Raw genomic sequence first — 115343 nt, 5'->3', positions numbered from 1 at the left:
CAAGCCCATGTCGTGGGTGATCAGCACGATGGCGGTGCCGAATTTCTCACGCAAATCACGGAGGAGCGAAGTGATTTGCGCTTGGATCGTCACGTCAAGCGCCGTCGTCGGCTCATCGGCAAGAATGACGCGCGGTTGGCACGCGAGCGCCATCGAAATCATGACACGTTGGCGCATGCCGCCGGAAAGCTGATGCGGGTACTCGTCGAAGCGGCTAGCCGCGTCGGGTATCTGCACGGTTTCCAGAAGCTCGATGACCCTATCGCGGGCTGCGGCGCGGGACATACCCTTGTGCAACATCAAAACTTCAGCGATTTGAAACCCAATGGTACGCAGCGGATTCAAGGAGCTCATTGGCTCTTGGAATATCATTGCGATCTCGTTTCCGCGGACGCGCCGCATGTCGGCCTCACTCATTTCCAACAAGTCACGTCCGTCGAGGAGAATGCGTCCCTGGTTGACGTTGATGATTGGCGGCAGCAGCCTTAGGATTGACAATGCAGAAACACTCTTTCCGCAGCCACTTTCGCCGACAATGCAGACCGTCTCGCCTTCGCTAACATCGAATGAAAGTCCGCGCACGACATTGACACCCTTGCCGATACGAATGTGAAGATCTTCTACGCGAAGAACTGGATTAGACACGTCAATCCTGACCTTTCGTTTCCTGTGCGCGCACCTGGTCGCGCAACCCTTCCGCCAGTAGGTTTGCGCTCAGCACCGTTAGGAAAATGGCTATTGACGGTGCGAGAACGAACCACGGCGCCAGTTCCAGGTACTGAAATCCGATTTGCACCATTGATCCCCATGTCGCCGTCGGCGGTTGCGCGCCGAGGCCGATGAAGCTGAGGCTCGATTCCAGGATGATCGCGAAGCCGACACCCAGCGATGCCTGTACGATAATCGGCGACATCACGTTGGGTAGGAGGTGCCGGAAAAGGATGGCTATCGCCGGAACCCCAACCGAACGCGCGGCCAGTACATAGTCATTATTCTTCACGGACAGTACTTGGCCGCGGATCAGGCGAGCATACGTCGGCACAGCGACGATCGCGATGGCGATGGTCGCATTAAACAACCCCGGTCCGAGCACCGCCGAAATCGTCAGTGCGAGGACCAACGGCGGCAAGGCGATGACACTATCCAAGACCCGCATCATAAACTCGTCGGCGATTCCCCCGAGATAACCGCTGATCAATCCCACAGGCACTCCGACGACGACTGCGAGGAGCACCGCCGAACAGCCGACCGAAAGGGACAGACGGGCCCCAAACAAAAGGCGGCTGAAAATGTCGCGACCAAGATCGTCCGTACCCAGCCAATGTGTGGCGTTAGGCGCGCTGAGCAAGGCTTGGTAGTGGATCGCGTCTGGCGCATAGGGTGCGATTAGCGGTGCAAATACCGCGCCCATCACCATGACGACGGCGATGATCATGCCGAGGAGAGCCGGGATCGATAAACATAATCCCTTCAGTAGACGAAACACATTACTGGCGCGAGCGACACCCCAGCGTTTTCGTATCACCAAATCAGTTGTTTGCATTCTGCTCATGCCCGGGATGACCTGGGGTCAAGGAGGCCGTAGACGATGTCCACAAACAACGTGGCAAGGACGACCGCGACGGCAATCAACAGCACTAATGCCTGCACGATGGGATAGTCGCGGCCGAGGATAGAATCCACCAGGAGGCGGCCGACACCGGGGATTGCGAAGACTGTCTCTGTGATAACTGCGCCGCTAAAGACCATGCCAAGTTGTAGGCCCAAGATCGTAACGATGGGCAGCATCGCATTCTTCATTGCGTGCTGAATCATAACCATGGTTGGAGACAACCCCTTGGCATAGGCAGTGCGAATATATGGCAACTCGATGACATCCTTGAAGCTGGCGCGCGTTTGCCGCAGCAGGATCGCTGTCAAGCTGAGAGCGATCGTGAGCGCTGGCATGATGCTGCGTTTCAGGCTTTCGCTGAAGTCTTCAGTCAGTGGCACGAAGCCCGATGGCGGGAGCCAGCCGGCCTTTAGCGACACTAAGTAGATTAGCAGGCCGCCAGCCAAAAAATACGGCGTCGACGCGCCGATGAACGTCCCCGCAGTGCCGAGCCGATCCCATATTGAGTTGGGCCGGACTGCGCTCAATGCGCCAAGCGGCACCGCGATGAGGGTCGAAAAGACCAGCGCTAGGAGCCCGATCTGCAGTGTCGGCACCAAGCGGGGCAGGATAATGTCGATGACGGGCTGATAACTGCGCAGGGAGTAGCCGAAATCGCCGACCATCACCTTGCTGATCCAGGTTATGTACTGAAGGTAGATGGGCTCATCGAGCCCGTACTGTTTACGCAACGCCGCGATAGTCTCCTCGCTGACGTCCGCTTGAGCTTGGCCAATGATCAAGTCGATGACATCACCCGGCAACATCCGCATGAGGGAAAACACCATGACGGAGACCAGAACAACGACCGGAATGGCCGCCAACGTGCGACGGAGGATGAAGGCAAACATTTTTTATCCTAAGAGCGGGGATCGGGACTAAAGCGCCAAAATTACTAGCTGTCTCATGCTGAGTCGGCTACCGCCAAAGCGCCATTAAGGACTGCATTAGCGGTAGCCACAGCGTCGCTCAAGGTCAATCTTCCAAGGAAAGGTATTTGTACTGGATGATTGAATCTGCGGCGTGGCGGAACCCCTTCACTTTCGGGCTCAATCCCTTGAAGTCCGAGCTGTAGTGCCAGGGCACATAGATCGCATCCTCGTTCATCATTTCCACAATCTTGCGGAAGTAGGCGCGTCGTTTTGCCTGATCCGTTTCGGCGCGCTGCGAGCGGAACAGTTCATCCATGGCCGGATTGTTGTAGCCGTGGAACTCGGCGTAGGAACCATCGGAAGATAATAGTATGTTGAGGTATTGGTCAGGATCCGGCCGGTATCCCCACCATCCGTGCATATCCATTGGCAGATCGCCGCTGCGCAGCTTGGCGCGGTGGTTGGCGTAGTCGACCTGCTCAAGGTTAATCTTGATGCCGACGTCGGCAGCCATCGCCTGCACGATCTGTGCCGCCCTCTGCTTGATCGGCTCAGGGCGCAGGTATGCTGTAATCTCCGCCGAGCCGACACCGGACTCATCGAGCAGCTTCTTCGCCATGTCCATATTAAAACTATACGGTCTGTAGGTGGGGTCGTGGAATGGGTGGCCCGGCAGTATCCCGCTAAAGCCTATCGAACCAGTACCGAAGTATGCCGCTTGGTGCAGCGCCTCGCGGTCTATCAACCATTGGAACGCTTGGCGCAACTTGTGATTGCTGAAGGGGAAACCTTCCTTAGCGTTGAATCCAAAGTATTCCCACTGGAAGCCGACTCGTTCGGAAACGATGATGTCGGCCTTCTCGCGTAGCGGTGCAATATTTTGCAAAGGCAAGCCTTCGGCGATATCGACCCCGCCGGTCTCAAGCTCGGTTAGTCGGGTGCTATCAGTTGGGATTGGCCGCAGTATCAAGCGGTCGATGTAGGGCTTCCCGTCGTCCCAATAGTCGCCGTTTCGCTCCATGACCGTTTCCGTATCCTGGGAATAGCTGACGAGCTTGAACGGCCCAGTGCCGACCGGATTGAGCCCAGACTTGCCGACTCCGTATTTCTCGAAAGCCGTCGGCGAGCCGATACAGCCAGCAACATCGGTGAAGGGGAACAGGAATGCCGCGAAGGGGTATTGCAGGACCATCTTGATGGTCAGGTCGTCGATCGCTTCGATGGTGTCCAGCGCCTTGATCTCGCCGGCTCGGATTGACTTGGTGTCGGGGTTGCGAATGCGCTCGATGTTGTAGATGACCGCTTCGGCATTGAATGGTGTGCCGTCATGGAACCTCACGCCGGAACGCAAGTGAAGCAAGTAGGTCCTGTTATCCGGCTGCTCCCACGATTCCACCAACATTGGCGCCAGTTCACCGGTTTCGCTGATCCCGAAGAGCGTGTCGTGAATGGCCTGAGTAGCGCCTCGACCCTGCAGGTTCCCTGTCAGGTGCGGGTCGAACGAAAGGGGATCAGCAGTCAGAGCGACCCGTAACGTGCCACCTCTGGACGCGGCGATGGCCGGCCTAGCAAAACCCGGCAACAACATGCCCCCGGCAACACCAGCGACGCCTGCCTTGACGAACTGCCTACGAGTGAACATCTTCATCTCCTTATGGCTCCTTGGGTTTCCTGGATGGATTAGCTCTTTGTACAAAAGCAGCCCATCTCCCTGTTTGCGACGGGCAGGTTAACGGCCTTGACCTGGCGTATTCTTTGATCGAATCGTCGGAAAAGTAGATTCTTTATTGCCGATTCGGTGAGTGTTTTATCGCATCGGACTGGAGCCTAATGGAGGCACACTTATTAAAGTCACGGATCAACCGACGCGAAAAGCGACTGATCTCGGACAACATCAAAGCGAGTAGGTATTTATATCTGCCGCTGTCCGGGAGCCATTGGAGTTGTGTATGGAGAGCCAATTGCTGAGCGAACCGCCCTTGCAACGCGACGAGACGCTTCGAGCCATCCGTGACATCGCCAGCCTTTTGAATGCGAACAACGACTATTACGGTTTGCTCAACCGGTTAGTAAGCACAATCTGCGAACGCCTGACCTGGTCGCGCAGTGCCATCATGATCCTCGACCGCGCAGAGAGCTTGTCGCGCCTGGTTGCCTTCTGCGATAAAGACAACGTTTTCGACCCTCAAACTGTGAGCTGGGACCTCGTAAGCAGCCCGACCCTGAAGGTCGCGGAATCCGGCGTTCCTCTGATCCTCACCAACGCACAGAACGACGAACGCTTTCCTGGGTACCGTGAATTTGCCCTCCGGCATGACCTGGACACAATCGTTTTGCTGCCGTTGTCATCCACCGACCAGGACGGTCACGAGATGGTTTTCTCGGTGGCGTCGACCCAATCTGTCGAAATGGGTGAGGACGCCCTCGACTTTCTTCTGACGATCTCGCACCTGATTTCAATCGCAGTCGACAAGTACAAGCTTTTCCAGGCCGAACAGGCAGTGAATAACGGTCTGCGCGCTTTGTTCGAAAGCAACACAGGTTTGATGGACCTGGTCGTAGGCGGCTGTACTTTCGCGGAACTAGTGGAGGCCGTCCGCCGACAGCTGCGTTTGCCCTTCGCCGTCAGCGACGAATTGTCCGATTCATTCATATGGTCGACACATCCGGCAAACATCGAGGATCTCGATAAACAAATGCGCCGTGACGCTGTCGACCAAATGAGTCGCAAGCTGCGCGACTTGATCTTGCGCCAGGAAATGCACAACTCGCCTACGACCATCAAGATGGAATTGCCATGCCTCAAGGCAGAGTTCGACGTCATTATTCTGCCTCTCCTGGTCAGCGACCAGACCGTCGGTGGCCTCGCCTTGTTTCCTGACAAACACCGTAGTGGTGAACTTGATCTGTTGCTGGCGCAAGGGGCGCAGCAGGCGTTCTCTGCCTATCTAATGCGCATGTATGCGCCTTGGACCCAAAAGACCACAGCCATTACATCATTCTTCAGCTACCTTTTCGACGGCGACTGGGTCAGCTTCGACCAAATTGAGGGCATGGCTCAACGCGTTGGTATCGACCTTTCGTTTCCGGCCCATTTCGTGGCTGTCGACCTACTGCCGGTGATTGCGGAAAGTATGGCGCTTTGTCATTCAATCGAAGCGGCGGCGAGGCAAATCATTCCCAATTGCGCCGCGTTCTACGAGAACCAGATACTGTTCGTCTATTTCCCGGAGCCGAAACGCAGTGGCGCTAAGACCATATCTCGTCTGGTTGAAGAAATTAGGTCACAGGTCAAATGGCGCACCGAGGTCGCCGTGACAGTGACCTGTTCCACGCCTTGTCAATCGCAGTTTGATTTCAAGCAGGTTCGCAGCCACTGCATGCAGGTGTTTCGTCTGTCGCGAATGTTCCAGAAGACCGGCTACGTTACCATGAGCGATTTTGGCAGCCTCGCTATTCTGGTTTCGGCACTGGGTGATACGGCAATGACGAACTTCCTCAACGACGTGCTTTCGCCAATCATAGAGCACGACAGGAAAAAGAACGGTTCACTGCTCGAGTGTGCGAAAGCATTCCTCGATAACGCCTGTCGCTACCAGGCTGCTGCGGATGCACTTGGAATTCACGTCTCGACGCTGCGTTATCGCTTGAAACGGCTGAATGAACTGTTCCTCCTCGATCTAGAAAACAATGAAGACGACCGCTTCGCTCTTTCGCTTGCGCTGAGAATCCGGCAGCTGCGCAACTAAAGTGGCCTGCGTAACGACTTTCGTGAAGTCGAAGCGGCAACCGTTTCACGATTCGTGGAACTTTTTCCTGATTGTTCGTCATCCCTGTCGAATGATCGCAAGTGAGCAGCCTGTAGCATCCTCCACAACGTAGCGCTTTTCACTGAAAGCGTATCGATGGAGGAAGCAACGCATGGCCGGAAGCAAATCGGGAATCGACAAAAATGAGCTTCGCCGCGTTCTCGGCGGCTTTCTGACCGGTGTTACGGTCGTTACGACCTATGACGCCGAAGGTAGGCCGCGCGGCTTGACTGCAAACTCCTTCACCTCGATTTCTCTGGACCCGGCATTGGTTCTCGTGTGCATCGGCGATCACGCCTCTAGCTACGATTCCTTTTGCGCGGGCTCTCATTTCGCGGTCAACGTTCTTTCCGCCGCGCAGCAGGAAACGTCGGCGCTGTTCGCATCTAATCGCGCGGACAAGTTCGATGTCATCGACTGGCATACGAGAAACAATGGCGCGCCGCTGCTAGACGACGCTTTGGTGTCGCTGGAATGCGACGTACATGACCGCCGCTTCTATGCCGACCACATGATTCTCGTGGGTGCGGTTCGCGGTTATCGGACTCTCGACGGTGCACCACTCGGGTTCTTTCGTGGCAAGTATGTCGCCCTCGATAGCCCCAATTTCCCAAACTCGCCCAAAGTCGCCGGCACTTCGTGTCGGCACTAGTGATTGCAGGAGCGCTTCCTTAATGAAATTGAACTTGAGTCAGATCGAAAACGCCAGATTGAACCTGCATATCGGCGGCGAGTGTCGGGCGCCGGTGTCCGGCAGGTATTTTCCGAGCTACGACCCGGCGACCGGAGCGCCCTGGTACGATGCGGCGGAGGCCGGTGTCGAGGATGTAAATGCCGCAGTCAGCGCCGCGCGACGGGCGCTGGGGAATCCGGCTTGGCGCAATATCACGCAGACGGCCCGTGGCGACCTTATCTTCAAGCTGGCGGATCTGATCGGTGAAAACGCCTTTGAGTTGGCGCGCATTGAAACCCGCGACAACGGCAAGGTTATCAAGGAAACCCACGCGCAGATCTCCTACCTCCGGGACTACTACCGCTACTTCGCCGGTATGGCAGACAAGATTCAAGGGGACACCATACCGGTTAACAAGTCGCAGATGCTCAACTACACAACGTACGAACCAATAGGCGTCGTCGGCGTTATCGGCCCATGGAATTCGCCGCTGAATACAATGAGCGTCGCCGTCGCGCCTTGTTTGGCGGTCGGCAACAGCATGGTCGTGAAGCCGTCCGAACACACCTCCGCAACGGCGCTTGCCTTCGCCGAGTTGATCGTAGAGGCCGGTTTTCCGGATGGTGTATTCAATGTCGTGACTGGGCCAGGCGCTACGACCGGTAACGCGCTAACGACGCACCCCGGCATCGACAAGATCTCGTTCACCGGTGGCACCGCGACAGGGCGCAAGGTTGCTACAAATGCAGCAACCCATTTAGCTCCGTGTAATTTGGAGCTCGGTGGCAAATCACCTCATGTAGTATTTGCTGACGCTGACCTGGAGCGCGCCACCAACGGACTGGTTGCAGGCGTGTTCGCCGCCGGAGGTCAAACTTGCGTGGCCGGCGCTCGAGCATTCGTTCAGCGGCCAATCTACGAAGAGGTTGTCGAACAGCTTTCCGCGCGTGCCAAGAGCGTCAGAATTGGACACCCGCTCGAGGACGATACCGAGCTGGGGCCATTGGCGCTGTCACAACAGCTTGAAAAAGTATTGCGATACGTGAGCTACGGCGTAGAGGACGGTGCCAGGTTGGTAGCGGGCGGCGGTCGTCCAAACGGTAGTGGCTGGTATTTCGAGCCTACCGTCTTTGCTGACGTAACCAATGACATGCGTATCGCCCGCGACGAAATCTTTGGGCCTGTTGTCGGCGTTATTCCGTTTGACGGCGAGGATGACCTTTACCCACTTGCGAATGATACCGTTTACGGCCTTGCAGCAGGCATTTGGACCACGGATATCGACCGTGCACTGCGTTTCGCGGGCGGAATCGATGCCGGAACGATCTGGATCAACACCTACCGGACGGGCGCGATGATGTCGCCGATGGGTGGCTTCAAGGATAGCGGCTACGGCAAGCATAACGGGTTCGCGGCAATACACGATTACGCCCGTCTCAAGAACATCGTCGTCGACTATTCGGGAAAGACTCAAGACCCGTTTGTTATACGGGTCAAGTAACCAGCCTGCGTATCAAGAGGAGGAGCGCGTGAAATTTTCGATCGTTGTAAACATGGACCGAACCGATCCGAACCAAGACATGCGGGATGTCGTGCGCGAGTGCCTCGAACTGGTTCAGATCGCCGATGAAGGTGGGTTTGAGATAGCCTTTACGGCAGAGCACCACACGATAGAGGTGACTGTCGCACCGAACCCCTTCACATTGCTAACCTACTGGGGACAGCACACTAAAAACATCCGCCTCGGGACAGCCGTTGTCTCGGCACCATACTGGCATCCGATTCGACTCGCTGGAGAGGCTGCACTCACTGATATCATCCTGGAAGGTCGGCTTGAACTTGGCCTGGGCCGAGGTTCCTATCAGTACGAATTCGATCGTATGGCCGGCGGAATGCCGCAAGGTGATGGCGGCAAATACTTGCGCGAAATCGTGCCGCTTCTGAACAAGCTGTGGGCTGGAGACGTCGAGCATAAGGGCGAGTTGTTCCAGTTTCCGGCCGCAACGTCCGTGCCGAAGCCGCTCCAGAATCCGGGTCCGCGCATGTGGGTTGCCGCGCGCGATCCCAACACTTTCGATTTCGCGGTCAAGAACGGCTGCCATATTATGTCGACGCCACTGCAGCGCCCGCATGAGGAAGTGATCGACCTGTGCAAAAAGTTTGAAATGGTCGTCGCTGCCAACCCGCAAGTTCCGCGGCCCGAACACATGATGCTTCGGCGCGCCTGCGTCTATGAGAACCCCGACGAATGGCGCAAGCCGGTGGATGCGACAATCGATTTTGGCCGCCATTTCGAAAATCTTTTCCGCAACCTCGGCACAGTGCGAAATGGCTTCCCCGAGCCTGTCGATGTGAACGTCATCGCCAACAAGACGGATTATTCTCCAGAAGCGTTGCACGAGAACATGCTGTTTGGCACTGCTGACGAAGTTATCGCCAAACTTGAGAAGTACGAGGAGGCGGGCGTCGATCATTTCCTGTATGCCGGTCGCTTCGGCCTTCCACACCCGGAATCGAAGAAGTCGCTGGAACTGTTTTGTCGCGACGTAATCCCGCACTTCCAAAGTAACGAAAGCGTCAAACGTGAAAGGGCTGTCTAGAAACCGTGCGCCAAGTTGACACTGTGTCAGTACGAACTCCACGCGGGGAGCAGATTTACCCATTGTCGATACTTGTGATGGTCTGTTCATCGTCGTCGTGTGCGGCTTCGGCGCCAATTGTTAATAACATCAAAACATAGGTCTCAATTTTCTTAACGGAAAACTAGCATGAGCGCAGCGGCAACAGAGCATCTCAATTATATTGTGGAAGGACCTGAGAACGCACCGTCAATGGTGCTCGTGCATGGTGTGGGAGCCAATCTCGCTTCGTGGGACGCCGTGGCAGAGCGATTAGTCCCAAAATTCAGGGTCCTGCGGATGGATTTGCGAGGGCATGGCTCCTCCAGCCCGATCAGAGAGCGCTGGGCGCTCGGGCGGTTTGCAGAGGACGTGATATCCGTCCTGGACCGGGAGTCAGTTGACGGAGCCGACCTCGTCGGCTTCTCACTTGGTGGCTTGATCGCCCAGCATCTCGCCTTGCACTGGCCAGGCCGGTTCGACCGACTCATTCTACTGTCTACTGTTGCAGGTCGCACGCCAGAGGAGCGGGAAAAGGTTGTCGGCCGTCTGGCAATGCTGCGCGAGGGCGGAATTACTGCGATCACTGGAGCTGCGCGCGAACGCTGGTTCACAGAGGCCTTCGCACGCAAGCATCCGGAGAAGATCGACGCGCGCATCCAGGAGATGCTGGCCAACGATCTCGAGTCCTACATCGAAGCATACAGGGTGTTCGGAGAGAGCGAATTAGCATCGGATTTGCACCGGATTCCCCATCGCACCCTGGTCATGACCGGAGAGAACGACATCGGCTCCAACACGCGGATGGCTCGTTTCATGCATCAGCAGATCAGGAACTCGGAGCTCAGGGTGTTGCCAGAGCTCAAGCACAGCGTGCTCGTCGAGGCGCCCGATCTGATTGCCGATCACTTGTTGAGATTCCTGAACCGGTCGAATGCGGCCGAGAGAGCGAGAGTAGAATGACTGAGAATGCAAAGCGCCTCGTGCGCAAATCCATCGTAAGCATCGAGGATACCTTCATCGAGGGTGGACGCGCAGCCTCCGTGCCCCTGCGTATGGTCGTGGGCGCAGCCGTGGTTCACAATCCCTGGGCTGGGCAGGGGTTCGTCGATGACCTCCGACCGGAAATCCACGCCCTGGCCCCAATACTGGGCGACCTGATCGTTCCCCCAGTAATTGCTGCCGCGGGAGGCCGGGACGCGGTCGTGACTTACGGCAAGGCGGCGGTCGTTGGTGTCGACGGCGAGGTAGAGCACGCTTCCGCACTCATCCATACCCTGCGTTTCGGCAACATCCTGCGCGATGGCGCCGAGGGCAGTTCCTTCTTGCCCTTCACAAACCTGCGCGCGGGTCCGGGTTTTGCTCTCAGCATTCCCATGAAGCACAAAATGAAGGAACAGGAGGGGTCGCGGGCTCATTTCCTGACGGCAACCGTCTCCATTCCAGATGCGCCGGCGCCCGACGAAATTCTGGTCGCAGTTGCGGTCGCGACGGGCGGTCGCCCACACCACCGGATCGGTGACCGCTACCAGGACATGCGGGACCTCGGGGTCGATCAGACGGGTGCCCGTTTGGAGCAGGTTTGAGATGTCCGCAAGATACATGCCGCAAGCAGGTTCTGCGCCCCGGCTGGAGAGTTGTTCCATCGCGGAAAGCGTCTCGGCGCCAACTCTCCTTGAGGGTGAAGAAAGCGGCCTGCAGGGTGGTACCTATTACCGGGTGGTGGGGCAGGGGCCGACCGTTTTGCTGGCGCATGGTCTCGGCCATGACCTGACACTTTGGGACCGCGTCGCCGCTTCTCTCGCCCCTCGTTTCCGGGTTGTCCGTTTTGACCTGCTCGGTCACGGCCGGAGTGCCAAGCCGCCTGGTCCCTATACGCTGGATAGTTTCCTGCGCCAGTTTGACCTGCTCGACAGGCAGGTCGATTTGCGGTCCGCACATCTGGTCGGACATGCCGCAGGCGCCCTATTGTGCCTTCGGCGCGGGCTAATTCATCAGCACAGTGTTTCCTCGGCCCTGCTGCTGCACCCCTTCGCGCGGCCGCCGCTGGACGAGGGCGCGACCGGAATGCCGGAACTTCCATGCGTGGTTCGGGCAATGCGCAGGCGCTGCGACTCGGTCATTCTCCAATGCAGCACGACGATCTTTCAGGTCTTCTGGCAGGATCTGTCCAAAAATGTAATGAAACCGGCCTTTCCGGTGGAAGTCATCAATGGGGCCAGCGACCCGCAGTCCCAGGCCTACGAAGGCCCTATGGGGCAAGACCTTGTGCGCATGCTGGAGGGCGCCAATGCCAGGACCCTGACCAGGATGGGCACGCTATCGCCCCTCACCGCGGCCGAGGAAATTGTTGGTCGTGTTTTTGCCCTCATGGAGCAACTTGGCAGCCGAAGCATTGAGGAGGCATGAAAAATGGACCGCAAGCGCTACGAGGCGGGATTGAGCGTCAGGACCGAGGTTCTGGGAAAGGACTACGTCGAAAAGGCGGTGGATGGAGCGACCGACTTCACACGCCCCTTCCAGGAATTAGTCAGCGAATATTGTTGGGGCGTGGCCTGGAGTGACGATACGCTTTCGCGGCGGGAGCGAAGCCTGATCAATCTGGGCATGATTGCCGCATTGGGCCGCATGGAGGAGTTTGCACTGCATTTTCGCGGCGCTCGACGGAACGGCCTGAGCGAGAAAGAACTGCAGGCCGTACTGATCCAGATCGCCGTCTACTGCGGCATCCCTGCGGGTGTTGAATGCTTCCGTATAGCTAAGCAGATCCTCGAGGAAGAACAGCAGGCAAGGCTCTGACGCGGGAGCAGTTGCCTGGGCCTTGTCAGAAGAACTTGGGTTGAGAGGGAGCTGTCAGACAAAATCGAACTAGTCTCAGTATGCCCCAAACATGCTGAGCTTCAGGCAGCGAGAAGGCCGCGCCACTCGGAGAGAGCGGCGGCGCGGTTCAGCTTGAATATGGTACGAGAGGAAAGGCTGCGTTCTGTGTTGAAGTGGTTGTAGACGGAGGCATGGATGGCGGTGAATGGAGCTGTCAGACTAATTCGAACTAGTCTCAGTAAGCCTCAGCAATGGCGAGCGTCAGGCAGCAAAAAGACCGCGCCATTCGGTGAGAGCGGCGGCGCGGTTTAACTTGAATATAGTTCGAGAGGAAAGGCTGCGTTCTGAGTTGAAGAGGTTGTAGAGGGCGGCATGGACGGCAGTAAATTTCTGAAGATTTCGCATACGTCGGAAGCGAAGCATGGCCCGTTCCCGTCGTCGGAAGGGCAGATGTGAACTCTCAGCACGATTGTTCATCCAACGGCCTATATGCTGACGATCGATATTGCCGATCTCTTTCATCGCGGCCCCATAGGACCGAAGCCGATCGGTTACGATAACCTCGGGTCGTCCGTGCTTGCGCATTGCTTTCCTTAGGAATTTCAACGCAGCTTTCTTGTCTCGTTTCTTCGTCACGAAGGATTCCAGAACCTCGCCCTCGTGATCGACGGCGCGCCACAGATAGTGCGTTTCCCCGTTGATCTTCACGAACACCTCATCCAGATGCCATCGCCAGAGGCTTGACCGCATGCTTTGGATCCGTCGTTTGCGGATCTCGGCAGCGAACATCGGTCCGAAGCGCTGCCACCAGAAACGCACTGTCTCGTGGCTGATATTGATCCCGCGCTCGTGAAGAAGATCCTCCACGTTCCGTAGTGAGAGTGGGAATCGAATATACATCATGACCGCCAGGCGGATGATTTCGGGCGACGTCTTGAAATAGCGGAATGGGCTGCGTTTGGTCATGGCCGGACGCTACGAGATCGCCCGACCTTGCTCAAGGCGATTTGCTCTGACAATGCCGAGCTATGTTCAGTCTATCAGAGCAGTTTCTTCTGACAATACCCGCCATTGATCTTCACGAAGACCTCGTCCAGATGCCACCGCCAGAGGCTTGACCGCATGCTTTGGATCCGTCGCTTACGGATCTCAGAGGCGAACATTGGGCCGAAGCGCTGCCACCAGAAACGCACTGTCTCGTGGCTGATATCGATGCCACGTTCGTGGAGAAGATCCTCTACATTCCGTAATGAAAGCGGGAAGCGAACATACATCATGACCGCCAGGCGGATGATCTCGGGCGACGTCTTGAAATAGCGAAAGGGGCTGCGTTTGGTCATGTGCGCAGGGTAGGGAACGGCACGAGTCCTCTCAACCCAAGTTCTTCTGACACTGCCCTAAAATAAGCTATTGCGCGCAGCGTAACAGCAAGGCAGTATCTTCAGGTAATTTGGTATACCAAAATACCAAGATGAGAATCACCGAAGTTTGGGCCATTAATGAATAGGGAGGGACGAAATTGAGGATGTTTCAAAGAGCCTTAGCCGTGACAGCGTTGCTTTCCATCGGCTTGCCAGCATATGCGGGGGACGATTGGTCGATGCAGATCCGGGCTCGCAATCCAGCATTTGATCCGGGCGCAGAATGGATAAACAAAGAGTACAAGCCGCTTCCTGCTTCCGAGGTAACGAAGAAGTGGGACATCTGCGTTCTCTTTCCACACACTAAGGACCCTTATTACATCGCGATGACGTATGGTTCGGTGACGGAAGCCGAGGATAAGGGGCTATCCATGTCGGTCTATGCCGCCGGTGGATATACGGAACTTCCGACGCAGATATCTCAGATGGAGGACTGCATCACGCGAGGAGCGGATGCGATAATGATTGTCGCGATATCCGCGACTGGCTTAAACCGCACCATTTCAGTAGGCGCCAAGAAGGGTGTGCCGCTTGCAATCACCGGTGGTGAGGTTGATTCCGATGACGTGGCCGCACGCGCACTTGGCAATTGGTTCGATTCAGGCAGGATTGCCGGCGAATACCTGAACAAACTCCATCCAGTGGGCTCGGAACCTGTGAAAGTGCTTTGGATGGCAGGTCCGGAGGGGCCGAATTGGTCCGTTGATTCCGCCGAAGGTTTCGTTAAGACCGTCGAGGGCAACAATGCGATAGAGGTCGTCAAGGTGATCTGGGGTGAGCCAGGTAAAGCCAGCCAGATCCCGCTGATAGAAGACGCGCTGCTGACCTACCCGGACATCAAGTATATCGGCGGCATTGCGCCAGCGATTGAGGGAGGTGTTCAGGTGCTGAAGGAGAAAGGGCGTCAAGACATCCAACTCATAGCATCCTATATGACGCCGGAAACCGAGGCAGCATTGCGTGAGGGGACAGTGCTAGGCGTGGTCACCGACTATACAGCCGCGCAGGCACGGATTGCGATTGATCAGCTGGTTCGCATCCTTGAGGGCAAGGAAGTTGATGCCGACGTCGACACCGGCTTTGCCATGATCGATGCGAGTAACGTGGATACCTACGACCGCTCGCTTTCACTGGCACCAGTTGGCTGGGATCCATACTTCCGCGTCGACTGATTGTCGGAGGAATAGGGGGCGTGGCAAATTGGGCGACGCCCCCAGTTCCTTTGGGCCAGATGCGACAGATCGAACCAGTGCACCTCACAATCATGGCAAGGCGGCGGGCGCTTCATGTTGAGCAAACAAAAAACTGAACCGGACGCGTTCGCCGATGCGAACGGTTCGAGCCCCCCTTTGCTGGAAGCCCGGAATCTTTCAAAATCTTACTCAGGGTTCATGGCTCTAGACTCGATGAACTTCAGTCTACGTGCTGGCGAAGTTCATGTTTTATTTGGAGAGAATGGGGCTGGGAAAACCACTCTTGTGAATATCCTTTGTGGGGCAAACCAACCGACTAGAGGAGAAATTCTGCTCGATGGATTGCCGGTGACGATGCACTCAGTAAGGGATGCTCACGATAAGGGAATTGCATCAGTCTTTCAGGAGTTCAGCCTCGCGCCGGATTTAACTGTCGAAGACAATCTTTTTCTCGGCTCGGAACTGACACGATACGGAACACTCAAGAAATCTCTGATGCGGCGTCAGGCGCGAGAAATTATCGAGAGCCTGGGCTTCGCTCTCGACACCAAGGCGATTATTTCGGACTTGTCGCGCGCAGAGTGCCAGATGGTGGAGATCGCTAAAGCAACAATGACCAAGCCGCGCGTATTGATACTCGACGAGCCCACGGCATCATTAACCAAAACAGAGACAGATATACTTTTTGCCCTGATCAATCGTCTTAGAGGTGAGGGTGTCGGGATCGTCTACATCACACACCGGATTGAAGAGATCCAGAAAATTGGCGATCGCGTGACGGTAATGCGAGATGGGCAGTTCATCGAAACACTTGATGCTCGTATTGCGACCAAAACTGAACTTGTGGAATCAATGACTGGGCGGAGCTTCGGGAGCTTCTATCCGAATCTCGATTTTACACCTGGTGATACGGTTCTGGCGATCGATCAACTGGCTACCCGCGACGGGCATGTAGCGAATATTTCGCTAATGGTTCGCGCAGGGGAGATTGTCGGGCTGGCGGGGCTCGTGGGTTGCGGCAAGTCAGAGATCGGCCGGGCATGTTTCGGCCTGGAGCCACTCGCATCGGGAACCATTCACTTTGCTGGAAAACACGTGAAAGCCCCGCAGCCGAGAGAAATGATTGCCAGCGGGATGAACTTCGTACCAAGCGACCGAATGCGAGACGGTTTGATGTTGAGCCGGTCAACACGGGAAAACCTTTCGCTTTCCGCCTTGAACACGGAGGCATTTACGCGGCGGGGTTTTTTGCGTCTGGGTGAAGAAAAGAGATTTGCGCAGGATATGGGGACGCGGATCGGCATCCGGCCGTTGCGCGTGGAAGGCGCTGTTTCAGACTACTCCGGTGGCAACAAACAGAAAGTCATGCTTGGTCGTGCAATCGCTTCGCCGCTCCGGCTTCTGATCCTTGATGAGCCCACAATCGGAATCGATGTGAGCGCCAAGACGGAGGTTTATGCGCTGCTTGCCGCGCTTGTGAAAGAAGGCATGGCGATCCTGATGATCAGTTCGGATCTACCGGAAGTCTTGAGTATGTCGAACCGCGTCTATGTCGTTCGGCAGGGGCATCTCGCCGGCGAACTCAGCGGTGCGCGAAAAACTGAGGACGAAGCGTTGCAAAACTTCTTCGGCAATTAACCATACGGGATGGAACAGGGTGCCAGATATGCACAGTAGAGCAAACGTCAGCAGCATTTTTGAGGTGATCGGTGTCATACCGTTTATTGTGCTGTTCTTCATCGTCTTCTTCGGGGTGATGGAGCCGCGGTTTGTGTCAGGCGACAATCTTTTCAATCTATCGCGCCAGTCGAGCTACCTGATCCTGGTCTGTCTTGCGCAGCTCATAGTTCTGCTGACAGGGGGTATCGATCTATCGGTTGGCTCCGCGGTTTCATTGGCCTCAGTCGTTTGCGCAACGGCGATCAAGGCTATGACTGCGGCCTATCCGGAGGCGGAAGGGCTTGCCGTTAGCGTAGGGTTGGTGGTCGGCGTTGGAACTGGCGGATTGGTTGGTCTAGTGAACGGAGTCGGTGTTGCCTACTTCAAGGTGACACCTTTCGTCATGACTCTGGGTAGCCTATCAATGGCGCTCGGGTTAGCGCTCTTCGTTTCCGGCGGCTACAGCATCGCGGGGCTGCCAACTGCATTTGGCGATTTGTTCTCCTATGCGGACCTTTTCGGTGTGCCTGTGGCGATCCTCTATACGATTGTCATCATGCTGTTGGTTTGGGTCCTGCTGAGTTGGACACGCGCAGGCCGATATCTCTATTCCATCGGAAGCAACCTGCAGGCGGCGAGGCTGTCCGGTATTCCAACCCGTCGCTATACATTGCTCGCCTATGTTGTGTCCGGCCTCATCGTTGGGTTCGCCGCAGTCCTGATGACCGCACGGACGGAAAGTGGCGAAGCCAACCTGGGTGGGGCAGATCTCGTGCTCAAAGCAATAGCAGGCTGCATCATCGGCGGGGTAGCGCTGACAGGTGGCAAGGGCCTCGTGCGCAATGTCGTACTGGGCGCTTTCTTTATCACTTTGTTGTCGAACGGAATGAACCTGCTGCGAGTTAACAGCTATCTACAGACCTTTATAATGGGCGCGGTGCTCGTATTGGCGATCGCAATCGATCAGATCCGTGAGCACTATACCGGTCGCAAATCTGCTTGATCGATTTGGTGCGCCGCTTCTGCTCAGGAATTGCTCTGCTATTCCGGCTTGAAGGGAATCCGTGCTTACCTGGAGGTAGTCGGTTTTGAATCCGGGTCGGTCAGAAGGCCCATTTCACGGGCGTTCGCGGTGGACCATTCGATATGTGCTTTCATCAATTCGCCAGCTTTGTCGGCATCGCTCGCTTTGATAGCCTTGAGAACCTCGCGATGCTGTTTGACAGCCATTTTGGCTCGCTTACCCTCGTATTTAATGCGCGATCGAAGCGTAGCGGTCATAGCGAGCACGTGATTAATGATCGTCAATTGAACCTGGCTTCCCGCCGCCGCTGTGACAGCCGCATGAAATGCCAGATCGGCGTTGGCCTGTTCCAACGCGCTGCAGGAAGTGTCCAGGCTTTCCTGACGTAACAATGCGACCTCGATGTTGAGAATGGCATCCCGGTCGGCATAAAGAGCCGCGCTTCGGGCGGCATGAGTCTCCAGTACCAGCCGCATTGAATATATCTGGGCGATATCCTGCCTTGTTATACGTCGGACCCGGGCATAACGTCGCGGGACCAGTTCGACCAGTCCCTCACCCTGCAATGTGAATAGCGCTTCGCGCACAGGGGTCCGGCTGACGCCTAGCTCTTGCGCTATACTGCGCTCCATCAATGGCTGGTCCGGCTTAAACTTTCCCGTGAGAATTTCTCGGCGGATGAGGTTCGCAATACCCTCACTGGTTCTTACGGTGATAGGATTAACTCTATCCTCAAAGTACCTGATCATTGTTCCAATATCGCTGGCTTATGCTGCTCACTCCGGCTTCTTATTGGGGCGTGCTAACACATCTGAAAGTTGTTCGAAAGAACACGATTATATAGCTTCAGTACCATGAGTATTGCGGCCCGGCAAGATGTTCCGTCGGCATAGGAAGTCATTCGGGGGAAGGTGCTGCGCTTCGCTCAGGGATACAGACATTAAGCCGGAATGCTCACAGATAACACTTGTATCTCTAATCTCATCTGGTATACCTAAATACCAGATGAGATTAGAGATATCGCCCGGAACGCCACGAGGTTCGGGGCGACGGCAGGGAGCGGAAGGTCCGTCATTCTATGTCTAGTGCGAGGCAAGAAGATATCTATCGAACGGCTGGCTTTGGAGTCGCTGGCCAACGAGGTTGCTTCCCTGCAATCCTCGTCGTCGATTTCTCATACGGATTCACCGATCCGATTTACCCGACAGCTGCGGATATGAGCGCTGAAATCGAGGCGACGAAGGAGCTGATCAATATCGGAAGGGCGATGCGGTTCCCTATAGTTTTCACAACGATTTCCTACACGCCTGGAGAGCTTGAAATGCTCCCCTGGCTTCGCAAGGCAACTGGCATGGCGTCTCTAGTTGCTGGGTCGCGATTGGTAGAAATTGACCAGCGGCTGGAGCCACGCGCGACCGAACCGATAATCATCAAGCACGGGGCATCGGCCTTCCACGGAACCAATCTCGCCGCAATGCTAAACGGTGCGGGGGTGGACACGGTAATCGTTACCGGCGCGACAACGAGCGGATGTGTGCGCGCCAGCGTGGTCGATGCCGTGCAATACGGGTTCAACGTACTGGTACCCGAAGGTTGCGTTGCGGATCGCTCGAAGCCGCCACACGATGCCAACCTATTCGATATACAGCAAAAATACGCTGATGTGGTGCAAGTATCGGAGGCAATGAATTACCTTCGGTCGTGCGGCAACCAAAGAACAAGCACCCGATGATGGGCAAATAGTGCGAGCAAGAAGCAAAAGGGGAGTGCAGAATGCCTAAACCAGTGAATTCCTTCAAAAGCCCATTCGAGGTCGAGACGCCAAGTGGGGCCGAGGGGTGGGAGAGCCTCTACCGGTATTATGCCCTGATAAGCGAAGATCGTCGGGAGTTTGAGGAGTCTAAGTTCTGGTTCTTCGATGGAATGCATAATCCCGACCCGTTGTATCCATTTGATACAATCATGACCGAGAATTGGTGGGTGGCGGTCAGTCAAATGTCCAGCCGGGTATGGGCACTTCCTCCTGCTTTGGGTATCGATCACCGAATCATCAACGGTTATCTCTATGTCAGCCCGAACGCGGTCACTGACCCAGCGAAGATCGCCGAACGGCAAGAGTATTTTACCAAGCGTGCCGGCCATTATTTCGAGAACTGGGACGAAATTTTCGAGAATTGGAAGGTCAAGGCGATGGACTGTATCGATCGCCTGCGAGAGATGGAGTTCAAGCCACTCCCGGAATACGAACCCGAGGAAAGCGTTACCTCCCACAAAGGTACTTATTCGTCGCTTGAAATGCTCCGCGACTACAGTCGCTTAATCGAGAATATGCTCGAAATGGGCTCGTATCATTTCGAGATGCTGAACCTCGGTTATGGTGCCTATCTAACCTATCGGGAGTTCTGCCAGAGCGTATTTCCGGGTATCGCCGACCAGACCATAACCGACATGGTTTCTGGCATCGATATCCTGTTATTTAGGCCGGATGACGAGCTACGCAAACTCGCGCAGCTCGCTGTCGACTTGGGAGTAGGCGATACCATCCTTCCGAACCGTCAACCTGACGAAGTTATTGCCGATTTGGCGAACAGTAACGCCGGTAAGCAGTGGTTGGCTTCCCTGGAGGAGGCAAAAGATCCGTGGTTCTGGTTCTCGACGGGTTCAGGCTATTGTCACGCCGATCCGGTTTGGATGACCGATCTCAGGCTGCCCTTCACCGCAATGCGCGGCTATATCAACGCAATCCGCAGTGGTGAAGATGTGCGGCGCCCACTGGACCAGATACTGGAGAAACGAGCGCGGGTCACAGAAGAGTATCGCGGGCACCTACCTACAGATGAAGATCGCGAGGCTTTTGATAGCTTGCTTGAGCTGGCTCGCAAGGTGTTCCCGTTCGTAGAGGATCACAATTTTTATGTCGAGCACCTGCATCATTCCATTTTCTGGTCGAAGGTGCGCGAGTTGGGGAATGTTTTTGTCGCCCACAAGTTCTTCGATTCGAAGGAAGACATTTTCTACCTTCATCGCCATGAAATTTACGATGCGCTTTACGATTTAATGATCGGTTGGGCTGTCGGAACACAGCCGAGGGGCGAGTTTTACTGGAAACCAATAATCGCCGAGAGACGCCAAATTCGTGACAACCTGGCAAAATGGACGCCGCCGCCAGCGTTGGGTACGCCGCCCGAAACAATTACCGAGCCGCTCACGATTATGCTGTGGGGTATCACGCAGGAAACCATTGAGGAATGGCTTGGCGTAGATCCGAACAGCGCTTCCGAGCTGCGTGGCGTTGCAGCCTCTGCCGGTAAGGTATCCGGCAAAGCGCGAGTGATCACCGATCCGTCACACCTGTACAATATCGTTGACGGCGAAATTTTGGTTTGCCGCGTTACGGCTCCAAGCTGGGCACCAATCTTTCCGCGCATCCGCGCAGCTGTCTCGGATGTCGGTGGCATGATGGCGCATACCGCGATCGTGTCACGCGAATACGGATTGCCAGCCGTTGTCGGCACAGGTTTTGCCACCGCTCGAATCAAAACCGGCGATATGATCGAGGTCGACGGCAACATTGGCTTGGTGCGAATTCTGGAGGAACAGGCTGGATGAGTGCGCGTCCTTATGTGCTGTGGCTGGATGACCCAGCGTCAATAGAGAATCCGATTCTTGGCGGGAAGTTCTCCAGCTTGGCTAAGTCGACAGCGGATGGCTTGGCGGTGCCACTAGGATTTGGAATCACCACGCATGCGTACCGCGACTTCATGGAGGCTGCCGGACTAACAGCGGAGGCCCGGAAGGTGCAAAAGGTTTGTGCAGGTTTGCCGCCTGAGAAAATCAGCGCCGAAACTGCAGGTTTGATTGAGCAGATCATCAGGACTCCACTCCCGGAGAGATTGGAGAAGGTGGTCCAAGAATCTTATGCACGGTTATCCGAGCGGACAGGGATCAAGGATGTTCCTGTTGCGGTGCGATCCAGTGGTGAGTCTGAAGATCTAGCGGGCGCTAGCTTCGCCGGCCAGTACGAAACATATCTTTGGATATCAGGCATTGAATCTGTGATTGGGCATATGCGTCGGTGCTGGGCCGGGATGTTTAGTGACGCCGTTTTGTCATACCAGCACGATGGAAAAACGATCATGGACCAAGGTGATTTTGCTATCTGTGTTGGTGTGCAACAGATGGTGCAAGCCCGGGCAGCCGGCGTGATGTTCACACTTGATCCAATTACTGGCGATCGCTCCAAAGTCGCGATTGAGGCCTGCTGGGGTTTGGGAGAGGGCGTGGTCAAAGGCGACATAACGCCTTCGCAATTCATTGCAGATAAAGTGCAACTCACGTTGTTAAAGAAGTCTATTTCCATCCAACCGGAAGAGTACAGGTTTGATTCGGAAAGTGGTGTGGTCGGTCTTTTCCCAATTGAGCAAGCCCGTCAGGCGGTGCCCTGCCTAAGTGATGCAGAGTCCGTTGGACTTGCTACGCTGGCAAAGCAAATCGAGAAGGATCGGGGGGCGCCGCAGGACATCGAGTGGGCGATCGACCAGGACGGTCAGATCGCGGTCTTACAGGTTCGTCCGGAGACTGTCTGGAGCAACAAAGCCGCGAAGCCGACCATGAAAGTTGCCTCGCCGATCAATCATGTTCTCATGCGGATGTCGGGTGGGAAGGCCTGGTCATGAAAGCTGCCGACTTCATATATCATCGTCCTGATTCCATCGATGAGACCGTCGGCTTGTTAGATGACTATGCAGGTAATGCTCGAATCTTGGCTGGAGGCCAAAGCATCATTCCGATGATGAACCTGCGCCTCTGGAGGCCTTCCGCGCTGATTGACATTGAACGGTTGGCGGAACTGGATGGGATAGAGCCAAGGGGTGACGACACGATCCTTGGTGCGATGGTGCGGTATCGGACGATCGAGACTCACTCGCTCGTCGCGGAGCGGTTGCCATTGTTGGTGCGAATGATCCATTTCGTTGGCGACCGGCAGGTGCGCAATCGCGGCACGCTCGGCGGCAGCCTCATGCAGGCGGATCCGACCGGTGAGATGCCACTGGCAGCGCTTACTCTCGGTGCCGAGGTGACGCTGTATTCGGTGACCGGCACGCGAACTATGGCGCTGGAGGACTTTTTCGTAGGCTCCTATGCGACGGCGGCAGAACCTGATGAAGTTCTGTTAAAAGTCCGCTATCCGCGCCACCCCGAGCACTTCGCGTTTTATGAGGTGAATCGCCGGCATAACGATTTTGCCATCGTTTCCGTTGCCGTTGTCGCCGACCGCGGTTCCAACGGCGCATGGCAGGGCGTGCGTATCGGCCTTGGCGGCGTTGATGAAACACCCGTTCTCGCGCGTGAAGCTATGAGCACTGCCGAGGGGTCCGACCTATCTGATACCGTGATCGCCGAAGCCGCTCGAGTTGCCTCTGAATTCATCAATCCCGCGACAGATATCCGTGCTTCGGAAGCTTACCGAAGGCATTTGACCGAAATTTACGTCGCGCGTGCGATGCGCGATCTCCGCGATGAGACAGCCGTAAAGTGAGCCCTTCAAAATGAAATTCGTTCAGGAATTTGTCGTTGCAGAGAATGCGGAAACGCTTTGGGCTTTTTTTGAGCGGCCTGACCAAGTTGCCCAATGCATGCCAGGTGTCGAACAGATTGAAGTGATTGATCAGGACACCTTCAAAGTGCTCGTGACGCAGCGCGTTGGACCTATCTCGGCGACCTTCGAATCAAAGGTTCGCATTATCGAAAAAATCGAGGGCTGCAGCATTGGATTCACGGCGACGGGCAGGGCAGTTCGCGGCGCGGTAGGGAACTTTCGCTCCGAAAGTATCGTTCGTCTCCATCCGGAGGGTGCAGACACGCGTATCAGTGTTGACTGTGAAGCCGCATTGGCGGGAATTCTAGGCAGTATCGGGCAAAAGGTCATTGCCAAACAGGCCGAGAAGCTTGCTGGAGAGTTCGCCCACAACCTCCAACAGCGCCTTATGGGTGGTGGCGAGAACTACCAACCTACCGCGGCAGCACCGCGCAAGATTGGAACTGGAGCACGAGTGGCTTCTACGGTCGCGGCACCGTCTTACGGACCAGTCGTCTCCAACGGTTGGAGCAAAGTCGCTGCAGCACTGGCAGCCGCAAACGTCGCGCTCAGCTTGGTGATCATTTCTGTTCTCTTGTGAGTTCGGAAAGAAAATTGAGGTGCCGGTGCAAGGCCGGACATTGGATAGTAAACACCCAAGGGAGGGTATCCCAAATGAAACGAGTTGGCCTGATAGTACCGAGTTCGAACACGACAATGGAAACGGAAATTCCAGCACTCTTGCGCCAGAGTGCTTCGTGGGATTTTCCGGGTTTTACTTTCCACTCCAGCCGCGCGCGGCTCCACACGGTAGATGTCCAATCCTTGTCACGCATGGTCGATGACGGCGATCGATGCGCGGCGGAACTGGGTGACGCCGACGTGGATGTGATTGCTTACGCTTGTCTTGTTGCCTTGATGTCGCGCGGAGCAGGTGCTCACAAGAGGATTGAGGCAAAACTTGGCGAGGTCGTCCTCGGAGATCGGGGAAAGGGTGTCCCGATCGTGTCCAGCGCCGGTGCGTTGGTGCGCACGCTTGATGCGCTTGGGCTCCGGAAGGTCGCTTTGGTGGCCCCTTATATGCCGGAGCTCACCAAGATGGTAATCGCCTACATTGAGGCGGCGGGCGTAACGGTCACCAATAGTGTAAGCCTCTCAATATCAAACAATTTGGCGGTTGGTCGACTTGATCCACTGAATTTGCCCGAGCACGTGGCAAAGCTTGATCTTTCCGGCGTGGATGGCTTGATCCTCTCCGCCTGTGTACAGATGCCATCCTTGCCCGCCGTACAGATGGTCCAGGACAAAATCGGCCTGCCGGTTATTACAGCCGCGACCTGTACGACCCGTGAAATCCTATTGGCCTTGGGGTTGGACCCGATCGTGCCCAACGCAGGGGCAGCGCTTGGCACCCAGTCAACCGGAGTCATTAGCAAGGCAAAGGTATCGGCATGAAAGTTCAGATCGCCGGGAAGTCGCAGTATGTCGAAGCCAATGGCTTAAGGCACCATTTGCTAACCTATGGTAATGCTGGAGCGCCCGCGGTCTTCATGCTGCCGGGTATAACCAGCCCTGCGGCGACAGCTGATTTCCTTGCCATCAGAATTGCGGCGCTCGGGTTCACGGTATATGTGCCTGACATCCGCGGTCGAGGGCAAACCGAAATAGCACCCCCAGGGGGTTATCGCTTGTCGGATTACGCTGCAGATGTTCATGGGCTAATCAGAGCGCTCGGATTGCACAAACCGGTGATTATAGGCCATTCGATGGGCGCGCGGATCGCAGCAGCCTATGCGACGACCTATGCAATGGAAGATCACGGTTTGCTCGTTCTCGTGGATCCCCCCGTTTGTGGTCCCGGACGAGGCGGGTATCCGACCAGTCTCGAAAGCTTCATGACACAACTGAAAGAGGCGAAAGCTGGCACTACGCTCGATGAGGTCCGCCGTTTCTATCCGAAATGGCCGGAGCGCGAACTGCAGCTTCGTATCGAGGTGCTGCCGCAATGTGATGAAACGGCGGTTCGTGAATCCCACGCGGGCTTTGAGACGGAAAATTTTTTCCCGTACTGGGAAAGAATCACACAACCTGCCGTGTTGATTTACGGCGGCAACAGTCCGGTAGTTACCCGCGAGGGGGCTGCCGATTTGGCGCGAGCCAATCCAACAATTCGTCTCTATTGCGTGCGAGAGGCCGGCCACATGATCCCCTGGGACAATGAGGCGGGCTTCTTTCAAACACTCGAACCAATCTTGGCGGACGCAAAGTCGTAATATCTGGCCAAGTGGTAGGGAGCAAGTTATGGATCTGATGTCACTGACTGAGATATGCCTTCATCAGTTGACCATGAGCGGAGTTCATGAGGGCGAAAAGGTAGTCGTGCTGTCCCAGGGCAGCGAGCGCCTGGACTATGCGGATGCGTTTATGGCGGCGGGCCAACGGCTTGGCGCGAAGATGTATAACATGCGCCTGCCGATGCCGGTCGCTGGGTCTGGCAACTGGGAAGTCGGTGTAAACGGTCTTTCCAGTAATCCCGAAGCCGTAGAAGCGCTCAAGCAGGCAGATATGTTGATTGACCTTATGTTTCTCCTGTTTTCAAAGGAGCAGATGGCAATCCAGGCGGCGGGAACCCGTGTGTTGACGGCAGTTGAGCCGGCATCGTTGCTGGCCCGTCTTCTGCCTACCAAAGAGCTTCGCGAGCGGGTTGAAATAGGTGCAGAGATATTGTCGAAGGCAAAGGTGATGCGGATCACTAGCCCGCACGGCACCGACGTGACCTATCAGTTAGGCGTTTACCCAACGATCAGCGAATATGGTTGCACCGATGAACCGGGTCGCTGGGATCACTGGCCTGCCGCTTTCGTCTTCACTGGCGCGTCGGATGATGGTGTGGACGGCCAGATCGTCGTGGCGCCGGGCGATGTACTGTTGCCGTTTAACGCGTATGCACGCGATCCAATCACTTACACGATTGAGAAAGGGCTCATAACCGATATCCGGGGCGGCCTCGATGCAGATCTTGTCAAATCCTATATGGAAAGTTTCAAGGACCCTCGGGGCTATGGGATGAGCCATGTCGGATGGGGACTTGATCATCGCGCGCAGTGGCATGGGCTAACAAATTTCCCCGGCGGCATGGGGATGGAACTGCGTAGCTTCTACGGCAATGTGATGTTCTCTACGGGCCCTAATAACGAACTTGGAGGGCCAAACGATACAGCCTGCCATCTGGATATTCCGATGCGGCATTGCTCTCTCTACCTCGACGACGAACCGATCGTTATTGATGGCGACATTGCGGTAGAGGAAATGCGGCACCTGCCAGCCTAAAGCTGTTTCGGGACGCATTAAAATGGCGATGACAATCCGCGGGAGGCATAAGGGACATTCATGATCTCGAGAACAAATCAAACCGAAGTATCCTTCACTGTAAATGGCGAACTTATTGCCGAATCAGCCCCTGTGCGAATGCATGCTGCGGATTTTCTGCGGCAAAAACTTGGCCTTACCGGCACCCATATCGGATGCGAGCAAGGTGTTTGCGGTATGTGTACGATTACTGTCGACGGTCAGGTCGTAAAGTCGTGCCTGATGCTTGCAGTGCAGTTGGATGGCAGGAACGTTTGCACTGTTGAGGCGCTATCCGAAGGCAACCGATTGAGTTTGCTGCAAGAATCGTTCAAGCGCCACCACGCGCTGCAATGTGGGTTTTGCACGCCGGCTTTCCTGTGCGTGGCCAAATCGCTGGAGAGCCACGGCCGCGTTCTTTCCAAAGAGGAGATTAGAGAAGAAATCGCCGGTGTACTGTGCCGCTGTACTGGGTACGAGGGCATAGTAAACGCCATTGAGGAATACCTTACTGCTGCCTTGGATGCGGGCGCCAATCAAAAGGAAGCTGAGGCATGAACGCCGAAACAAAGCCGCAAGCTCCCAATACAAAGGACCAACGCTCGACCTCCAAAGCTTCGACGAACAGGATCATCGGGCAATCGCTACCGAGAAAGGAAGACGACAGGCTGCTTCAGGGAGGTGGGCTGTTCGTAGACGATGCGCAGTTTGCCCATCAGATTGAAATGGCAATCGCCCGGTGCCCCTTTCCGCATGCAAGAATTCTCCGGATAAATACTGCGGCAGCCTGGCAGGTGCCTGGTGTACTGGAGATTTTTACCGGCAAAGAAGTCGCTGAGCGTAGTAATCCGCTTACCGTGTTACGGCCCGTGCCGGGCGCACCGGCACTGCCATACTTTGCTCTGGCGCGCGATGTCGCATTGCATGAAGGCCAGGCTGTTGTATCGATTGCCGCCGAGACGAGGGCAATTGCCGAGGATGCGTTAGATTTGCTCGAGATCGACTATGAGCCGCTTCCTCATGTGACCGACACGGCCAAGTGCCTCGACAACGACGCGCCTGTACTGCATCCGGAATTACTCGCGAACAACCTGATGGCGGAAAACACAGATCAGATCGGTGAGCCGGATCAGAAGTGCGGCACAGCTGAGGTTGTTGCGCGTGGCCGGTTTTATAACAGCCGTGTTGCGCCCCTGTCGTTGGAAACCCGTGGCGTTGCTGTCTATTGGCGCGCTGGAGCACGTATGCTCGACGTTCGCCTCTCGACACAGGTGCCGCACTTGGTGCGCAAGCAACTTGCAGAATCCCTCCGCCTAGAAGAAAGCGGCATTCGTGTTGTTGCATCCGACGTGGGTGGTGCCTACGGCATGAAACTTGGGGCTTTCCCAGAAGATATTTTAGCATCGCTGCACGCTATTTCGCTTGGTCGCCCCGTCAAATGGATCGAAGATCGGATGGAGTATTTTCGTGCCTCCACTCACGGGCGAGAATCAATCCACAACATGGCAATTGCTGCTGACCGAGACGGCCGGATCAAGGCGATCATCGACGATTACGTCACCGATATCGGGGGCTGGAACTCACCTTTCGGATCAGCGCAACTTTCGTCGGTAACTTTCGCGGGCCCCTATAAAGTATCAGATGCACGCGCAACACGGATGGTAGTTCTAAGCAACAAAACGCCGATTGGCGCTTATCGTGGATACGGCCAACCAGAAGTGAATTTTGCTCTGGAGGTTTTGCTCGACCGAATGGCTGGCAAGCTTGGCAAAAGCCCTCTGGCTCTCCGTCGATTAAACATGCTGCAACCGGGAGACCTGCCATGGCGAACTGCGAGTGGCGCGGTCTATGACATAGGAGACTACCCCCGAACGCTTGAAATGGCGGCCGCGGCAGTGGACTACGAAGCTCACTTTGCGGCCCCGCGCGTGGTGCGCGGCGACGGGCGAATAAAAGGGATTGGCCTTTCGTCTTTTGTTGAACGAACCGGCTATGCGTCAGCGCGCTTTCTAGCGAATCGAGGGTCACAATTCGGCGCGCATGAAAGTGTTACTTTGCGGGCAAACCGGTCGGGAGGGGTCGATCTCTACAGTGGTGTGTCGACTTTTGGGCAAGGCAGTGAAACAGCCTTTGCTCAGATTTGTGCGCAGGTATTGGGGATCGATTACGATGCCGTGCGGGTCCACGCGGGGGATACCGCTTCTTCGCCGCTCAATACCGGTGCTTTTGCCTCACGGACCTTGATCGCAGCCTCCGGGGCAATAAAGCAAGCGGCCGAAGTGATGCGGCAAAAGATACTTCTCATTGGCGGCATGGCTTTGGAGCAATCACCTGCCAATTTGACGATTCGGCAAATGGCGGTTTGCGTGAAGAATAATCCTACTCTCTCAGTGCCTTTGGCGGATGTCTTTAAACGAGCAATTACTGGCCAGGGAATCCCGAATGGTATCGAGCCTGGGCTTGAGGCGACGGCTCATTTCGAGCCGCGCGAGGCATCCTTTTCATTCGGCACAGCTGCGGCAGTTGTCGCTGTTGATCCGCAGACCGGGGAATACAAGGTGGAGCGCTTCGTGATGGCACATGATTGCGGCATCGAAGTTAACCCAATGCTAGTTGAGGGGCAGGTTCGCGGCGCGCTTGTGCAGGGGATAGGCGCGGCGATGAATGAGGAACTGCGCTATGACGCTGAAACCGGGCAGCTGATCAACGGCTCGATGATGGATTATTTTGCCCCGATGTCTGTTGATGTTCCACCAATCCAATTGCTTCATACGGAGGTGCCATCGGATGTTACAACCTTCGGTGTCCGGGGCGTCGGTGAGGTTGGGACTATTCCCCCCGCAGCGGCAATAGCCAACGCGGTTTGTGATGCCTTGAGGGACTATCAGATTGAGATTTCGGAATTGCCGATTACCCCTGAGAAGGTTTGGCGCGCAATTTGCACCGCCAAGCAAGCGCGTTAGCACCGTCCGAAAGGAAGTAAAATGCTCTCCAACCACGTCCCGAGTTTGATTGGAAAATATGCCGACCCGACATTCACGCCCTTGGAATTCAAGGCGATGGAATGGCTTGATGGATTTTATCAACTAGAGCATTTGCTGGCGACTAGGCAATGGGCGATAAAGCTGGCTGGCTCAAATGCGACCGATGCTCTGAAGTTCGCCGCGTTAGTTCATGATTCGGAGCGTTTCTTTCCCGGCGGACCAACCGGCACTCCTCAGAACGGGTTTGATGATCCCGACTACCTGATCAAGCATTCCATCCGTTCAGCGGAGTTCGTCGAAGAGTGGCTGCAAACGCAAAACCCTGAGCCTGACGATGTCTTCAAGCGTCGGGTGCGAGCCTTGGTTTTACGTCATGAGTTTGGTGGCAATACTGAAGAGGACATCCTCCAGGCAGCCGATTCCCTGGCGTTTCTAAGCACATTCGATTGGTTGGTAGTAGATTGGATTCGTCGAGGCAGTTACACAAACGCTGGTGCCAGAGAGAAACTCGATTGGACCATGACAAGGATTCGCCCTGAATCTGCACTACGGCTGGCGCTACCGCTTTATACAGAAATCACGGCGGTTCTGGATAACCCCGGCAGCTTTAGAATGGACTTGGCCGAGCGCCGTGCCTTGGCGGGCAACTGGCGGTTACTGACGGGTGAGTGCTGCCAGGCGAGTTTGAATTAGTCTCAGTAAGCCTTAGCAATGGCGAGCGTCAGACAGTGAGAAAGCCGCGCCATTCGGAGAGAGCGGCGGCGCGGTTCAGCTTGAAGATGGTTCGAGAGGAAAGGCTGCGTTCTGTATTGAAGAGGTTGTAGGCGGAGGCGTGGACGGCGGCGAATAGCTGCAAACTTCGCATTCGGCGGAACCTTAGCTTCGCTCGCTCCTGTCGCCGGAAGTGTAGATGTGAATTCTCAGCACGATTGTTAATCCAACGGCCACATTCTTGTCGAGCTGCGGTCCCAATGTCCCTGAGTGCAGCGCCGTACGAGCGCAGCCGATCGGTCACGATAACCTCGGGTCGCCCATGCTTATGCATTGCTTTCCTTAGGAATCTCAAAGCAGCCTTCTTACCGGTCTCTTCGTCACGAAGGATTCCAGGACCTCGCCCTCGCGATCGACGGCGCGCCACAGGTAGTGTGTCTCGCCGTTGATCTTCACGAAGACCTCGTCCAGGTGCCATCGCCAGGGGCCTGATCGCATGCATTGGATCCGTCGCTTGCGGATCTAGGCGGCGAACATTGGCCCGAAGCGCTGCCATCAAAAGCGCACCATTTCATGGCTGATATCGTTCCCGCGCTCGTGGAGCAAATCCTCCACGTTCCGCAGTGAGAGTGGGAAGCGAATGTACATCATGACCGCAAGGCGGATGATCTCGGGCGACGTCTTGAAATAACGAAAGGGGTGCGGTTGGTCATAGCCGGACGCTAGATGACCGCCTTACCTGCTTCAACACATTTTGCTCTGACAATGCCGGAAGGCGACCTAAATGTCCGAAGTGACGTCCAATAAGACAAGGTTTTCTGCCTCTGGCCCCTCTCCAATCTTGAGGTAGGGGGTTCTATCTTCCAAGCGAATGCGGCTCGCTTTTCTCGGGCTGACCGACGAGACCTCAAACACCACAAACTTCCGATCCTTTGCCAAAAATTTTCCATCCTCACAATAGCACAATACTTCCGAGTTAGGGTCGAGTGCCGCGAGGCATTCTTGAAGCTCTTTAACTTTCATTCTTTATCTCAATTATGATTTGCATCTTTGATGCGAGTTTCGAGTTCCCTCTAGATAGTTCCTCCCGGCTAAATAGAGAGTCCAGTAACAGAATTTGCCCTGTGTGGTTGAGTTGATCAAGCCGAATTGGGTACGTCAGACTAATGCAAAATAGGCACTAGATTGACAGTGACGCTACTCCGTTGTCTGCCCGATACGCCCTTTCCAAATCTCAGATTTAAACAGTAGCCCATAGCCATTCCACTAGAAACGGACGGTTTTGTTAGCGACTTCAGTGCCGCGCTCTTGAAGCAGATCCCAAAAGTTGCGTAGAGAAAACAGCAATGGGGCGGCAAGCGTCACTGCGAGGCGGTTGCGTTTGGACTAGTTCTTAAGCAGCAGAACGGATCTCGTTTTGTCATGCTGGAAGGGTAGGCTTATACAAAAGTCACCTCGACTCAAGCTCCTCTGATGGGTCCTTGCACAGCCCACCCGCACCCCCAATTCCGACTGGACTTCCGCAGCGAGGCGAGCGTTGCTGTGGTTAGGCCCGGCGGCTGCGCTGGGCTTCTCCCGGTAGCAGGGCCGGCATGGGGCCGGCCTCGTCACCCGGGAGACCGAGATGATCAAGGCTAAACCTAAATCCCCCGCAACCGCCACCGCGTCCAAGAGGCGCGACCAGGCAACCTCAAAGGCGAACCCCAAAGCACCGCGTCAGACCAAAACGGCGCTGCTGCTCGACATGCTAGGGCACCCTGAGGGAGCCAGTTTCGATGCTCTCCGCGAGGCTACTGACTGGCAGCGTCATACGCTGCGCGCGGCGCTCAGCCGCCTGCGCAAGGCGGGGCACGCCGTCGAGCACATTACGGAGGAGAGCGGCCCCTCGACCTATCGCATCGCGGGTGCGGGCGCTGGGGAGGGGGAGCAATGACCAGCGTTACCGAGATCGAGACAATGGAGCGGGCCGGGCTGCGGGCGCTCTGGCAGGAACTCTTCGGGGAGCCACCGCCCAAGAGCCTCAGCCGGGCGGGGCTGCAACGGGTGCTGGCTTTCGAGGTGCAGGTGCGCGCAGAGGGCGGCTTGCCCAAGGGCTTTACGGCCAAGCTCGAGCGGGCGGTGGCTGTCGATGCGCCGGCCCGCAGCCCGGCGCTGCAAGCGGGTGGGCGGCTGCTGCGTGAATGGAACGGGGTGACGCAGGTCGTCGAGGTGACCGCGCAGGGCTTTTCCTGGCGCGGCCGGAGCTGGCGCTCGCTTTCGGCCATCGCGCGCGAGATCACCGGCGCCCACTGGTCGGGCCCGCGCTTCTTTGGGCTAGGTGGGAGGGCAGGGGCATGAGCCGCAAGATCCGCTGCGCCATCTATACCCGCAAATCATCCGACGATGGGCTCGATCAGGAGTTCAACTCGCTCGACGCCCAGCATCAGGCCTGTGCGGCCTACATCGCCAGCCAGCGGGGCGAGGGCTGGCACTTGCTGCCCACGCGCTATGACGATGGCGGCCTGTCGGGCGGGACGCTGGAGCGCCCGGCGTTGCAGCGCCTGCTGGCGGAGGTGGAGGCCGGGCGGATCGACATGATCGTCGTCTACAAGATCGACCGGCTGACGCGCTCGCTGGCGGACTTCGCCAAGCTGGTGGAGCGCCTGGAGGCGGCGGGCTGCTCCTTTGTTTCGGTGACGCAGGCCTTCAACACCTCGAGCTCGATGGGACGTCTGACGCTTAATGTGTTGTTGAGCTTTGCCCAGTTCGAACGCGAGGTCACGGCCGAGCGCATCCGCGACAAGATCGCCGCCTCCAAGAAGCGCGGCCTCTGGATGGGCGGCCTGGCGCCGCTGGGCTATGACGCCCATCCCGATCCCAAGGTGCGCAGCCTGGTGATCAATGAGGGAGAGCGCCAAACGATCGAGACGCTCTTTACCCTCTATGCCGAGCTTGGCAGCCTGCGGGCGGTGGAGCAGGAGGCCGCCCGCCGGGGCCTGCGCTCCAAGCGGCATGTTTTCTCCACGGGGCGAGAGCAAGGCGGTGGACCGCTCTCGCGGGGGCAGATCCATCATATCCTGCGCAACCCGGTCTACCTTGGCCAGATCCGGCACAAGGGTGAGGTCTTTGACGGCCAGCATGCGGGCTTGATCGATGAAGGTCTCTGGGAGCGCGTGCAGGCCAGGCTGCAGGCGGCCAGCGTCCGGCCGCGATCGTGTGGGGGGAGAACTGAGGACAAGCCAGGCAGAGGCACCCTGGCGCCCCTCACCGGAAAGTTCCGTGATCCGACGGGTGACCGCCTGACGCCCTCGCATGCCAGGAAGAGCGCTCGCCGCTTTCGCTATTATGTCTCGAACCGCCTTCTCGCGGGCAGCGATCCCAGCGGCTGGCGCCTGCCGGCGGGGCGCTTTGAGGGTGCCGTGGCAGACGTTATCGCCGATCACCTCGAACAGGCGGCCGGGCGCCATGCGCTCTTGACGATACCGGATGCAGGCACTGGGGCAGAGCCCGGAGCACAGGCGAGGGCCTTAGCCACCCGCTTGCGCGCAGGGGAGGCAGAACTTCTGGCAGCCCTCGTGGCCGAGGGGCAACTGGGGACGGATTCGATCACGATCCGGCTCGAGGTTAAGTACCTGGCAGAGGCCCTGGGCCTGGAGGCCAGCCTGCTGGCGCCAGCGCTTTCTCAGGTCACGGCCACTTTCGAGAACCGGCGGCGCGGCGTGGAAGCCCGGATTGTGGCCGGTAAGATGCATCCGGCCGCGGACCCGGCCTTGCTGCGCGGCCTGGCAAAGGGACACAGATGGGCCGCGGCCCTTAAAGCTGGTGCATCCCTCTGCGAGATCGCCCGGCAGGAGCGTGTGACGGAAGCCTACATCAGGCCACGGATCAAGCTCGCCTTCCTGTCGCCCAGCATCCAGAGCGCCATTCTGGAAGGCCGCCAGCCGGTGGATCTGACACTGGAGCGTCTGGTGCGCCTGCGGCTCCCGCTGGCCTGGCCTGCGCAGGAGCGCCTGCTGGGCTTCGAGGTCCCTTGAGCAAAGCTATAGCAATGGGGGGTAAAAGATGTCGCAGGCGACAGCGGCCTATCGCATGCACCTCAATGGCAAGACTGGTACCACGGGCTGGTGTGAAACACCCTTGAGCGCTTTGATCAACGATTCGGATGAGGAAGATCCCCCAATCATCGCAAACGCGACCTGCCAGGATTTCGCTAGGGGCAGGCGCAAATCCCGTTCCCTGTTTTTCCTGAACGGTTTCCCTGTTCGTCAAAAACCTTTCCCTGTTCCCCTAATTTAAATTCCCTGTTCTGCCTGGAACAGGGAAATGCCCTATAACCCGCTGGAATCAGGTCCATATTCATGGCCAAAATTCGCAGAATCCGGCCAAAAGGCCCTCAAAAAACGAAAATTCCCTGTTAATTCCCTGTAAAGCAGGGAAGCTCCTGAAAACCGAACCGCCTCAAAGAGCCTACTGAGACTCGGGCTATATTTTCGGCTGATCTGGGGGCTGCGGTGCGTCTCTGATAGGCCAACCCCAAGGTAACCCGCGGAAAACACGCGGTAATTCAGAGCAATTCCGAAGCCTTCGAGAGAGACGGGGGTGAGTGGCGGAGGGGATGGGATTCGAACCCACGATACGAGTTTCCCCGTATAACGGTTTAGCAAACCGCCGCCTTCAGCCTCTCGGCCACCCCTCCGCAAAGCGAGGTGCATTCGACACGGCGTTTGCGGTTTGGGTTCTAGACACCGACCAGGGGCTTGTCAATTGCTCTCATGGGTGAACTAGGGGGCCAGAGCACCCTGTGAGTCCCTATTCTCCAAGAGCCTCGATAATTGGCTACCCCGACGGGCAATAAAGGCTTCCAGGCGCGCAGGGTAATCGGCAGTCACAGCACCCTTGATCGAAGGTCTTTCAGCCAAGGCCTGTCGATAGGCAATAACTTTTGGTAGCCCATCGAAAATGCCGAACTCAGCGATCTTATCGAAGCTGTCAAAATAACGGAAGATTGGCCCGAAAACCGCATCCACGAGGCTGAATTTCGCGCCGGCGAAGTAGGGGCCGTTGCCCAATTCCGCCTCCAGACGGGCGAACTTTTCGGCAAGCTTCTGCCGCATCTCCTTCAATCGCTCCGCATCGGCGGCATTATAGAATCCGCCGATGTCGTTGAGAATTGCCGATCCGTACTCGATAAAGCTGCGGGCCCTCGCTTTCTCCAGCGGGTCAACCGGATGCAGCGACCCCGCCGTTACCTCGTCCAGGTACTCGCAGATGACTGCTGATTCAAAGAGGACCGAGTCGCCGACGATAAGCAACGGCACGCGCCCCAACGGCGAAATCTTAGTGAACCAGTCCGGCTTGTTCGTCAGATCGATCTGGACGCGTTCATAGTCGACGTTCTTTTCGTCCAGCAGGATCGCCGCTCGCTGCACAAAAGGACAAAGATGGTGGCTGACCAGCGTAAGCCGGTCTGTCTTGAAAGGTTGCATGATTCACTCCGTCAATAAAGATGCAATTGCATATATATTGACGACGTGTTCTATTTTGTCAAGTTCCATGCGTTTGCATATTTTGCTAAGATACAAGGATGACCAAACTGCCGAACCAAGAAACCATAGACGCCTGGGCGTTGTTACTGCGCAGCCAGCAATCCGTCCTGGCCGCGGTAGAACATGACCTGAAGGCCGCCGGGTTTCCGCCGCTGTCGTGGTACGACATTCTGCTGGAGTTGAAGCGTGCCAGTCCCCGTTTGTTGACTGCGCGGGAGCTGGAGAAGGAGGTACTGCTGCCGCAGTACAACATCTCGCGGCTGCTTGATCGGCTGGAGAAGGCCGGTTACCTGCTGCGCGAAGCGTCGCCCGACGACGGTAGAGCGAACCTTTTGCGCATGACGGAAGACGGGCGGGCGTTACTCAAACGAATGTGGCCCGCTTATGGAGTGGCCATTCAACGACGTATGGGAGATCGGTTGAGTTCAACGGAAATCACCAGCCTCGCAGCGGTGCTACGAAGGCTGGTGGATCGCAAGGCGGGCACTTGAAGCGGGTACTCGGTCAGGCGGGAACCGCCATGCCTCGTTGCACTGCCGGGCGGCTGCCGATGGCATTGTACCAGCGCAAGACGTTCGGAAAATCGCTTAAGTCGATCCCTTGCCACTCATGACGCGCCGCCCAGGGATAGGTCGCGATATCGGCGATGGAGTAGGCTCCCGCCAAATACTCTGCCTCACCGAGGCGTTTATCCAAAACGCCATAAAGCCGCCGGGACTCGTTGGTATAGCGATCAATGGCGTAGGGAATTTTCTCCTTGGCGAAGCGCCGGAAATGGTGCGCCTGCCCAAGCATCGGGCCGAAACCGCCCATCTGCCACATCAACCACTGCAGGCATAGGCTGCGTCCTGCGGGGTCCGTTGGCATCAGCTGCCCGTGCTTTTCAGCCAGATAAATCAGGATGGCGCCGGTCTCGAAAACAGAAATCGGTTTGGCGTCGGGGCCATCGCTGTCGACGAGCGCCGGAATCTTGTTGTTCGGGCTGATCTTCAGAAAATCAGGTGCGAACTGTTCGTCTTTGGCGATGTTGATGGGCACCGTGTCATAGGAGAGGCCGAGCTCTTCAAGCATGATCGAGGCCTTACGGCCATTGGGCGTGCCCCAGGTGTATAGTGTAATGGACATGAGCTCCTTTCAGGCCGCCGAATCTGTGCGGCTAATGCGTGGAATTTTCATCAATCGATAGGGGGGCTGACTGTCAGATATGGCAGCCCGCTAAGCCACGTTTTGCCAGGTACTGCTGATGATACTCCTCGGCTGCGTAGAATGTGGCCGCGGGAACGATCTGAGTGGCAATGGGTCTACGGAAAACTTTGTCGTTCTCAAGCTTTTGCTTGAAGGCCCGTGCCGCAGCTTCCTGTTCCGGCGAATGATAGAAGATCGCGGAACGATACTGCGTACCCACGTCGGGGCCTTGACGATCGACCTGTGTCGGGTCGTGTAGGGCAAAAAAATCGTGCAGCAGATCCTCGTAGCTGACCAAGGCTGCGTCGAAGGTGATTTCTATCGCCTCGGCGTGGCCCGTCCGGCCGCTGCACACTAGCTTGTAGTCAGGGTTTTCGGTTTGTCCACCAGTGTAGCCGACGCGCGTCGACTTCACGCCCTTGACGGCCCGGAAGAACTCCTCCACGCCCCAAAAACAGCCAGCCGCAAAGGTTGCCTTTTCCATATTGTAATCCTCCAACTGAGATTATGCCTGTCAATGTAGGTGTGCATAGGCAGTTGGTCCAGAAGCTGCACGAAAATGTGCTTTACCCTTGCTTTGGCCTCGGAAAAGCATCACATCTGGGGGATAAGGCTGGGGTGCCGACGGATCGGCCCATGTTGAGATCCGAGCGGCTGAGATCAAACCCACCGAACCTGCTCTGGGTCATGCCAGCGAAGGGAGCCATCTGCCGTCGATGTCTACAAATGAAAAATCTTCGAATATCGCGCAACGCGCTCCGCTTTCGGTTGGGGTCGTCGGTGCGGGCGTGAGCGGCCTTTCGCTGGCCTGGGGACTGGCGAACAAGGGCTGCAAGGTCACGGTGTTCGATAGCGGAGAAGCAGGTCGAGGCGCCACCTGGGCGGCGGCCGGAATGTTGGCTGCCGGCGTTGAGGTAGAGCCAGGTGAGGAATCGCTATGGGCCCTCAATCGTCGTGCCCAGGAGCTATGGCCTGCGTTCCGTAGAGAGCTCGAACAAGCCAGCGGCCATGATATCGGCTACCGGGATCAGGGCACGCTGGTGGTGGCGACCAACCGCGACGATCTTGAGCAGCTCCGCTTTTCCTACGAGTTTCAACGGCGCTTGGGTGTGCAGGTGACCTGGTTGAATGGTCTGGATGCGCGGCGGATGGAGCCCTATCTGCGTCCGGGAATCGCAGGTGCGGTCTTCAGCCCGAACGATCATCAGGTGGATAACAGGAAACTTGCGGCAGCCTTGAAGCAGGCGGCGTTGAAGGCGGGCGTGCGATTGCACGAGAACTGTCGGGTGGAGCGCTTGGTGATCGAAGCGGGCAAGGCTTGCGGCCTGATGGTGGACAGTACGGTGCAGAGCTTTGACCGGATCGTCATTGCGACCGGCGCTTGGGTGCGTGACCTGCCGGGCTTGCCGGAGACCGCCCGCCCACCGGTGCGGCCGGTAAAGGGGCAGATGTTGGCGCTGCAAATGGATCCTGAACAGCCGCTCCTTCGTCATGTGGTCTGGGCACCCAAGTTGTACCTGGTGCCACGCGACGACGGACGGCTGATTATTGGCGCCACGGTGGAGGAGAAGGGTTTTGATGACACCCTGACGGCAGGTGGAATGTTGGCTCTGCTGGAGGGGGCTTGGCGCGCGGTTCCGGGTATCGAGGAGCTACCGATAGCGGAAACCTGGGTAGGGCATCGTCCGACCAGTAGAGACGATGCGCCAATCTTTGGGCCGGTCCGGGAAGTTGCCGGGTTGCACATGGCGACCGGGCACCACAGGAACGGCATACTGCTAACACCTGTCACGGCAGAGGCAATGACACACAGCGTAATAGAAGGAAGCCTACCTGACTGGGCTGCCGAATTCAGCCTTGATAGATTCGCTAAATCACCACACGAGCGAGACAAGACTACAGGGTCGATACAGGGCACGCTGGCGCCGATCGGATCGAGGAGTGGGATATGAACTGTAGCCTGACCATAAACGGTGAAACGCGCTCAGTGGATGCCGACAGTGTTTGGAAACTGCTACAGGGTGAGGGGCTAAATCCCGAAGCTCGCGGTCTAGCGGTTGCGCTCAACGGTGCGGTATTGCCGCGTGGGCGTTGGCAGGAAACCAAACCCACCGCGGGCGACGCCATCGAGATAGTCAAACCCGCCGCCGGCGGCTAAGGACCAGGAGACCAATGACGCAATCGACGAAGCCTTTGATCATTGCCGGAGAAACCCTGGAATCACGCCTGTTTGTAGGTACCGCGGGCTATCCGAATCAGGACATACTGCTGCGTTCGCTGGAGGCCAGCGCTTGCGAGATGGTCACCTTGTCGATCCGCCGCGTGAGCCTTGAGGGCTATGCGGAGAGCCTCGTTGATCTGCTTGGCGGCCGCTATCGTTTGTTGCCCAATACGGCAGGCTGCACCACGGTCAAGGACGCGGTCTTGACGGCTGAACTTGCGCGCGAAGCGTTGGAGACAAACTGGGTCAAGCTTGAACTTATCGGCGACCGTGAAACCTTGTACCCGGACGTTGATCAACTCGTCGTTGCTGCGGCTGAGTTGGTGGAGAAGGGATTTGTGGTGCTACCCTATTGCAACGATGATCCCGTGATATGCCAGAAGCTCGCGGACGTCGGCTGCGCCGCTGTAATGCCATTGGGCTCCCTTATTGGTTCCGGGCAGGGCATTGCCAATCCCGGCATGATCGAGATGATTTGCAAACGCAGCAGTGTTCCGGTGGTGCTGGACGCAGGTCTGGGGACGGCATCCGAAGCGGCGTTGGCGATGGAACTGGGATGCGATGCAGTCCTTGTCAATTCCGCCATAGCCAAATCGCAAAATCCGCTGGCCATGGCACAGGCTTTCAGGTTTGGCGTGGAGGCAGGGTTCCAAGCCAGGGAAGCCGGGCGGATTCCCAAGCGCCGCTTTGCCGAGGCTTCGAGCCCGCAACTGGGCCTGATCGGCGGATAAGCGCATGCCAGGCGAGGCTTTCGGTCCAACTGAAACCGGCACGGTTGCCGGCGTGCGCCGCAATTTGCCTTTGCCGCCTATTCTTGTGATCAGCGACCGGAAACAGGCGGCAGTATCACTGGCTGAAGTTGCTTCCGCCCTTTTTTCCGCCGGTTGTCGCTGGTTCTCGATCAGAGAAAAGGATTTGCCGACAGAGACGCTGGAACGTGAGGTTCAGGCGTTGAAGCCGATGGCTGTCGCGGCGCGCGCGCGACTGTCCCTTCATGGCTCGGCGCAGCTTGCGCGATCGTTGGAAATGGATGCGCTGCATTTGCCGAGTGGTTCTGATGTCTTGGAAGCGCGAAGGTTGATGGGGCAGGGTGCACTGATTGGCTTATCTCTTCATATCGGAGACCGCCTTCTACCTGCGCAGCAGGCAGCTCTTGATTATGCCACGCTTAGCCCGATTTTCCCGAGCGCCAGTAAGCCCGGTTACGGTCTGGAAGCAAGGCTTTCGGAATTCCAGGATGTGGCGGAGCACATGGACCTGCCCTTGTTGGCGCTTGGGGGTGTTGAAACGGCGGCCAGGGCCGCGCAATGCCGAGACTATGGCGCAAGCGGGATTGCCGTGATGGGGGCGATCATGCGCAGTCCCGACCCAGACCTGGTTTTCCGGGAGTTTCTGGAAGCTTGGGAGGCGCAGCGCTAGCACTGCGCCTCCGACTAGAAAGTTCCGCTGTCGTAAAACAGCACGGTCGCTTAGATTCCGACCTTGCTCCACCACCCCTTTTTACGGGGTTTGTCTTCAACCTTATCGACGTCGATGACGACACCGGGGAAAGCAGGCTCATCAGGTGCCGCTTTCGGTTCCGGAGCCGGCGTAGGGGCTGGTTCCGGAGTAGGTTGGGGCTCGGCGGCCACAGGCTTGCTCGTTTCAGCCGGTGCCTCTCCATTGGTTACCGGCTCAGCTGCCGTTTGGGGCTTCTTGCGGGCACGGCTTCGGCGTTTCGGCTTCTCGGTCGGCGCTTTCTCCGACTCAGCGGCAGGTTCGGCTTCCACGACGTTCGTTTCGTCGGACGCTGCGGTCTCTACTTCCTGCTGTCCGCTCTCGGCTTCAGCGACCGGTGTCTCAGCAGCATCCGTAGGTTGCGCCTTTCGGCGGCTACGGCTGCGGCGGGGGCGCTTTGGCTTGGTCGTTTCTTTTCCGTCCTCCGACTGGGCTTCTGCTTCCGAAGGTTCAGAAGCCGTGACAGTCTCCGAGGCCACCTGTTCGATCACTGCAGCGCGATCATCCGTCTCGCCGGCGTCGGGAGCACGCTCCACTGGCTGCGCGTCGGCGGACTCCATCTGGATGTCCTGATCGTCCTGACGCTTGTTGCGGCGCCGACCACCACGCTTGCCGCGACGACGCTTCTTCCGGGTGCGCTCCCTATCTTCCGACTCCTCGTCGTGCGCCGGGCCATCCCGATGGGCTTCCTGGCCGGCGTTATCGGACTCGCTGATGTCGTCGGGGGCCGGTGCGGCGATGGTCTCCGTCTCGCGCTCCTCCGAACGACCACGGCCGCCGCGACGACCGCGCCGGCGGCGGCCTTGGCGCTCACCGTCCGAATCGTCTCGACGGGCGTCCCGGGCTCCGTCTCTGGGCGTATCGGCGCTTGAAGTCCCTTGAGTGTCAGGCCCGGCGTCACGCTCAGCTTCAGAAGTGGCGTCCTGGGTTGAACGACCGCGACGGCTCTGGCCGCTTTCCTGGGCTTCCTGTGTGCCGTCGCGACGCAAGCGGTAATCGGGCGCGGTAAGGCGATCGTCCGCCTCGATAATGGCGCGAAACTGATAGCGGCTTTCGATCATGCCGAGATGGTCGCGCTTTTGATTTAGAATAAAGAGGGCGACAGCGGTCGGTACGGCCAAACTTATTTCACCTTGCCCGCGTTTGATGCCTTCTTCCTCAAGCATACGGAGCATCATCAGCGCTGTTGATTCGACCGAGCGTAGACGCCCGGTTCCACCGCAATGTGAGCAAGCCTCCGTCGAGGTTTCCACCAGGGACGGTCGTAACCGCTGCCGGGAAAGCTCTAACAGTCCGAATGGTGAGATGCGACCGAGCTGGATACGAGCCCTATCGGACTTCATTGCCTCCTTCAGACGGCGCTCGACTTCCCGGTTGTGCCGTGACTCGTCCATATCGATGTAATCGACAACGACCAGTCCTGCGAGGTCGCGCAGGCGCAACTGGCGCGCAACCTCGTCGGAAGCCTCCAGATTGGTTTTGAGGGCAGTTTCCTCGATATGCCGTTCCTTGGTTGAGCGACCGGAGTTCACATCGATGGCCACCAGCGCCTCTGTCTGGTTGATCACCAGATAGCCGCCGGATTTCAACTGCACCACCGGCGTGTGAATCGCGTCGAGTTGGTATTCCACCTGAAAGCGGTGCAGCAGCGGAATCCGCTCGTCCTTGTACTGCTTGATCTTGCGAGCATGGCTCGGTGCAAGCTGCTTCATGAAATTCTTGGCCGCTTTGTAGGCATCATCGCCCTCGACCAAGATCTCTTCAGTATCGCGGCTATAGAGATCACGCAGCGAGCGCTTGATGAGATCGCCTTCTTCATGGATCAGTGCCGGTGCATTCGACTGGAGCGTTTGCTCGCGAATTTCGCTCCACAAGCGAATCAGGTACTCGTAGTCGCGCCGGATTTCTGCCTTGGTGCGTTCGCTACCGGCGGTGCGGACGATGACCGCCATGCCCTCAGGTATCTCAAGCTCGTTGACAACCGTCTTTAGACGCTTTCTGTCAGGAGCGTTTGAAATCTTGCGGCTGATGCCGCCGCCGCGGGGCGTATTCGGCATCAAGACGCAGTAGCGTCCCGCCAGCGAAAGGTAGGTCGTCAATGCCGCGCCCTTGTTGCCGCGCTCTTCCTTGGTTACCTGGATGAGCAGCACCTGACCGCGCTTGATGACTTCCTGAATTTTATACTTGCGCAGGAAATGGGCGCGACGGCGCGCGGCGTCATCGGCTTCGTCGCCTTCCAGCGTATCGACGCTTGATTCCGTTTCAACTTCTTCGACCCGGCCTGAATTGCCGTTTTCATCGCTGTCGGCTTTGCTGCGCCGACGGCCTGATTTGGGCTTTTCAGTTTTTGTCGGTTGCTCTGCTGCGGCTTCCGCAATTTCGCTGTCGCCATTGCCGGAGTTGCGTGTTCTGGCTTCTTCGGCGATCAGCGCTTCGCGATCAGCAACAGGAATCCGGTAGTAGTCAGGGTGTATCTCGCTAAAGGGAAGGAAACCGTGGCGGTTTCCGCCGTAATCTACAAATGCCGCTTGTAGCGAGGGTTCGACCCGCGTCACCTTGGCCAGGTAAATATTTCCTTTTAGCGGCTTCTTACCTGCCGCTTCGACATCAAACTCGTCTAGACGATTTCCGTCCAGCACCACCACCCGTGTTTCCTCCGGGTGGGTGGCATCGATCAACATACGCTTGACCATTAAAATGCATCTCCTCAACGCGCCGAGCGTCGACCCCTCGCGAGAGGGGACGCGGCGCGCGCCATTCCATAAGGGAAAGGACTGAGGCGCGCGACCACTGTGCCTGGAAGAAATGAGCCATCTTTTCCGCTCCTCGCGCTCTACCTCGGTCCAACATGACCGACCTGGCAATATGCCACAATCGTCCTTCGTTCCGCGACGCCTGCGCTGCCGCAGAACGTCAAACCCGCTTGTTGGCTTACCGAACCCAGAGGGCGTTCTTGCATTGCAGCAATAGCACTGCAGACTGCCGCACCTGGAACTGTGACGGTCTCTAGCGCGCCGCCCGTGACCTTTTCGCTTTTCGGCTGAAAGTCCGGCGGCGGTCCTGACGACACACTTCGGAAGACGGGCGTACCTTACGCTGATACGGGGTTCAGGCTCAATGGAAAAACGTGCGCGCCCCTTTCCAAGCATTTTCAAGCTTTGTGTTGTCGAATCATGATGATACGCGGTATAGTTCGCCGAAACATGTAAGAACGGCTTCTATGCGCGGGGAAAAAAGTGGGCGCCGTGGTTCGAATTCTACTGCTTCTTTTGGTCTTTTTGTTCGCCATACCGCTGGCGAATGCGAAGCCGTCGGTAAGCGACATTCGAATCGGCGTCCATCCTGACAAGACCCGTTTTGTCCTGGAACTGAGCGAAGAACCGGCCTACCGGGTGTTCACACTGCCCAGACCTTACCGGGTTGTCGTGGATTTGCCTGAGCTTGAATGGAACCTGCCTCAGGAGATGGCGCAACAGCAGGGGGGCCTGATAAAGACCCTGCGTTATGGCTTGTTCGCACCTGGAACATCACGTGTGGTTCTGGACTCACAGGGGCCGCTTGAAATCATCAGCGTGTTCTTGTTACCGCCAAACGAAACCAGCAAACACCGGTTGGTAATCGATATGAAGCCCGTTGCGGCGAATGCGTTTGCCGCCACGCAACAGCCTTACACCTCAAGCAAACCGCTGCCAAAACCCAAAGCCGTGGTCGTGCGTTCCAACGATGGCGTCAAGGACAGTCGTGTCACGATCGTCCTCGATCCGGGCCATGGCGGCGTTGATCCTGGAACGATAGGTGTCTCTGGCATTTACGAGAAGGAAGTGGTCCTGACCTTTACCAGGGACTTAAAGGAAGCATTGGATGCGACGGGCCGCTACAATGTCTTGCTGACGCGCGACCGGGACATTTTTGTCAAACTAGCCGACCGTCGAGAAACCGCGCGCCAGGCGGGTGCCGATCTCTTTATATCCATCCATGCGGACGCTCACAGTGACCGCAGTCTTCGGGGAAGCTCGGTTTATACCCTATCAGAGACTTCTTCTGACGAGGTGGCCGCTCAATTGGCAGCGACGGAAAACAAAGCCGATTTGATCGCAGGCGTCGAACTGGAGGGGCAACCCGACGAGGTATCGAGCATCCTGTTGGACCTGACGCAGCGGGAAACCATGAACCTCTCCGCCCAGTTTGCGACCATGCTGGTGGAGGAGCTGAAAGGTAAGACCCGTTTGCTGGGTAATACACACCGTTTCGCCGGATTTGTCGTCCTTAAGGCACACGATGTGCCGTCACTCCTTATTGAGCTTGGTTTCCTGTCGAATAGCGATGATGAGCAACGACTGCGTTCCCAGGCCGAGCGCAAGAAGCTGGTTACCAGTATTGCAAGTGCCGTGGACCGGTACTTTTTCTGGCAGCAATCCATGCGCTGAGGCGCCTGGTTTTCTTCAGGCTTTGCCTCTCTGCCCCATTCCTGTCATCTTGCCGCGCCAAAATGCATGAGAGACAATCTTTTTGCCGTTTCCTCCGGACCATCTGGCGGGGGTTGCGAGCGAGCAAAGACGTGGCTTTGGAATGATTAGAAAATTCTTTCTTTGGTTGGTTGGTCTGGGATTCACCGGTTTAGTGCTGGCCGTGGCCGCGGTGCTGGGGGCTTTCTGGTATTTCGGCCAAAGCGTTCCCGACCATAGCCAGCTTGCCGGATATCAGCCGGCCACGGTGACGCGCGTTCATGCCGGCGACGGACGCCTGCTGGCGCAGTTTGCCGTGGAGGAACGCTTCGCCGTCCCTATTTCAGCAATTCCCAAGCGCGTTGTGGCCGCATTCCTGTCGGCCGAAGATAAGTCGTTCTACCAGCATCCAGGAATCGATCTTCCCTCGATCGGTGCTGCCGTTATCAAGAATGTTCTTCTGGTCGTTCAAGGCCGTAGACCGGTCGGTGCTTCGACCATCACACAACAGGTAGCGAAAAACTTCCTGCTCACCAACGAGGTGTCCATCGAGCGGAAAATCAAGGAAGCGATCATCGCGCTCCGCCTGGAGCAGGCCTACAGCAAGGACCGAATTCTCGAACTTTATCTGAATGAAATCTACCTTGGGCGCAGCGCGTACGGCGTGGCGGTCGCAGCGCTCAATTATTTCGATAAGTCGCTTGATGAGTTAACGGTTGCCGAGGCGGCCTATCTGGCGGCCCTTCCCAAGGCCCCAAACAACTACAATCCAATTACCAAAAAGCCCGCGGCGTTGGCGCGTCGGAATTGGGTTCTCGATCAAATGCGGGATAATGGCTACATCGACGCAGAGCAGGCAGCGGCGGCCAAGGCCGAGGATCTTGTCGTGCGTGAGCGCGGCGGCGCGGCCCGTGCACAAGCCGATTACTTTGTAGAAGAAGTTCGGCGCGAGTTAGCGGGTCTTTACGGCGACGATGTCCTCTATAAGGGTGGGTTATCGGTGCGCACCACCCTCGACCCGCAGCTTCAGGGTTTTGCGGACAAGGCATTGCAGGATGGCTTGATAGACTATGACCGGCGGCATGGCTGGCGCGGCCCACTTGCCCAGTTGGACTCCGTGCCTGAGGCGTGGCATGCAGCCGTGGAGGCCTTTGAGCGACCGGCTGCGGCCCTGCCCGAATGGGAAACCGCACTCGTGCTCGCGGTGCAGGATACAGGTGCGGTTCTGGGTTTCGCGGATGGCCGTCAGGGGCATTTGCCGTTTTCGGAATTAACCTGGGCGCGGCCGTGGCTAGAGGAACAGAAAGTGGGTGCGCGGCCGAAACGCACTGCAGATGTTTTGACTGCGGGCGATTTTATCTTAGTCGAGGCAGTTGTCGAGGATGCCGAGGGAAAGGCCTATCCGGAAAACAGCTATGGGCTACGCCAAATTCCTGCGGTCAATGGCGGTATTGTCGCAATGGATCCGCACACCGGCCGCGTGCTGGCTATGTCAGGCGGTTTTTCCTTTGGGGCCAGCGAGTTTAATCGCGCGACGCAGGCGACCCGGCAACCCGGATCGGCCTTCAAGCCTTTCGTCTATCTGGGAGCTTTTGAGGAAGGCTTCACGCCCGCGACCATCGTTTTGGACGCTCCCATCACGATTGATCAGGGTGAGGAGCTGGGGAAATGGAAACCGGCGAACTACAGCGAGGAATTCTACGGGCCGTCACCATTGCGCCTCGGGGTCGAGAAATCGCGTAACCTCATGACCGTGCGGTTGGCTCAACAGGTAGGGATGCGCAAGGTCAAAGAGGTCGCCGAACGCTTCGGCATTGTGGACAATCTGGAACCGGTTCTGGCTATGGCGCTAGGATCCGGAGAAACCACTGTCCTGCGTTTAACGAGAGCCTATTCCGAATTGGTGAATGGCGGTAAGGCGATTGAGCCGACTTTCATTGATCGTGTGCAGAATCGTCAGGGGCAGACGATATTCCGACATGACCAGAGGCGTTGTGAAGGCTGTTTGGCGGATGTGTGGCAAGGTCAGGACGTGCCGGTGCCGCCGGATACACGCGCACAGCTTGCCGATCCCGCCGTCGTCTATCAGATCGTCTCTCTGCTAGAAGGGGCGGTGCAGCGCGGCACGGGTGTTCGTCTTCGGGAGTTGGGTATTCCGCTCGCGGGCAAGACCGGCACCACTAATGACAGCCGCGACACCTGGTTTATGGGATTGACTCCCGATCTGGCCGTCGGTGTTTTCGTCGGCTTCGACACCCCCGTTCCGATGGGGGCGAAAGAGACCGGTTCCAGTGTTGCCCTTCCTGTCTTCAAGGGTTTCATGGCGCAAGCGATGCAACAACGACCGGCTGTCCCTTTCCGTATTCCGCCGGGTATACGTTTGGTGTGGGTCGATCGCTTCACGGGTGAGCGCAGCAACCCAGGTGCCGAGGACGCAATTTTGGAAGCCTTCCAGCCAGGCACTGAACCGGCCTTCGGGGAGGCGCCGCGGGTCTTGCCAGACGTTGGATCGGCGGTTGCCCCAAGCGCCGCGGGAACGGCGCCCGCTGCCGGCGACAAGCCGTTGCCGCCAAGTCCCAGCACTACCGGTACCATTGGCAGCGGTATCTATTGAGATGATGACATTTTATGCAAGGCCGAGGGGTTGCACCTCTTGCCCAATGCAATGCCTGCACCTAGATTGTCGGCATTAAAAAGGAGCGTTTACGCATGACGGTCAAAACGGCCAAATTCATGATCGGCGACGTGGTGCGGCATCGCCACTACGATTTTCGCGGCGTGATTTTCGACGTTGATGCCATCTTCTCGAACACCGATGAGTGGTGGGATGCCATTCCCGAAGAAGTGAGGCCCAGCAAGGATCAGCCGTTCTATCATCTCCTCGCGGAAAACGAGGAGACGACTTATATAGCCTATGTTTCGGAGCAGAATCTGCTTCCGGACGATAGCGGCTTGCCGGTGTCGCATCCGGATGTCGGCGATTTCTTTGAAGATCTGGAAAACGGGCGCTACGTGCCCAGAGTTCAGCAGGTCAACTAACGGTTTGAATCGTATTGTGCCCGGCGCTGTTGCGACTTGCGGAAGCCGACGCCGAAGAAGAGGGATTTATCCATGCGCGCAGAAACCCAAGCGGTGGTCGACGAGCTTAAGCAGTCGTTGGCTCTGCTGAGGAGGCATCTTTGACTGGGATGTCTCGCTGGCCAGGCTTGATGAACTAAACGCTGCCGCTGAGGATCCCAGCCTTTGGAACGACGCTGCCCGCGCTCAAGCAATGATGCGCGAACGCACCCGTTTGGAACAGTCCATTGGCGGATACCGCGAACTCGAGCAGGGCTTGGAGGACTCGGTCACGCTGATTGAGCTAGGCGAGCTGGAAGAAGACAAGGGCGTCATAGAAGAGGCGGAAAAGGAACTTTCGCGCCTTCTGTCGGTGGCTCAGAAGCGCCAACTTGAAAGCCTGTTATCGGGCGAAGCGGACGCCAATGATTGCTATTTGGAAGTCCATGCAGGCGCAGGAGGAACCGAAGCTCAGGATTGGGCGGAAATCCTGGTGCGCATGTACAGCCGTTGGGCCGACGCGCATGGCTACAAAAGCGAATGGCTTGAGGAAAGCCCCGGTGAAGAGGCGGGGCTGAAATCGGCAACGCTGTTAATCAAGGGACACAATGCCTACGGATGGCTGAAAACCGAAACCGGGGTGCATCGGCTGGTTCGCATCTCACCGTTTGATTCGCAGGCCCGCCGGCACACCTCATTTGCCAGTGTATGGGTCTATCCGGTCGTCGACGACAATATCGAGGTCGAGATAAACGACAAGGACGTCCGCGTTGATACCTATCGGGCTTCAGGAGCTGGCGGTCAGCACGTGAACAAGACGGATAGTGCGGTTCGCATGACCCATATGCCCACCGGCATCGTCGTGCAGTGCCAGAACGACCGGTCGCAGCACAAGAACCGGGCACAGGCTCTGGCGATGCTCAAGGCGCGTCTCTATGAGCATGAACTGCAGAAGCGAGAGGAAGTTGCCAACGCCGAAGCAGAACAGAAGACCGACATTGGCTGGGGCCACCAGATTCGGTCGTACGTTCTGCAGCCGTATCAGATGGTCAAGGATCTGCGGACCGGCGTGGAGAAAGGCAACGCCCAAGGCGTTCTGGATGGCGACATTGACGACTATCTGGAAGCAGCCCTTGCCCAACGGCTTGACCGGGGGGCCTCGCGCACGGACAAGGAACAGGCGTGATCTAGCGTCAGTGAGTACGTCCGTAGAATGTCAGTCTGGCGGCCTCCGACAAAGCGACGCCCGGCTTTGAGTTGTAAGCAAGAACCACGAGGATTCGCGTGCGCTCGCCTTCGTTCGGCGTCACTCTGTGGATTGCGTTTCTCCCACGAAAGAGAACCAGCGCACCAGGCTCCATGGCCAGGCGTTTGGCGGCAACCCTGCCGTCCAGAACCGCTTCCACGCCCCTGAAGTTCATATCACCGGCGTCCGCGTTGCGAACGGCACCGATGTATTCGAACTGGCCACCGCGTTCGGCCGGTTGGATCATCAGGGTGATGGCGAAGGACGAGTTGTCGAAGTGCCACCCCAGTTCCTGACCGGTCTTGGCGTAGTGTATGTTAATCGACGAAAGCGGGTCGGCGTAGGGGTATAGGCCCACTTCGCCAAGGACTGCGCAGAGAAAATCCTGAAATTCTGCACTATCATAAAGAGTCCGCAGGACGGAACCCTGAGGAATCTGATCGTCGGTGATGCAGCCTTTCGAGGACTTGATGGGCCGGTTGCGAGGATGATCCGCCGGAAGGTCAGGGTCCGGTGGGCTGAGATAAGCCGTATGAGTTTGTTGACAAAAATAGGCTTGATGCAGCCCCGTATCACTCTCTCGCTTTACAGATTTGATGGCTTCTTGCGTCAGAAAACCCGGCATGACGAGGACGCCGTTGCTGTTCAGATCACTGCGGCAAGTGATTCTGAAATCTCGGTCCAGAATTGGAAATTTCTCGAGATCAACGATCCGCCGAAGGTCCATGATCGTCTCCTAAGCCGCTATCAATGATTAACTGGACCCAAGGGTAATATAGCCGCATGGATTGCAAAAACGGTTTTTAACGCTGTATAAGAAAAGAAAAAATGACCTTATGCTTTGAATGGGAAACGTCGAAATGCAAAGGTTCACTATCAAACAATGCGCCTATTTCTGCGCTGTCGCCGAACAAGGTGGTATCGCGGCGGCGGCCCGCGTCCTCGGTGTTTCGCAGCCAGCCGTCGCCCAGGGCATCGACAAATTGGAGGAAATGGCCGGCTTGGTCCTTTTCCATCGGTTCCATGCGCGGGGTATGGCGCTGACCCGACAGGGTGCGGAGTTTCACAGCTACGCCACGGATATTCTTGCCTCTGCGCGGAAAATGGAAAACGCAGCCGCCGAAATTGCCCAGAATCGGCGGGGGAGCATTCGGCTCGGGTGCTTCCAATCAATCGCACCCTTCTGCGTGGCCCGCATCGTTCGCGAGTACCGTACACTGGCACCCAAGGTCACGCTCGACATCACGGAAAAGCTGCAGGGTGAGCTAAACGATGCAATTTTGACGGACGATCTGGATCTAGCGATTATGTACGACCTCGGTTTGAACCCGAGCCTGTTATCCTGGCAAACTCTTTCGCTCTCGCCTCTTTATCTAATCGTGCCTGCGGGGCATCGACTTGCTGGTTCAAGACCCGTCTCCATTCGGGAGGTCGCCAACGAGGACTATATTCTGTTCGATGCGCCAGGGAGTCGTGATTACTTCTTCTCGATCTTTGCGCGTTATGGAATCGGACCACGGATTGCCTTTCGCTCAACGTCGATTGAATCCGTTCGGACCGCCGTCGGAAACGGCCTTGGGGTTTCCATCCTTTCAATGCGTCCAGTGCCGAATGTAACCTACGATGGTGGCCGGGTAGTGCCGGTAGACCTTGAAGAAACTCTGCCGCCGATACCCATCGTCATTGCACAGCGTGCCGATAGGACCGTCAATCCATTGGAGGCAACCTTCATGGATCATTGCAGGCAGGTATTTAGCGGGATACAGCCCGGATCATTGGTTCGGTAAGGTTTCTCTAAAGCTTCGATTTCCGATGTCTTGACCTCAAAACCCTTGGCGCCCAGTGAAGGGTTTGCCGGTTAAAAGCGTGACAAGGTGTCCCAGCATCAAAATGAAGCCAAGCAGTCCGATGAACTGTAATCCGGTGTAGGGAATCAGGCGCGGCTGGCCGGGCGGCGTCTCGCGGCGGGACATGAGGTTGCAGAACACCATAAAAACGCCAAATGCTGCCAGTGCCACAACGGTTGCGGTCAAACCCATTACAGGCCTTTCTCCTCTATCAGCCGTTGAGGCATCGCTCACTCAAGGGCTCGTAGTAATCGGGTGGTAATCCGGCCTCGGTGCGCGCAGATTCATTAAACGGCGGCTTCACCAGGCCGCGGAAATGAAGGCGTACAAGGCTTTGCCATGCGGCCTTCGGATCGGCCACGCCGCGCGTTTCACAAAGCCAGAGGAACCATCGTTTGCCAATCGCTACATGCCCGATTTCCTCATGGGCGATGATTTCCAGTACAGCGGCGCTGTCGTGGTCGCCTGCGTTGGTGAGCTTGGTGATCATGGCAGGCGTTACATCCAATCCACGCGCTTCCAGAACCATCGGCACGATGGCAAGGCGTGCGAGCAGGTCGTGGGCGGTTTCCTCGGCGGCTTGCCATAGCCCGTCGTGGGCCGCGAGGTCGCCATAGCCGCCCCCCAGATCGCCTAAGCGGCTTTGGAGCATTTGGAAGTGCTTGGCCTCGTCATTTGCCACGGCGACCCAATCGTCAAAGAAAGCGCGCGGCAGAGTTGTTGCCTCGGCAAAACGGGCAACCATGTCCCAGGCAAGATCGATTGCGTTCAACTCGATATGGGCGAGGGCATGCAAAAGCGCGAAGCGACCGACGGGCGCGGCAGTGATTTTTCGTCTGGGCACCTCGCGCGGCGGGCGCAGCGCGGGTGTGACCGGACGCGCAGGGCGGTCGGGTGCCCCCGCGGCGCCGACTTCGCCGATACTACCGGCACGCCACGCGGTCGCTAGGTCGCGGCTCGCCGCAGCCTTTGCGTCGGCATCTGCGGTGCGTAACACCGCACGAGCGCCCTCGGTTAACTGTTGCAAGCCCTTCAAACCTCTCGGGCGGCGGCCAGAACTTCCTCGACGTGCCCCGGCACCTTTACCTTACGCCAGATTGAGGCGATCTTGCCCTCGGCATCGATCAGGAAGGTGGCGCGGTCAATACCCATGTACTTTCGGCCGTACATGGATTTCTCGACCCAAGTGCCGTAAGCCTCGCATACGGAGCCGTCCTCGTCGCTTACCAGTGGAAAAGGCAGTTCGTACTTGGCCTTGAATTTATCGTGCTTGGCGACGGAATCCTTGGAGACACCGATCACCACCGCATCGATCCCAGTGAAGTCGGGCAGGCTGTCGCGAAACCCGCAGGCTTCTTTCGTGCAGCCCGGCGTATCGTCTTTAGGATAAAAATAGAGGACAACCGTCTTGCCCTTAAGTCCGGATAAACTGATGCTGCCGCCGCCATCGCTTGGCAAGGTGAAATCCGGTGCCTTATCTCCAACATTCAAGGACATTCGCTGACTTTCCTTCTTCCGTTTTCAGGTTTGAGTTTCCGGCACCAAAGCCTTTGCTGGGTCGCCGATGAATGACATGTAACTGGAAAGAACGAGATCGTTTGCTGCTTTCAACTTGTCTCTCAGGGCGTCAAAATCAAGCGCTCCGCCAGCCCGGGCAAGCACATCTTTCAGTCCCTGCGGTGCGGTCTCTTCGTCCAATTCCCCCTTCAAGGTCAGGCGCAGCAAGCTTTGAAGGGTTAATAGCAGGCCCCCGGCTTCACAAAGGTTTTCGGCGTCGGTCGGATCGAGAAAGCCAGCCTCCGCCAGTTTTCTCAAAGCCTCGGGGGTGTTGCCGGTCAGGATATCGGGCCGCTCGGCACAGTGGCGCAGCAGCAGGTACTGGGTGAGAAACTCCAAGTCAACGATCCCGCCGCGCCAATGTTTGATGCTCCAGGGAGTCTTGGCGGTATGTTCCTTGGCCATGCGCTCGCGCATCGAAGCGACGTCCGCCAGCAACCTGTCGTTGTCACGGGGAGCGGTCAATATTTCCCGGATCGTCTGAGATATGCGCTCGCCAAGTTCGGCATCTGCCGAAACCACGCGGGCACGGGTCAGGGCCATATGCTCCCATGTCCAGGCTTCGCTGGTCTGATAGCGCCGGAAGCCGTCAAGTGTTAGAGCCAGCGGTCCTTTGTTGCCCGATGGCCGCAAGCGCATATCGATCTCGTAGAGACGACCCTCGCCGGTCATGGCGGACACGGCGGTAATCAGGCGTTGGCCAAGACGCGCATAGTACTGGCTGGCTGCCAGCGGTTTTGCGCCGTCGGAGGGATGGTTGCTGTCAGCGTCGTAAAGGAAAACCAGGTCGAGGTCAGAGGTGGGTGTCATCTCTCTCGCGCCCAGTTTGCCCAGTGCTACAACGGCCATACCCGCCTGACTGGCGGTGCCGTGTTGTGTGGAAATCTGCCGGGCGACGGCATGGTGCAGGGCACCAATCGTTACCTCAGCGATGTCGCTCAGCGCTCGGGCCGCCTCTTCGTTGCCGCAGGCTTGTCGCAACAGTTGGACGCCCACCTGGAACTTGCGGTCATTTGCCCATTGCCGTGAAAGCTCCAGCACGTCTTCAAAATCTCGCGCCTGTTCCAAATGGCCGGAAAGTTCCGTTCTTAAGGCTTCCGTATCGGGCACGGCATCAAAGAAATCTCCCGATAGAACGGCGTCGAGCAATCCTGGCCGCCGACTGAGGTGCTCGGCTAGCAGGGGGGCGCTGCCCATAACCTCCGCCAGCAAATCAAGGAGCGAGGGATTGGCGTGGATCATTGAGAACAGCTGTACGCCTGCGGGCAAGCCCTGCATGAAGGCGTCAAATCGCAGTATCGATTCATCCGGGTCAGGGGTGTCCGCAAGCTCTTGTAGCAGTGTCGGCATGATTTCGGTGAGAATCTGCCGGGCGCGGGTCGCGCGCAGTGCCCGGTAGCGGCCATGGTGCCAACCTTTTACCAAATTGTAGACGCGCTCGCCGTCGGAAAAGCCCATGTCGGTCAAGGTCGTCATGGTGTCGGGGTCCGGCTCGCCGCCGGTAAAGACCAGATTCCCACGCTCCGCCAAATCGGCTGATTCTTCAAACAGCGCCGCGTAGTAGCGCTCAACGGTTTCCAAGATGGCAATCAAATGCCGACGAAATGCGGCGACTTCGTCAAAACCCAAGAAGGCCGCCACCTCCGCGAGTGCCTCTGGTTGAGTCGGAATGCTGTGAGTCTGCTGGTCCTCAATCATCTGAAGGCGATGCTCGATGCGTCTTAGCTCTCTGTACGCCTGGGTCATATCTTCAGCGGTCTTGGGTTCTATGCGCCGGTTTGCTGCCAGCAATTGCAGCCCCTCAAGCGTTTGCGATGTGCGTAACGTTGGATCGCGACCGCCGTAGATTAGCTGCTGGGTCTGGACGAAAAATTCGATCTCGCGTATCCCGCCGCGACCGAGCTTGATGTTGTGGCCCTCGACCGCGATTTCCTTGCCGCCCTTGGCCGCATGTATCTGGCGTTTGATCGAATGAATGTCCTGGATGGCCCAAAAGTCCAAGTTTCGACGCCAGACGAAGGGCCGAAGCGAACGCAGAAACTCGGCTCCCAGCTTGCGGTCGCCGGCGACGGTGCGCGCCTTGATCATGGCTGCCCGCTCCCAGTTCTGACCCAAGCTCTCATAGTAGGTTTCAGCAGCTAAGTAGGTCAGGGCAAGCGGCATGGCCGCCGGGTCGGGGCGCAGGCGAAAGTCGGTTCGGAAGACATACCCATCCGCCGTTCGCTCATCCATTATGCGTGCCACATCCCGCGTCAGCCGAACGAACAGATCCTGATGGTCGCGCTTTCCGGTCAGCGGCGCCTTTTGGGGGTCATAGATGGCAATCAAGTCTATATCGGAGGAATAGTTGAGCTCTTTCGCGCCTAACTTGCCCATTCCCAGGAGAAAGTAGCCGACGCTGGACAGAGGGTCTTCGCCTTCTTGAAACTCCAGTTCTCCACGCTGCGCAGCCTGACGCAGCAAGAAGGCGAGGGCGATATCCAGGGCCAGTTCAGCAAAATCGGACAGGGCTGCGGTTATGAGTTCCAACGGTTGCGCCGCCGTGATGTCAATCACCCCCACGGCCAGTGCCATCCGCCGCTTGGCCTGCCGAAGCGCACGCATCACGGCAACTTGATTTTCTGCCTGTCCCACCTCGTCAACCAGACGCGCATTCGACGCATCGAGCGCGGGCGGCCCCTTTTCGAAGAGCATCGCGGTGAAACCCGGGTCCGCGAGCGCGCAAGCGGAAAGATGCGGAGAATTGCCGAAAATCACCTCCAACAACAACCGGCTATCGGCTGACTCTACCAGGGTTTGCGCGGCGGCATGCCAGGGCTCGCCCTCGCTCCGTTGCAGGTTGTCCAGCCACTGTTCCAGGCAACGCTCCGCACGAGGACGGTTGCCCACAAGTAATTTGGTATTATCCTGCAAAAAAGCGCTGTGCATTGCGGCTCCCGTATATGGCATGGCAAGAGTGTGAAGGAAGCCCCTCAGGGTCAAGCCCGACGGTTGCTGTAATTCAAACCCGCGCAGGGATTCATACCGCAGATGATTCGCCATTCAACCAAGATCGTTGCGGAAATCATAATCGGCGCTTTGGTCATGGTGTTTTTCCTGGGCTTGGCATTGGTCTGGCGCTTGTCCGAAGGCCCCATCACGCTTTCCTTCATCACGCCTTATCTCGAGGATTCGCTTTCCGATCCGGGTCGTGGGATCGATGCAAGAATCTCGGACATGTCTTTGGCCTGGGATGAAGACTTGCGGCGTCCCGAGTTCCGTGCGTTCGGCATAAGCTTGCGGGATTCGGAAGGGGTTGCGATCCTCGAATTACCACGCGCCGACGTGCGTATAAGCCTGCCACTGCTTCTGGAGGGGCGGATCGCTGTGGAGCAGGTTGATGTGATTGGCATCAGCTTAAGCCTGGCGCGCACCGCAGAGGGGCGTGTCCGGCTCACATCTGCGGGTGTGAAAGGTGATGACCCTGCCTTGCCACAAACGGATTCCGGCGGACTCAACGAGTTGACGCTTGACGACTGGCTTGAAGAGGGCACCTCGTCCGACGACCAGGAACCGAGTGAGCCGTCGATTTTCTCAGCCCTGCGGCGTGTAAGAATTATCGGCGCAAGCTTGGTCATGAGCGACGAAAATTCGGGCCTGACGTGGCGCGCTCCGCAGGCCTACATCGATATGCGTCGGAACGATACAGGTATCGTGGCGGCGTTACGCCTGTCATTGGAAGTCGGACAGGACCTGGCGGAACTGACGGCCGATGCAAACTACGAACAGGAAACCGGTCGGATAGATGCGACGACTCGCTTCTCGGGTATTCATCCGGGCCGTCTTGCCGCTCTTCTGCCCTTTCGCGAACTCAAGGAATTGCAAGGCCTGGACCTGGAGCTGCGTGGCACGATGGTTGTCTCCCTGAACGCGGCTGGCACTATAACTCAGGCGGGGTTGGAGATAGACGGAGGCCCAGGCTTTATCACGGTGCCCGGCGTTGATATGACGGTGTTTCCGGTCCGCGGTGTGCGGCTGGAAGCAGGGGTCGATCTTTTGCGTGCGACCGTCAATTTGCGCCGCTTCGATATTTCCCTGGGACAAGGTGATAGCGGGCCCGAGCTCGCACTCTCCGGCGAGTTGCAAGGTCTGTCGGGTGACCTGTTCGGTCGTCAGGCGCGAGATCTCAGAACCAGACTGAAATTCACACTGGCAGGCATGGATGTTGAAGCACTGCCTTTGTACTGGCCGGAGGGCGTATCGCAAAACGGGCGTGATTGGGTGCTTGAAAATATTACCGCCGGAGATGTCGATAACTTAGTGGGGGAGGTCGCGCTCTTCGCGCCGTTAGGCAATTGGGACGAGTTGGTCCTGGAAAACCTCGATGGCACTTTCACGTTTGCCGGTGTCGATGCCCATTACCTGCGCCCCATGCCACCGGTGGTGGGTGTAGATGGTACGGCCACATTCTCGCCCCAGGGACTGGTGCTCGAGATGCAGGGGGGGACCTCAGGTGACATTGTGCTGGGCAGCGGCACTTTGGATATAACCGGCCTGAATGCCAAGGAACAATTTCTTGCGGTGGAGTTTACTGCAATTGGCCCGCTGCCAAGTGTGTTCTCTTTGTTGAATCACCCCCGCGTGGCCTTGATTGATAAACTCGGTCTGAACACGGAAGGTGCGGTCGGCAGTGTCTCGGCGCGAGCCCGGTTTGCGTTTCCGTTGTTGGCCGATCTGACCTTTGATGAAATGGATGTCTCGGCCCAGGGAGATCTGACCGACACGGGGTTGATCAAAGTGCTCCTTGGGCAGGACGTGACGGGTGCCAATGTAAAGCTCGATTTATCGAAGGACAGTATGTCGATTGCCGGAGAAGCCAGCCTTGCTGATGTCCCGCTTACATTCAAATGGCGTGAGAATTTCACGCCAGTAAAGGGAATTCGACGCCGTCTCGAAGGGACTGTGGCGACCGTGGGCCACGAAAAACTGCAGATTTTTGGGATTGCCAGCGCGCCTTACTTGACGGGGCCGTTCTCCGCGGACTTCCTCTATACAGAACAAGCTAAAGGCGAAGCCCAAGTAGATGTGAAGGCCTCGCTTACCTCCGCGACGATGGAGATCAGAGATCTCGGGAACTGGCGAAAAGCAGCGGGTGAGGAAGGGCAGGCAAGCTTTTCCTTGTCTCTTTTGAAGGGTACACCGCGAAGCCTTCAGAATATTCAGGTGACGGCGGGAACACTAAAATTATCCGGCGACGCTCAGTTCAACGCAGAGGGCCGCGATATCGCTCAAGCGCGATTGAGTGCGCTAGCGTTTGGCGAGCAAGCCTTGCGGGATGTGGAAATTACACGTGGTCCTAAGCGCTTGACGGTATCCGTAGCGGGGGGAAGCCTGGACGCTCGACCGTTTCTGAAAAGTGATGAGGATGAGGATACCGCCGCTACCGAACCGGATGACACACACCTGACTCTGACGCTGCGTAACATCGAGCGATTGCGCTTTGGCGATGAAAGCTATCTGGAAAACGGACATCTTGAATTGGAGCGCGTGAAGGAAGGCTGGCGCCGTTTCCTCCTGCGTGGCCGGATTCCCAAGCAGCTTCGCAGTTCTGTCGTGGACGGGCAGGAGCGCTCCCCCGAGGTGGAGGTTTCCTATGCGCCTGCAACGGACGGGCGGCAGGTGCTCGAGATGGCCGCCGCCGACGCTGGCGGATTGTTTCGGAGCCTGGATTTTTTCGACACAATGGATGGGGGGCTGTTGCGGATCAATGGCTCACGGGAAGGGATTGCACGCACCAATCCGCTACGGGGCAATATTGAGATCAAGGATTTCAAGCTAATCGATGCGCCGGTGTTGGCAAAATTGCTGACGGTCGCTTCGCTGACGGGGATCGTCAATGTCCTTAGCGGCGAGGGGATTGAGTTCAAGAGGGCTAAGGGCGATTTCGAGGCCGTCGAAGGGCGTATATCCAGTGATCTGCTGCGTATTTACGGTTCGGCGTTGGGGCTGACGGCGCAGGGCAGTGTCGATATCGATCAAAACCTCGCCGACCTGCGCGGCACCGTTGTGCCCGCATACGCGGTCAATCAGGTGCTGGGCGCAATTCCCTTGTTGGGAGATATCCTGACTGGCGGAGAAGGCGAGGGCGTTTTTGCCGTTACCTACACGATGACCGGTCCGCTGGATGACCCAGTGGTTGCCGTCAATCCGCTGGCGGCCTTGGCGCCCGGCTTTCTGCGTGGTCTTTTCGATGTGGGAAACGGCAACAGCGACACGGATCGTCCCAGGGCAATTCCCGAAGAGGTGGATCGGTAAGGCTAAGGGCGGGTGATGTACTTGAAGACACCCTCGCCTTGACCGATCAGACGACCCAGCGCGTCGGTGACCTCGCAGCTTGCGTAGAAGATTGATCGGCCTCCTCCCTTGCGAACGGCGCGGGCCGTCAACTTGGCGCCCGCTTCTGCGGTGCTGATGAACTGGCAGGTGAGCGAGAGGGTAAATGCGCGCAACGACTGTTCCGGTTCATCACGGTAGCATCCGCTGTACCCGCAGGCCGTGTCGATCAGGGTGGTCAGCATGCCGCCGTGCATGACGCCACTGCGGTTCAGATGCTGGTGTCTGACCAAGAGCGAGACTTCCGCTTCATCCTGCCGCCAGGCGGTCAGGTGATAATCGGTCAAATCGGCGAAGCCACCGCGCACCCGGTTCGGGTCTGCTATGGCTGAGGGTGTTTGCTGTGCATTGCTCATGATCTCCCAGAGACTGCCCAATTGGATTGGCCCTGTCCATAAGCCGCAGGCCTTCTTGACCGCCGCAGCGTTCTACCCTAAAAAGAACATAACAAGAACATTGGTGTGGAAATGATAAGAGCTTCAAAGGAAAATAAGAAAATACAAGAGCTTAGAATGAAAATTCTTCACCTTGAAGGGGGAGGATGCTCTTCCAGCAAGCGCCTGAAGTTTGGTCTGAAAGCTTTGGATCGACTGCTACCGGAAAGGGGGTTGCCGCTTGCGGCCCTGCATCTCTTCGAGCCTTGCAGGCGGGAATGGGATGACGGTGTCGCGAGCGCTTTTGCAACCTCTTTGGTGCGATTGTTCCTGCAAGAAAGCAATCGGCAAGGACCGCTCTTTTGGGTCACGCGACATGACGACCTCTATGGCGCCGGTTTGCTGCCCTTCGGTGTGAAGCCAACCGACCTTCTGGTTGTTCGCGCTGCTGGAGATGCCGAGGTCTTCTGGTGCCTTGAGGAAGCTTTGACGGATAGCAGCCCGGCCTTGGTGTTAGGCGAGATTGGCAAGTTGGGGCGCATTGCCGCCCGTCGCTTGCAGTTGGCGGCGGAAGCAAGCGGTATCCCTTGTTTTTTGCTGCTGCGGTCTTTCACGCCGCCGCCCGAGCAAAAGGGCAGCGGTGCTTTCAGCCATTGGCGCTTGGCGCCTGCGCCCAGCACCGCTGGTGCTGCGGGGCAATCCAGCCGCACCGATAATCGTTTGTTGGGACGGCCGCGCTGGCAGGTCGAGTTGCTGCATTGCCGGGGTGGGCGCCGGGGGGACTGCCTCATGGAGTGGAACGATGAAACGTGTGCTTTCTCTATGGCTGCCCCGCTTCGCGACGGAGCGCTACCACCTGTCTCCGGCGCGGAACTGGGAAGGGCAACACAGGCTTCCTGAGGCCCCCTTTGCCCTAACCGAGAACGAGCGCGGGCTACTGCGCCTATCGGCAGTGGATAGACGAGCCGAGGCTCAGGGTCTGACGCCGGGCCTGCCTTTGACCCAAGCGCGGGCGCTGCTACCTGGTCTTGTTACGCTCGCGCATGATCGGGGTGCCGAGAAACGTCGCCTGGAGAAGCTGGCGGATTGGTTGGAGCGCTACAGTCCCTGGGTCGCTCTGGATGAAAGTAATGAGGGGGCCGCGGGCTCGGCGGCTTGTTGGCTCGACATCAGCGGTTGCGCGCATCTGTTCGGTGGTGAAGCCATGATGGGCCGGGACCTCTTGCATCGCCTGGAGGGTTGGGGTCTGACGGTCCGATTGGGGCTTGCCGATACGCCGGGAGCAGCCTGGGCCGTGGCACGCTTTGCGACTGCCGCAGGAGAGCCGTTGCGGATTGTCCCGGCGGACGGGCAGCGCGCCGCCTTGGCGTCTCTGCCGATTGCAGCCTTACGACTGCAGGAGGCGGAGGTGGAATTGTTGGGGCGGTTCGGCCTGTTGCAGATCGGTCAGCTTTACGAGCTGCCGCCCGCCGGGCTGGCGCCGCGTCTGGGGGGAGCCGTGCAGCGACGCCTGCGGCAAGCTTTGGGGGCGATGGCTGAGCCTTTGTCGCCACGCCGCGCGCCGCTGCGCTTCGAGGCCCGGCTCGGGTTTTCGGAGCCGGTCGCCGCCGTGGACGATCTCGCCGCAGCGGTGGAGAAGCTGCTCCAGGAACTCTGCAGAACCTTGCAGCAAGCGGACCAGGGCGCGCGCCGTTTGCTTCTAGTTCTGCACAGGGTCGATGCCAGTCGGCAGGAGATCCAAATCGGCGTTAGCAAGGCGAACCGTGATCCAGAGCATCTCGGCCGTTTGCTGGCGGACCGGCAAGAGTCTTTCGATCCGGGTTATGGGGTCGAGGTCATGACCCTCGCAGCGGGGGTGACGGAGCCCCTGAGCGCCGAGCAGATGACCCTGGCGGACAGAAGGAAAGCGGACCGGGGTGAGACTGGCGGGCTGCTTGACCGCCTTCTGAACCGCCTTGGCACAGGGCGCGTCTACAGTCTGGAGCAACGACCGTCTCATTGGCCTGAAGCGGCCCAGGTTAAGAGAGAGCCCACGGAGAAAGGAGACCTTCCCAACGCTTGGAGAAGCACGTTTGATGGGCAGAATCCTGCGGGTTTACGCCCGTTACGCTTGCTACCGCGTCCCGAGCCGATCGAGACGCTTGCTTTGCTGCCGGATCATCCACCCGTGCGCTTTGTGTGGCGGCGGGTCACACACCTGGTGGCGCGGGCTGAAGGCCCCGAGCGTCTGTTGGGCGCCTGGTGGGAACGACCGCTAACGAACGAAAATGCGGCCAGGGATGCGGCCAGGGAGGCAGGCGAACCCGCAAGGCTGCCGCAGCGCGATTATTACCGTGTCGAAGATCAGGAAGGTCGGCGATTCTGGCTGTTTCGCGATGGCGGCGATTGGTTCTTGCATGGGCTTTTCGGTTGAACGGAGGCGGAATGGGATGACAGCCTTTGCCGAGCTACAGGTGACGACCAATTATTCCTTCCTGCGGGGCGCGTCCCATGCTGAGGAATTGGCAACGGCGGCCGCAGCCATGGGCTTGCGGGCAATCGGTGTGGCGGATCGCAATTCGTTGGCCGGAGTGGTGCGCGCCCATGTTGCCGCCCGGCAGGCCGGAATAGGTTTGTTGGTGGGCGCGCGGTTAGTTCTGCGCGATGGCTTGGAGATCATCTGCTATCCCAGAGATCGAGCGGCTTATGGGCGCTTGTGCGACTTGTTGACCAGAGGCAAGCGGCGTGCCGGAAAGGGAGACTGTGAACTTCATCGGAGCGACTTGGAGGCATTGGGAGGGGGGCAGTTTCTGATCGTTCAGCCGCCGCGCCGACCAGGGGGGGATTTTCAGCCTTGGCTAGCGGGTTTGGCGGCCAGCCATCCGGGGGAGGTTTTTTTGGCCGCCTTCCGCCACTACCACGCCGGGGAGCTGCGGCGGCTGGCGGAGCTGGCGAGACTGGCCGAGAATAGTGATTGCCCGCTGCTGGCAAGTAACGATGTGGCTTACCATGAGCCCGCCCGCAAATTGCTGCTGGACGTTCTGACCTGTATCCGCGAGGGCTGCCGGATCGAGGCTTCGGGCTTTCGCCTGGAAGCTAATGCGGAACGCCATCTGAAATCTCCGGAGGAGATGGCGCGCCTCTTCGTCGACTATCCCGAAGCCCTGACCCACAGTCTGGATATTGTCGCGGGCGTAGATTTCTCCCTCGATGATCTACGCTACGAATACCCCGAGGAGATCGCGCCCGATGGAACTTCACCCGGCACGCGACTGGCGCAGCTTGCCTGGAACGGTGCGGCGCGGCGGTACCCAGGCGGTGTGCCAGACAAGGTTCGCGCGCAGATCGTGCATGAGCTGGAACTGATCGCCGGGCTTGGTTACGAGCCTTATTTTCTGACCGTTTATGAGTTGGTTCGTTTCGCGCGGGAGCGCGGCATCCTCTGTCAGGGACGGGGCTCGGCGGCTAATTCGGCGGTCTGCTATTGCTTGGGGGTCACTGCAGTCGACCCGTCGCGGTTAGATCTTCTGTTCGAGCGTTTCATGAGCAGTGAGCGCGGCGAGCCGCCCGACATCGATGTGGACTTCGAGCACGAGCGTCGCGAAGAGGTTATCCAGCATATCTATGAAACCTACGGACGGGATCGCGCGGGTCTCACGGCGACGGTGATCCGCTACCGCAGCAGAGGGGCGCTGCGCGACGTCGGCAAGGTCATGGGGCTTTCCAGCGACACCCTGGGCGCCTTGGCGGGTAATATCTGGGGTTGGAGCCGTGAGGAAGTGCCGACGGCGGGCTTGCGCGCGGCCGGATTGGACCCGGATGCACCCCGCCTGCGGCAAACCTTGGAGATCGTGCGGGCCTTGATCGGCTTTCCCCGCCATCTGTCGCAGCACGTCGGTGGCTTCGTGATGACGCGGGGGCCCTTGCGGGAACTGGTGCCGATCGAGAACGCGGCAATGGCCGATCGGACGGTCATCGAATGGGACAAGGACGATCTTGATGCGCTCGGTATCCTGAAGGTGGATGTGTTGGCGCTTGGCATGTTGACTTGTCTGCGAAAGGGTTTTGACCTGCTGGCCTGTCACAAGGGATTGCACCACAATCTGGCCAGCGTCCCGGTTGAGGACAGCAAGGTTTACGACATGCTCTGCCGGGCGGATAGCATTGGTGTCTTCCAGGTGGAGAGTCGGGCTCAGATGAGCATGCTGCCCCGGCTCAAACCGCGCGACTTCTATGACCTGGTGGTGGAGGTGGCCATTGTGCGGCCAGGGCCGATTCAAGGGGATATGGTACATCCTTATCTGCGTCGGCGAAGCGGCGCGGAAAAGGTCTGCTATCCCTCGGATGCGCTGCGTGCGGTGCTGGAGAAGACCCTGGGTGTACCACTGTTCCAAGAGCAAGCCATGAAGATTGCCATTGTCGCCGCCGGGTTCACGCCCGCCGAGGCGGACCAACTGCGTCGGGCCATGGCCACTTTCAAGAACACCGGCACCATCCATAAGTTCCGCGAAAAGATGGTGCATGGCATGGTAGAGCGCGGGTATGACGAGGATTTCGCCGAGCGTTGTTTTCGGCAGATTGAAGGTTTCGGAACTTACGGGTTTCCGGAAAGCCATGCGGCTTCTTTCGCGCTGCTGGTGTACGTCTCCGCCTGGATGAAGTGTCACCATCCAGAGGTTTTCGCCGCAGCCCTGTTGAACAGTCAACCGATGGGTTTCTATGCGCCGGCGCAGATTGTGCGCGACGCCCGTGAGCATGGCGTCGAGGTGCTGCCCGTGGACGTTAATCACAGCGATTGGGATTACGGTTTGGAGCCGGGATCGCGCGGGACGTTGGCGCTGCGCATCGGACTGCGTCAGATCAAGGGCTTGGCCGAAGCGGAGGCCAAGCGCCTGGTTTCGGTGCGGGGCAATGGTTACCCGGATATCGTAACGCTGTGGCGCCGCGCCCGCTTGTCCAACCGTACGCTGGAGGTGTTGGCCCGCGCCGATGCTTTCGCTTCGCTTGAGCGCGACCGGCGTCAGGCTTTGTGGGAGATAAAGGGTCTGCCCGACGCCAATCCCTTACCACTTTTTGCCGCCGCGCAAGAGGAGGAGAGGGGGCCTGAGCCGGTTGTGACGTTGCCCGACCTGGCACCCGGTCAGCAGGTGGTGGAGGACTACCTCAGCCTGCGCCTTAGCCTGCGTGCCCATCCGCTATCGTTTCTGCGGGCTCGGCTTGAACGCGAGGGATGGCGAGACAGTCGTGCGCTCAAGGATTCGCCGGACGGATGCCGACTCGGGTTGGCGGGATTGGTTCTGGTGCGCCAGCGTCCCGGAACGGCCAGAGGCGTTATCTTCGCGACCCTGGAGGATGAGTGGGGTGTGGCCAATATCGTGATCTGGCCAGACCTTTTTGAAAAGCAACGCGCCGTGGTGATGAAGTCGAGCTTGTTGGCGGTGCAGGGGCGGCTCCAGAAGGAAGGGCTCGTTATCCATCTTATCGCCGATCAACTCTATGACCTGAGCCCCCGTCTGGCTGAATTGGAGATGCCCGCGACGGCCTTTGCCGGGGCATCTGGTCGGGCAGATGAAGCCCGGCATCCGACACAGGATCGGAGGCAAGCGCGCCATCCAGCGCTCCACCGGTCCCGGGATTTTCATTAAGAGCCTCTAAAAACCCTGGAAAACTGCGGTATTGATTCAACCCCCTTGCTCATCTCGCCGTTAACCTTTAGCTTTTTCCGCGCTTGGAAGAGCGGCATCTCAGAAGCTAGCCAAACGAGCAAAACGAGAAGCTAAACGGAGCGCCTGATAAGCAGGCATACTCTGAGGTAACAACGGGGGATACCCCTTTTAACAAGGGAAACGCTGCAACGGTCCGCCTTCCTTAGCGTTGCCGCGTTTATTGGTTCGAATGCAGGAAATTCTCAGACACGTTCGTGCCTGGGTCGATCGCCAGTTTCCCGAAAGGGAAATTTATTTGCGTGCCGAAGGCAGAGTCCGATTTCTTCGGGTTTCGCCGCGGCAGCAGAAACTGGCGACGGGCTTGGCGATTTGCTTAGCAGGTTGGGGACTCGCAGCGACGGTAACGGCTGTTGTTTCTCCCGTCATCATAAGCGAGCAGCAAACGGAAATTAACAAGCGCGACCAGGCTTACGTATCGCTCTTGAACGAGATTGACCAGTACTACGATCAATACACCAACATCCTGGGCGGTCTGGAAGACAACCAGTCGATGCTGCAGGATATTCTTTCCGGTCAGGCCGAAGGCGTAAATCTGGCTGACATTCAGGCCCGGCTTAATCGCAGTGAGGGCGATCACGCAAAGGTTGTCGTGGCGCGCGACGCGCTCGAAAACAAGCTGGCTTCATTCGAATCCAGCCTGCGCCAGATCGCTGAGCAGAACGTGACCCTGGAAACCCAGGTCACCTCCATGAAAAGCGTGCTGGATTCAACAAAGGCCGAGCGCGAAGAAGTTGTGAAAGCCCGGGAAACTTTGCTTGGTCAGCTCACCGAGACTCAGGAACGCCTGACTCGTGAGAAGCTGACGAAGCAAAAGCTTCAGGCAAATCTGGAAGACATATCCGAGGATGTCGTGATCGGCGATGCCGAACGTCAAGCCTTGATTGAAAAGCGCTTCAGTCTCGAAGCGGAAATCGCCGCGCTTGAAACGCGTCAGCGAGGCGCGGAAACCCGCCAGACCCAGCTAGAGCAGATCATTATCAACCTGCAGGAATCTCTTGATGATTCCCGTGATATGCGGGCTCAGTTGTCCAGGGAGCGCGATGAACTGAAACTACAGGTCGTGAGCCTGGAAGAGACTCTGTCGGCCTATGAGCAACGCCAACTCGATCTGGTAGCGAAGCTTACCGAACGCACGCTCAGCAGCATCGGTGACATCGAAAAAGCCGTTGCGATGACGGGTGTGGAAGTCGACAAGCTTTTGAACCGCGTGAACGATGCACCGGAGGGCGAGCTTGGCATGGGTGGTCCGTTCGTACCGTTGGTAGGGCCGGAACTGGATCAGGACAACTCTTTCCAAACAGCGCTGGCACTACTGGACCTGCACCTGCGGCGCTGGGAGGGGCTGCGAACCATCGCAACCGCATTGCCTCTGACACCGCCGATGGATAGCTACGAGTTGAACAGTAACTATGGTCCGCGTAAGGACCCGAAGAACGGCAAGCGGGCGCAGCATTACGGTATCGACCTTGGTGCGCCGACGGGAACACCGGTATTCGCACCTGCACCAGGCAAGGTGGTAAAAGCCGGATGGTTTGGAAATTATGGCCGTTATATAGAAATTGATCATGGTTTCGGTGTTACAACACGTTATGCGCACCTCAAACGGATAGAGGTGAAACGCGGTGAAACCATTGATTTCCGGCAACCGATTGGTGCCGTAGGGTCGTCTGGACGAAGCACTGGACCGCACCTGCACTACGAGATCCGCATCGATGGCAACCCGCTCAACCCGGATAACTTTCTGGAGGCAGGTAGGCATGTTTTCAAAGGCTAAGAACGGAGGACCTTCTGATATGACCCCCTCCCCGGAGCCCAAGGACAATGGCCTTGGCAGTCGCCCTCGTGCATCGATCGGGGGCGTGCCGTCGATCATCAGCAACGATCTGACGATTCGCGGAAACCTTGAATCCGATGGCGATATTCAGATTGACGGACAGGTTGATGGCGATGTTTTGAGCCGAAGCGTCACGATCGGACATGGTGCGCGAGTCAAAGGCGTCATACGGGCCGAAGAGGTCAAGGTATCTGGCCAGGTCGATGGCGAGATACACGCAACCAATGTCGCACTCCTCGCCAGCGCGAAGGTGACCGGCGATATTATGCATAAATCCTTGTCTATTGACGCGGGCGCCTTCATCGAAGGCATGCTCAAACGTATCGAGGATGCCCGTCCGGCTTCCATACAGCCCAAGACCGCAGCAGCCTCGTCCGGCACTTCTGCGGTCAGCGCAAATTCATCCGGCAGTAATACGTCGTCGTCGCCCGTTTGATGGGGTCAGGCTCTTTCAAGAGCCTCTTGGAGCCGAGGCCAGTCGACATTTCCGCCTGAAAGGACGATGGCCAAGGTTCGGCCGTGCGTCGCGACCTTGCCTGAGAGAACGGCGGCTAGCGTGACGGCGCCACCTGGTTCAACAACCAACTTCAACCATCGAAACGCGAAGGCCATGGCGTCCATTACTTCGTCGTCGCTGACAGCGACGCCTTGAGTGACCAGGCTCTTATTGATCTGAAAAGTTAGGTTCCCCGGCATAGGCGAAAGCAATGCGTCGCAGATCGACCTTGCCGCGGGGTCGTTCGCCTCTCTTGATCCGCTCCCAAGCGAGCGTCCCGTATCATCGAATCCGGCAGGTTCAACGAGCGTTAGTGCGGTATCTGGAAGCCTGTTCTGGAGGGCGAGGGCGATACCGGCCGTCAATCCGCCGCCGCCGCAGCACGTAAGGACCTCTTCTGGAAGCGCGCCAAGCGCCTCGGCCTGTTCGGCAATCTCCAGGCCGCAAGTGCCCTGGCCGGCAATGATCCGGCGGTCATCATAGGGTGCGATCAAGTAACTTCCGTATTCGGCGCAGATACGAGCCGCAATTTCTTCGCGGTTCTCGCCAAACCGGTCATAGGGGATGACCTCCGCGCCATAGCCTTTGGTATTCTGAACCTTGATGGCAGGGGCGTCCGACGGCATGACGATACGCGCCGGGATGCCGCAAATCTGGGCGGCGGCGGCCACGCCCTGCGCGTGGTTTCCTGAGGAGTAGGCAATAACACCGCGCTTTTTTGCGTCAGCGGGAAGGCTGGAAATTGCATTGTAAGCGCCGCGGAACTTGAAAGACCCTGTGCGTTGCAGGACCTCCGGTTTGATCAGAATTCGGCCGCCGGTACGTTCGTTGAGCGCCATATTCTCGAGCAACGGCGTACGGATGGCATGGCCTTTCAGCCTCTCGGCGGCGGCCAGAACATCGGCAAAGACCGGTGTCGTTAGGTCGGACGCAGAGGTCTTAGGAATCGATACGGGCGAGGAACTCATCGATCGCTAGCTCCACTTCGGGTTCATCCAATGTCGGGGCGTGTGGCGTGCCTCTGACGCACACCTCAGTCAGGTCCGGATGCCGTTCGGCCATACGTGCCGCCGTTTCCGCGCTCAGGAGATCGGATGTCTCCCCCCGGACCAGTAAAAGCGGCTTTTGCTTCAAGCTCAGAAACGGTGGCCAGAGGTCGCCCGGTGGCGGACCCTTAACGAGTGCCTGGGCAATCGCCGTATCCCAACTGAAATGCAATTTTCCGTCGTCGCCGGCCTTGAACGCGGTCTCGGCTAGTTTGCGGTAGGTGTTCTCATCCGCGCGTGGGTAACTGCCGGGCGGGAAGTTGCTGGCGATATGCGCCATAGCATCGGGCCAATCCGCCTGCGGTTTATCTTCGCCAATTGCTGCAAGTATCCGCTCGACACCGCCTGGAGTGAAATCGGGACCGATATCGTTGATGACGGCGGCTTTGAAAGCGGCGGGCATCAAAAGGCCCATACCCATGGTTAGTAAACCGCCCAGGGAGGTTCCCACCACAACGAAGTGGTGGAGGTTTGTCGCAGCGATCACCTGGAAAACGTCATCCAGATAAACTTCTGGGCGGTAGTTGCGCCAGTTGCTATCCCGATCGGATCGACCCCGGCCTCGGTAATCGAAAGTGACAACACGACGATGCGGAGCATGCCGTTCAGCCAGTTCCCGAAAGTCGCGTGTGTTCCGGGTCAAACCGCTGAGACAAAGCAACGGAGCCGTGTCGTCTAGCGGATCGCCCCAGTCCTCGACGTGGAGACGCAGGCCGTCCTTCGTTCGGACTTTCAGGTCGCGGCGAGGAGTCATCCGGTTCTACACCCTCCCAACTGTCTCAAGCGCGGACCGGTACCGGAAGGTCGTCCAGCGTGCTGATAACGGCCTTCGGTGTTCCCGGTAACTTATCCCAGAGGCGGTTGAAGCGATTCAACCAGGCCACCTGAAAACCAAAGTGCGCGGCTGCGGTTGCATCCCACGTATTGCTTGAGACGAAACAAATCTCCTGTCGCGTCACGCCCAAACGGTCGACGGCCATCTGGTAGACACGCGAGTCTGGCTTGTACACACCCACTTCCTCAACTGAAAGGGCATAGTCGAGCGATTGGCCAAGGCCTGCGAACTCGATAGCGGCGGCCATCATCTTGGGCTCGCCGTTCGAAAGAACCGCTGTTGCGATGCCTGCGGCTTGCAAGCGCTGCAGGCAGGCCGGCACCTCCGGATAGGCCTCAAGTTTCAGATAGAGCTCCATGAGCTGAGCTCGGAATTGCGGGTTCTGAACGCCGTGGCTTTCCAAGGCGAAATCCAGGGCGTCACCTGTGATTTTCCAGAAATCCACATGCTCTTTCATCAAGCTGCGTAACCAGGTGTATTCCAGCTGTTTTTGGCGCCAGAGATTAGAGATGGAGTCTTTGTTCGGCCCCAGTTCTTCGGCAAGTCGTGCAGCGGCCGAATGGACGTCGAACAGGGTGCCATAAGCATCAAAGACGCAAGCTTTGATCTGGCCCCAGGGAGTGCTGTTAACTTCAGTGTTCATTTTGCTGCTGATCCTCACTCACTGATCGTTGACCCTCACCTCGCTGCGCAGCACAGCAGATGAGGAACTTGCTGTCTAGCGACCGGCGGCTCGGTCAAGGTCTTGTGAAAGCTGAAGCTCCAGTGCGTTTGGGCCGCCGATCCGTTGGCGGTAGACAACCATCGCTTCGAGGACGCGTTGCACGTAATTACGGGTCTCGTAAAACGGTATCCGCTCAATCCAGTCGACGGGGTCGACGCCCGGTGTGGTCGGATTACCAAACCGACCCAACCACTCATCCACGCGGCCTGGCCCCGCATTGTAGGCGGCAATCGCAAGGATGTGAGATCCGCCAAACCGCTCCAGCATTTCCTTCAGGTATGCGCTGCCAAGGGTCATGTTGTAGCCCCCATCATCGAGCAGCCGATCACTGCTGTAAGGCAAGCCAAGGTCTTTGGCCACTTTCTTTGCAGTGCCCGGCATAAGCTGCATCAGGCCGCGTGCGCCGACGCGGCTTATGGCATCGCGGCGGAATAGGCTTTCCTGCCGGATCAGGGCCAGAACGAGCGCCGCTTCCGGATTGCGCTGTTGCAATTGCTGTGCCGGGAAGGGCGCCACCGGAGGCAGCGGATAGAGGTAGTCCTCTAGATAAACATCGGCTAACTGAGCTGATTTGGCGACGATAACGGCCAGATCCGTGCGCTTGCTCTCTGCGGCAAGATCAGCCAGCAGGCGATAATCGCTTGCGGATTCGGCATTGCTCCGAAGGGCGATCACAAAGCTGCTCAAACGCTCGGTTTCATCAAATCGGTTAAGCAAACGGACAACCTGTACCAATTCCTTGGCCTCAAAAGCCTCTTTCTCTTTTGTGTCAGCCGGGGGGGCAGCCTGCGCAGGCGATAGGGCATTGCGCTGGTGCAAGCCTGCGCGCACGGCCGCCAACTGACCATAGAAACTGGTGGACTCAGCGGCCGCCAATTCATACCAGCGACGGGTCTCGGCACTCATGCCCGCAGTTGCCTCCACGGCGCGGCCGGCCCAATAAGCAGCACGTCCCTTGCTGATCGGCGTGCCGACGCCGTCATAGAGTCGTTGAAAGTGGGCGAGCGCATCGTCGGGACGGTCGAGGAACCGCAGGGCGAGCCAACCCGCCAGCCACTCCGCCTGCGCAAACTCGATGCCACTCTCCAAGCCGTTTCCTGCAGCAATTCTGTAGGCGGCCTTGAAGTCTTTTCGATCCATCGCTTCCCGAGCGGCCCAATGGCGCAGCCTCCACCAGCGATCCGCATCCCTGTATTCGGGATGTGGCGGGTCGAGTAACTCCATCACGCCTTCATAACGGTTACGCCGCAAACGCCAGTGCGCACGTTCGTAAAGCAAGCCTTCATCGTCCTGCAGATTGGCAGGCACCGCACGAACCGCGCCGTCTACGCCCGGCTCGTCTCCGGCGAGCTTCAGGCGCGCTGTTGCCAGCGCTGCAATCCCTGTCCCTAATCTGGCCGCTTGACGCAACGCGCCCTTCGAATCCTGCCGTGACAACAAAGCCTCAAAACGTTCGCGATCATCGTCCTTGGTCAAAAAGCGGCTGTATGCGGCAAAGAATCGCTTCTCCACATCCTCTGACATTGATTGTTCGCGCCAAGCCTTGCGTGCGAGCTTGCTGACCTCGGCTTCTTGGCCGATCCGGGAGTAATGCGCCAACGCGCGCTCAATACCCGGCATGGTGCGGGGCCGATAGGACTCAAACCAGATCGATAGTGTTGCGGGGTCAATCTCCTCGGGAAAACGTTTCTCGGCCGCGACGACCACATTAGATTCCTGCGGCCAGCCCGGATGGCGGTCCAAAAAGACGGCAATATCCCAAAATCCAACCTCCGGGCTATCGGCGAGTGCGGCTCGCCAGATCAGGAGGCCGTCAAGAAGTGGCGATTCGAAAGGGGCAACGAGCGCTTGCGCCGCTTTTAAGGACCCCTTGTCCGCTAGTTCGAGCGCCTTCGAGACAACGGGGGCCGCCAGAGTTCCCGAAGACTGTGCGGATTGGTTCGCGACCTGAGCAAGGCCAGGCGTGGCAAGGGAAACGAAAAGCGATAAGGTAAAAACGAGCCAAGTTGGCCGCATGAATGGACTCCCGATCCGGTTTGTTCCCCCGTGCGGGACTCTACTCGTTTGCAGCCCGACCAGCAATCAAGGCCTCGGGATAATCGCACTTACAATGCGGGTTTTATCAATACTTGCCGCAGCGGCAGGCTGAGACTAAGGTGCGCCCGATTTCCGACTGTTTAGGCTAGTCGGGTCTTCTTACTTTGAGAGGAAAGAATAGACGCTATGTCTGGTCCGATGTTTCGTGGCTCACTCACTGCATTGATCACGCCGTTTACGAATGACGGCGTGGACGAAGATGCCTTTCAGGCCTTCGTGGATTGGCAGATCACCGAAGGCACGCAGGGGCTGATTCCCTGCGGCACGACGGGTGAATCGCCGACCTTGACGCATGCTGAGCACAAACGCGTCGTCGACCTTTGCGTGGAAGCGGCGGCCGGGCGCGCACCTGTGATCGCTGGCACGGGCTCCAACAGCACAGCCGAAGCGATCGAGTTGACCAAGGCGGCCAAACAGTCTGGTGCGAACGCCGCACTCGTGGTCACGCCCTATTACAACAAGCCAACTCAGGAGGGGCTCTTCCAGCACTTCAAGGCGATCCATGACGCCGCTGATTTGCCGATCCTGATCTACAACATTCCGGGGCGTTCGGTGGTTGATATGTCGGTCGAGACCATGACCCGCCTATCCAAGCTGCCAAACATCGTCGGCGTGAAGGACGCGAGCAACGACCTGACTCGTCCGATCGAGACGCGTCTGGCCTGCGGTCCCGACTTTTGCCAGTTGTCCGGCGAGGACGCGACGATCCTGCCGTTCCTGGGTGGCGGTGGGCATGGGTGCATTTCGGTGACCTCCAATATCGCGCCTCGGCTTTGCCGTGAAATGCATGATTCTTGGGCAGCAGGCAATTTTGCCGCCGCGCAAGCTTTAAGCGATCGCTTGATGCCGTTGCACCGGACCATGTTCTGCGAGACCAGTCCCGGGCCGGTGAAGTACGCCGCTAAACTACTGGGTCGTAGTTCGGACCGCCTGCGGTTACCCTTGGCGCCCATCGCCGAGGCTACCTGCCGCCGGGTCGAGCAATCGATGTTGGACTGCGGGCTGATCGACGGGTAAGGCCTGCGTATCGTTAGCGTTGATAGGATAGAATAGAGGAGCGGACCCGCTATGGCTGGCACGGGGACCCGCGTTGTCGCCGTCAATCGGCGGGCGCGGCACGAGTACTTTATCGAAGATACCCTGGAAGTCGGACTCGTTCTCATGGGTTCCGAGGTTAAAGCCTTGCGCGCCGGTCATGGGTCGATCAAAGAGGCCTACGCGCGCGAACAGGGCGGTGAGCTATACCTGTTCGGCTGTCACATTTCCGAGTTTGCACCGGCGGCAAGAGAGAATCACAGTCCTTTGAGACCGCGCAAACTACTGTTGCATCGCCGCGAGTTGGGCAAACTTCTGGGCAAACTTCGGGAGCGAGGTGCGACGCTGGTCCCGCTCTCCCTCTACTTCAACGAGCGTGGCGTGGCCAAGCTTGAGCTGGGTTTGGCGCGCGGCAAGAAGAAGGCCGACAAACGCGAAACCGAGAAGCAACGCGATTGGGATCGCCAAAAGTCGCGCCTCGTCCGCGAGTACGGTTGATAGCTGGGTGCTACGCCAACTCTTCCTGTAGCTGGGTAAATACTGCTTCGAACATCTGCGTGGTCAATCGACCGGTATTGGTGTTGTAACGCGAGCAGTGATAGCTGTTGGCAAGAAGCAAGCCGTCGGGCAATCGGTGCTGGGCCGCATGGGCGAAGCGAAAATGACTCTTGCGCAAACCCAAAGCCGTCAGCACCGCGCCATGTGATACCAGACCCAAGCTTAGAATTGCCGCAAGGCCAGGGCGCAGACTTGCGATTTCCGCACGCAAATAGCCGTTGCAGTTCCGTATTTCGGATGTTTCGGGCTTGTTTGCCGGCGGTACGCAACGCACCGCATTTGTGATGCGGCAGCCGCTCAAGGTCAGGCCATCGTCGGGCGCTGCCCGATAATCACCAAGGGCCCAGCCAAACTTGGTCAAGGTCGGATAGAGAAGATCGCCGGCATAGTCACCGGTAAAGGGCCGCCCGGTCCGATTTGCACCCTTCAAACCAGGGGCTAACCCCACGATCAACAGGCGCACCGGTGCCTGCCCGAATGCCGGGACAGGACTGTTGAAGAAAGTAGGGAACTTATCCCGGTTACTGGCGCGAAATTCCGCTAACCGCGGGCAAAGCCCGCAGTTGCGGTTGGGTTCAAGATTGCTCATGCGCCAGCGGTATCGTCGCCGTCTTCGTCGAAATAGTCATCGTCATCGTCATCGTCTAGATAGTCGTCCCCATTCTCGCCTTGGCCTTCACCATGATCTTCACTGGGCCGGCGTGGCGCGCTGTCGTCACCGTACTGGCGAGCGATCTCGCGTTGCAAATCCACCAAGTCGACAAAGTGATCGGCCTGGCGCCGTAGTTCGTCGGCTATCATCGGCGGTTGGGTCTTGATTGTCGAGATGACGGTAACTCTGACGGCCTTGCGCTGTACGGCTTCAACCAGACGGCGGAAATCCCCGTCACCGGAAAAGAGTACGATATGATCCAGATGCTCGGCCATCTCAAGCATGTCGATGGCAAGCTCGATATCCATGTTGCCCTTGAGCTTCCGGCGCCCCGAAGCGTCGGTGAACTCCTTGGTCGGCTTGGTGACCATGTTGTAACCGTTGTAGTCCAGCCAATCGACCAGAGGGCGTATGGGAGAGTATTCTTGATCTTCGACCAAGGCAGTATAGTAAAAAGCCCGAATCAGATGGCAATGATCGCCGAAGAACGTCAGAAGGCGCTTGTAATCGATGTCAAAATCCAAGGATCGCGCTGTTCCGTAAAGGTTTGCGCCATCAATAAACAGCGCCACGCGTTCATCAGGGTAAAATCGCAATTTCATTAGGTCGACTTTCTCTAAAAATAGAAGTTTGCTAAATACGCTCCGGAAATGCTGCCGCGCCCGTAAACCACCTCCTGCTAATTTTCCGACGCGGGAAGTGACCGGAGCCCTTTCAATAGGATTCGATAATTGCCGGTAAATTCATAACTTGGAATGTGGCGCAAGAGCAGCCCGGATTCAATGGCATAGTGTGATCAAATGATCTTGATAGCTTTAGGCGCAAACTTACCTGCCGCGGGATATACCTCACCGCGGGCTACGCTTGAAGCCGCTTTGTCTCGGCTACAGGACAAAGGTCCGAAAATCACGGCAAAATCGCGATGGTATCGCAGCGCACCTGTGCCGCCGTCCGATCAACCGGATTTCGTCAACGGTGCGGCCTGCGTGGAAACAGAGTTTGGTTCCCGGGAACTGCTGGAGGCCTTGCATGCGATAGAGGCCGAATTCGGTCGCAGGCGCAGTGTCCCCAATGCGGCACGAACACTAGACTTGGATCTACTGGCTTATGACGCCGAGGTCGTGGATCAGCCAGGGGGATTGCAGATTCCGCATCCCCGTTTGCAAGACCGCAGTTTCGTGCTCCTTCCTTTGCGCGATATAGCAGCGGAATGGCGTCATCCGATCTCCGGACTGAGCGTAGGGGAGATGTTGTCTCGCCTTCCGACCCTTGAGGGAGTAAGCCCTCTGGATGACGACTAGGGCCAATATCAAGGTGGCAGGCCGGACTTGCTTTTGCCTGAACCGCTGCCTATATTCCGCCCTTCGTTTTATTGGCTAATCTTCAAGCTAGAGAAGGGAGCGATAGGCCGATGGCCCGCGTTACCGTCGAAGACTGCGTTACTAAAGTTCCCAATCGATTCGATCTTGTCATGCTCGCTTCGCAGCGCGCGCGGGAAATTTCCGCTGGTGCGCCGTTGATCGTCGAGCGGGACAACGACAAGAATCCCGTCGTTGCCCTGCGTGAAATCGCTGAAGATGCCGTGAGCCAGGACGAACTGCGCGAATCGGTTATTTCCGGCATGCAAAAGCACAACGAGCGCGACGAGCCGGAAGAAGAGGCAGCGGAACTCGATGCCCTTTCCGGCGAGACCTCGGAAGCCGAGGCAGGGGCTGCTGAGGTCGAATCCGAGATGGATGGCGAGGGTTTGGAAGCCGCGCTCGGGAAAATATTTGAGGACATTACTGCCGACGACGTCACGAATTACGACGATTGATCAGGCAGTCCTCTCAAAGTGATCGAAAAACGGCGCGGTTCCCTTCCGCGCCGTTTTTTTTGCCGCCATTGGGGCTGGCGATAAGCCCGTTCTGTTCTTAGATTTATGTGATGTCATGTAGTTCGGGTACATTGAGTTGCCTGGCAACTGTTTCTGGCGTTGAGGAATGACCCGGCAGCAAGTTTTAAGACAGGTCGAACTGGTTGAACGTGTGAAGTCCTACGATCCGGACGTGGACGAGGACGCGCTCAACCGCGCCTATGTGTTCGTCACGCATGTTCACGGCGCTCAGCAGCGTGCGTCGGGAGATCCTTACTATTCTCACCCAATCCAGGTTGCCGGCATCCTGACCGAGTTGAAGCTCGACCAAGCCACCATCCTCACGGCCTTGCTGCATGATGTTATCGAAGACACCGACACGCCCATATCGGAAATCGAGCGTCTGTTCGGCGAGAAGGTCGCGCATTTGGTGGACGGCGTCACGAAGCTGTCCCAGTTGGAATTGAAGTCCGAGCGCAGCAAACAAGCGGAAAATTTTCGCAAACTGTTCATGGCGATGTCTCAAGACATTCGCGTGCTGTTGGTGAAGCTGGCCGACAGGCTGCACAACATGCGCACGTTGCATTTTTTCAAGGATGAGGCTAAACGCCGGCGCATTGCTGGTGAAACGATGGATATTTACGTCCCGCTTGCCGAGCGGATCGGCTTGCATCGTTTCAAGGAGGAATTGGAGGATCTAGCCTTTCGGGAGATCAACCCGGATGCCCGCGATTCAATCCTGACCCGCCTTGGGTTCCTGAAGGAACGCGGCGAGGACTTGACTGGAAAGGTCATCGACCGGTTGAAACGTGATCTCGCGGAAGAGGGGATCGACGCTTGGATATCCGGACGCATCAAATCCGCTTACTCGATTTGGCGGAAAATGCAGAAGCGCAACGTTGCGTTCGAGCAACTCTCCGACATCATGGCCTTTCGGGTGATGGTCAAGGATATCGCCGAGTGTTACCAGGTGCTGGGTGTGCTGCACAGCCGTTACCCGGTCGTTCCTGGGCGCTTCAAGGATTACATCTCGACTCCCAAACCGAATGGCTACAAATCCTTGCATACGGGGCTGATGGGGCCTGAGCAGCAGCGCATCGAGGTGCAGATTCGCACGCAGCAGATGCAGGAGTACGCTGACCTTGGTGTCGCGGCGCACTGGTCCTACAAACAGGGCGTGCCGAATGTTGATGGCCGACAGTACCGTTGGGTGCGCGAACTTCTCGACATCCTCGATCATGCCTCCGATCCGGAGGAATTCCTGGAACACACGAAGCTTGAGATGTTCCAGGACCAGGTGTTCTGCTTTACGCCGCGCGGCGAGATTGTCGCCCTGCCAAGGGGATCCTGTCCCGTCGACTTCGCCTATTCAGTGCACTCTGAGCTAGGCGACACTTGCGTCGGGGCAAAGGTGAACGGCCGCGTCGTACCGCTGCGCTACGCTTTGCAGAACGGCGACCAGGTGCAGGTCATGACCTCGCGTGGCCAAACGCCGTCCCCGGACTGGGAAAATTTCTGTGTCACCGGGAAGGCGCGAGCCCGAATTCGCCGCTTCATTCGACAGAAGAAACGCGGCGAATATATGGAACTGGGACGTGAGGTCATCAATCGGCGTTTCAAGGAAGAAGGACTGGAGGCCACCGAAAAGGGTTTAGCCGGCGTCCTCGCAAAGTTCCGATTGGATCAGGTAGACGATCTCTACGCGGAGGTGGGCGCAGGCAATCTGACCGGCCGCGAAGTCATGTTGGCAGTGTTTCCGGGCTTGAAAGAGAAGCAGCGTCAATCCCGTCAGGCCACGGCGATTGAGCGGGTATTCAAGAAAACCGTCGATCGCACCAAGCACCGCAACGGTATTCCCATTGATGGTCTGATACCCGGCATGGCGGTGCACTATGCCCATTGCTGCCATCCGCTCAAGGGTGACCGCATCGTGGGGATCGTCAATACCGGCAAGGGTGTCACGGTCCATACGATCGATTGTGAAACGCTGGAAGCGTTCCAGGACATGCCCGAGCGTTGGATTGATTTGTCATGGAACCACGACCGCGATGCGGACGAGGACCTGCAGGTAGGCCGCTTGCACCTGGTGGTATCAAACGAGCCCGGCGGCTTGGGAAACCTATCGACGGTCATCGGCAAACACGGCGGCAACATCTCGAATTTGAAGTTCACCAACAGGAAACCGGATTTCTTCGAGATGCTTGTTGATGTAGAAGTTAAAGACGCCAAACATCTTGTGGACATTATCGCTGCGCTCAGGGCATCGCCCTCGGTCAGCTCCGTCGACAGACAGAGAGGGTAGCCGTCAATGTTCAGTATGTTTCCAGCAATCGTCGAAGCCTGAAGATGCTGTTTAGTCGGCGCGTTCCCTCGACCCTGTTTGCAAAGTTCCGGCAGTTTATCTGGCCGAAAGCGGGCTGGCGCCGGGCGGCTACATACGTTGCCCATCGGGTTCGCCGCCTTCCCGGGACGCCCTATCATATTGCTGCGGGCTTTGCTTGCGGGGCAGCGGTCTCCTTCACGCCTTTGCTGGGATTGCACTTCGTATCAGCGGCATTGTTGGCGTGGTTGATGCGGGCCAGCCTGATGGCATCCGCCATCGGCACCGTTGTGGGAAACCCCTGGACCTTTCCCTTCATCTGGGTGTGGATCTATACCTTGGGCCGTTTCGTACTCGGATACGAGCACCCTGCAAGCCTGCCGGGGAAGCCCACATTTGGTGAGTTGGACGCGACAATTTTTACCGTGGAGTACCTGCGAGACAATTTCATGGATGTGGCCGTGCCTATGATTGTCGGTGGTCTACCAACAGCTATTGTCGCCTGGTTTGCCTTTTACTGGCCGCTAAAGATGCTGGTAGAAAGCTACCAAAAGGCGCGACAACATCGGCTTGCAAATCCTCGTAGGAAAAGCCGAAAGGCAAAGCTTCATAATAATTTGAATGCGGGTAATGTGAACGAACCCATCAACAGTGGAAAACGGCAATGACTGGATACCTTCGGCTGGGTGTCAACATCGATCATGTTGCGACAATACGGAACGCCCGCGGCGGGCTCCATCCTGACCCGCTGCGCGCGGCCCACCAGGCGGCGGCCGCCGGCGCGGACGGCATTACAGCGCATCTGCGGGAGGATCGCCGTCATATCTCCGATCATGATATCGAGCGTCTGACACAGGAAATCGATCTGCCTTTAAACTTGGAGATGGCAGCAACACCGGAGATGCTGGAGATCGCACTGCGTCATTGCCCGCATGCTGCCTGTATTGTACCGGAAAAACGCGAAGAGGTGACGACTGAAGGCGGGCTCGATGCCGTAGGCAACATGGCGATTTTACGGCCCTTTGTTGCAAAGCTGAGGGATGCCGGAATTCGGGTTTCTCTGTTTATTGATCCTGACGTAGACCAGATCGAGGCGGCAAAACAGCTTGGCGCGCCCGTCGTCGAGTTGCATACCGGCGCTTACTGTGAAGCCGTCATTGAGAATGCAGACGGTGCTTCGGCAAAAAGCGAACTACATCGCATCCGTCAGGCCGCCGCTGTCGCGAGCGACCTGGGTTTGGAATGTCACGCCGGACACGGGTTGACGTTTGATAGCGTTGCCCCGGTTGCGGCCATAAGTGAAATCGCCGAGCTTAATATTGGTCATTTTCTGATCGGTGAGGCGATATTCACCGGATTGGAATCGGCTATATGCCGGATGCGTCAACTGATGAATGAGGCGAGGGCAGCAGGGCAGGACCAGACGTCAACATCCGCAGAGGCGATTGGGCAATGATCCTCGGTATCGGCAACGATTTGATCGATATCCGCCGGGTAGAGCGCACTCTTGAGCGCTTTGGCAATCGTTTCACGCAGCGTGTCTTTACGGAAGTCGAGCGAAATAAGTCTGACCGGAGGCAAGCCAGGGCGGCAAGCTATGCAAAACGGTTTGCTGCCAAAGAAGCCTGTGCGAAGGCTCTCGGGACCGGCGTGCCGAGACGGGGTGTCCATTGGCAGCATATGGGTGTGGTGAACCTTCCGAGCGGCAAACCGACAGTCGCTCTGACCGGCGGCGCGTTGACGCGGTTGCAGGAGATCACGCCGGCCGGCATGGTCGCGCAGATCGACATAACGATTACCGACGATTACCCGCTTGCGCAGGCTTTCGTCATCATCTCGGCGCTACCTGAAGCGCTGGAGCAGGATAGTTCCCTGGACGCTGGCATTGTTGGTCGTTAGAAAGGCGCAGCCAATCGGAGCCGCGGGCTCAAGGGCTGTGCATCATGCCATCGAGGGCGAATATGACTGAAAGCCAGGATAAAACCATGTCGCGTGAGAAAACTGGGGGATGGGGAGAGACGTTCCGTACGGTAATTTATGCTGTGCTGATTGCGGTTGTGGTGCGAACTTTCGCATATGAGCCCTTCTCAATCCCTTCAGGGTCCATGCTGCCGACGTTGCTGGTAGGCGATTATCTCTTCGTCTCCAAAATGTCCTACGGCTATAGCCGCCATTCGATGCCGTTCTCACCAAATTTCTTCGATGGTCGGATCCTGGCCGACGAACCCGAGCGGGGAGATGTTGCGGTCTTCAAGCTGCCGAGCGACGGCGAGACCGATTACATCAAGCGCTTGGTCGGGATGCCGGGGGATCGCATTCAGGTGAAAGCGGGAATCCTCTACATCAACGACGAGCCGGTCAAACGCGAGAAGGTGCGCGACGTCATAATCCAACATTCAGGCGGTTACTCCAGCAAGGTCACGCAGTATGTCGAAACCTTGCCCGGTGGGCGCCAGCATCTGATCTGGGAACGGTCGGACAACGAGTTCCTGGACAACACACCGCTCTATGTGGTGCCCGCGGGTCACTACTTCGCCATGGGTGACAATCGCGATTCGTCGCAGGATAGCCGGGTGATGAGTGTAGTCGGATTCGTGCCTTTCGAGAATCTGGTCGGTCGCGCGGACGTTCTGTTCTTCTCGCTGGAGGAAGGCGCTTCGATACTGGCGTTTTGGAACTGGCCCACGTCGGTGCGCTGGGGGCGCATCTTCGATGGTATCAAGTAAGAAAGACGCGCCGTTGAGCCAGTCCGGACGGCTTGCCGACAGGCTGGGCTACAGCTTTACTAAGCCGGAGCGATTGCTGACTGCGCTGACCCATTCGAGCACACTCGGCCAAGACCGCGGTGGCTCCGATAGTTATGAGCGTTTGGAATTTCTGGGCGACCGGGTTCTGGGACTGGTGGTCGCCGATCTGCTGCTGGCGCGCTTCGCGCAGGAGTCGGAAGGGGCAATCGCCAAACGTTTTGCCCTGCTGGTCAGTCAACAGGTGCTGGCGGAAGTAGCCAGAGATATCGGCTTGGGTGAGTTCATCAGGCTTTCGCCGGGTGAGGATGACTCCGGCGGGCGCGATAACCCGGCTATCCTGTCGGACGTGATGGAAGCGGTTATTGCCGCGCTTTACCGGGATGGTGGCCTTGAAGTGGCGCGCGCCTTCGTCGAGCCTCGGTGGGTGCCGTTGATCGAAGCCGATCTTAGTCCACCACGTGAACCCAAGACGGCTCTTCAGGAGTGGGCGCAAGGCCGCGGACTGCCGCTTCCAAGTTACAGGCTGGTTAGCCGGAAAGGGCCGGATCACGAGCCGGTCTTCACCGTCGAAGTTACGGTCAGCGGCGAAGGGTCCGGTGAGGGTACTGGGCGCTCCAAGAGGCTGGCCGAGCAGGCGGCTGCAGAGCGACTCCTGGCCCGGCTGGACCGGCAGAAAACAAACAAGGATCAATCTCAAAGAAAGGGAAGGGCATGAATCAGCGTTGCGGATTCGCGGCCATCATCGGGGCGCCCAACGCTGGCAAATCCACGCTGGTGAATGCGCTTGTCGGCGCCAAGATCACGATTGTGTCCCCCAAGGTCCAGACGACGCGAACCCAAGTGAGAGGACTGCTGATTGAGCAGGAATCGCAGATCGTTCTGGTTGATACACCGGGTATTTTCCTGCACCCGAAGCGGCGTTTGGAAAGAGCGATGGTGCGCGCCGCTTGGGCCGGTGCTGACGAGGCTGATGTGATCCTGGTGATCTACGATGCGTCGCGCAGCAAACGCGATGCGGACACCACCCGCATCATCGAGCAGTTGAAGAAGAATGATCGCAAGGCAGTCCTGGTGCTGAACAAGATCGACCTGATCGCGCGCGAAAAGCTGCTAAAGCTAGCGGCGGCGTTCGATGCGGAAGGCTGCTTCGATGAGATCTTTATGATTTCAGCGGAGAAGGGCGACGGGCTCGAACGGCTGAGAGGCTTTCTGGCGAAGCGCATGCCGATGGGGCCTTGGCTTTTCCCGGAAGATCAACTCTCCGACATGCCGATGCGCTTGCTGGCCGCTGAAGTAACCCGCGAGAAGCTGTTCCTCCAACTTCATGACGAGATACCTTATGCCCTGACCGTCGAGACGGATTCCTGGGAAGAGTTCAAGGATGGTAGCGCCAAAATTCAACAGACCATCTACCTGCAGCGTGAGAGCCTGAAGCCTATCGTTATCGGCAAAGGCGGTAATCGTATTAAGAAGGTACGTGAGGACACTCAGGCCGAGCTATCGGAGATGATGGAGCGGCCGGTTCATCTCTTTATTTTCGTCAAGGTACGCGAAAAATGGGTGGACGATCCCGAACGCTACCGGGATTGGGGCCTGGACTACCAGTCCTGACGGTATCAGCCGTGGCAGCATGCCCCTTACATGATCTATTCTCGCACGCATGATCGAGTGGCGCGACGAGGGATATCTATTGGCGATAAGGCCTCACGGTGAGGACGCCGCCGTTGTTCAGTTGTTAACATTGGAACGTGGGCGCCACGCGGGCTTGGTACGCGGGGGACAGGGGCGGCGGTTAGCCGGTGTTCTCCAGATTGGCAATCGACTCCGTGTGGATTGGCGCGCCCGTCTCGCGGATCACCTGGGCATGATGCAGGTGGAGCTGGTAGAGGCGAATGCAGCACGCTTTCTCCACGACCCGGCTCGATTGGGGGCCCTAACCAGCGCGGCCGCAATCTGTGAGCGAGCCTTACCAGAACGTGAAGCTCATCCGGCTTGTTTTCACGGGTTTGCCGCCTTGTTGGAGGCGTTGGATGGGGATCACTGGGCGGAAATCTATGTGCGTTGGGAATTGGCTGTCCTAGCCGACTTGGGGTTTGGACTCGACCTTGGTTCCTGCGCGGCCACCGGCTCGGAGGAAGGCTTGATATACGTGAGTCCGAGGAGCGGACGGGCCGTGTCGGAAGGGGCTGGTGCAGTTTATAAGGACAAGTTGTTGAGACTCCCCGGCTTCCTGACGGGACAGGGAAGCGGTGGCGTCGCCGAAGTGGCGGCTGGGCTGGCGCTGTCAGGATATTTCCTGGAAAAGCGGGTTTTCCACCCGCAAGACCGCCCGCTTCCCTCGGCGCGCCAACGTCTGGCATCGCGCTTTCCTATCGATTCGCAAGAAGACGGAAACTAGCATAAGACTTCTCTTTCGGTCAGGACGGTCTGTCGCTAGAGTGCCGGCCTAATCCAGACCACTTTAGCGCCTGCCCACCAGGAGGAAAGCCGCCGATGCTCATCGACCCGAAGCTTGCACATTCCAGCGATCTTCGCCGCAAATTGCGTGATACGACATTCGCCGACGAAAGTGAGACAGTCGCAGCATTGCTTGATGAAGCGACACTTGGTTCCGTTCAGGTCGAAAGGGTTCAGGAGAAAGCCCGGCAGCTTGTGCAGGAAGTCCGGCGTTCCAGTGTTGGGCATGGCGGTATTGATGCGTTTCTCTATGAGTATGAGTTGTCGAGCAAGGAAGGCATCGTACTGATGTGCTTGGCCGAGGCATTGCTTCGGGTGCCGGACGCGGATACACGCGACCGCTTGATCAAGGACAAGATTTCCGCCGCCGATTGGCAATCGCACCTCGGGCGCAGCGATTCTCTCTTCGTGAATGCCTCCACCTGGGCTTTGATGCTGACGGGACGCGTCGTACGCCTCGACGAGGCGCAGAAGGATTTCAGCGGTGTGCTTGGGCGTCTCGTGCACCGCAGTGGCGAGCCGGTGATCCGTACTGCCGTCACCCAGGCCATGCGTATCCTCGGGCGTCAGTTCGTCATGGGCCGAAACATCAAGGAGGCGATCGAGCGCGCTCGGAGCGACGAGGCCAAGGGTTATCGCTATTCATACGACATGCTCGGCGAGGCCGCGCGCACGATGGCGGACGCCGAGCGTTATTTCGAGTCCTACCGCAAAGCTATCGCGGCTATCGGAAAGGCCGGTAAGGGCAAGAGTGTGGCCGACAGCCCGGGAATCTCTGTGAAGCTTTCGGCCCTGCACCCCCGTTACGAGTTCTCCCAACGTGACCGGGTGATGAAAGAGTTGATGCCGCGCCTTCTGCAGCTCGCTGTGGAGGCAAAGGAGCTGGATATTGGCCTGACAGTCGATGCCGAGGAGGTGGATCGTCTGGACTTGTCGCTCGATGTCATCGAGGCGGTTTCCAGTTCAAGTGAGATCAAGGGGTGGCATGGCTATGGTTTGGCGATACAAGGCTATCAAAAACGCGCGCGCCCTTTGATTGACTGGCTGGCCGACATGGCCAAGAGGCACAAACGTCAACTTATGGTGCGCCTCGTCAAGGGAGCCTATTGGGACACCGAGATCAAACGCTCTCAAGAACGCGGCTTGCCGGGCTATCCGGTTTTTACGCGCAAAGTGAATACCGATGTTTCCTATTTGGCCTGTGCCCGCGCTTTGTTGGCCGATCCCAAGGCCTTCTATCCTCAGTTCGCCACGCACAATGCACACTCGGTTGCCTCGGTTCTAGAAATGGCCGGCAACCATGCCGGCTTTGAATTCCAACGGCTGCATGGCATGGGTGAAGCGCTCTATGCGCAGGTTGTCGGCAAGGACAAGCTCGATATCCCAACCCGCATTTATGCGCCGGTCGGAAGCCATGAGGATCTGCTGGCTTATCTGGTCCGCAGACTCCTGGAAAACGGCGCCAACAGCTCATTCGTCAATCGTATCCAAGATGAGAAACTGCCTGTCGACGAGATCGTAGCGGACCCTCTGGTCAAGGTGCGTAACCTCTCGCGCATACCCCATCCGAAGATTCCATTGCCGGTCGATCTTTACGGTGAGGAGCGCCCCAATTCTGCGGGTATGGACGTTTCCAACCCCGTCGTTGTCTCGGATTTCGCGGAGCGCATGGGGACTGTAAGCCAGACTCTCTGGCAGGCGGCTCCGCTGGTTGGTGGCAAAGCTCTGGCAGGAAAACTGCGCAAAGTGCATAACCCGGCCGACCGGCGCGAAGTCGTGGGCGAGGTTGTCGAGGCCGACGCCAAGATGGTCGAACAAGCCCTTAGCCGTGCCGAACGGGCGCAGTGGGATTGGAACGCAACGTCGGCTCACACGCGTGCCGATTGCCTTATGCGCCTCGCGGATCTGATGGAAGAGGAAAGCAGCCGCCTCATTGCTATTTGCATACGGGAGGCCGGTAAAACCTTTGCCGATGGGATCGCAGAGGTTCGAGAAGCGGTTGATTTCTGCCGTTATTATGCGGCACGGGCGCGCGAGCATTTCGCGGAACCGAAAATCATGCCCGGGCCGACCGGAGAAAGGAACGAACTCCGGTTGGGAGGACGCGGCGTATTTGTCTGCATCAGCCCCTGGAACTTCCCGCTGGCTATCTTCACCGGACAGATCACGGCAGCCTTGGCTGCCGGCAACAGCGTGATCGCCAAACCGGCAGAGCAAACACCTTTGATTGCCACGGCGGCGGTACAGTTGATGCACCGCGCGGGCATACCGGAGGATGTGATCCAGCTTCTACCCGGCGACGGCGCGACGGTTGGCGGGCCGCTGGTTGCTGATTCACGGATTGCCGGGGTGGCCTTCACCGGTTCGACGGAAACCGCACGAATCATTAACCGTGTGTTGGCGGAGCGCGACGGGCCAATCATCCCCTTTATCGCCGAGACCGGCGGTCAGAATGCGATGATCGTCGATTCGACGGCCTTGCCGGAGCAGGTCGTGAACGACGTCGTGATCTCATCCTTCCAAAGCGCTGGTCAGCGGTGCTCGGCACTCAGGGTGCTCTTTGTCCAGGATAGCGTTGCCGATCGCATGTTGAAAATGCTCAAAGGCGCGATGGCGGAACTTCGCGTGGGTAACCCGTCATTGTTACAAACCGATGTGGGCCCCGTGATCGATGAGGAAGCGCGCGATATGCTGGAAGCGCATGTCACACGCATGAGCAGCGAAGCCAAGGTTCTGGCGCGCAGCGATCTAGGTAAGGATTGCAAGCATGGAACCTTCGTTGCTCCCACAGCCGTGGAAATCGATTCCATCAGCCGTTTGCAGCGCGAGGTCTTCGGCCCGATCCTGCATGTGGTCCGTTACAAGGCCGACCGCCTGGATCAGGTCGTCGAGGCGATCAACGGGACCGGCTATGGTCTGACCTTCGGTATCCACAGCCGCATCGATAGCACGGTGAATGCGCTCTATCACAAGGTTCGCGCAGGCAATGCCTACGTTAATCGGAACATGATCGGCGCCATCGTCGGCGTGCAGCCTTTCGGTGGCGAACGGCTGTCAGGCACGGGACCCAAAGCCGGCGGTCCGCATTACCTGTTCCGCTTTGCCTCGGAGCACTCGCTGTCGATCGATACCACGGCGGCGGGCGGCAATGCCTCCCTGATGTCGCTGGAGGAAGATCTGCCGATCTGATCGGAGCCGAGAACCTAAGTTAGGTTGCAAGAAAGGCCAGAACGCCGTCTGCCATGAACTGAACGGCGAGGGCGGCCAGAATGATGCCTGCGACGCGGCTGATCACATTGACGCCGGTTAGACCCAAAAGGCGCATGACCTCGCCGGCAACCAGGAGACAGATCAGGACCAAGGTCAGTACGCCGAGCATCACCAGCACGATCAATGCCTGCATCTGCAAGTCACCGCTGGCGCCACCGACTAGCAGCACGACCGAGGTAAGGGCGCCAGGACCGGCTATCAAGGGAATCGCAAGCGGGAAGACCGAAACATCCTGGCGATGGCCGCTTTCCTCGATCTCGCCTGGCGTCGTGGAACGCAGACCCGACTGACGAGCCATCACCATATCAATGGCAAGCAAAAGCAGTAGGATGCCGCCAGCAATGCGAAAGGCGGGCAGACCGATGCCCAAGGCGCTCAGCAAAGTTTCGCCACCAACCGCGAAGGCCAAGAGAATGCCGGTGCCGATCGCTACGCCTTTGATAGCCATGCGGCGGCGTTCGCTGCCGGTCGCTGTTGGCGTCAACCCGGCAAAAATCGGCGCGTTCCCAAGGGGGTCCAACACGACGAGGAAGGTGATGAATGTCGCCAACAGGGTTTCGAGCATGTACTTGCTTACCCCCAGCGACGCTCCGGGATCAAGCTGCCTTTCTGTGACCGGCGCGCTTGAAACGCTGTTCAGCGAGGCTGTCGGCCGCCTGCGCTGATGAAATTCCCTTACGTTCCGCTATCTCGAAGATTTCCGTCAGGGTATTGCCGATACGGGCGACATGCGCGAACGCCGTGGCTTTCACATAGGGTTTGTCGCCGGTCAAACGCTTCTCGTGGCTGATGTTGATCACACCACCAGCGTTGATCACGTAATCGGGGGCATAGAGGATGCCGCGGTCGCGCAGCAGAGCGCCATGGCGCTCCTCGGCGAGCTGATTGTTGGCGGAACCTGCGACGATGGCGCAGCGGAGCTCGCCGATACTAGCATCGTTGATGGTGGCGCCCAGCGCGCAAGGGGCGTAGACCGAGACCGCTTCACGGATGATGGCGTCGGGTGCGCTAACCTGGGCGTCGAACCATTCAACCGCGCGTTGGGTTTGCTGCCTGTTCAAGTCGGCCACGATCAACTGAGCACCTGCTTCATGGAGAAGACGGCAAAGTTCCCAACCAACATGCCCCAGCCCCTGAACGGCAACCCGAATCCCTTTCAGGTCAGGGGCCCCAAGCTTAAACGCCACGGCAGCCTTTATGCCCTCAAAGACACCGAAAGCGGTAGCGGGTGAAGGATCTCCGGAGCCACCTGCAGTTATGCCCGCGACGTGCCGTGTCTCCTTTGACATGGTCTCGACGTCGGGTACCGAGATACCGACGTCCTCCGCCACCACATAGCGTCCGGAGAGACTTTCAACGAAGCGACCCATGGCGTGGAACAATGCCGGAGTCTTTTCAGTTTGTGGATTGCCGATGATGACGGACTTACCACCGCCAAACGGCAGGTCGGCCAGTGCCGATTTGTAAGTCATACCACGGGATAGGCGCAGCACATCCGTCAACGCTTCCTCCTCGTTGGCATAGGGCCACATTCGGCATCCGCCGAGCGACGTACCCCGTGAAGTATTGTGGATGGCAATAATGGCTTTCAGGCCGCTCTCGGCGTCCCGGCAGAACACAACCTGTTCGTGGCCATCAAATGCATCATGTGAAAAGACCGACATGAAGTCCTCCATAGCAACTGATAGCGCCTTTTAGTGGCGGTTCAGGGCGGTTCTTCTTACCTTCATGTCGATGCTTTTTTTACAAATCTGCAATCACAAAATCGCTATTCAAAAAAGAAAGCAAGAATGTAAAGAATTAGGAAAATGGACTTTCTGGTTACTACAAAAAAGAGCCCGACTAAGAACGAATTTAACGGCTGACCTGTCGTCGATGGCTCGAGGAATTACGGAACAAACGACGTTCATGCGTCTAGTTGCTCTTTCGACGAGAAGATTTCATCTTGAGCGAAAGCGCGCTGATTGAGGATGGAATAAGGCCTGATGACACCGACGGATTTTCTAAACATCGCAGCAATTGTGAGTGTTTTTGCGATTGGGGCGGCCAGCCCGGGTCCGGCCACGCTCATGATCGCCAGCACGGCTATGAATCGCGGTCGGCCCGCAGCCGTCAGATTTTCACTGGGTGTAATGACGGGCTCAATGATTTGGGCCATTTTGGCGGCAAGTGGTTTGGCCGTTGTTCTGCAGACCAGTGCGACAGCTTTTGCCTTGTTGCGCACGCTGGGCGGCCTCTATCTGCTGTGGCTGGCGATCAAAGCCTTGCGTAAAGCCTTTCTGGCCGAACCGGCGCAGGGAACCCCTCTGCCGCCCCAGCGGACGCCGCTCGCCGATTATTGCACCGGAGTGCTCCTCCACCTTACAAACCCAAAAGCGCCGCTCGTCTGGCTTGCAACGCTGTCTGTCGGCACGGGTTTGCAGGCGACGGCTGATTTTCTCGTCGCGACAATTCTGGCTTGTAATTTGGCAAGCATCATTATCTTCGTCGGATACGCATTGCTGTTTTCTACGCCCGCCGCAATGGGGTGGTATCAGCGCAGCAGCCGCATGATTGACGGCGTATCCGGCGCATTCTTTGGTGTCGCAGGCCTGAAGATTCTGACGCTTCGGTCGACAGCCTGAGGTTCCTGTCAGACAGTGCCTTCCAGGGCCATTACCAGCATCTTGCGCGCCCCTGCTTCATCCAGGGGCAGGGGATTGCCCGGCGCAGTGGGGTCGACCACGGCCATGCCCGCGATTTCGTCAATCCGTCCGTCATCGACACCGATTTCCGATAGGCGATGTGGAATGCCTAGCTCCGCTCGCAGGGCTAACACCCAGTCGAGAAAGCCCTGATAGCCGCCGCTCAATCCAAGCCAAGAGGCAAGCCTTTCCATGCGATCTTCGATCGCAGGTCTGTTGAACTGTAAAACATAGGGCATGAAGACGGCGTTGGTCAGGCCATGATGAGTGTCATACAACGCGCCCACCGGGTGACTGAGGGAGTGGATTGCGCCCAGGCCTTTTTGGAAAGCGGTCGCGCCCATTGAAGCAGCCACCAGCATATTTGAGCGTGCTTCCAGGTCGCGTCCATCCGTCGTCGCCCGCGGCAGCCACTCCTTCACCAACCGCATGCCTTCCACCGCGATACCTTCCGCCATGGGATGAAATCCCGGCGCACAGTAGGCCTCCAGGCAGTGCGCCAGAGCGTCCATTCCGGTTGCCGCAGTTATCTTTGGCGGCAACCCCACTGTCAGGACCGGGTCCGAGATCACGATAGAGGGCAGCATCTTCGGATGGAAAATGATCTTCTTGGTGTGGTCACGCTCATCCAGGATGACCGATGCGCGACCGACCTCGGAACCTGTGCCGGCTGTCGTGGGGACTGCGATGATCGGTGCTACGCCCGCGGGGTCTACGGCTTTCCAATTGCTGCCGCGGTCTTCGAAGTCCCAGAGGGATTTCGATTGGCCGGACATCAAGGCTACGGCTTTAGCGGCATCCAGTGCCGAACCGCCACCAAAGGCGATGACGCCGTCGCAGGAATTGCCATGATATGTCGCAAGGCCCGCCTCGACGTTGCTGCCGGTCGGGTTCGGCTTGACCCCATCGAACAACGTCGTGGGAAGTCCGGCATCCTCGCAGAGAGCGAGGCTATCGCGAACGATCTGCAAGCCGGACAAACCCGGATCCGTGACGAGGAGCGGCCGCGACATTCCAAGACTGCTACAGGCTCTCGGCAATTCGCTGATACGGCCCGGACCAAAACGCATCTGGGTCGGATAGTTCCAGTTGGAAGTGTAAGCGCTGGGATCGAAGGTCATCTTATCCTCGCGGATGACGTGGAATACGAAGGCTGTTTCATGACATTGCCGGGGTGCTCGTGGCAAGACCCGAAGACAAATGAGCTCCCACCTTCAAATGTGTTCAAGGGCGGGCCATCAGACCACCGTCCACAATGAGGTCGGTTCCGGTAATGAAAGCGGCTTTGTCCGAAAGCAAAAACAAAACGGCATTGGCCATATCCTGCGGCGTCCCCACACGACCAAGAGGCACGGCTGCCGCTGTGCGTTGCTTGGCTTCGGGATTGCTTTTCCAGCGATCCTGCATCGGACTCTCCGTCGGCCCGGGGACGAGGCAGTTCGAGCGAATTCCATCGGCCGCGAATTGAATCGCCAGGGATTTGGAAAGCGACAGGATCGCCGCTTTGGCCGCTTGATAGGAATCTTGAGGTTGGTCGTCACCCCGCAATGCCTGGGTGGAGGCGACATGCACCATCGCTCCGCCACCACTCCGCTTCATCAGGGGTACGGCATGCCGGCAGGTCAAAACCAGCGATGTGAGGTTAATGGAAAGCGCCTGGTTCCAAGTATCCAAGTCGATATCGACCAGGGAACGGTCACGCCCGAACCAAAGCACCGCTGCAGCGTTGACCAGGTAGTCGAGACGCCCGGTTTCACTGTAGGCAGCGGCGATGGCTGCTGCTACCTGGTCGTCCTGGCTGACATCGCATTTTTGAACCATTGTTTTTCCAGGAAGCCCGGCGAAATCGGCCTGTGGTGCCTTCATGTCCAGCAAGGCGACATTACAGCCTTCGGTCAGCAGCGCTTCGCTGATTGCCATGCCCATGCCCCCGGCGGCGCCGGTCACCACAGCGGTTTTGCCGGAAAAGCTCATGATCGTCAGACCCGATCAAACAAGCGTTTCAATTCCCAATCGGTGATCCGTCGGTCGTACTCCGACTGCTCCCATCGAGCGGTATGAATATAGTGTTCCAGCACGTCTTCTCCGAAGGCTTCGCGCAACATCTTTGAGCGGTTGAGCAGCTCGATAGCCTCGCGAAGGGTTTTGGGAATCTCGCGTAAACGCTTGCCGTGGTAAGCGTCGCCGAAGTAGGCGGGCTCCAGTTCCAAGCCCTGCTCGATCCCGGCCATGCCCGCTGCCAGTAGCGCGGCGTAGGCAAGGTAGGGGTTGAGGTCCGCGCCGCCAACCCGGCATTCGATGCGGATGCCCTTGGTTTTCTCACCCACAAGCCGGAACCCTGCAGTGCGGTTATCAAGTGACCAGATCGCGCGCGTGGGAGCAAAAGTACCGATCTGGAAACGCTTGTAGCTGTTGATATAGGGCGCCAGGAACCAGGTCATTTCCCGGGCATAGGTCAACTGACCCGCCACGAAAGACTTCATGGTGTCCGACATACCGTATTCGGCCTGCTTGTCGAGGAACAGTGGCGTCTTGCCCTTGGCGTCCCAAAGCGACTGATGGATGTGGCAGGATGACCCGGCCAAATCGTAGTCCCACTTGGCCATGAAGGTGACAGCATGTCCGTGGTTGTGGGCAATCTCCTTCATGCCGTTCTTCATGATGGTGTGACGGTCGGCCATGGTCAGCGCGTCGGCATACTTGACGTTAAGCTCTTCCTGGCCGGGGCCCCATTCGCCCTTGGAGTTCTCGATCGGAATACCGGCGGCTTGCAGATTGGTGCGCATAGCGCGCAGGACTGTTTCCTCGCGGGTCGTCTGCAAGATGTGATAGTCGGCGATGTAGTTGCCGGCGGTTTTGGGGTCTCTGTAACCCTTTTCATGAATGGCCTCGAAGGGTTCGGCGAACAGATAAAACTCCAACTCGGAAGCCATCATCGCGGACATGTTCTTGGCTGCAAGGCGATCGATCTGCTTCTTGAGGATGGCGCGCGGGCTGTGCGGCACCGGTTCATGAGAGTGGTGGTCGATCAGATCACAGAGCACGAGCGCCGTGCCGGGAAGCCAAGGCGTGACGCAAAGCGTTGAAAGGTCCGGCTTCATAACAAAATCGCCGTAGCCCTTTTTCCAGTTCGCGGCCTTGTATCCCGGAACCGGCTCGTTCTCGATATCGCAGGCCAGCAGATAGTCGCAGCCGTGGGTTTCCTCGTAAGCGCCTTCGACAAAGAACTCGGCCTGAAAGCGTTTGCCCGCCAAGCGACCCTGGAGATCGGGAAAGCAGACGAGAATGGTATCGATCTGGCCATCAGCCACGAGTTTCTTGAGTTGGTCGAGCGTCACTTTGCCGGTCATGATTTTCCTCGTTTGAAGCAATCCCTGGTGGGAGGGTTTCCCTTATTTTGGCCAGCAAACGCTAATGGTGGCAGCAAAGAAAGAAAAGGCACTTGTCATCAAGCTGTGCTGTGAACCACGGTCCGCGTGGCTTTTCACGCACGCGATTCGTGGGAACTCTCGGTTCAACCGAGAAATTGCAACAAACCGAGCCGTTATCGCCCCGTTAGACAACTCAGCCGGAAATTTTCGCCGCTAGAAGATCCAACCGATCCTGTCCCCAAAAGACCTCGCCATCGACAACATAGCTCGGTGAACCGAAAACACCGGCAGCCAGCGCTTCCTCGGTATTCGCATCATACTGTGCGGCGCTTTCCGGGCTTTGACCGGCCTGTAGCAGCCCCTGGCCATCAAAACCATTCACGCCTGCGATTTCGACAACGGTTGTCTCGTCGGCAAGGTCACGTTCCTCGGCCCAGCAGGCGCGCAGAAAAGCCTGCGCCAACTTGCCGGCATCCTGACCCTTTGCGGCAGCGGCGATGACCATCAGGGCGGCCTTGCTTTCGTCGGTGGGGAAGTATTTGGGATGCAACGTCAAGGGCATGCCGAGGTGCGCCGACCAACGCTTCAACTCAACAAGCCGATAGGCTTGGCGCTCCGGCGGCCGTTTAGCCAGAGGCAAGCCACCTGTTTTCGGGAAGATGACGGATAGCTTGACGGGTTTGACCCGGATTTCAGCGCCATGCTCTCGGGCTATTTCCATTAATCTGTCACCACCTAAGTAGGTCCAGGGAGAAATGAGGGAGAAGTAGTAATCGATGGCGCGGGCCATATTGCCTCCGGGTCTGGTTGGACAGAGCAAGCGAGTTATCGCAGGATCGTCCTAGTTTGGCGAATCGATAGAGAATTGGAGCAGCTATGGTAATTCCGAAAAAGATCGGTGTCATCGGCGTGGGGCACATGTCCGGTACGATGATCGAGGGATGGGCGCGATTGGGCGACGACATGCCCCGGTTTTACCTGTCGCCGCGCGGTGCGGAGGCGGCCGCAGCGCTTGCCGAGCGCTATAGCTGCGAGGTTCTGAAGAGCAATGCAGAGGTTGTCGAAGCCAGTGAAGCGGTGATCCTTGCGGTGCGACCCTGGCAGGCGGAAGAGGCCCTCAAGGGCTTACCATGGCGAAGGGATCAGTTGGCGCTTTCCGTGATGGCCAGCGTCAAGACGGAAGTTCTAAAACCTCTTGTTGCGCCCGCGACAGTCGCGCGCTGTATCCCGGTTACGGCTTGTGTCTATGGAGAGAGCGCAACGACGCTCTATCCCGACGAACCCCGAGCGAAGGCTTTGCTGGCAGCATTGGGGCCGCCGACGGTGCTGGAGGATGAATCCGCTTTTGACCGCCTATCGGTTCATGGCTGCACATACGGATGGGCGCTGGCTTTGATCGATGAGGTGCGGCGTTGGACGGAAGAATCGGGTATACCGCCGGAAACGGCGCGCCAGCACGTGGCACAGGTGTTCCGGGCCGCTGCGACTATGGCGCGCGAGAGTGGTACGCCGGTCGCTCATTTGGTGGATGAACTGGCGAGCCCACGTTCCTTCACCCGCATGGGTCTGGAGGTGCTGCGCCGCGAAAACGCCTTTGCACCCTGGCAGAATGCCCTGGACACCATAAGAAAGCAGTACGACGGCTAATCGGCCTCAGCCACCGCCGCGCAGTTCACGGCGCACGATCTTGCCGGTGGCGGTCATTGGCAGATTGTCGCGAAACTCAACTTCACGAGGATACTCGTAGGCGGCCAGCCTGCCTTTGACCCATTCCTGGATTTCCTGGGCAAGGGTCTCACTGGGCGTATAGCCCTGCTTGAGAACCAGGAAGGCTTTCACTCGCTCGGTGCGCAATTCGTCAGGGATGCCGACAGCGGCGGCCATCTGGACGGCAGGATGGCGCAGCAGGCAATCCTCGATTTCCCCGGGGCCGATACGGTATCCGGCGGAGGTGATGACATCGTCCTCGCGGCCAACGAAATGGAAATACCCGTCCGAATCTCGGACACCTCTGTCGCCGGTAAGCAACCATTCGCCTGCGAATTTTGCGGCAGTCGCCTCGGGATTGTTCCAGTACCGCAGGAACATGACGGGGTCGGGGGCACCCACAGCGATATTGCCTTCCGTTCCGTCAGATTGCGGGTTTCCCCGATCATCGACGATGGCAACCCGGTGCCCTGGTACCGCACGTCCCATGGACCCCGGACGGACGGGCATGATCCCGGCATTGTTGGACAGCACGAGATTGCACTCGGTCTGGCCATAGAATTCATTGATGGTCAGGCCGAAGGTATCACGACCCCAGTCCAGCAAACCCTGGCCGAGCGTCTCGCCGCCGCTGCCTATGGACCGCAGGTCGTGCCCGAAGCGTTCACGCGCCCTATCGACCTGCCGAAGCATCTTCAGGGCCGTGGGCGGCAGGAAGGCGTTGCGAACCTTTGCTTCGGCCATCAAAGCGAAAGCCGCTTCCGGATCGAACTTCTGGAAGCGGTGTGCCAGGACGGGAACGCCATGATGCAGGCTGGGAAGGAGTACGTCATAAAGCCCGCCGATCCAGGCCCAGTCGGCCGGCGTCCAGAAAAGGTCTCCCGGCTTGGGGAAAAGCTCTTGAGGCATCTCGACTCCGGGTAGATGGCCTAAAAGGACCCGATGACCGTGCAGGGCACCTTTTGGCGAACCGGTGGTTCCGGAGGTATAGATGATAACCGCCGGATCATCGGGGCCGGTCTGGACGGGAGCGAAGGAAGCGCTGCCCTTTTCAATCAAAGCGCCATAATCGAGTACGCCATTCTCTTCGGGGCCGGAGACACTGATGATATTCCTGAGGCTGGGCAGCTTGTCGCGGAGCGCATTTACTTTAGCCGCACCGTCGGCATCGGTAATCAAGACCGTGGCGCCGCTGTCGGCCAGACGGTATTCCAGCGCCTCCGGCCCGAATAGCACGAAAAGCGGTACGGCGATGGCGCCTAGCTTGTAGATCGCGAGGTGGGCAATTGCGGTTTCCGGGCGCTGCGGCAACAGAACAGCGGCACGGTCACCGGGCGCGACTCCAGCGGCCTTTAGGGCATTCGCCAGACGATTTGACCGGTCTTTCAGCAAGTCAAAGCTATAAGGCTCGAGCTTGCCATCGCTGGCTTTGTGCAGGATCGCCAGGCGACCTGAGCCATCGGCCCACTTGTCGCAGCAATCCTGACCGATGTTATAGGCCTCGGGAATCCGCCAGTTGAAGGTTCCGTATAGGTCCTCGTAGTTGTCCGCTGCTGGAAGCATTGCCGATCCTCTTTTCTCAACCCATTCTGCCATGGTGGAGCGGCAAAACCAGGGGGAAGCCGCTTGCTTGATTGTCGCACTGAGATAAAGTTCGGTTTGAACCGCGGTATTTTATCGATGGGCCTGTGAGACCGGCGACTCGTTGCTACATGATAAGATCGCCGAATCGCGATAGTGTCTTGTTGGGAATCGCGTTATCTGGATCGTTTCGTCATGCCGCCGCCGGGTGGTCGGCGGGGTGGCCGGCGGGGCCGTGGTCGAAGCGTTCTTGGCTTGATAGGGGGAACTTAATGGATCAAGAGGCGCAGGTGCAGCCAGGCGCTCAAGCGAGTAGTGGCGCGAAATCGCTGATTGTCGTGCTGGGCAACGAGAAAGGCGGGTCGGGTAAATCCACGACCGCGATGCATCTGGCTGTCGCATTATTGCGTCAGGGGAAGCGCGTTGGGACCATCGACCTCGACGCACGGCAGGGCACGTTCTCGCGGCTGATCGAAAACCGGGAGTCCTTTTCGGCTGAATCGGGCTTGAAGCTGCCGATGCCAAAGCATTTACGAATCTTTCGATCACAGGCGTCCGCGCGCGCGGAAACAGAGGCCGAGGAGCGGCAGTTGTTTGACGAAGCCCTGGCCGCACTGGCGGATTGTGATGTGGTCGTGATCGATACGCCCGGGAGCGATAGCTACCTTTCTCGCCTTGGCCACGTTAGAGCTGACATCCTGATCACACCGTTGAACGACTCCTTTCTTGATCTTGATCTGTTGGCACGGATTGATCCCAAGGGACGCCGCATTCTGGGGCCCAGCGTTTATAGTCAGATGGTCTGGGAACAGCGTCAGGAACGCGCGAAACAAGGGCGCCGACCCTTGGATTGGGTCGTGATGCGAAACCGTCTAGCCCACCTGGATGCACACAACAAACGCGCCGTGGGGAATCTTTTGGGCGAGCTATCCAGGCGGATCGGCTTCCGGTTGGCGCCGGGGTTCGGCGAGCGAGTTATTTTTCGTGAGCTTTTTCCCAAAGGTTTGACGCTTCTCGACCTGCGAGAAAAGGGGGCAGGCGTCAACTTGACGATGAGCCACGTTGCGGCTCGTCAGGAAGTCCGTGCGCTGCTTGAGGCCGTTGGCTTCGAAGAAGCGACCCAAGACGAGGAAAATGGGTCTGAAGAGACCCAGGGCGCGTTGCCGCAGGGCGGTCCCGGCCGAGAGCAGGGGACTGGAACCTACTGACAGACTACACTACCTCTTAAAGAAACCCCTGGGGCTTGTCCCGGTGGGGTCTATCCAAGTGTAAGGCGGGGCCCTTTGAGCCAGGATCGAAAACTTCCCAGTGAGACCGCCAGCAAAACGGAAGTGGCGGATTTTCTTAGTAAGGTCTCAAGTTTGGCTGTATCGCAGCCGGATCAGGGAAATCGCGGGCGTTTGATCTTCGCATTGGACGCGACCGCCAGCCGTCAGCCGACCTGGGATCGGGCAATGGACCTGCAGGCAGAGATGTTCAACCAGACAGCATCGCTCGGTGGTCTGGAGGTGCAGCTGGCCTACTATCGGGGGTTCGGCGAGTTCCGTGTCAGTAAATGGCACCCGGACGGGCACGGTTTGCTACGGGCAATGACCGGTGTTTCCTGCTTTGCCGGACGAACGCAAATACGGAAGGTTCTCAAGCATGCTCTCAAGGAGACTCGGAAGCAGAAAGTCGGAGCGCTGGTCTTCGTCGGCGATAGCATGGAAGAGGATTTGGATACCCTCGGCGATTTAGCGGGCAAACTCGGTTTGGTGGGCGTACCTTGCTTTATTTTCCATGAGGGCGGCGACGTGAGCGTGCGGCAGGCCTTTGAACAGATCGCTAGACTGTCAGGCGGTGCTTGCTGCAGCTTCGATGCCTCAAGCGCCAGGCAATTGCGTGATCTGCTTTCAGCAGTCGCCGTGTATGCCGCCGGTGGGCGCAGGGCCCTGCAGGATTTTTCCAAGCGGCAGGGCGGCGTTGTGCGGCTCCTGACCCATCAAATGCGATGACCGGACGAGGCGTATAATGGTTCCCTATTTGCTTCTGGCCCTTTGTCTTGTCGTTGGCTTCTATCTGGTGGGCCGTTGGTTTGTGCAGGCTGACCCCAAGGCAGTTCTAAAGGCCCTGGGATGGACGTTCGGCACTATCGGTGTTCTTGCCGTGCTGGTGATTGTCGCCTTCAAGAAATTCAATCTGCTGATCTATACCTTACCCTTCCTGCTGCCCTTGATGGTGCGTCTTCCCCGATTAATCCGTCGTTTGAAGACGTTGCGCGGCGCGGCGCCAGGCGGCTCTTCCAGCGTCTCGACCCGGTTCTTGCGGATGGAACTGGACCATAGTACCGGGCGGCTCGATGGCGAGGTTCGAGAAGGTCCATTCGAGGGGCAGAAGCTATCAGGCTTGACCGAGGAGCAGTTATTGGAACTTTGGCGCCTGTGCCATGTGCACGACGAAGAGTCCGCGGCCGTTTTGGAAGCTTATCTGGATCGCACGCGCGGCGATGCGTGGCGAGATGCGCTGAACGAAGCCGAGGCCGACGAAAGTGCCAGGCGCAGGGAACGGGCCGGGGCCAGCGGCTCTCAGGCCGGGAGCGCGCAGACCGGTGCCATGACCCGCGAGGAGGCGCTTGCGGTGCTGGGGTTGGAGCCGGACGCGAAAGACGAAGATATCCGAAAGGCCCACCGTCGTTTGATGCAGCAACTCCATCCGGATCACGGTGGTTCAAACTATTTGGCGGCCAAGGTCAATGCCGCCAAGCAACAGCTTTTAGGGTCATAATCCAGTAATTACGTGTCTGCTTAACGCTTGTTTGTAGGGCTCGGCTGTGGCAGAAAACGCTGTAAGTGTTTGGATTTTAATGGATTCTGGACATAAAAATGCAACATAAAGTGCGTAAAGCTATTTTTCCGGTCGGGGGCCTGGGCACGCGTTTTCTGCCTGCAACCAAGGCAATGCCCAAGGAAATGTTGCCGATTGTCGACAAGCCCTTGATCCAGTATGCGGTCGAGGAGGCCAGGGCGGCTGGGATAGAAGAATTCATTTTCGTCACGGGTCGGGGTAAGGCGGCCATCGAAGATCACTTCGATTTTTCCTACGAACTGGAGAAAACCCTGGCGGAGCGCGGCAAACAGGAAGTGTTGGCTGCGGTGAGTGAAATCCCTCTGGATCCGGGCCAGATTGCCTATGTTCGTCAGCAGGTGCCTAAAGGATTGGGGCATGCGGTCTGGTGTGCGCGTAATTTGGTTGGCGATGAGCCCTTCGCGGTGTTACTGGCCGACGATTTGGTTAAGGCGGCAACGCCGTGTCTGGCGCAGATGATGGACGTTTGGGAGGGGCTAGGCGGTAATCTGGTTGCCGCTATGGAAATCCCGGCCGCGGATACTTCCCGCTACGGCATACTCGATGTGGCTTGGGACGATGGAAAGATTATCAGTGCCAAGGGCCTTGTGGAAAAGCCCTCGCCGGAACAAGCGCCGTCGCGGCTATCGATCATTGGCCGCTACATTCTCGATCCTTCGGTGATGGTCGAACTTGGGCGTCAGGACCTTGGCGCTGGGGGGGAGATACAACTAACCGATGCCATGGCCAGAACGCTTGATCGGATTCCTTTTCATGGATTGCGTTTCGAGGGTCGACGGTTCGATTGTGGCAGTAAAGTCGGATTCGTTGAGGCAACCGTTGCATTTGCGATGGAACATCCTGAAACGGCTGAAGCTATGCCCGATCTGTTGAGCGCGTTGTTGCATCGGTCACGCTGAGTCGATGATGAGATTGGAATAGGGGGCAGGGGCCATGCAGATCGCGATGATCGGAACCGGCTACGTAGGCCTGGTATCTGGCGCCTGCTTTTCGGAGTTTGGAACGACCGTGGTTTGCGCCGATAAGGACGCATCCAAGATTGAACGCCTTCAGGCGGGTGAAGTTCCGATTTACGAACCCGGTCTGGAAGACCTTGTTACCAAGAACGCGGCGGCTGGCCGTTTGCGCTTTACGACCGATGTTGCCAGCGCGGTGGCTGAGGCCGATGTTGTCTTTATCTCTGTCGGCACGCCCAGCCGGCGCGGCGATGGTCACGCGGATCTGAGCTTTGTGTTCGCGGCGGCCCGGGAGGTGGCCGCAGCCATGCAGGGCTTTACCGTCGTCGTCACTAAATCCACGGTGCCGGTGGGCACCGGTAGGGAGCTTGAAGCGGTCTTACGCGAAAGCGCTCCGCAAGCGGATTTTGCAGTTGTTTCGAACCCCGAGTTTCTGCGCGAAGGGTCGGCCATCAATGACTTCATGCGGCCGGATCGGGTCGTAATCGGCACCAGCGATCCGCGCGCGCAGGACATCATGCGGCGCTTGTATCGGCCACTCTACCTGATCGAGAAGCCGATTCTATTCACCACCCGGGAAACGGCTGAATTGACCAAGTACGCCGCAAATGCCTTCCTGGCCATGAAGATATCCTTCATCAACGAGATGGCCGATCTTTGCGAGCAGGTGGGAGCAAATGTGCAGGACGTGGCACAAGGCATTGGCTTGGACGGGCGCATCGGGCGCAAGTTTCTCCATGCCGGCCCCGGATACGGCGGGTCTTGTTTTCCCAAGGATACGATAGCGCTGGTGAAAACCGCCCAGGATGCTGGGTCGCCGCTGCGCCTCATTGAAACCGTGGTCGCCGTCAATGATGATCGCAAGAAGGGTCTGTCCGGGCGCATCGTTGGACACTGCGGTGGTTCGGTCGAAGGCAAGACCATTGCCGTTTTGGGGTTAACCTTCAAACCGAACACGGACGATATGCGTGAGGCCCCCAGTTTGAACATCATCTCGGACCTGACGGCTGCTGGCGCGACGGTCAGAGCCTACGACCCCGAGGGCATGCCTGAGGCAAGGAAACTGCTGCCCCAAGCGGTGTTTTGCAACGATGCTTATGATGCCGTTACCGGTTGCGATGCCGTGGTAATCGTGACCGAGTGGAACGAGTTTCGGAACCTCGACTTGAAACGCCTAAAGTCACGCATGGCTTCGGCGATCATGATCGACTTCCGGAACATATACGATGGCGTGACCGCCAGTGCCGCCGGATTTACATACAGCTCAATCGGTCGTCCTAGGCCCTAAAGACGAGGAGAAAATCCCAAATGGCCGCTGGATATCATTTCGACCCAAGCATTCTTAGGGAATACGATATTCGTGGCAAGGTGGGGGAAACCTTGAGCGACGCGGACGCCTATGCGCTTGGCCGCGCCTATGGTAGCTACGCTGTCCGTCAGGGTGCTAAACGCATAGCCGTCGGCTTCGATGGCCGTTTGTCATCGCCAGACTTGGCTGATGCCTTGAGCCGCGGGTTACAGGACTGCGGACTTGAGGCCCTGCGCATCGAGATGGGGCCGACGCCCATGCTCTATTTTGCCGCCTACACGCTGGTGGTGGACGGCGGCATCATGGTCACTGGCTCTCACAATCCGCCGGCGTACAATGGCTTCAAGATGGTGCTGCGGAAGAAGTCGGTGTTTGGTGCAGAGATTCAGCGCCTGGGTGAAATTGCAGCCAGGGGAGATTTCGTCGACGGTATAGGTAGCGAATCCCATCATTCTGTGATGGATGCCTATATTGAGCGTCTGAGCGCTGATTTCGCCGGTCCGGACGACCTAACCGTCGTCTGGGATGCCGGTAACGGCGCTGCGGGCGAGGTGATGCGGCACCTGACGGAGCGGCTGCCGGGTCGCCACGTTCTTTTGTTTGCTGAGATCGACGGGACCTTCCCAAACCACCACCCTGATCCGACGGTGCCCGGCAATTTGGTTCAGCTCCAAGAAGCGGTAAAACGCGAAGGCGCTGATCTAGGTGTTGCTTTCGACGGCGATGGTGACCGTCTAGGTGCTGTCGACGCCTCCGGTGGGATTCTTTTCGGCGATCAAATCATGTTGCTGCTGGCGCGTGAGGTGCTTCGAGACAACCCCGGCGCGCACATTATCGCGGATGTCAAATCCAGCAATGTATTGTTCGACGGCATTGCCGCTGCTGGCGGCAAGCCGGTCATGTGGAAAACCGGCCATTCGCTGATCAAATCGAAGATGCTGGAGTTGGGCTCGCCGTTTGCGGGCGAGATGAGCGCGCATCTCTTCTTTAATGATCGCTACTACGGTTTCGACGACGGGCTGTACGCAGCCGTGCGATTGCTCACCGCGCTGAAGCGCTTGGGCACGACTTTGAAAGCATTCCGGGATTCTCTGCCACATCTTCACAATACGCCGGAAGTGCGACTGCCCTGCAGCGAAGCCCGTAAGTTCGAGGTCGTCAATGAGGTTGCAGATCGCCTTTCGGCAAGAAATGCCGATGTGGTTGCCATTGATGGGGTGCGTGTCAATCGTGAGGAAGGTTGGTGGCTCTTACGCGCATCCAACACCCAGGATGTATTGGTTGCGCGCTGCGAGTCGGACAGTGCCGAAGGCTTGGCGCGATTGAAAGCCGAGGTGTTATCCGAACTGCGCCTGAGCGGCCTGCACCCAGATCTCTTTTGATATCTGGGCGCTCGAAACCCTGCTGAGGAAATGATTACTGCTGAACTGCGGCCAGGTCGAGCGGGTCGGCCTTCACAACAATGCAGACCCGGCTGGTTAGCTTCAATGCGGAACAAGCAGCCTCGGCTTCTTCGACCTGCATGCCCAGCAACCGGGCGCGGTACAATATGCTCTTGCCGGATTCAACCCGTGTAATACGCAGTTCGCGGCCAAGCAAGTGAGCAGGGGCGCTGTCGGTGGCCGTACGAGCGGCCTCTTGCGCCTTGATAGGGTCGGTAAATGCGCCGACCTGAATTCCAAAGCTGTTGATCGGACCCTCGTCGTAATCGCCTTCACCGTGAATATTGTCTTGCGCCAGACTTGGCCGAAGGGCCGGGAGCACTACCATGCCGTTGACCTCAACAGCAGGAGCGACAGCAGCGGTTTGTATATCCGGGCCATGCGATTGTGCCGAAGCAAGAAGCGGCTTTTCGGGCGGCGGCGCACTTGGCAGATCGTTTCGGGCGACTTGGACACGGCTGAATCCACGATCCAGCAGCGTGATCATGTGTGCATTTCGGGACCGAGATGTCTTGCCGCCGAAAACCACCGCGACGATCCTTTGTCCGCCACGAACCGCCGAAGCAGCCAAATTGAACCCGCTGGCACGAATGTAGCCGGTTTTCAGTCCATCTACGCCGGGATAGTCGTCCAGAAGCTTGTTGTGGTTTTTGTAGGTCCGACCGTTGTAGGTGAAGGACTTGATCCGAAAATAGTCATAGTAGGTCGGGTACTGCCGAATAAGGACCGTCGACAAAGTCGCCATATCCCGGGCCGTACTGAGCTGACGCGTGTCCGGCAAACCCGAAGCGTTGCGGAACGTCGTGCGGGACATACCCAGATCGCGCGCCTTCTTAGTCATGGCGACGGCGAAACTGGATTCGCTACCGCTTATGGCCTCGGCTACGACCACGGCCACATCGTTGGCCGATTTCGTGACTAGGGCGCGAATTGCATCGTCGACCGCAATGGTGCTGCCAGGCTTCAAGCCAAGCTTGGAGGGTGGCATTCCTGCCGCGCGTCGAGAAACCTTCAAGCGGCTGTCCTTAGTGAACTTGCCGCTTTCGATAGCATCGAACAACATCAGCAAGGTCATCATCTTGGTCATGGAGGCGGGATAGGCTTGGCGGTCGGCTCCCGATTCATGCAGCACCCGACCAGTCGCCGTTTCAACCACTATGGAGGCGTAGCGCCTAGCTTCGGCGGTTTGGGGGAAAACGAACGTTCCGACAACGAGAAAGCAGAGAGCACAAAACAAGAGGCGCAAAGCCGCCTTTTGTTTCTCTCTCGGCGCCACCGAGGTATGACTTAATGGCCAAAGCAAAGGTTTCCCCCAAAGACTCGGCTCTAACTATCTTGATTCGTCTACGATTCTAATGATCGACAGAATCGCTGTCCAGTTTTTTCTACCAGAAAGCCCATTTAGCGACCTTCTAATGGTATTTTGAAACTTAACCCTTAAGGAAAGCTGAATATATCAAGGTTTTTCAAGCCTTTCGGCATTTATGGTGCACTGCACAAAAACTGCTTGACTTTCATCCTATACATTCATATTTTCTCGTCATGCTGCACCGCACAAAAATGTGCTGCAAAAGCGAACAGACAACAGAACTGATTTCTTCTCGGAAAGGAGAAACCAAATGACTTCCACTTCTAAGAAGACCACTGCGGCCCAGGCCGACGTGATGAAGCCGGTCGAAGACGCGGTCGCCGCCGGCAAGGAGACCATCGAGCAGTTCGTAAAGGTTGGCACCGAGACCGCCACCAAGAATTACGAGCAGGCTATTGCCATGACCAAGGAACAGGTCGAGAAGGCCTCGGCCAATCTGTTCCGTAACTATGGCGAGCTGAACGAGTTGAACAAGGACAACGTTGAAGCCGTCGTCGCTTTCAACACCAAGCTCGTGAAAGCCTACGAGGAGATCGGCAAGGAAATCGCTTCCTTCACGCAGACCTCCTTCGAGTCTCAGGTTGAGGCCACCAAGGCGATCTTCTCCGTGAAGAGCCTGCGTGACTTCGTTGACCTGCAGAGCAATCTGGCGCGTGTCCAGTTCGACCAGGTCATGGCCGAAGGTGCCAAGATCACCGAAATGTCGGTGAAGGTTGCCAACGAAGCTTACGAGCCCCTTCAGGCCCGTATGAATGTGACCGTCGAGAAGATGCTGAAGCCTGTCGCCGCCTAAGGCTGACAGCGGGCAATCCGGCGGCCCTCCCGGCAATAATCGCCGACCGGATTTCCCACAGGATCATCTCCGGAACAGGCCCGGCTCTTTCGAGAGCCGGGCTTTTTCTTTGCCCATGCCTTTGAAATGCCATGATTGGGGTCTTCACCGACCCGGCATTCATCCAATATCATTGGGGAACGGAATGAACGTGCAAAGTTACAGGTTGGGTGCCGAAGCGACTATGAGTGAGAAGGACGCAAACAAGAACGACGACGACAAAGGTCGCGGTGGGACCGGTGTCGTATTGCAGACTCGCAGTAAGACGAAGAAGCCGTCGCTCTACAAAGTTTTGATGCTGAATGACGACTACACGCCGATGGAGTTTGTCGTTCACGTCCTGGAACACTACTTTGGTAAGAGCCGGGACGAGGCGACGCAGATCATGCTCCACGTTCATCAACGCGGTGTGGGTCTATGTGGCGTCTATACATTTGAAGTTGCTGAGACCAAGGTGACACAGGTGATCGACTACGCGCGCCGAAATCAGCATCCTCTCCAGTGTACGCTGGAGAAGGAGTGACAGGATAAGGAGTTTATAAAGCGTCATGCTTTCAGCCAATCTCGAACGAACGCTGCACCGCGCCATGGCCTATGCCAGTGAGCGGCAGCACGAGTACGCGACGCTTGAACACTTGCTGTTGGCCATGACCGACGACAGTGACTCCATTGCGGTACTCCGTGCCTGCGGTGTCGACCTGCAACGTCTCCACGATGAACTGACCCGTTACATCGATGAGGAGCACGGTAAGCTTATCGCTCCGGAATCGACCGACCCCAAGCCGACGGCGGGGTTTCACAGGGTGCTTCAGCGTGCGGCCATTCATGTCCAATCGTCGGGCCGCGAAGAAGTGACTGGCGCCAATGTCTTGGTGGCCATGTTCTCCGAGCGGGAAAGCCACGCGGTTTTCTTTCTGCAAGAACAGGACATGACGCGGCTGGATGCGGTGAACTATATCAGCCACGGCATCGCCAAGGTTCCGCAGCAGGATCAGCCGCGCACGCCGACCGGTGCGGACGAGGAGGCCGAGACCGAACAGACCGTGCGGCAGGGCCGTGAGTCCTTGGATGCCTATTGCGTGAATCTGAACGAAAAAGCGCAGGCCGGTAAAATCGATCCGCTGATTGGTCGAGAAGCCGAGATTGAACGCACGATTCAGGTTTTGTGCCGCCGCACGAAGAACAACCCCCTCTATGTCGGCGAGCCTGGCGTTGGCAAGACGGCTATCGCCGAGGGCTTGGCCAAGCGCATTGTCGAAGGCGAGGTTCCCGAGGTTCTGGCCGACGCGACGATTTTTTCGCTGGATATGGGCGCCCTGTTGGCCGGCACCCGCTATCGGGGCGATTTCGAAGAACGCTTGAAAGCGGTCCTTTCGGAGCTGGAGGCAATCGAAGGCGCAGTGCTTTTCATTGACGAGATACACACGGTGATTGGCGCCGGCGCAACGTCCGGCGGCGCCATGGATGCATCGAACCTGCTGAAGCCCGCTTTGCAAAGCGGTCTGCTGCGTTGCATCGGATCGACCACCTACAAGGAATACCGCAATCATTTCGAGAAAGACCGGGCGCTCGTTCGCCGTTTTCAAAAAATCGATGTGATCGAGCCTAGTGTCGAGGACGCGGTGAAAATCATGCAGGGTCTCAAGCCCTATTATGAGGCCCATCATGGTGTCCGTTACACCGCCGACGCCATTCGCACCGCCGTTGAGTTGTCGGCGCGATACATCGGTGATCGAAAGCTTCCCGACAAGGCCATTGACGTGATCGACGAGGTGGGGGCATCACAGCGTCTGCTGCCGCCCTCGAAGCGGCGCAAGGTCATCGGCGTCAAGGAAGTGGAGGCGGTCGTAGCAAAGATTGCCCGCATCCCACCCAAAAGCGTCAGTAAGGACGATAAGACAGCCCTGAAGAACCTGGAGCGTGATCTGCGCACGATGGTCTTTGGCCAGGATACGGCGATCACGGCGTTGTCTTCGGCCATCAAGTTAGCCAGGGCAGGGCTGCGCGATGCGGAAAAGCCCATCGGTTCCTACCTTTTCTCGGGCCCCACCGGCGTCGGCAAGACCGAAGCGGCGCGTCAACTGGCACTGTCGCTGGGTATCGAGCTCACGCGCTTCGATATGTCGGAATATATGGAGCGGCATTCGATCTCGCGACTGATCGGTGCGCCGCCGGGATATGTCGGATTCGACCAAGGCGGTCTACTGACCGATGCGGTCGATCAACACCCGCATTGTGTCTTGTTGCTGGATGAGATCGAGAAGGCGCACCCTGATCTCTTCAACATCCTGCTTCAGGTGATGGACTACGGAAAGCTGACGGACCATAACGGCAAGAATGTCGACTTCCGGAACGTGATCCTGATCATGACAACCAATGCCGGTGCATCGGACATGACCCGCAAGGCCATCGGCTTCAACCGCGATACCCGAGAGGGCGAGGATGAGGAAGCAATCAAACGTCTCTTCACGCCTGAGTTCCGTAATCGCCTGGATGCGGTGATTGCCTTCGCGGCGCTTTCCGAAGAGGTCGTCGAGCAAGTGGTCGACAAGTTCGTGCTGCAGCTGGAAGCCCAGCTCGAAGATCGACAGGTAATGATCACGCTCAGTGATGCGGCGCGTAAGTGGCTCGCCAAGCGGGGATATGACCCGTTGAATGGCGCACGACCCCTGGCGCGCATCATCCAGGAGTACATTAAAAAGCCGCTGGCCGAGGAACTGCTCTTTGGCAAGTTGGTGAAGGGCGGCGTCGTCGAGGTTGATATCAAGGACGACAAACCGGCCTTCAAGCTGGAAGAAGAAGGCCCCGGGGGTAAGGGTAGCAAGAAGAAGCGCGAGCCTGCGCAGGTCCCTTGAAACCTATGCGAGTCGGGAAACTTACGGCCTGATCGTTCCGGTTAGCGCTTTACTGGCGCGCGTTCTCGTCTTTCGATAAATGGCCGATCGACTGCTGGACGACATAATCGGCCAAGGTTGCTATCCCCAGCTTGTTCAGATGGCAACAGGCGTCTCGGTAAACCGTTCTTTTCTCGGATTGAAACAACGTAGTTGCGTCGCCGAACGGCACGCCTGCCGCGGTGATATCCGTTTGCCTGTTGATTAAGGCCGGATACCCGACCGTGGCATAGGGGGCATAGATCGCTGCGGCGGACCGGAAACGCTCCTGCTCCTTCCGGCTCCAGGGTTTGCTGCCTTCGACATACTGATTGGGCTGCAGGATATGCACATAATCGATGCCAAAGCTGCGAGCAAGGCGGTGCATGGTTATCGAAGACCTGACCCAAAGGTCTGCCGAATAATCGTATAGCTGGGTATCCGTTTCGAAAGCGATGGGTGGCCCCTTGGCCTCCAAAGAGTACCCGGATGCGATCTCGAAAGACGTCTCGAACAGCTCTTGAATGCGCTCTTCGTCTTCCAGAATCTGGTTGCGCAGGAAGTGACCAGCTATAGCGGACCATCCGATGACGGGCTCTTTTGCTATGGTGATCCACTTCGCCTGTTCTTGCCGCAGGTAGGTTATCTCTCCGTCGAGCAGCCGGCGGTCAAGACTGACCTCGCCGACAACATTGGACCATTGCCGGGGAAAGGCCGGATGCTGACCGCTGCGCTGGAAGTTAAGGGCGGGCAACACGATCTCATTGAAGCCGTCTAGATTGATGACGAGGTCAAACCGTCCACTTAATGCCAAAAAATAACTGAGAACCTGCAGTTGTTGGGGTTGCTTGTACCCGCCGGTCGCGGCGTTGAAGACCTTCACCTTTCGGTTGGTGTGCCCGGCGGTCTTCAAAGCCGCTCGGAACCGCGTTTCGAGATTTCCGAAACGACCGATTTGTTGCGCCACAGACCCCCCCGTCAAAAGGATGGAGAAGGCTGCTGGCTCTGCTACAAGAGGGTCCGATTTACTACTAAACCCATGTGATTGCTCATTGTTTTCAATTTTTGGCGCAACGTAACCGAAGTAGGGATGAAGAAGGTAGTTCTTCATCCACTTCGGGCGTTCATTCTGCGTTGTCAGCATCGTCGCGCTTGGAATGTCTGCAAGATCCTCGGCAGCATAGGATTTGCCGTCGGTCAGGTAGAAATAGCCTCGAAATGCAGCTTCCAACGCGACAAGGTCGAGAAGAATCAAGAGACTCCAGAAAATCAATTTCTTCATAATATGTTTTTCTGAAAATTCTCAGCTTCAGGGACGCTAGCCCTTTGGCGGATAGGGGTAAAGATTTGCTTGTCGGGAGAATGAAATACGGGATCGAAAAGTGCTTAATCGCCGCTGCGATAGGGACTGTGTTCCAGCAGGTATTGCCGGTCCTGGTCCAGGCTGGCCCGTTCCTGTGTCAGAAACCGTGAAACGGGCTGTGCCAGCGCCGGGTCGGCGATCCAATGCAGGCTGTAGGTATCGACCGGAAGATAGCCACGTTGAATTTTGTGCTCTCCCTGGGCCCCAGCTTCGACGACCTCGAGCCCCTGTTCGATCGCAAAATCAATGGCTTGATAGTAGCAAGCCTCGAAATGGAGGAAGCGAAACTCTTCGAGACAACCCCAGTTTCGTCCGTAGAGCCGCTTCTTGCCGATCAGATTGAACGCGCCTGCCACCGGCTCGCCGTCCTTTTCCGCCAGAACCAACAGGACGCGGTCTCCCAGCGCCGAGGATAGCCCTTCGAAGAATTCCTGAGTCAGATAAGCGTGAGCCCATTTCTTGTCCACCGTTGCCAGGTAGAAGCCGTAGAAGTCGCGCCAATGCCGGGCTTTAATTTCGCCGCCGACGAGGTGCCGCAGCGTCACGCCACTGCGGGCGACGGCCTCGCGTTCCTTGCGGAGATTCTTGCGCTTTCGCGAGGTGAGCTTTGCGAGAAAATCGTCGAAACAGCGATAGCCACGGTTTTCCCAATGGTATTGCATCCCGCGGCGTTTCAAGAGGCCCAACTCTCCGCCTAGCTGCCATTCTTCCGCCGTGCAGAAGGTAAGGTGCAGCGAGGAAAGGCCGTGCTCCCCGGTCAGTCGAACCATGGCGCTGAGCAATGCCTGACGGAGTTGATCGCCCGTTGGCTCACCGGGGGAAAGATCAGGTCTTACCAGCAGTCGGGCGCCGGGTACGGGGGTGAAGGGTACTGCGGATTGAAGCTTCGGATAGTAGCGCCCGCCGGCGCGTTCATAGGCGTCAGCCCAACCCCAATCGAAGACATATTCGCCGTAGGAGTGGCTTTTGACGTAGAGCGGCGCACAGGCCAACAGTCTGCTGGCGTCCAAGGGACTGCGAATGGCAAGATGGCGGGCCATCCAACCGCTATCACGGGTCGCTGCGCCGCTGTCTTCCAGCAGCTTCAAGAAACCATGGCTAAGGGTCGGGTTGGCCGCACCGGCACAAGCATCCCACTGTTGCGCCGCGACATCGGACAAGCTGCCAATCAGGACGACTTCCAAAGGTTGCTCGTTATCGGTTCCGTCCGGCATATCGACCTCTTGGTGCATGATCTATCAGGACAATAAGACCAGCGTCAGCGTCGGGCAAAGGTCGATGCTTGCCCGCGCCTTCATTCTGCGGCTAGGCTCTGTGCTTCCTGAACGATCGTCCAGCGAGATACCAGAGGAGGGCACCGCCATTGGCTGCTGAAGCGCAATATGACGTCGTGGTGATTGGAGCCGGGCATAATGGTCTGACTTGTGCCGGATATCTGGCACGCGGTGGGTTGCGGGTGAAGGTCGTGGAGCGACGGTCCGTGGTTGGTGGCGCAGCGCTTACCGAGGAGTTTCACCCTGGTTTTCGCAACTCGGTATACTCTTACGTCGTCAGCCTCCTTTCACCGAAGGTCATCAAGGATTTGGAGTTGGCAAAGCACGGCTTGACGATCCTGGATCGTCCTTCCGGCTCCTTCTCGGCTTTGCCGGACGGTCAGCACTTGCTGCTCAGCCGCAACATGGAGATCGCAAAGCGGGAAATCGCGAAGTTCTCGACTGAAGATGCCGGCGCCTACGAGGCTTTTGACCGCCTGCTTGGCGAATTGGCCGAAGCCTTGCGCGATGTGGTGAACGAGGGGCCGCCAAACTTGGGCGGCGGTCTTGCCGACCTCTGGATCGGTTTGAAGACAGGCAACCGATTGCGCAAGCTCTCAACCAGCAAACAAGGCGCTTTGGCCGAATTGTTCACAATGTCGATCGGTGACTATTTGAACCGCTGGTTCGAAAGCGACCCCATCAAGGGCGACTTAGGGTTTGAGGGCATCATTGGGAACATGGTCAGCCCCTATGCGCAAGGCTCAGCCTACGTGTTGCTGCATCACGCCTTCGGGGAGGTGAATGGCCGCACCGGTGCTTGGGGCCATGCCAAGGGTGGGATGGGGTCTATTACCCAGGCGATGGCAAAAGCTTGCCAAGCACACAATGTCGATATCGAGACCGATGCGGGCGTCCGTGAGGTGCTGACCGAGAAAGGCCAGGCCAAAGGCGTGGTGCTGGAGGACGGACGTGTGATTCGTGCGCGGGCCGTGGCGGCGAACGTCAATCCGAAACTGTTGTTCGGCAAGATGGTTGATGGCGCCTTGTTGCCCGATGATTTCCGCCGGCGGATGGACGGGTGGCGCTGCCGCTCGGGTACTTTCCGCATGAATGTTGCGCTCTCTGAGCTACCGCGTTTTGCCTCGCTGAACGGCGAGGACGATGAGAAGTATCTGACCGGCACCATCAACGTCGCACCATCGCTCCCCTACCTCGAGCAGGCCTACGATGATGCGCGATTGAAGGGCTGGGCGGCGAAGCCCGTTATCTCGATGTGCATTCCGTCGCTTCTGGACGATAGCCTGGCTCCGGAGGGCTGCCATGTCGCCAGCCTTTTCTGCCAGCATTTCAACCCAGAACTCCCCGGCGGCCAGTCATGGGATGCGGTGAAGGAAGGGGTCGCCGATACGATCATCGAGACGCTGGATGCCGTCGCGCCCAATTTCAAAAACGCGGTCGTCGGCCGCCAGGTAAAGTCGCCATTGGATTTGGAGCGCGATCTAGGGTTGATCGGTGGCGATATTTTTCATGGTGCATTGCATCTGGATCAGATTTACAGCTTGCGTCCGGCGGCTGGTTATGCGGATTACCGTATGCCGTTGCCGGGCCTTTATCTCTGCGGATCAGGGGCTCATCCAGGCGGCGGCGTTTCCGGATTGCCGGGACATCACGCCGCCCACGTAATTCTGAAGGACGCAAGGCGTCGCAAGTAATCGGCCTGAGCGGCTTGTCGCTGCGGAGTGTAGAGGGAGAGGCCCGTCATGGCGGGAGAGAAGAAGAAAGTCGTTGTCATAGGCGCGGGCGCTATTGGGGTTTGTACGGCGCTCTATCTGCTGCGTGATGGACATGATGTGACTCTGGTCGAAAAAGACGGACCCGCCGAGGGAGCCTCGTTCGGCAACGGCAGCGTCATCGGCGAGGAATCCGTGGTTCCCGTCGCCATGCCGGGAATTTTCTGGCGCGTGCCGAAGATGTTGCTCAACCCGCTTGGACCTTTGGCTGTGCGCTGGTCCTACCTTCCGCAGCTTGCACCCTGGCTGGTAGAGTTCCTAAAGGCCAGCAGCCCGGCGCGCGTCGAGGAGATATCCAAGGCTCTGGCAGCGCTGATGGCCGGCACTTTCGAAGCCTATGATCCTTTGCTGGAAATGGCCGGCGAGCCCGACATGATCCGGCGCACCGGCTGGATGGGGGTTTACGAGACGGAAAAGGGTTTTGCCAACGACAGCCGTTATCTGGATATCCAGAAACGGCGCGGCGTCGAGCATGAAATCCTGCAGGCCGAGGAGATCCGGCAGCTTGAACCTAGTCTTGCGCCAATTTTCAAGCGGGCGGTCTACTATCCGAAGGTCGGCTATTCCATCAACAACTACCGCATGGTGCGGGCTTTTGCCGAGGCCTTCCAGCGCGGCGGCGGACGCTACCTGCAAGCCGAGGTGTCCGGCTTCGACATAGGTGAGGCGGGACCGCGCGCGGTGCGGACAGACAAAGAGACAGTCGCTTGTGATGCGGTGGTCGTAGCCGCTGGCGCCTGGTCCAAACCGCTGGCAGAGGCTCTTGGCGCGCCGGTGCTATTGGATACTGAGCGTGGCTACCATATGACCTATCCGACGCCCGGCGTCGCACCGCGTCTGCCGGTTTACTCAACCGAGCGCGCATTCGTGGCAACGCCGCTGGAGAACGGCTTGCGCGTGGCGGGTACGGTCGAACTCGGGGGCCTGAAAGCAGCGCCTAACTGGAACCGGGCCAAGGTTCTGGAGAGCCATGTATCGCGCTGGTATCCGGGTCTCAACACAGAGGGCGGCAAACCCTGGATGGGCTTTCGTCCGTCGATGCCGGATTCCCTGCCGGTGATCGGACGCAGCCCCCGCCATGCCAACGCCTTCCTGGCTTTCGGCCATGGTCACTGCGGTTTGATGCTTGCGGCCAGGACCGGCGCACTGGTCGCGGAAATGGTTTCTGATAAGCCGATGTCGCTCGATATGACGCCCTACAGGCCAGATCGCTTCTAATTGCCGTCAGAACCGCCGAAGACCTCTTCGAAGCTGAGCTTCAACGCCGCGTCCAGGTCTTGCAGTGTTACCGGAAGCCCCAGATCGACGAGCGAGGTGACACCATGCTCGCGGATGCCGCAGGGCACGATTCCCTCGAAGTGAGTAAGATCGGGCTCCAGGTTGATGGAAATACCGTGGTAGGTGACCCAGCGGCGCACACGCACACCGATGGCGGCGATCTTATCTTCCCGTCGCTGGCCTTGAGCGTCTGACCCGCGATCGATCCAGATTCCGACGCGCCCGGCGCGCCGTTCACCTTCGACATTGAACTTCGCGAGCGTGCGGATGATCCATTCTTCCAGATTATGGACGTAGCAGCGGACATCCGGGCCGCGCCGCTTTAGGTCCAGCATCACGTAGGCAACGCGCTGGCCGGGGCCGTGGTAGGTATACTGGCCGCCGCGACCGGCTTCATAGACCGGAAAACGCGAATCTAGCAGATCCTCGGCATTGGCGCTGGTGCCCGCTGTGTAGAGGGGAGGGTGTTCCAGCAACCAGATGCATTCCGGGGCGATTCCCTGGCGGATTTCCGCCACCCGTTGCTCCATGAAGGCCAGCGCGTCGGGATAGGGAACCAGCGTATCGGTATGCAGCCACTCCGGTGTGTCGGCGAAAACTTTTACTTGTTGTTCGATCATTCGGTAATAACCGGTGGTATCAGCTTGAATTCCTGGGGGGCATTTGCTATCTCCCTCGTCACCATACGGTAAGCCAAGCGTTTGGCAAGCCGGAGGTTGCGTCAGGGTATGCGGTCGTGGCGGAATTGGTAGACGCGCAGCGTTGAGGTCGCTGTGGGCGAGAGCCCGTGGAAGTTCGAGTCTTCTCGACCGCACCATCTGACTGGAACAAAATTCGGCACGAACAGGGCCCGCTTGAGTTTTTTCGGCGGGCTTTCGTTTGAGGTGCCATGCGATTCCGGCAATGATAGACGTCCAATCGAATCGCTCGCTGTTCTGATCGCCTTTCGTAGGCTGCAGCAGCGGACCGTTAGCAGGGGGTTTCATGGCAAAGGATTTTCGCGAAGCAGCACTCGCCTATCACCGGCAGTATCCGCCCGGAAAGCTGGAGATCAAGGCGACCAAGCCGCTGGCTAACCAAGCGGACTTGGCGCTTGCTTACTCGCCTGGCGTCGCGGAAGCCTGCCGACTGATCGTCGATGACCCGGATCAGGTGGCCAGCGTCACCGCCCGGGGAAACCTGATCGGTGTGGTTACGAACGGCACCGCGGTTCTGGGATTGGGCGCGATCGGGCCGCTTGCCGCCAAGCCGGTGATGGAAGGCAAGGCCGTTCTCTTCAAGAAGTTCGCCGGGATAGATGTTTTCGATATTGAGGTGGATGAGCGCGACCCGGATCGCTTCGTTGATATCGTCGCAGCCCTGGAGCCGAC

Annotated in this window: 102 protein-coding genes, 2 tRNA genes, 1 pseudogene and 1 riboswitch (2 of these 106 cut by a window edge); of the genes and pseudogenes, 69 read left to right on the top strand and 36 right to left on the bottom strand. The window is 57.8% G+C overall.

Annotated elements, in window-relative coordinates; genetic code table 11:
- From FHR98_RS03940 to FHR98_RS03925, 4 genes are all read right to left on the bottom strand, one after another.
- Positions 1–645 carry the 5' portion of an ABC transporter ATP-binding protein gene (locus tag FHR98_RS03940; protein WP_183415342.1) on the bottom strand. 345 nt of this gene lie to the left of the window's left edge, so only the first 645 of its 990 coding nucleotides appear in the window; the start codon lies at positions 643–645; its stop codon lies off the left edge, out of view.
- A gap of 1 nt (position 646) precedes the next feature.
- Complete coding sequence (locus FHR98_RS03935) at positions 647–1543, bottom strand: ABC transporter permease (RefSeq protein ID WP_183415341.1); 897 nt, start codon at positions 1541–1543, stop codon at positions 647–649.
- Between the two features lie 5 nt (positions 1544–1548).
- A complete protein-coding gene (locus FHR98_RS03930; protein WP_183415340.1) occupies positions 1549–2502 on the bottom strand; it encodes an ABC transporter permease in 954 nt (317 codons plus the stop codon).
- A 124-nt stretch (positions 2503–2626) separates the two neighbouring features.
- The gene (locus tag FHR98_RS03925) at positions 2627–4165 is read right to left on the bottom strand and encodes an ABC transporter substrate-binding protein (RefSeq protein ID WP_183415339.1); all 1539 of its coding nucleotides are present in this window, start codon (positions 4163–4165) and stop codon (positions 2627–2629) included.
- Between the two features lie 307 nt (positions 4166–4472).
- Between FHR98_RS03925 and FHR98_RS03920 the strand changes: the two genes are divergently transcribed.
- The 8 genes from FHR98_RS03920 (at position 4473) to FHR98_RS03885 (ending at position 12422) form a co-directional block, all read left to right on the top strand.
- Positions 4473–6272, top strand: coding sequence for a helix-turn-helix domain-containing protein (locus FHR98_RS03920; protein WP_183415338.1), 1800 nt, complete (start codon positions 4473–4475; stop codon positions 6270–6272).
- 172 nt (positions 6273–6444) lie between these two features.
- Positions 6445–6984 carry a flavin reductase family protein gene (locus FHR98_RS03915; protein WP_183415337.1) on the top strand — a complete coding sequence of 180 codons (540 nt, stop codon included), beginning with the start codon at positions 6445–6447 and terminating at the stop codon, positions 6982–6984.
- A gap of 22 nt (positions 6985–7006) precedes the next feature.
- Complete coding sequence (locus FHR98_RS03910) at positions 7007–8506, top strand: aldehyde dehydrogenase (protein WP_183415336.1); 1500 nt, start codon at positions 7007–7009, stop codon at positions 8504–8506.
- A 28-nt stretch (positions 8507–8534) separates the two neighbouring features.
- Positions 8535–9605, top strand: a complete 1071-nt coding sequence (locus FHR98_RS03905; RefSeq protein ID WP_183415335.1) for an LLM class flavin-dependent oxidoreductase — start codon at positions 8535–8537, stop codon at positions 9603–9605.
- 168 nt (positions 9606–9773) lie between these two features.
- Positions 9774–10586 (top strand): alpha/beta fold hydrolase, encoded by an 813-nt coding sequence (locus tag FHR98_RS03900; RefSeq protein WP_183415334.1) that lies wholly within the window; start codon positions 9774–9776, stop codon positions 10584–10586.
- Positions 10583–11209 (top strand): amino acid synthesis family protein, encoded by a 627-nt coding sequence (locus tag FHR98_RS03895; protein ID WP_183415333.1) that lies wholly within the window; start codon positions 10583–10585, stop codon positions 11207–11209. Before FHR98_RS03900 ends, FHR98_RS03895 begins: the two co-directional genes overlap by 4 nt.
- A 1-nt stretch (position 11210) precedes the next feature.
- A complete protein-coding gene (locus FHR98_RS03890; protein ID WP_221205718.1) occupies positions 11211–12032 on the top strand; it encodes an alpha/beta fold hydrolase in 822 nt (273 codons plus the stop codon).
- A gap of 3 nt (positions 12033–12035) precedes the next feature.
- On the top strand, positions 12036–12422 hold the full coding sequence (locus FHR98_RS03885; protein WP_183415332.1) for a carboxymuconolactone decarboxylase family protein: 387 nt from the start codon (positions 12036–12038) through the stop codon (positions 12420–12422).
- A 282-nt stretch (positions 12423–12704) separates the two neighbouring features.
- On the opposite strand, the gene FHR98_RS03880 is transcribed toward FHR98_RS03885, so the two are convergent.
- The gene (locus tag FHR98_RS03880) at positions 12705–13409 is read right to left on the bottom strand and encodes an IS6 family transposase (protein WP_183415331.1); all 705 of its coding nucleotides are present in this window, start codon (positions 13407–13409) and stop codon (positions 12705–12707) included.
- 74 nt (positions 13410–13483) lie between these two features.
- Entirely contained in the window at positions 13484–13783 is a 300-nt protein-coding gene (locus FHR98_RS03875) for a hypothetical protein (protein WP_221205717.1), read from the bottom strand.
- 185 nt (positions 13784–13968) lie between these two features.
- On the opposite strand from FHR98_RS03875, the gene torT reads away from it, so the two are divergent.
- From torT to FHR98_RS03860, 3 genes are all read left to right on the top strand, one after another.
- Positions 13969–15036, top strand: a complete 1068-nt coding sequence (torT, locus tag FHR98_RS03870) for a TMAO reductase system periplasmic protein TorT (RefSeq protein WP_183415330.1) — start codon at positions 13969–13971, stop codon at positions 15034–15036.
- Between the two features lie 114 nt (positions 15037–15150).
- Complete coding sequence (locus tag FHR98_RS03865) at positions 15151–16695, top strand: sugar ABC transporter ATP-binding protein (RefSeq protein WP_221205716.1); 1545 nt, start codon at positions 15151–15153, stop codon at positions 16693–16695.
- 28 nt (positions 16696–16723) lie between these two features.
- Complete coding sequence (locus FHR98_RS03860; protein ID WP_183415329.1) at positions 16724–17719, top strand: ABC transporter permease; 996 nt, start codon at positions 16724–16726, stop codon at positions 17717–17719.
- Positions 17720–17784: 65 nt separating this feature from the next.
- Here the strand turns inward: FHR98_RS03860 and FHR98_RS03855 are convergent, their stop codons facing one another.
- On the bottom strand, positions 17785–18489 hold the full coding sequence (locus tag FHR98_RS03855) for a GntR family transcriptional regulator (protein WP_183415328.1): 705 nt from the start codon (positions 18487–18489) through the stop codon (positions 17785–17787).
- Positions 18490–18818: 329 nt separating this feature from the next.
- Between FHR98_RS03855 and FHR98_RS03850 the strand changes: the two genes are divergently transcribed.
- From FHR98_RS03850 to FHR98_RS03800, 11 genes are all read left to right on the top strand, one after another.
- On the top strand, positions 18819–19472 hold the full coding sequence (locus FHR98_RS03850; RefSeq protein WP_183415327.1) for an isochorismatase family protein: 654 nt from the start codon (positions 18819–18821) through the stop codon (positions 19470–19472).
- 41 nt (positions 19473–19513) lie between these two features.
- Positions 19514–21349 (top strand): PEP-utilizing enzyme, encoded by a 1836-nt coding sequence (locus FHR98_RS03845; RefSeq protein ID WP_183415326.1) that lies wholly within the window; start codon positions 19514–19516, stop codon positions 21347–21349.
- Positions 21350–21363: 14 nt separating this feature from the next.
- On the top strand, positions 21364–22416 hold the full coding sequence (locus tag FHR98_RS03840) for a PEP/pyruvate-binding domain-containing protein (RefSeq protein ID WP_221205715.1): 1053 nt from the start codon (positions 21364–21366) through the stop codon (positions 22414–22416).
- The gene (locus FHR98_RS03835) at positions 22413–23279 is read left to right on the top strand and encodes an FAD binding domain-containing protein (RefSeq protein WP_183415324.1); all 867 of its coding nucleotides are present in this window, start codon (positions 22413–22415) and stop codon (positions 23277–23279) included. The genes FHR98_RS03840 and FHR98_RS03835 overlap by 4 nt, the downstream gene beginning before the upstream one ends.
- A 10-nt stretch (positions 23280–23289) precedes the next feature.
- Positions 23290–23919 carry an SRPBCC family protein gene (locus tag FHR98_RS03830; protein WP_183415323.1) on the top strand — a complete coding sequence of 210 codons (630 nt, stop codon included), beginning with the start codon at positions 23290–23292 and terminating at the stop codon, positions 23917–23919.
- Between the two features lie 74 nt (positions 23920–23993).
- Positions 23994–24773, top strand: a complete 780-nt coding sequence (locus FHR98_RS03825; protein WP_183415322.1) for a maleate cis-trans isomerase family protein — start codon at positions 23994–23996, stop codon at positions 24771–24773.
- On the top strand, positions 24770–25591 hold the full coding sequence (locus FHR98_RS03820; RefSeq protein ID WP_183415321.1) for an alpha/beta fold hydrolase: 822 nt from the start codon (positions 24770–24772) through the stop codon (positions 25589–25591). Before FHR98_RS03825 ends, FHR98_RS03820 begins: the two co-directional genes overlap by 4 nt.
- A gap of 28 nt (positions 25592–25619) precedes the next feature.
- A complete protein-coding gene (locus tag FHR98_RS03815) occupies positions 25620–26648 on the top strand; it encodes a 2,5-dihydroxypyridine 5,6-dioxygenase NicX family protein (RefSeq protein WP_183415320.1) in 1029 nt (342 codons plus the stop codon).
- Between the two features lie 60 nt (positions 26649–26708).
- Positions 26709–27224, top strand: a complete 516-nt coding sequence (locus FHR98_RS03810; RefSeq protein ID WP_183415319.1) for a (2Fe-2S)-binding protein — start codon at positions 26709–26711, stop codon at positions 27222–27224.
- Complete coding sequence (locus FHR98_RS03805; protein ID WP_183415318.1) at positions 27221–29629, top strand: xanthine dehydrogenase family protein molybdopterin-binding subunit; 2409 nt, start codon at positions 27221–27223, stop codon at positions 29627–29629. Before FHR98_RS03810 ends, FHR98_RS03805 begins: the two co-directional genes overlap by 4 nt.
- 21 nt (positions 29630–29650) lie before the next feature.
- Complete coding sequence (locus FHR98_RS03800) at positions 29651–30343, top strand: HD domain-containing protein (RefSeq protein ID WP_183415317.1); 693 nt, start codon at positions 29651–29653, stop codon at positions 30341–30343.
- Between the two features lie 28 nt (positions 30344–30371).
- Here the strand turns inward: FHR98_RS03800 and FHR98_RS03795 are convergent.
- Positions 30372–31012 (bottom strand): annotated as a pseudogene (locus tag FHR98_RS03795) (IS6 family transposase).
- A 973-nt stretch (positions 31013–31985) separates the two neighbouring features.
- Between FHR98_RS03795 and FHR98_RS03790 the strand changes: the two are divergent.
- The 3 genes from FHR98_RS03790 to FHR98_RS03780 are packed head-to-tail and all read left to right on the top strand — an operon-like array spanning position 31986 to position 34374.
- A complete protein-coding gene (locus FHR98_RS03790; RefSeq protein WP_183415316.1) occupies positions 31986–32294 on the top strand; it encodes a DUF3489 domain-containing protein in 309 nt (102 codons plus the stop codon).
- Positions 32291–32698 carry a DUF2924 domain-containing protein gene (locus FHR98_RS03785; protein ID WP_183415315.1) on the top strand — a complete coding sequence of 136 codons (408 nt, stop codon included), beginning with the start codon at positions 32291–32293 and terminating at the stop codon, positions 32696–32698. The genes FHR98_RS03790 and FHR98_RS03785 overlap by 4 nt, the downstream gene beginning before the upstream one ends.
- Positions 32695–34374 (top strand): recombinase family protein, encoded by a 1680-nt coding sequence (locus tag FHR98_RS03780; RefSeq protein WP_183415314.1) that lies wholly within the window; start codon positions 32695–32697, stop codon positions 34372–34374. Before FHR98_RS03785 ends, FHR98_RS03780 begins: the two co-directional genes overlap by 4 nt.
- Before the next feature lie 570 nt (positions 34375–34944).
- On the opposite strand, the gene FHR98_RS03775 is transcribed toward FHR98_RS03780, so the two are convergent.
- Both FHR98_RS03775 and FHR98_RS03770 read right to left on the bottom strand, forming a co-directional pair.
- Positions 34945–35036 (bottom strand) — tRNA-Ser (locus FHR98_RS03775).
- Positions 35037–35121: 85 nt separating this feature from the next.
- Positions 35122–35826: a glutathione S-transferase family protein gene (locus FHR98_RS03770; RefSeq protein WP_183415313.1), complete on the bottom strand. Its 705-nt coding sequence runs from the start codon at positions 35824–35826 to the stop codon at positions 35122–35124.
- A 98-nt stretch (positions 35827–35924) separates the two neighbouring features.
- Here FHR98_RS03770 and FHR98_RS03765 point away from each other — a divergent pair, with 98 nt between their 5' ends.
- Positions 35925–36377 (top strand): MarR family winged helix-turn-helix transcriptional regulator, encoded by a 453-nt coding sequence (locus FHR98_RS03765; RefSeq protein ID WP_183415312.1) that lies wholly within the window; start codon positions 35925–35927, stop codon positions 36375–36377.
- 13 nt (positions 36378–36390) lie between these two features.
- Here the strand turns inward: FHR98_RS03765 and FHR98_RS03760 are convergent, their stop codons facing one another.
- A complete protein-coding gene (locus tag FHR98_RS03760) occupies positions 36391–37011 on the bottom strand; it encodes a glutathione S-transferase N-terminal domain-containing protein (protein ID WP_183415311.1) in 621 nt (206 codons plus the stop codon).
- Positions 37012–37084: 73 nt separating this feature from the next.
- Positions 37085–37555: a peptide-methionine (S)-S-oxide reductase MsrA gene (msrA, locus tag FHR98_RS03755; RefSeq protein ID WP_183415310.1), complete on the bottom strand. Its 471-nt coding sequence runs from the start codon at positions 37553–37555 to the stop codon at positions 37085–37087.
- A gap of 120 nt (positions 37556–37675) precedes the next feature.
- Positions 37676–37790: riboswitch (TPP riboswitch) on the top strand.
- On the opposite strand from msrA, the gene thiO reads away from it, so the two are divergent.
- The 4 genes from thiO (at position 37788) to FHR98_RS03735 (ending at position 40711) form a co-directional block, all read left to right on the top strand.
- Entirely contained in the window at positions 37788–39023 is a 1236-nt protein-coding gene (gene thiO / locus FHR98_RS03750; RefSeq protein ID WP_183415309.1) for a glycine oxidase ThiO, read from the top strand. It overlaps the preceding riboswitch by 3 nt.
- Complete coding sequence (thiS, locus tag FHR98_RS03745) at positions 39020–39229, top strand: sulfur carrier protein ThiS (protein WP_183415308.1); 210 nt, start codon at positions 39020–39022, stop codon at positions 39227–39229. The genes thiO and thiS overlap by 4 nt, the downstream gene beginning before the upstream one ends.
- Positions 39230–39243: 14 nt before the next feature.
- The gene (locus tag FHR98_RS03740) at positions 39244–40023 is read left to right on the top strand and encodes a thiazole synthase (protein WP_183415307.1); all 780 of its coding nucleotides are present in this window, start codon (positions 39244–39246) and stop codon (positions 40021–40023) included.
- A 4-nt stretch (positions 40024–40027) separates the two neighbouring features.
- Entirely contained in the window at positions 40028–40711 is a 684-nt protein-coding gene (locus FHR98_RS03735) for a thiamine phosphate synthase (protein ID WP_183415306.1), read from the top strand.
- Positions 40712–40761: 50 nt separating this feature from the next.
- On the opposite strand, the gene FHR98_RS03730 is transcribed toward FHR98_RS03735, so the two are convergent.
- Positions 40762–43482 carry an Rne/Rng family ribonuclease gene (locus tag FHR98_RS03730; RefSeq protein WP_183415305.1) on the bottom strand — a complete coding sequence of 907 codons (2721 nt, stop codon included), beginning with the start codon at positions 43480–43482 and terminating at the stop codon, positions 40762–40764.
- Between the two features lie 552 nt (positions 43483–44034).
- Between FHR98_RS03730 and FHR98_RS03725 the strand changes: the two genes are divergently transcribed.
- The 4 genes from FHR98_RS03725 (at position 44035) to prfB (ending at position 49477) form a co-directional block, all read left to right on the top strand.
- The gene (locus FHR98_RS03725; RefSeq protein WP_221205714.1) at positions 44035–45216 is read left to right on the top strand and encodes an N-acetylmuramoyl-L-alanine amidase; all 1182 of its coding nucleotides are present in this window, start codon (positions 44035–44037) and stop codon (positions 45214–45216) included.
- 142 nt (positions 45217–45358) lie between these two features.
- On the top strand, positions 45359–47848 hold the full coding sequence (locus FHR98_RS03720) for a penicillin-binding protein 1A (protein ID WP_183415304.1): 2490 nt from the start codon (positions 45359–45361) through the stop codon (positions 47846–47848).
- 95 nt (positions 47849–47943) lie between these two features.
- Positions 47944–48273, top strand: coding sequence for a heat shock protein HspQ (hspQ, locus tag FHR98_RS03715; RefSeq protein ID WP_183415303.1), 330 nt, complete (start codon positions 47944–47946; stop codon positions 48271–48273).
- Between the two features lie 72 nt (positions 48274–48345).
- Positions 48346–49477 (top strand): peptide chain release factor 2 gene (prfB, locus tag FHR98_RS03710; protein ID WP_183415302.1). Its coding sequence is split into 2 segments (ribosomal slippage): positions 48346–48414 and positions 48416–49477, totalling 1131 coding nucleotides; the frame shifts between segments, so codons are not numbered across the junction.
- Between the two features lie 7 nt (positions 49478–49484).
- Here the strand turns inward: prfB and FHR98_RS03705 are convergent.
- Entirely contained in the window at positions 49485–50264 is a 780-nt protein-coding gene (locus tag FHR98_RS03705; RefSeq protein WP_183415301.1) for a HalD/BesD family halogenase, read from the bottom strand.
- 133 nt (positions 50265–50397) lie between these two features.
- Here FHR98_RS03705 and FHR98_RS03700 point away from each other — a divergent pair, with 133 nt between their 5' ends.
- Positions 50398–51324 (top strand): LysR family transcriptional regulator, encoded by a 927-nt coding sequence (locus tag FHR98_RS03700; protein ID WP_183415300.1) that lies wholly within the window; start codon positions 50398–50400, stop codon positions 51322–51324.
- A 36-nt stretch (positions 51325–51360) separates the two neighbouring features.
- Here the strand turns inward: FHR98_RS03700 and FHR98_RS03695 are convergent, their stop codons facing one another.
- The 4 genes from FHR98_RS03695 to FHR98_RS03680 are packed head-to-tail and all read right to left on the bottom strand — an operon-like array spanning position 51361 to position 55869.
- Positions 51361–51576 carry a hypothetical protein gene (locus FHR98_RS03695; RefSeq protein WP_183415299.1) on the bottom strand — a complete coding sequence of 72 codons (216 nt, stop codon included), beginning with the start codon at positions 51574–51576 and terminating at the stop codon, positions 51361–51363.
- 19 nt (positions 51577–51595) lie between these two features.
- Positions 51596–52411, bottom strand: a complete 816-nt coding sequence (locus FHR98_RS03690) for a ferritin-like domain-containing protein (protein ID WP_183415298.1) — start codon at positions 52409–52411, stop codon at positions 51596–51598.
- A gap of 5 nt (positions 52412–52416) precedes the next feature.
- Positions 52417–52881, bottom strand: a complete 465-nt coding sequence (gene bcp / locus FHR98_RS03685; RefSeq protein WP_183415297.1) for a thioredoxin-dependent thiol peroxidase — start codon at positions 52879–52881, stop codon at positions 52417–52419.
- A 24-nt stretch (positions 52882–52905) separates the two neighbouring features.
- Positions 52906–55869, bottom strand: coding sequence for a bifunctional [glutamine synthetase] adenylyltransferase/[glutamine synthetase]-adenylyl-L-tyrosine phosphorylase (locus tag FHR98_RS03680; RefSeq protein WP_183415296.1), 2964 nt, complete (start codon positions 55867–55869; stop codon positions 52906–52908).
- A gap of 102 nt (positions 55870–55971) precedes the next feature.
- Between FHR98_RS03680 and FHR98_RS03675 the strand changes: the two genes are divergently transcribed.
- Positions 55972–59235 (top strand): YhdP family protein, encoded by a 3264-nt coding sequence (locus tag FHR98_RS03675; protein WP_183415295.1) that lies wholly within the window; start codon positions 55972–55974, stop codon positions 59233–59235.
- A gap of 2 nt (positions 59236–59237) precedes the next feature.
- On the opposite strand, the gene FHR98_RS03670 is transcribed toward FHR98_RS03675, so the two are convergent.
- Complete coding sequence (locus FHR98_RS03670; RefSeq protein WP_183415294.1) at positions 59238–59669, bottom strand: PaaI family thioesterase; 432 nt, start codon at positions 59667–59669, stop codon at positions 59238–59240.
- A 156-nt stretch (positions 59670–59825) separates the two neighbouring features.
- On the opposite strand from FHR98_RS03670, the gene FHR98_RS03665 reads away from it, so the two are divergent.
- From FHR98_RS03665 to FHR98_RS03645, 5 genes are all read left to right on the top strand, one after another.
- Positions 59826–60587 (top strand): ImuA family protein, encoded by a 762-nt coding sequence (locus tag FHR98_RS03665; RefSeq protein ID WP_183415293.1) that lies wholly within the window; start codon positions 59826–59828, stop codon positions 60585–60587.
- Complete coding sequence (locus FHR98_RS03660; RefSeq protein WP_183415292.1) at positions 60490–62100, top strand: Y-family DNA polymerase; 1611 nt, start codon at positions 60490–60492, stop codon at positions 62098–62100. The genes FHR98_RS03665 and FHR98_RS03660 overlap by 98 nt, the downstream gene beginning before the upstream one ends.
- A 16-nt stretch (positions 62101–62116) precedes the next feature.
- The gene (locus FHR98_RS03655) at positions 62117–65311 is read left to right on the top strand and encodes an error-prone DNA polymerase (RefSeq protein WP_183415291.1); all 3195 of its coding nucleotides are present in this window, start codon (positions 62117–62119) and stop codon (positions 65309–65311) included.
- Between the two features lie 250 nt (positions 65312–65561).
- Entirely contained in the window at positions 65562–67166 is a 1605-nt protein-coding gene (locus tag FHR98_RS03650) for a peptidoglycan DD-metalloendopeptidase family protein (RefSeq protein WP_221205712.1), read from the top strand.
- 19 nt (positions 67167–67185) lie between these two features.
- Positions 67186–67662 (top strand): bactofilin family protein, encoded by a 477-nt coding sequence (locus FHR98_RS03645; protein ID WP_183415289.1) that lies wholly within the window; start codon positions 67186–67188, stop codon positions 67660–67662.
- A gap of 5 nt (positions 67663–67667) precedes the next feature.
- On the opposite strand, the gene FHR98_RS03640 is transcribed toward FHR98_RS03645, so the two are convergent.
- The 4 genes from FHR98_RS03640 to FHR98_RS03625 form a co-directional block, all read right to left on the bottom strand.
- Positions 67668–68690: a threonine ammonia-lyase gene (locus tag FHR98_RS03640; RefSeq protein ID WP_183415288.1), complete on the bottom strand. Its 1023-nt coding sequence runs from the start codon at positions 68688–68690 to the stop codon at positions 67668–67670.
- Positions 68662–69522 carry an alpha/beta fold hydrolase gene (locus tag FHR98_RS03635; protein WP_183415287.1) on the bottom strand — a complete coding sequence of 287 codons (861 nt, stop codon included), beginning with the start codon at positions 69520–69522 and terminating at the stop codon, positions 68662–68664. The genes FHR98_RS03640 and FHR98_RS03635 overlap by 29 nt, the downstream gene beginning before the upstream one ends.
- A gap of 25 nt (positions 69523–69547) precedes the next feature.
- Positions 69548–70246 (bottom strand): haloacid dehalogenase type II, encoded by a 699-nt coding sequence (locus FHR98_RS03630; protein WP_183415286.1) that lies wholly within the window; start codon positions 70244–70246, stop codon positions 69548–69550.
- 75 nt (positions 70247–70321) lie between these two features.
- The gene (locus FHR98_RS03625; protein ID WP_183415285.1) at positions 70322–72343 is read right to left on the bottom strand and encodes a lytic transglycosylase domain-containing protein; all 2022 of its coding nucleotides are present in this window, start codon (positions 72341–72343) and stop codon (positions 70322–70324) included.
- 219 nt (positions 72344–72562) lie between these two features.
- Between FHR98_RS03625 and dapA the strand changes: the two genes are divergently transcribed.
- On the top strand, positions 72563–73441 hold the full coding sequence (gene dapA, locus FHR98_RS03620; RefSeq protein WP_183415691.1) for a 4-hydroxy-tetrahydrodipicolinate synthase: 879 nt from the start codon (positions 72563–72565) through the stop codon (positions 73439–73441).
- Between the two features lie 51 nt (positions 73442–73492).
- A complete protein-coding gene (gene smpB, locus FHR98_RS03615; protein ID WP_183415284.1) occupies positions 73493–73957 on the top strand; it encodes an SsrA-binding protein SmpB in 465 nt (154 codons plus the stop codon).
- A gap of 10 nt (positions 73958–73967) precedes the next feature.
- On the opposite strand, the gene FHR98_RS03610 is transcribed toward smpB, so the two are convergent.
- Both FHR98_RS03610 and FHR98_RS03605 read right to left on the bottom strand, forming a co-directional pair.
- On the bottom strand, positions 73968–74606 hold the full coding sequence (locus FHR98_RS03610; RefSeq protein WP_183415283.1) for a uracil-DNA glycosylase: 639 nt from the start codon (positions 74604–74606) through the stop codon (positions 73968–73970).
- Positions 74603–75265 (bottom strand): LabA-like NYN domain-containing protein, encoded by a 663-nt coding sequence (locus FHR98_RS03605; RefSeq protein ID WP_183415690.1) that lies wholly within the window; start codon positions 75263–75265, stop codon positions 74603–74605. The genes FHR98_RS03610 and FHR98_RS03605 overlap by 4 nt, the downstream gene beginning before the upstream one ends.
- A gap of 204 nt (positions 75266–75469) precedes the next feature.
- Between FHR98_RS03605 and folK the strand changes: the two genes are divergently transcribed.
- From folK to putA, 11 genes are all read left to right on the top strand, one after another.
- Complete coding sequence (gene folK / locus FHR98_RS03600) at positions 75470–75970, top strand: 2-amino-4-hydroxy-6-hydroxymethyldihydropteridine diphosphokinase (RefSeq protein ID WP_183415282.1); 501 nt, start codon at positions 75470–75472, stop codon at positions 75968–75970.
- Between the two features lie 110 nt (positions 75971–76080).
- Positions 76081–76485, top strand: a complete 405-nt coding sequence (rpoZ, locus tag FHR98_RS16770; RefSeq protein ID WP_183415281.1) for a DNA-directed RNA polymerase subunit omega — start codon at positions 76081–76083, stop codon at positions 76483–76485.
- A gap of 166 nt (positions 76486–76651) precedes the next feature.
- Positions 76652–78826 (top strand): RelA/SpoT family protein, encoded by a 2175-nt coding sequence (locus tag FHR98_RS03590; protein ID WP_183415280.1) that lies wholly within the window; start codon positions 76652–76654, stop codon positions 78824–78826.
- Between the two features lie 44 nt (positions 78827–78870).
- On the top strand, positions 78871–79512 hold the full coding sequence (locus FHR98_RS03585; protein ID WP_183415279.1) for a DUF2062 domain-containing protein: 642 nt from the start codon (positions 78871–78873) through the stop codon (positions 79510–79512).
- On the top strand, positions 79509–80300 hold the full coding sequence (locus FHR98_RS03580; RefSeq protein ID WP_183415277.1) for a pyridoxine 5'-phosphate synthase: 792 nt from the start codon (positions 79509–79511) through the stop codon (positions 80298–80300). Before FHR98_RS03585 ends, FHR98_RS03580 begins: the two co-directional genes overlap by 4 nt.
- A complete protein-coding gene (acpS, locus tag FHR98_RS03575) occupies positions 80297–80743 on the top strand; it encodes a holo-ACP synthase (protein WP_183415276.1) in 447 nt (148 codons plus the stop codon). The genes FHR98_RS03580 and acpS overlap by 4 nt, the downstream gene beginning before the upstream one ends.
- A gap of 86 nt (positions 80744–80829) precedes the next feature.
- Positions 80830–81570, top strand: a complete 741-nt coding sequence (lepB, locus tag FHR98_RS03570) for a signal peptidase I (RefSeq protein WP_246377429.1) — start codon at positions 80830–80832, stop codon at positions 81568–81570.
- Positions 81557–82306 (top strand): ribonuclease III, encoded by a 750-nt coding sequence (rnc, locus tag FHR98_RS03565; protein WP_183415273.1) that lies wholly within the window; start codon positions 81557–81559, stop codon positions 82304–82306. The genes lepB and rnc overlap by 14 nt, the downstream gene beginning before the upstream one ends.
- The gene (era, locus tag FHR98_RS03560; protein ID WP_183415272.1) at positions 82303–83202 is read left to right on the top strand and encodes a GTPase Era; all 900 of its coding nucleotides are present in this window, start codon (positions 82303–82305) and stop codon (positions 83200–83202) included. Before rnc ends, era begins: the two co-directional genes overlap by 4 nt.
- Before the next feature lie 49 nt (positions 83203–83251).
- A complete protein-coding gene (gene recO / locus FHR98_RS03555) occupies positions 83252–83989 on the top strand; it encodes a DNA repair protein RecO (protein WP_221205710.1) in 738 nt (245 codons plus the stop codon).
- Positions 83990–84084: 95 nt separating this feature from the next.
- Entirely contained in the window at positions 84085–87237 is a 3153-nt protein-coding gene (putA, locus tag FHR98_RS03550; RefSeq protein WP_183415270.1) for a bifunctional proline dehydrogenase/L-glutamate gamma-semialdehyde dehydrogenase PutA, read from the top strand.
- Between the two features lie 19 nt (positions 87238–87256).
- Here putA and FHR98_RS03545 read toward each other — a convergent pair whose 3' ends face one another.
- Positions 87257–87883 carry a MarC family protein gene (locus FHR98_RS03545; RefSeq protein WP_183415269.1) on the bottom strand — a complete coding sequence of 209 codons (627 nt, stop codon included), beginning with the start codon at positions 87881–87883 and terminating at the stop codon, positions 87257–87259.
- Between the two features lie 31 nt (positions 87884–87914).
- Positions 87915–88982 carry a Glu/Leu/Phe/Val dehydrogenase dimerization domain-containing protein gene (locus FHR98_RS03540; protein ID WP_183415268.1) on the bottom strand — a complete coding sequence of 356 codons (1068 nt, stop codon included), beginning with the start codon at positions 88980–88982 and terminating at the stop codon, positions 87915–87917.
- Positions 88983–89303: 321 nt separating this feature from the next.
- Here FHR98_RS03540 and FHR98_RS03535 point away from each other — a divergent pair, with 321 nt between their 5' ends.
- Entirely contained in the window at positions 89304–89942 is a 639-nt protein-coding gene (locus FHR98_RS03535) for a LysE family translocator (RefSeq protein ID WP_183415267.1), read from the top strand.
- Between the two features lie 8 nt (positions 89943–89950).
- Here FHR98_RS03535 and FHR98_RS03530 read toward each other — a convergent pair whose 3' ends face one another.
- The 4 genes from FHR98_RS03530 to FHR98_RS03515 all read right to left on the bottom strand — a co-directional run bounded on the left by FHR98_RS03530 (position 89951) and on the right by FHR98_RS03515 (position 94163).
- Positions 89951–91123 carry an iron-containing alcohol dehydrogenase gene (locus FHR98_RS03530; RefSeq protein ID WP_183415266.1) on the bottom strand — a complete coding sequence of 391 codons (1173 nt, stop codon included), beginning with the start codon at positions 91121–91123 and terminating at the stop codon, positions 89951–89953.
- 103 nt (positions 91124–91226) lie between these two features.
- Positions 91227–91976: an SDR family NAD(P)-dependent oxidoreductase gene (locus FHR98_RS03525; RefSeq protein ID WP_246377426.1), complete on the bottom strand. Its 750-nt coding sequence runs from the start codon at positions 91974–91976 to the stop codon at positions 91227–91229.
- A gap of 5 nt (positions 91977–91981) precedes the next feature.
- Positions 91982–93352, bottom strand: a complete 1371-nt coding sequence (locus FHR98_RS03520; RefSeq protein ID WP_183415265.1) for a glutamine synthetase family protein — start codon at positions 93350–93352, stop codon at positions 91982–91984.
- Between the two features lie 214 nt (positions 93353–93566).
- On the bottom strand, positions 93567–94163 hold the full coding sequence (locus FHR98_RS03515; protein ID WP_183415264.1) for a 2-hydroxychromene-2-carboxylate isomerase: 597 nt from the start codon (positions 94161–94163) through the stop codon (positions 93567–93569).
- A gap of 86 nt (positions 94164–94249) precedes the next feature.
- Between FHR98_RS03515 and FHR98_RS03510 the strand changes: the two genes are divergently transcribed.
- Positions 94250–95020, top strand: coding sequence for an NAD(P)-binding domain-containing protein (locus FHR98_RS03510; RefSeq protein WP_183415263.1), 771 nt, complete (start codon positions 94250–94252; stop codon positions 95018–95020).
- A 6-nt stretch (positions 95021–95026) separates the two neighbouring features.
- Here the strand turns inward: FHR98_RS03510 and FHR98_RS03505 are convergent, their stop codons facing one another.
- A complete protein-coding gene (locus FHR98_RS03505) occupies positions 95027–96643 on the bottom strand; it encodes an acyl-CoA synthetase (RefSeq protein WP_183415262.1) in 1617 nt (538 codons plus the stop codon).
- Positions 96644–96933: 290 nt separating this feature from the next.
- On the opposite strand from FHR98_RS03505, the gene FHR98_RS03500 reads away from it, so the two are divergent.
- The 6 genes from FHR98_RS03500 to pgmG all read left to right on the top strand — a co-directional run bounded on the left by FHR98_RS03500 (position 96934) and on the right by pgmG (position 103152).
- Entirely contained in the window at positions 96934–97869 is a 936-nt protein-coding gene (locus tag FHR98_RS03500) for a division plane positioning ATPase MipZ (protein ID WP_183415261.1), read from the top strand.
- A gap of 75 nt (positions 97870–97944) precedes the next feature.
- The gene (locus FHR98_RS03495) at positions 97945–98655 is read left to right on the top strand and encodes a vWA domain-containing protein (RefSeq protein WP_183415260.1); all 711 of its coding nucleotides are present in this window, start codon (positions 97945–97947) and stop codon (positions 98653–98655) included.
- Between the two features lie 16 nt (positions 98656–98671).
- Entirely contained in the window at positions 98672–99424 is a 753-nt protein-coding gene (locus tag FHR98_RS03490) for a DnaJ domain-containing protein (RefSeq protein ID WP_183415259.1), read from the top strand.
- A gap of 98 nt (positions 99425–99522) precedes the next feature.
- A complete protein-coding gene (gene galU / locus FHR98_RS03485; protein ID WP_183415258.1) occupies positions 99523–100404 on the top strand; it encodes a UTP--glucose-1-phosphate uridylyltransferase GalU in 882 nt (293 codons plus the stop codon).
- Between the two features lie 34 nt (positions 100405–100438).
- A complete protein-coding gene (locus tag FHR98_RS03480; protein ID WP_183415257.1) occupies positions 100439–101749 on the top strand; it encodes a UDP-glucose dehydrogenase family protein in 1311 nt (436 codons plus the stop codon).
- 20 nt (positions 101750–101769) lie between these two features.
- Positions 101770–103152 carry a phosphoglucomutase/phosphomannomutase PgmG gene (gene pgmG / locus FHR98_RS03475; protein WP_183415256.1) on the top strand — a complete coding sequence of 461 codons (1383 nt, stop codon included), beginning with the start codon at positions 101770–101772 and terminating at the stop codon, positions 103150–103152.
- Between the two features lie 34 nt (positions 103153–103186).
- Here the strand turns inward: pgmG and FHR98_RS03470 are convergent, their stop codons facing one another.
- Positions 103187–104488, bottom strand: a complete 1302-nt coding sequence (locus FHR98_RS03470) for a D-alanyl-D-alanine carboxypeptidase family protein (protein ID WP_437126611.1) — start codon at positions 104486–104488, stop codon at positions 103187–103189.
- 343 nt (positions 104489–104831) lie between these two features.
- Between FHR98_RS03470 and FHR98_RS03465 the strand changes: the two genes are divergently transcribed.
- The 3 genes from FHR98_RS03465 to clpA all read left to right on the top strand — a co-directional run bounded on the left by FHR98_RS03465 (position 104832) and on the right by clpA (position 108268).
- Entirely contained in the window at positions 104832–105374 is a 543-nt protein-coding gene (locus tag FHR98_RS03465) for a phasin family protein (RefSeq protein WP_183415255.1), read from the top strand.
- Between the two features lie 223 nt (positions 105375–105597).
- Positions 105598–105936, top strand: coding sequence for an ATP-dependent Clp protease adapter ClpS (gene clpS / locus FHR98_RS03460; protein ID WP_183415686.1), 339 nt, complete (start codon positions 105598–105600; stop codon positions 105934–105936).
- 25 nt (positions 105937–105961) lie between these two features.
- On the top strand, positions 105962–108268 hold the full coding sequence (gene clpA / locus FHR98_RS03455) for an ATP-dependent Clp protease ATP-binding subunit ClpA (RefSeq protein ID WP_183415254.1): 2307 nt from the start codon (positions 105962–105964) through the stop codon (positions 108266–108268).
- A 49-nt stretch (positions 108269–108317) separates the two neighbouring features.
- Here clpA and FHR98_RS03450 read toward each other — a convergent pair whose 3' ends face one another.
- Both FHR98_RS03450 and FHR98_RS03445 read right to left on the bottom strand, forming a co-directional pair.
- Entirely contained in the window at positions 108318–109568 is a 1251-nt protein-coding gene (locus FHR98_RS03450; protein ID WP_183415253.1) for a hypothetical protein, read from the bottom strand.
- Positions 109569–109672: 104 nt separating this feature from the next.
- Positions 109673–110863, bottom strand: a complete 1191-nt coding sequence (locus FHR98_RS03445) for a GNAT family N-acetyltransferase (protein WP_183415252.1) — start codon at positions 110861–110863, stop codon at positions 109673–109675.
- Positions 110864–111012: 149 nt separating this feature from the next.
- Here FHR98_RS03445 and FHR98_RS03440 point away from each other — a divergent pair, with 149 nt between their 5' ends.
- Positions 111013–112617 carry a phytoene desaturase family protein gene (locus tag FHR98_RS03440; RefSeq protein ID WP_183415251.1) on the top strand — a complete coding sequence of 535 codons (1605 nt, stop codon included), beginning with the start codon at positions 111013–111015 and terminating at the stop codon, positions 112615–112617.
- 48 nt (positions 112618–112665) lie between these two features.
- Complete coding sequence (locus FHR98_RS03435; protein WP_183415250.1) at positions 112666–113913, top strand: NAD(P)/FAD-dependent oxidoreductase; 1248 nt, start codon at positions 112666–112668, stop codon at positions 113911–113913.
- Here the strand turns inward: FHR98_RS03435 and lipB are convergent.
- Positions 113910–114593, bottom strand: coding sequence for a lipoyl(octanoyl) transferase LipB (gene lipB / locus FHR98_RS03430; RefSeq protein WP_183415249.1), 684 nt, complete (start codon positions 114591–114593; stop codon positions 113910–113912). The two genes, FHR98_RS03435 and lipB, sit on opposite strands and share 4 nt — an antisense overlap.
- A gap of 110 nt (positions 114594–114703) precedes the next feature.
- Between lipB and FHR98_RS03425 the strand changes: the two genes are divergently transcribed.
- Positions 114704–114790: transfer RNA gene (locus FHR98_RS03425), tRNA-Leu, on the top strand.
- A 167-nt stretch (positions 114791–114957) separates the two neighbouring features.
- Positions 114958–115343 carry the start of an NADP-dependent malic enzyme gene (locus FHR98_RS03420; protein ID WP_183415248.1) on the top strand. 1900 nt of this gene lie beyond the right edge of the window, so the window shows 386 of its 2286 coding nt (coding positions 1–386); the start codon lies at positions 114958–114960; its stop codon lies off the right edge, out of view.

This window comes from Limibacillus halophilus (assembly GCF_014191775.1).
Taxonomy (GTDB): Bacteria; Pseudomonadota; Alphaproteobacteria; order Kiloniellales; family CECT-8803; genus Limibacillus; species Limibacillus halophilus.
This window is presented reverse-complemented; position numbering and strand designations above follow the sequence as displayed.

Bases quoted from the DNA above. Each gene is read 5' to 3' on its own strand.
- FHR98_RS03830 (WP_183415323.1), top strand. From the start codon at position 23,290: ATGAAATTCGTTCAGGAATTTGTCGTTGCAGAGAATGCGGAAACGCTT.
- bcp (WP_183415297.1), bottom strand. From the start codon at position 52,881: ATGTCCTTGAATGTTGGAGATAAGGCACCGGATTTCACCTTGCCAAGC.
- FHR98_RS03825 (WP_183415322.1), top strand. From the start codon at position 23,994: ATGAAACGAGTTGGCCTGATAGTACCGAGTTCGAACACGACAATGGAA.
- FHR98_RS03875 (WP_221205717.1), bottom strand. From the start codon at position 13,783: ATGACCAAACGCAGCCCCTTTCGCTATTTCAAGACGTCGCCCGAGATC.
- FHR98_RS03480 (WP_183415257.1), top strand. From the start codon at position 100,439: ATGCAGATCGCGATGATCGGAACCGGCTACGTAGGCCTGGTATCTGGC.
- clpS (WP_183415686.1), top strand. From the start codon at position 105,598: ATGAGTGAGAAGGACGCAAACAAGAACGACGACGACAAAGGTCGCGGT.
- FHR98_RS03765 (WP_183415312.1), top strand. From the start codon at position 35,925: ATGACCAAACTGCCGAACCAAGAAACCATAGACGCCTGGGCGTTGTTA.
- FHR98_RS03895 (WP_183415333.1), top strand. From the start codon at position 10,583: ATGACTGAGAATGCAAAGCGCCTCGTGCGCAAATCCATCGTAAGCATC.
- FHR98_RS03520 (WP_183415265.1), bottom strand. From the start codon at position 93,352: ATGACCGGCAAAGTGACGCTCGACCAACTCAAGAAACTCGTGGCTGAT.
- FHR98_RS03820 (WP_183415321.1), top strand. From the start codon at position 24,770: ATGAAAGTTCAGATCGCCGGGAAGTCGCAGTATGTCGAAGCCAATGGC.
- FHR98_RS03790 (WP_183415316.1), top strand. From the start codon at position 31,986: ATGATCAAGGCTAAACCTAAATCCCCCGCAACCGCCACCGCGTCCAAG.
- FHR98_RS03805 (WP_183415318.1), top strand. From the start codon at position 27,221: ATGAACGCCGAAACAAAGCCGCAAGCTCCCAATACAAAGGACCAACGC.
- putA (WP_183415270.1), top strand. From the start codon at position 84,085: ATGCTCATCGACCCGAAGCTTGCACATTCCAGCGATCTTCGCCGCAAA.
- acpS (WP_183415276.1), top strand. From the start codon at position 80,297: ATGATCCTCGGTATCGGCAACGATTTGATCGATATCCGCCGGGTAGAG.
- FHR98_RS03865 (WP_221205716.1), top strand. From the start codon at position 15,151: ATGTTGAGCAAACAAAAAACTGAACCGGACGCGTTCGCCGATGCGAAC.
- FHR98_RS03625 (WP_183415285.1), bottom strand. From the start codon at position 72,343: ATGCGGCCAACTTGGCTCGTTTTTACCTTATCGCTTTTCGTTTCCCTT.
- FHR98_RS03450 (WP_183415253.1), bottom strand. From the start codon at position 109,568: ATGAAGAAATTGATTTTCTGGAGTCTCTTGATTCTTCTCGACCTTGTC.
- FHR98_RS03730 (WP_183415305.1), bottom strand. From the start codon at position 43,482: ATGGTCAAGCGTATGTTGATCGATGCCACCCACCCGGAGGAAACACGG.
- lipB (WP_183415249.1), bottom strand. From the start codon at position 114,593: ATGATCGAACAACAAGTAAAAGTTTTCGCCGACACACCGGAGTGGCTG.
- FHR98_RS03650 (WP_221205712.1), top strand. From the start codon at position 65,562: ATGCAGGAAATTCTCAGACACGTTCGTGCCTGGGTCGATCGCCAGTTT.
- lepB (WP_246377429.1), top strand. From the start codon at position 80,830: ATGTCGCGTGAGAAAACTGGGGGATGGGGAGAGACGTTCCGTACGGTA.
- FHR98_RS03675 (WP_183415295.1), top strand. From the start codon at position 55,972: ATGATTCGCCATTCAACCAAGATCGTTGCGGAAATCATAATCGGCGCT.
- FHR98_RS03645 (WP_183415289.1), top strand. From the start codon at position 67,186: ATGACCCCCTCCCCGGAGCCCAAGGACAATGGCCTTGGCAGTCGCCCT.
- FHR98_RS03860 (WP_183415329.1), top strand. From the start codon at position 16,724: ATGCACAGTAGAGCAAACGTCAGCAGCATTTTTGAGGTGATCGGTGTC.
- FHR98_RS03490 (WP_183415259.1), top strand. From the start codon at position 98,672: ATGGTTCCCTATTTGCTTCTGGCCCTTTGTCTTGTCGTTGGCTTCTAT.
- FHR98_RS03910 (WP_183415336.1), top strand. From the start codon at position 7,007: ATGAAATTGAACTTGAGTCAGATCGAAAACGCCAGATTGAACCTGCAT.
- FHR98_RS03580 (WP_183415277.1), top strand. From the start codon at position 79,509: ATGACTGGATACCTTCGGCTGGGTGTCAACATCGATCATGTTGCGACA.
- FHR98_RS03850 (WP_183415327.1), top strand. From the start codon at position 18,819: ATGTCTAGTGCGAGGCAAGAAGATATCTATCGAACGGCTGGCTTTGGA.
- FHR98_RS03880 (WP_183415331.1), bottom strand. From the start codon at position 13,409: ATGACCAAACGCAGCCCATTCCGCTATTTCAAGACGTCGCCCGAAATC.
- FHR98_RS03835 (WP_183415324.1), top strand. From the start codon at position 22,413: ATGAAAGCTGCCGACTTCATATATCATCGTCCTGATTCCATCGATGAG.
- FHR98_RS03920 (WP_183415338.1), top strand. From the start codon at position 4,473: ATGGAGAGCCAATTGCTGAGCGAACCGCCCTTGCAACGCGACGAGACG.
- FHR98_RS03670 (WP_183415294.1), bottom strand. From the start codon at position 59,669: ATGAGCAATGCACAGCAAACACCCTCAGCCATAGCAGACCCGAACCGG.
- era (WP_183415272.1), top strand. From the start codon at position 82,303: ATGAATCAGCGTTGCGGATTCGCGGCCATCATCGGGGCGCCCAACGCT.
- recO (WP_221205710.1), top strand. From the start codon at position 83,252: ATGATCGAGTGGCGCGACGAGGGATATCTATTGGCGATAAGGCCTCAC.
- FHR98_RS03540 (WP_183415268.1), bottom strand. From the start codon at position 88,982: ATGTCGGTCTTTTCACATGATGCATTTGATGGCCACGAACAGGTTGTG.
- FHR98_RS03890 (WP_221205718.1), top strand. From the start codon at position 11,211: ATGTCCGCAAGATACATGCCGCAAGCAGGTTCTGCGCCCCGGCTGGAG.
- FHR98_RS03590 (WP_183415280.1), top strand. From the start codon at position 76,652: ATGACCCGGCAGCAAGTTTTAAGACAGGTCGAACTGGTTGAACGTGTG.
- clpA (WP_183415254.1), top strand. From the start codon at position 105,962: ATGCTTTCAGCCAATCTCGAACGAACGCTGCACCGCGCCATGGCCTAT.
- FHR98_RS03445 (WP_183415252.1), bottom strand. From the start codon at position 110,863: ATGCCGGACGGAACCGATAACGAGCAACCTTTGGAAGTCGTCCTGATT.
- hspQ (WP_183415303.1), top strand. From the start codon at position 47,944: ATGACGGTCAAAACGGCCAAATTCATGATCGGCGACGTGGTGCGGCAT.
- FHR98_RS03500 (WP_183415261.1), top strand. From the start codon at position 96,934: ATGGATCAAGAGGCGCAGGTGCAGCCAGGCGCTCAAGCGAGTAGTGGC.
- FHR98_RS03510 (WP_183415263.1), top strand. From the start codon at position 94,250: ATGGTAATTCCGAAAAAGATCGGTGTCATCGGCGTGGGGCACATGTCC.
- thiO (WP_183415309.1), top strand. From the start codon at position 37,788: ATGTCTACAAATGAAAAATCTTCGAATATCGCGCAACGCGCTCCGCTT.
- FHR98_RS03855 (WP_183415328.1), bottom strand. From the start codon at position 18,489: ATGATCAGGTACTTTGAGGATAGAGTTAATCCTATCACCGTAAGAACC.
- smpB (WP_183415284.1), top strand. From the start codon at position 73,493: ATGGCTGGCACGGGGACCCGCGTTGTCGCCGTCAATCGGCGGGCGCGG.
- thiS (WP_183415308.1), top strand. From the start codon at position 39,020: ATGAACTGTAGCCTGACCATAAACGGTGAAACGCGCTCAGTGGATGCC.
- FHR98_RS03530 (WP_183415266.1), bottom strand. From the start codon at position 91,123: ATGACCTTCGATCCCAGCGCTTACACTTCCAACTGGAACTATCCGACC.
- FHR98_RS03770 (WP_183415313.1), bottom strand. From the start codon at position 35,826: ATGCAACCTTTCAAGACAGACCGGCTTACGCTGGTCAGCCACCATCTT.
- FHR98_RS03815 (WP_183415320.1), top strand. From the start codon at position 25,620: ATGGATCTGATGTCACTGACTGAGATATGCCTTCATCAGTTGACCATG.
- FHR98_RS03525 (WP_246377426.1), bottom strand. From the start codon at position 91,976: ATGAGCTTTTCCGGCAAAACCGCTGTGGTGACCGGCGCCGCCGGGGGC.
- FHR98_RS03435 (WP_183415250.1), top strand. From the start codon at position 112,666: ATGGCGGGAGAGAAGAAGAAAGTCGTTGTCATAGGCGCGGGCGCTATT.
- FHR98_RS03740 (WP_183415307.1), top strand. From the start codon at position 39,244: ATGACGCAATCGACGAAGCCTTTGATCATTGCCGGAGAAACCCTGGAA.
- galU (WP_183415258.1), top strand. From the start codon at position 99,523: ATGCAACATAAAGTGCGTAAAGCTATTTTTCCGGTCGGGGGCCTGGGC.
- FHR98_RS03585 (WP_183415279.1), top strand. From the start codon at position 78,871: ATGCTGTTTAGTCGGCGCGTTCCCTCGACCCTGTTTGCAAAGTTCCGG.
- FHR98_RS03680 (WP_183415296.1), bottom strand. From the start codon at position 55,869: ATGCACAGCGCTTTTTTGCAGGATAATACCAAATTACTTGTGGGCAAC.
- FHR98_RS03660 (WP_183415292.1), top strand. From the start codon at position 60,490: ATGAAACGTGTGCTTTCTCTATGGCTGCCCCGCTTCGCGACGGAGCGC.
- FHR98_RS03800 (WP_183415317.1), top strand. From the start codon at position 29,651: ATGCTCTCCAACCACGTCCCGAGTTTGATTGGAAAATATGCCGACCCG.
- FHR98_RS03465 (WP_183415255.1), top strand. From the start codon at position 104,832: ATGACTTCCACTTCTAAGAAGACCACTGCGGCCCAGGCCGACGTGATG.
- rnc (WP_183415273.1), top strand. From the start codon at position 81,557: ATGGTATCAAGTAAGAAAGACGCGCCGTTGAGCCAGTCCGGACGGCTT.
- pgmG (WP_183415256.1), top strand. From the start codon at position 101,770: ATGGCCGCTGGATATCATTTCGACCCAAGCATTCTTAGGGAATACGAT.
- FHR98_RS03505 (WP_183415262.1), bottom strand. From the start codon at position 96,643: ATGCTTCCAGCAGCGGACAACTACGAGGACCTATACGGAACCTTCAAC.
- rpoZ (WP_183415281.1), top strand. From the start codon at position 76,081: ATGGCCCGCGTTACCGTCGAAGACTGCGTTACTAAAGTTCCCAATCGA.
- dapA (WP_183415691.1), top strand. From the start codon at position 72,563: ATGTTTCGTGGCTCACTCACTGCATTGATCACGCCGTTTACGAATGAC.
- FHR98_RS03780 (WP_183415314.1), top strand. From the start codon at position 32,695: ATGAGCCGCAAGATCCGCTGCGCCATCTATACCCGCAAATCATCCGAC.
- FHR98_RS03900 (WP_183415334.1), top strand. From the start codon at position 9,774: ATGAGCGCAGCGGCAACAGAGCATCTCAATTATATTGTGGAAGGACCT.
- FHR98_RS03915 (WP_183415337.1), top strand. From the start codon at position 6,445: ATGGCCGGAAGCAAATCGGGAATCGACAAAAATGAGCTTCGCCGCGTT.
- FHR98_RS03640 (WP_183415288.1), bottom strand. From the start codon at position 68,690: ATGAGTTCCTCGCCCGTATCGATTCCTAAGACCTCTGCGTCCGACCTA.
- FHR98_RS03545 (WP_183415269.1), bottom strand. From the start codon at position 87,883: ATGCTCGAAACCCTGTTGGCGACATTCATCACCTTCCTCGTCGTGTTG.
- FHR98_RS03665 (WP_183415293.1), top strand. From the start codon at position 59,826: ATGAAAATTCTTCACCTTGAAGGGGGAGGATGCTCTTCCAGCAAGCGC.
- FHR98_RS03655 (WP_183415291.1), top strand. From the start codon at position 62,117: ATGACAGCCTTTGCCGAGCTACAGGTGACGACCAATTATTCCTTCCTG.
- FHR98_RS03705 (WP_183415301.1), bottom strand. From the start codon at position 50,264: ATGGACCTTCGGCGGATCGTTGATCTCGAGAAATTTCCAATTCTGGAC.
- msrA (WP_183415310.1), bottom strand. From the start codon at position 37,555: ATGGAAAAGGCAACCTTTGCGGCTGGCTGTTTTTGGGGCGTGGAGGAG.
- FHR98_RS03785 (WP_183415315.1), top strand. From the start codon at position 32,291: ATGACCAGCGTTACCGAGATCGAGACAATGGAGCGGGCCGGGCTGCGG.
- FHR98_RS03535 (WP_183415267.1), top strand. From the start codon at position 89,304: ATGACACCGACGGATTTTCTAAACATCGCAGCAATTGTGAGTGTTTTT.
- FHR98_RS03760 (WP_183415311.1), bottom strand. From the start codon at position 37,011: ATGTCCATTACACTATACACCTGGGGCACGCCCAATGGCCGTAAGGCC.
- FHR98_RS03935 (WP_183415341.1), bottom strand. From the start codon at position 1,543: ATGCAAACAACTGATTTGGTGATACGAAAACGCTGGGGTGTCGCTCGC.
- FHR98_RS03735 (WP_183415306.1), top strand. From the start codon at position 40,028: ATGCCAGGCGAGGCTTTCGGTCCAACTGAAACCGGCACGGTTGCCGGC.
- FHR98_RS03930 (WP_183415340.1), bottom strand. From the start codon at position 2,502: ATGTTTGCCTTCATCCTCCGTCGCACGTTGGCGGCCATTCCGGTCGTT.
- FHR98_RS03610 (WP_183415283.1), bottom strand. From the start codon at position 74,606: ATGAGCAATCTTGAACCCAACCGCAACTGCGGGCTTTGCCCGCGGTTA.
- torT (WP_183415330.1), top strand. From the start codon at position 13,969: ATGTTTCAAAGAGCCTTAGCCGTGACAGCGTTGCTTTCCATCGGCTTG.
- FHR98_RS03635 (WP_183415287.1), bottom strand. From the start codon at position 69,522: ATGACTCCTCGCCGCGACCTGAAAGTCCGAACGAAGGACGGCCTGCGT.
- FHR98_RS03630 (WP_183415286.1), bottom strand. From the start codon at position 70,246: ATGAACACTGAAGTTAACAGCACTCCCTGGGGCCAGATCAAAGCTTGC.
- FHR98_RS03810 (WP_183415319.1), top strand. From the start codon at position 26,709: ATGATCTCGAGAACAAATCAAACCGAAGTATCCTTCACTGTAAATGGC.
- FHR98_RS03695 (WP_183415299.1), bottom strand. From the start codon at position 51,576: ATGGGTTTGACCGCAACCGTTGTGGCACTGGCAGCATTTGGCGTTTTT.
- FHR98_RS03885 (WP_183415332.1), top strand. From the start codon at position 12,036: ATGGACCGCAAGCGCTACGAGGCGGGATTGAGCGTCAGGACCGAGGTT.
- FHR98_RS03700 (WP_183415300.1), top strand. From the start codon at position 50,398: ATGCAAAGGTTCACTATCAAACAATGCGCCTATTTCTGCGCTGTCGCC.
- folK (WP_183415282.1), top strand. From the start codon at position 75,470: ATGATCTTGATAGCTTTAGGCGCAAACTTACCTGCCGCGGGATATACC.
- FHR98_RS03515 (WP_183415264.1), bottom strand. From the start codon at position 94,163: ATGGCCCGCGCCATCGATTACTACTTCTCCCTCATTTCTCCCTGGACC.
- FHR98_RS03845 (WP_183415326.1), top strand. From the start codon at position 19,514: ATGCCTAAACCAGTGAATTCCTTCAAAAGCCCATTCGAGGTCGAGACG.
- FHR98_RS03925 (WP_183415339.1), bottom strand. From the start codon at position 4,165: ATGTTCACTCGTAGGCAGTTCGTCAAGGCAGGCGTCGCTGGTGTTGCC.
- FHR98_RS03720 (WP_183415304.1), top strand. From the start codon at position 45,359: ATGATTAGAAAATTCTTTCTTTGGTTGGTTGGTCTGGGATTCACCGGT.